113 protein-coding genes, 1 pseudogene and 1 riboswitch (2 of these 115 running past the window's edge) are annotated in these 115,343 nt (G+C 37.9%); of the genes and pseudogenes, 36 read left to right on the top strand and 78 right to left on the bottom strand.

Going from position 1 to position 115,343, the window contains the following annotated elements; all coding sequences use genetic code 11:
- Positions 1-284, bottom strand: the 5' portion of a protein-coding gene (locus ACSBPO_RS01400; RefSeq protein WP_442598046.1) for an AAA family ATPase. The gene continues 256 nt to the left of window position 1, outside the view; only the first 284 of its 540 coding nucleotides appear in the window; it begins with the start codon at positions 282-284; its stop codon lies off the left edge, out of view.
- A 140-nt stretch (positions 285-424) separates the two neighbouring features.
- Between ACSBPO_RS01400 and ACSBPO_RS01395 the strand changes: the two genes are divergently transcribed.
- Both ACSBPO_RS01395 and ACSBPO_RS01390 read left to right on the top strand, forming a co-directional pair.
- Positions 425-1,699, top strand: coding sequence for an MDR family MFS transporter (locus ACSBPO_RS01395; RefSeq protein WP_442598044.1), 1,275 nt, complete (start codon positions 425-427; stop codon positions 1,697-1,699).
- Positions 1,700-2,062: 363 nt separating this feature from the next.
- Positions 2,063-3,295, top strand: coding sequence for an aminopeptidase (locus tag ACSBPO_RS01390; RefSeq protein ID WP_442598042.1), 1,233 nt, complete (start codon positions 2,063-2,065; stop codon positions 3,293-3,295).
- 372 nt (positions 3,296-3,667) lie between these two features.
- Here ACSBPO_RS01390 and queF read toward each other — a convergent pair whose 3' ends face one another.
- The gene (gene queF, locus ACSBPO_RS01385; RefSeq protein ID WP_442598040.1) at positions 3,668-4,165 is read right to left on the bottom strand and encodes a preQ(1) synthase; all 498 of its coding nucleotides are present in this window, start codon (positions 4,163-4,165) and stop codon (positions 3,668-3,670) included.
- Between the two features lie 77 nt (positions 4,166-4,242).
- Positions 4,243-4,290: riboswitch (PreQ1 riboswitch) on the bottom strand.
- A 166-nt stretch (positions 4,291-4,456) separates the two neighbouring features.
- On the opposite strand from queF, the gene mscL reads away from it, so the two are divergent.
- The 5 genes from mscL to ACSBPO_RS01360 all read left to right on the top strand — a co-directional run bounded on the left by mscL (position 4,457) and on the right by ACSBPO_RS01360 (position 7,977).
- Complete coding sequence (gene mscL, locus ACSBPO_RS01380; RefSeq protein WP_442598038.1) at positions 4,457-4,831, top strand: large-conductance mechanosensitive channel protein MscL; 375 nt, start codon at positions 4,457-4,459, stop codon at positions 4,829-4,831.
- A gap of 88 nt (positions 4,832-4,919) precedes the next feature.
- A complete protein-coding gene (locus ACSBPO_RS01375; RefSeq protein WP_442598036.1) occupies positions 4,920-5,558 on the top strand; it encodes a Bax inhibitor-1/YccA family protein in 639 nt (212 codons plus the stop codon).
- Positions 5,559-5,705: 147 nt separating this feature from the next.
- A complete protein-coding gene (locus ACSBPO_RS01370; protein ID WP_442598034.1) occupies positions 5,706-7,007 on the top strand; it encodes an ATP-binding protein in 1,302 nt (433 codons plus the stop codon).
- A gap of 72 nt (positions 7,008-7,079) precedes the next feature.
- Positions 7,080-7,358: a hypothetical protein gene (locus ACSBPO_RS01365; protein ID WP_442598032.1), complete on the top strand. Its 279-nt coding sequence runs from the start codon at positions 7,080-7,082 to the stop codon at positions 7,356-7,358.
- A gap of 166 nt (positions 7,359-7,524) precedes the next feature.
- Positions 7,525-7,977: a DUF2269 family protein gene (locus ACSBPO_RS01360; RefSeq protein WP_442598030.1), complete on the top strand. Its 453-nt coding sequence runs from the start codon at positions 7,525-7,527 to the stop codon at positions 7,975-7,977.
- 88 nt (positions 7,978-8,065) lie between these two features.
- Here ACSBPO_RS01360 and ACSBPO_RS01355 read toward each other — a convergent pair whose 3' ends face one another.
- The 6 genes from ACSBPO_RS01355 to safA form a co-directional block, all read right to left on the bottom strand.
- Positions 8,066-8,698 (bottom strand): response regulator transcription factor, encoded by a 633-nt coding sequence (locus ACSBPO_RS01355; RefSeq protein ID WP_442598028.1) that lies wholly within the window; start codon positions 8,696-8,698, stop codon positions 8,066-8,068.
- A complete protein-coding gene (locus ACSBPO_RS01350) occupies positions 8,691-9,734 on the bottom strand; it encodes a sensor histidine kinase (RefSeq protein WP_442598026.1) in 1,044 nt (347 codons plus the stop codon). The genes ACSBPO_RS01355 and ACSBPO_RS01350 overlap by 8 nt, the downstream gene beginning before the upstream one ends.
- Entirely contained in the window at positions 9,731-10,465 is a 735-nt protein-coding gene (liaF, locus tag ACSBPO_RS01345) for a cell wall-active antibiotics response protein LiaF (protein ID WP_442598024.1), read from the bottom strand. Before liaF ends, ACSBPO_RS01350 begins: the two co-directional genes overlap by 4 nt.
- A gap of 108 nt (positions 10,466-10,573) precedes the next feature.
- Positions 10,574-11,221, bottom strand: a complete 648-nt coding sequence (locus tag ACSBPO_RS01340) for a PspA/IM30 family protein (RefSeq protein WP_442598022.1) — start codon at positions 11,219-11,221, stop codon at positions 10,574-10,576.
- A 23-nt stretch (positions 11,222-11,244) separates the two neighbouring features.
- On the bottom strand, positions 11,245-11,589 hold the full coding sequence (locus tag ACSBPO_RS01335) for a lmo0954 family membrane protein (protein ID WP_442598020.1): 345 nt from the start codon (positions 11,587-11,589) through the stop codon (positions 11,245-11,247).
- A 185-nt stretch (positions 11,590-11,774) separates the two neighbouring features.
- Entirely contained in the window at positions 11,775-12,392 is a 618-nt protein-coding gene (gene safA / locus ACSBPO_RS01330) for a SafA/ExsA family spore coat assembly protein (protein ID WP_442598018.1), read from the bottom strand.
- A 101-nt stretch (positions 12,393-12,493) separates the two neighbouring features.
- On the opposite strand from safA, the gene ACSBPO_RS01325 reads away from it, so the two are divergent.
- Positions 12,494-13,441 carry a glycerophosphodiester phosphodiesterase gene (locus ACSBPO_RS01325; RefSeq protein ID WP_442598016.1) on the top strand — a complete coding sequence of 316 codons (948 nt, stop codon included), beginning with the start codon at positions 12,494-12,496 and terminating at the stop codon, positions 13,439-13,441.
- A gap of 70 nt (positions 13,442-13,511) precedes the next feature.
- On the top strand, positions 13,512-13,886 hold the full coding sequence (locus ACSBPO_RS01320) for a DUF1360 domain-containing protein (RefSeq protein ID WP_442598014.1): 375 nt from the start codon (positions 13,512-13,514) through the stop codon (positions 13,884-13,886).
- 201 nt (positions 13,887-14,087) lie between these two features.
- Here ACSBPO_RS01320 and ACSBPO_RS01315 read toward each other — a convergent pair whose 3' ends face one another.
- Positions 14,088-14,825, bottom strand: a complete 738-nt coding sequence (locus ACSBPO_RS01315; protein ID WP_442598012.1) for a polysaccharide deacetylase family protein — start codon at positions 14,823-14,825, stop codon at positions 14,088-14,090.
- Between the two features lie 156 nt (positions 14,826-14,981).
- On the opposite strand from ACSBPO_RS01315, the gene ACSBPO_RS01310 reads away from it, so the two are divergent.
- Complete coding sequence (locus ACSBPO_RS01310; protein ID WP_442598010.1) at positions 14,982-15,131, top strand: hypothetical protein; 150 nt, start codon at positions 14,982-14,984, stop codon at positions 15,129-15,131.
- Here ACSBPO_RS01310 and ACSBPO_RS01305 read toward each other — a convergent pair.
- Together ACSBPO_RS01305 and ACSBPO_RS01300 are read right to left on the bottom strand one after the other, a co-directional pair.
- Positions 15,120-16,025: a phosphotransferase gene (locus ACSBPO_RS01305; RefSeq protein WP_442598008.1), complete on the bottom strand. Its 906-nt coding sequence runs from the start codon at positions 16,023-16,025 to the stop codon at positions 15,120-15,122. The genes ACSBPO_RS01310 and ACSBPO_RS01305 overlap by 12 nt on opposite strands.
- Before the next feature lie 23 nt (positions 16,026-16,048).
- Positions 16,049-17,197: a trans-sulfuration enzyme family protein gene (locus tag ACSBPO_RS01300; RefSeq protein WP_442598006.1), complete on the bottom strand. Its 1,149-nt coding sequence runs from the start codon at positions 17,195-17,197 to the stop codon at positions 16,049-16,051.
- A gap of 272 nt (positions 17,198-17,469) precedes the next feature.
- Between ACSBPO_RS01300 and ACSBPO_RS01295 the strand changes: the two genes are divergently transcribed.
- The gene (locus ACSBPO_RS01295) at positions 17,470-18,993 is read left to right on the top strand and encodes an FAD-dependent oxidoreductase (RefSeq protein ID WP_442600284.1); all 1,524 of its coding nucleotides are present in this window, start codon (positions 17,470-17,472) and stop codon (positions 18,991-18,993) included.
- A 111-nt stretch (positions 18,994-19,104) separates the two neighbouring features.
- Here the strand turns inward: ACSBPO_RS01295 and ACSBPO_RS01290 are convergent, their stop codons facing one another.
- Both ACSBPO_RS01290 and ACSBPO_RS01285 read right to left on the bottom strand, forming a co-directional pair.
- On the bottom strand, positions 19,105-19,242 hold the full coding sequence (locus tag ACSBPO_RS01290; protein ID WP_442598004.1) for a hypothetical protein: 138 nt from the start codon (positions 19,240-19,242) through the stop codon (positions 19,105-19,107).
- A 65-nt stretch (positions 19,243-19,307) separates the two neighbouring features.
- Positions 19,308-20,780 (bottom strand): amidase, encoded by a 1,473-nt coding sequence (locus ACSBPO_RS01285; protein WP_442598002.1) that lies wholly within the window; start codon positions 20,778-20,780, stop codon positions 19,308-19,310.
- 266 nt (positions 20,781-21,046) lie between these two features.
- Here ACSBPO_RS01285 and ACSBPO_RS01280 point away from each other — a divergent pair, with 266 nt between their 5' ends.
- Positions 21,047-21,193, top strand: coding sequence for a hypothetical protein (locus tag ACSBPO_RS01280; RefSeq protein WP_442598000.1), 147 nt, complete (start codon positions 21,047-21,049; stop codon positions 21,191-21,193).
- A gap of 204 nt (positions 21,194-21,397) precedes the next feature.
- A complete protein-coding gene (locus tag ACSBPO_RS01275) occupies positions 21,398-22,033 on the top strand; it encodes an FMN-dependent NADH-azoreductase (RefSeq protein WP_442597998.1) in 636 nt (211 codons plus the stop codon).
- Between the two features lie 63 nt (positions 22,034-22,096).
- Here the strand turns inward: ACSBPO_RS01275 and ACSBPO_RS01270 are convergent, their stop codons facing one another.
- The 23 genes from ACSBPO_RS01270 to ACSBPO_RS01160 all read right to left on the bottom strand — a co-directional run bounded on the left by ACSBPO_RS01270 (position 22,097) and on the right by ACSBPO_RS01160 (position 44,205).
- Positions 22,097-23,338, bottom strand: a complete 1,242-nt coding sequence (locus ACSBPO_RS01270; protein ID WP_442597996.1) for a DEAD/DEAH box helicase — start codon at positions 23,336-23,338, stop codon at positions 22,097-22,099.
- Between the two features lie 121 nt (positions 23,339-23,459).
- Positions 23,460-24,080 (bottom strand): arylformamidase, encoded by a 621-nt coding sequence (gene kynB, locus ACSBPO_RS01265; RefSeq protein WP_442597994.1) that lies wholly within the window; start codon positions 24,078-24,080, stop codon positions 23,460-23,462.
- Positions 24,081-24,097: 17 nt separating this feature from the next.
- Complete coding sequence (gene kynU, locus ACSBPO_RS01260; RefSeq protein ID WP_442597992.1) at positions 24,098-25,372, bottom strand: kynureninase; 1,275 nt, start codon at positions 25,370-25,372, stop codon at positions 24,098-24,100.
- 177 nt (positions 25,373-25,549) lie between these two features.
- Positions 25,550-27,496, bottom strand: coding sequence for a WG repeat-containing protein (locus ACSBPO_RS01255; RefSeq protein WP_442597990.1), 1,947 nt, complete (start codon positions 27,494-27,496; stop codon positions 25,550-25,552).
- A 261-nt stretch (positions 27,497-27,757) separates the two neighbouring features.
- Positions 27,758-28,495 carry an ABC transporter permease gene (locus ACSBPO_RS01250; protein ID WP_442600283.1) on the bottom strand — a complete coding sequence of 246 codons (738 nt, stop codon included), beginning with the start codon at positions 28,493-28,495 and terminating at the stop codon, positions 27,758-27,760.
- Positions 28,496-28,561: 66 nt separating this feature from the next.
- Positions 28,562-29,350, bottom strand: coding sequence for an ABC transporter permease (locus ACSBPO_RS01245; protein WP_442597988.1), 789 nt, complete (start codon positions 29,348-29,350; stop codon positions 28,562-28,564).
- Complete coding sequence (locus ACSBPO_RS01240) at positions 29,343-30,353, bottom strand: ABC transporter ATP-binding protein (protein ID WP_442600282.1); 1,011 nt, start codon at positions 30,351-30,353, stop codon at positions 29,343-29,345. Before ACSBPO_RS01240 ends, ACSBPO_RS01245 begins: the two co-directional genes overlap by 8 nt.
- Before the next feature lie 390 nt (positions 30,354-30,743).
- Entirely contained in the window at positions 30,744-31,829 is a 1,086-nt protein-coding gene (locus ACSBPO_RS01235; protein WP_442597986.1) for a PAS domain-containing sensor histidine kinase, read from the bottom strand.
- Positions 31,830-31,880: 51 nt separating this feature from the next.
- A complete protein-coding gene (locus ACSBPO_RS01230; RefSeq protein ID WP_442597984.1) occupies positions 31,881-32,333 on the bottom strand; it encodes a GAF domain-containing protein in 453 nt (150 codons plus the stop codon).
- 15 nt (positions 32,334-32,348) lie between these two features.
- Positions 32,349-33,005, bottom strand: coding sequence for a response regulator (locus tag ACSBPO_RS01225; RefSeq protein WP_442597982.1), 657 nt, complete (start codon positions 33,003-33,005; stop codon positions 32,349-32,351).
- A 25-nt stretch (positions 33,006-33,030) separates the two neighbouring features.
- Positions 33,031-33,663, bottom strand: coding sequence for a sensor histidine kinase (locus ACSBPO_RS01220; protein ID WP_442597980.1), 633 nt, complete (start codon positions 33,661-33,663; stop codon positions 33,031-33,033).
- Between the two features lie 24 nt (positions 33,664-33,687).
- The gene (locus tag ACSBPO_RS01215) at positions 33,688-33,954 is read right to left on the bottom strand and encodes a hypothetical protein (protein WP_442597978.1); all 267 of its coding nucleotides are present in this window, start codon (positions 33,952-33,954) and stop codon (positions 33,688-33,690) included.
- Entirely contained in the window at positions 33,941-34,255 is a 315-nt protein-coding gene (locus ACSBPO_RS01210) for a hypothetical protein (RefSeq protein WP_442597976.1), read from the bottom strand. Before ACSBPO_RS01210 ends, ACSBPO_RS01215 begins: the two co-directional genes overlap by 14 nt.
- Entirely contained in the window at positions 34,252-34,452 is a 201-nt protein-coding gene (locus tag ACSBPO_RS01205; protein ID WP_442597974.1) for a hypothetical protein, read from the bottom strand. Before ACSBPO_RS01205 ends, ACSBPO_RS01210 begins: the two co-directional genes overlap by 4 nt.
- Positions 34,442-34,966 carry a Rieske 2Fe-2S domain-containing protein gene (locus ACSBPO_RS01200; RefSeq protein ID WP_442597972.1) on the bottom strand — a complete coding sequence of 175 codons (525 nt, stop codon included), beginning with the start codon at positions 34,964-34,966 and terminating at the stop codon, positions 34,442-34,444. Before ACSBPO_RS01200 ends, ACSBPO_RS01205 begins: the two co-directional genes overlap by 11 nt.
- A gap of 140 nt (positions 34,967-35,106) precedes the next feature.
- Positions 35,107-35,670 carry a 4Fe-4S dicluster domain-containing protein gene (locus ACSBPO_RS01195; protein WP_442597970.1) on the bottom strand — a complete coding sequence of 188 codons (564 nt, stop codon included), beginning with the start codon at positions 35,668-35,670 and terminating at the stop codon, positions 35,107-35,109.
- Positions 35,671-37,851, bottom strand: coding sequence for a molybdopterin oxidoreductase family protein (locus tag ACSBPO_RS01190; protein ID WP_442597968.1), 2,181 nt, complete (start codon positions 37,849-37,851; stop codon positions 35,671-35,673). It abuts the gene before it with no gap.
- Positions 37,838-38,920, bottom strand: coding sequence for a hypothetical protein (locus tag ACSBPO_RS01185; protein WP_442600281.1), 1,083 nt, complete (start codon positions 38,918-38,920; stop codon positions 37,838-37,840). The genes ACSBPO_RS01190 and ACSBPO_RS01185 overlap by 14 nt, the downstream gene beginning before the upstream one ends.
- A gap of 346 nt (positions 38,921-39,266) precedes the next feature.
- Positions 39,267-40,721, bottom strand: coding sequence for an alanine/glycine:cation symporter family protein (locus tag ACSBPO_RS01180; protein WP_442597966.1), 1,455 nt, complete (start codon positions 40,719-40,721; stop codon positions 39,267-39,269).
- Positions 40,722-40,893: 172 nt separating this feature from the next.
- Positions 40,894-41,946 carry an ATP-binding protein gene (locus ACSBPO_RS01175; protein WP_442597964.1) on the bottom strand — a complete coding sequence of 351 codons (1,053 nt, stop codon included), beginning with the start codon at positions 41,944-41,946 and terminating at the stop codon, positions 40,894-40,896.
- A gap of 160 nt (positions 41,947-42,106) precedes the next feature.
- Positions 42,107-42,586, bottom strand: coding sequence for a hypothetical protein (locus tag ACSBPO_RS01170; protein WP_442597962.1), 480 nt, complete (start codon positions 42,584-42,586; stop codon positions 42,107-42,109).
- A gap of 1 nt (position 42,587) precedes the next feature.
- Complete coding sequence (locus tag ACSBPO_RS01165; RefSeq protein WP_442597960.1) at positions 42,588-42,911, bottom strand: YciI family protein; 324 nt, start codon at positions 42,909-42,911, stop codon at positions 42,588-42,590.
- Between the two features lie 64 nt (positions 42,912-42,975).
- Positions 42,976-44,205 carry an aminopeptidase gene (locus tag ACSBPO_RS01160; protein WP_442597958.1) on the bottom strand — a complete coding sequence of 410 codons (1,230 nt, stop codon included), beginning with the start codon at positions 44,203-44,205 and terminating at the stop codon, positions 42,976-42,978.
- A gap of 185 nt (positions 44,206-44,390) precedes the next feature.
- On the opposite strand from ACSBPO_RS01160, the gene ACSBPO_RS01155 reads away from it, so the two are divergent.
- Positions 44,391-45,362 carry an EAL domain-containing protein gene (locus tag ACSBPO_RS01155; RefSeq protein WP_442597956.1) on the top strand — a complete coding sequence of 324 codons (972 nt, stop codon included), beginning with the start codon at positions 44,391-44,393 and terminating at the stop codon, positions 45,360-45,362.
- A gap of 193 nt (positions 45,363-45,555) precedes the next feature.
- A complete protein-coding gene (locus ACSBPO_RS01150; RefSeq protein ID WP_442597954.1) occupies positions 45,556-47,049 on the top strand; it encodes an HD domain-containing phosphohydrolase in 1,494 nt (497 codons plus the stop codon).
- A 35-nt stretch (positions 47,050-47,084) separates the two neighbouring features.
- Here the strand turns inward: ACSBPO_RS01150 and ACSBPO_RS01145 are convergent, their stop codons facing one another.
- Positions 47,085-47,321, bottom strand: coding sequence for a hypothetical protein (locus ACSBPO_RS01145; RefSeq protein ID WP_442597952.1), 237 nt, complete (start codon positions 47,319-47,321; stop codon positions 47,085-47,087).
- A gap of 18 nt (positions 47,322-47,339) precedes the next feature.
- Positions 47,340-47,594 (bottom strand): hypothetical protein, encoded by a 255-nt coding sequence (locus ACSBPO_RS01140; protein ID WP_442597950.1) that lies wholly within the window; start codon positions 47,592-47,594, stop codon positions 47,340-47,342.
- Between the two features lie 69 nt (positions 47,595-47,663).
- Between ACSBPO_RS01140 and ACSBPO_RS01135 the strand changes: the two genes are divergently transcribed.
- Positions 47,664-48,134, top strand: a complete 471-nt coding sequence (locus ACSBPO_RS01135; RefSeq protein WP_442597948.1) for an Hsp20/alpha crystallin family protein — start codon at positions 47,664-47,666, stop codon at positions 48,132-48,134.
- A 3-nt stretch (positions 48,135-48,137) separates the two neighbouring features.
- Here the strand turns inward: ACSBPO_RS01135 and ACSBPO_RS01130 are convergent, their stop codons facing one another.
- Positions 48,138-48,362, bottom strand: coding sequence for a hypothetical protein (locus tag ACSBPO_RS01130; protein ID WP_442597947.1), 225 nt, complete (start codon positions 48,360-48,362; stop codon positions 48,138-48,140).
- Positions 48,363-48,403: 41 nt separating this feature from the next.
- Here ACSBPO_RS01130 and ACSBPO_RS01125 point away from each other — a divergent pair, with 41 nt between their 5' ends.
- A complete protein-coding gene (locus tag ACSBPO_RS01125) occupies positions 48,404-49,087 on the top strand; it encodes a hypothetical protein (RefSeq protein ID WP_442597945.1) in 684 nt (227 codons plus the stop codon).
- A gap of 144 nt (positions 49,088-49,231) precedes the next feature.
- Here the strand turns inward: ACSBPO_RS01125 and ACSBPO_RS01120 are convergent, their stop codons facing one another.
- From ACSBPO_RS01120 to ACSBPO_RS01110, 3 genes are all read right to left on the bottom strand, one after another.
- The gene (locus tag ACSBPO_RS01120) at positions 49,232-51,058 is read right to left on the bottom strand and encodes a M6 family metalloprotease domain-containing protein (protein ID WP_442597943.1); all 1,827 of its coding nucleotides are present in this window, start codon (positions 51,056-51,058) and stop codon (positions 49,232-49,234) included.
- Positions 51,059-51,214: 156 nt separating this feature from the next.
- Positions 51,215-51,673 carry a threonine/serine exporter family protein gene (locus tag ACSBPO_RS01115; protein WP_442597941.1) on the bottom strand — a complete coding sequence of 153 codons (459 nt, stop codon included), beginning with the start codon at positions 51,671-51,673 and terminating at the stop codon, positions 51,215-51,217.
- An 11-nt stretch (positions 51,674-51,684) separates the two neighbouring features.
- On the bottom strand, positions 51,685-52,446 hold the full coding sequence (locus tag ACSBPO_RS01110) for a threonine/serine exporter family protein (RefSeq protein WP_442597939.1): 762 nt from the start codon (positions 52,444-52,446) through the stop codon (positions 51,685-51,687).
- 214 nt (positions 52,447-52,660) lie between these two features.
- On the opposite strand from ACSBPO_RS01110, the gene ACSBPO_RS01105 reads away from it, so the two are divergent.
- Entirely contained in the window at positions 52,661-53,011 is a 351-nt protein-coding gene (locus tag ACSBPO_RS01105) for a hypothetical protein (RefSeq protein ID WP_442597937.1), read from the top strand.
- Between the two features lie 79 nt (positions 53,012-53,090).
- On the opposite strand, the gene ACSBPO_RS01100 is transcribed toward ACSBPO_RS01105, so the two are convergent.
- Entirely contained in the window at positions 53,091-53,408 is a 318-nt protein-coding gene (locus ACSBPO_RS01100; RefSeq protein ID WP_442597935.1) for a hypothetical protein, read from the bottom strand.
- 88 nt (positions 53,409-53,496) lie between these two features.
- On the bottom strand, positions 53,497-54,684 hold the full coding sequence (locus ACSBPO_RS01095) for a glycosyltransferase (RefSeq protein WP_442597933.1): 1,188 nt from the start codon (positions 54,682-54,684) through the stop codon (positions 53,497-53,499).
- Between the two features lie 177 nt (positions 54,685-54,861).
- Here ACSBPO_RS01095 and ACSBPO_RS01090 point away from each other — a divergent pair, with 177 nt between their 5' ends.
- A complete protein-coding gene (locus tag ACSBPO_RS01090) occupies positions 54,862-56,517 on the top strand; it encodes a glycosyltransferase (RefSeq protein WP_442597931.1) in 1,656 nt (551 codons plus the stop codon).
- Between the two features lie 107 nt (positions 56,518-56,624).
- On the opposite strand, the gene ACSBPO_RS01085 is transcribed toward ACSBPO_RS01090, so the two are convergent.
- The 3 genes from ACSBPO_RS01085 to ACSBPO_RS01075 form a co-directional block, all read right to left on the bottom strand.
- Positions 56,625-58,451, bottom strand: coding sequence for a hypothetical protein (locus ACSBPO_RS01085; RefSeq protein WP_442597929.1), 1,827 nt, complete (start codon positions 58,449-58,451; stop codon positions 56,625-56,627).
- Between the two features lie 51 nt (positions 58,452-58,502).
- Entirely contained in the window at positions 58,503-58,919 is a 417-nt protein-coding gene (locus ACSBPO_RS01080) for a hypothetical protein (RefSeq protein ID WP_442597927.1), read from the bottom strand.
- A gap of 111 nt (positions 58,920-59,030) precedes the next feature.
- Complete coding sequence (locus tag ACSBPO_RS01075) at positions 59,031-59,351, bottom strand: hypothetical protein (RefSeq protein ID WP_442597925.1); 321 nt, start codon at positions 59,349-59,351, stop codon at positions 59,031-59,033.
- A 210-nt stretch (positions 59,352-59,561) separates the two neighbouring features.
- On the opposite strand from ACSBPO_RS01075, the gene ACSBPO_RS01070 reads away from it, so the two are divergent.
- Both ACSBPO_RS01070 and ACSBPO_RS01065 read left to right on the top strand, forming a co-directional pair.
- Positions 59,562-59,912 carry a hypothetical protein gene (locus ACSBPO_RS01070; RefSeq protein ID WP_442597924.1) on the top strand — a complete coding sequence of 117 codons (351 nt, stop codon included), beginning with the start codon at positions 59,562-59,564 and terminating at the stop codon, positions 59,910-59,912.
- 31 nt (positions 59,913-59,943) lie between these two features.
- Positions 59,944-60,396: a hypothetical protein gene (locus ACSBPO_RS01065; RefSeq protein WP_442597923.1), complete on the top strand. Its 453-nt coding sequence runs from the start codon at positions 59,944-59,946 to the stop codon at positions 60,394-60,396.
- A gap of 78 nt (positions 60,397-60,474) precedes the next feature.
- On the opposite strand, the gene ACSBPO_RS01060 is transcribed toward ACSBPO_RS01065, so the two are convergent.
- The 3 genes from ACSBPO_RS01060 to ACSBPO_RS01050 all read right to left on the bottom strand — a co-directional run bounded on the left by ACSBPO_RS01060 (position 60,475) and on the right by ACSBPO_RS01050 (position 63,334).
- On the bottom strand, positions 60,475-60,777 hold the full coding sequence (locus ACSBPO_RS01060) for a hypothetical protein (protein WP_442597921.1): 303 nt from the start codon (positions 60,775-60,777) through the stop codon (positions 60,475-60,477).
- Positions 60,778-60,856: 79 nt separating this feature from the next.
- On the bottom strand, positions 60,857-62,032 hold the full coding sequence (locus ACSBPO_RS01055; protein ID WP_442597919.1) for a hypothetical protein: 1,176 nt from the start codon (positions 62,030-62,032) through the stop codon (positions 60,857-60,859).
- A gap of 126 nt (positions 62,033-62,158) precedes the next feature.
- On the bottom strand, positions 62,159-63,334 hold the full coding sequence (locus ACSBPO_RS01050) for an HD-GYP domain-containing protein (RefSeq protein WP_442597918.1): 1,176 nt from the start codon (positions 63,332-63,334) through the stop codon (positions 62,159-62,161).
- 362 nt (positions 63,335-63,696) lie between these two features.
- On the opposite strand from ACSBPO_RS01050, the gene ACSBPO_RS01045 reads away from it, so the two are divergent.
- Positions 63,697-64,170, top strand: a complete 474-nt coding sequence (locus ACSBPO_RS01045; protein WP_442597916.1) for a hypothetical protein — start codon at positions 63,697-63,699, stop codon at positions 64,168-64,170.
- Between the two features lie 47 nt (positions 64,171-64,217).
- Here ACSBPO_RS01045 and ACSBPO_RS01040 read toward each other — a convergent pair whose 3' ends face one another.
- The 7 genes and pseudogenes from ACSBPO_RS01040 to pepV all read right to left on the bottom strand — a co-directional run bounded on the left by ACSBPO_RS01040 (position 64,218) and on the right by pepV (position 70,196).
- Positions 64,218-64,829, bottom strand: a complete 612-nt coding sequence (locus ACSBPO_RS01040; RefSeq protein ID WP_442597914.1) for a class I SAM-dependent methyltransferase — start codon at positions 64,827-64,829, stop codon at positions 64,218-64,220.
- Positions 64,830-64,842: 13 nt separating this feature from the next.
- Positions 64,843-65,832, bottom strand: coding sequence for a Gfo/Idh/MocA family protein (locus ACSBPO_RS01035; RefSeq protein ID WP_442597912.1), 990 nt, complete (start codon positions 65,830-65,832; stop codon positions 64,843-64,845).
- 105 nt (positions 65,833-65,937) lie between these two features.
- Complete coding sequence (locus tag ACSBPO_RS01030) at positions 65,938-66,834, bottom strand: PhzF family phenazine biosynthesis protein (RefSeq protein ID WP_442597910.1); 897 nt, start codon at positions 66,832-66,834, stop codon at positions 65,938-65,940.
- Between the two features lie 111 nt (positions 66,835-66,945).
- The gene (locus tag ACSBPO_RS01025; protein WP_442600280.1) at positions 66,946-67,767 is read right to left on the bottom strand and encodes a methyl-accepting chemotaxis protein; all 822 of its coding nucleotides are present in this window, start codon (positions 67,765-67,767) and stop codon (positions 66,946-66,948) included.
- Positions 67,768-68,133 (bottom strand): annotated as a pseudogene (locus ACSBPO_RS01020) (protoglobin domain-containing protein); the annotation flags it as partial.
- Positions 68,134-68,373: 240 nt separating this feature from the next.
- Positions 68,374-68,607 carry a hypothetical protein gene (locus ACSBPO_RS01015; RefSeq protein WP_442597908.1) on the bottom strand — a complete coding sequence of 78 codons (234 nt, stop codon included), beginning with the start codon at positions 68,605-68,607 and terminating at the stop codon, positions 68,374-68,376.
- A gap of 164 nt (positions 68,608-68,771) precedes the next feature.
- Complete coding sequence (gene pepV, locus ACSBPO_RS01010) at positions 68,772-70,196, bottom strand: dipeptidase PepV (RefSeq protein WP_442600279.1); 1,425 nt, start codon at positions 70,194-70,196, stop codon at positions 68,772-68,774.
- Between the two features lie 91 nt (positions 70,197-70,287).
- On the opposite strand from pepV, the gene ACSBPO_RS01005 reads away from it, so the two are divergent.
- Positions 70,288-70,542: a hypothetical protein gene (locus ACSBPO_RS01005; RefSeq protein WP_442597906.1), complete on the top strand. Its 255-nt coding sequence runs from the start codon at positions 70,288-70,290 to the stop codon at positions 70,540-70,542.
- 60 nt (positions 70,543-70,602) lie between these two features.
- Here the strand turns inward: ACSBPO_RS01005 and ACSBPO_RS01000 are convergent, their stop codons facing one another.
- The 18 genes from ACSBPO_RS01000 to ACSBPO_RS00915 all read right to left on the bottom strand — a co-directional run bounded on the left by ACSBPO_RS01000 (position 70,603) and on the right by ACSBPO_RS00915 (position 95,694).
- Positions 70,603-71,325, bottom strand: coding sequence for an amino acid ABC transporter ATP-binding protein (locus ACSBPO_RS01000; RefSeq protein ID WP_442597904.1), 723 nt, complete (start codon positions 71,323-71,325; stop codon positions 70,603-70,605).
- Positions 71,322-71,978, bottom strand: a complete 657-nt coding sequence (locus tag ACSBPO_RS00995) for an amino acid ABC transporter permease (protein ID WP_442597902.1) — start codon at positions 71,976-71,978, stop codon at positions 71,322-71,324. Before ACSBPO_RS00995 ends, ACSBPO_RS01000 begins: the two co-directional genes overlap by 4 nt.
- Positions 71,979-72,120: 142 nt before the next feature.
- Positions 72,121-72,957 carry a basic amino acid ABC transporter substrate-binding protein gene (locus tag ACSBPO_RS00990; protein WP_442597900.1) on the bottom strand — a complete coding sequence of 279 codons (837 nt, stop codon included), beginning with the start codon at positions 72,955-72,957 and terminating at the stop codon, positions 72,121-72,123.
- 163 nt (positions 72,958-73,120) lie between these two features.
- Positions 73,121-75,340 carry a CapA family protein gene (locus ACSBPO_RS00985; RefSeq protein WP_442597898.1) on the bottom strand — a complete coding sequence of 740 codons (2,220 nt, stop codon included), beginning with the start codon at positions 75,338-75,340 and terminating at the stop codon, positions 73,121-73,123.
- 104 nt (positions 75,341-75,444) lie between these two features.
- Complete coding sequence (locus tag ACSBPO_RS00980; protein WP_442597896.1) at positions 75,445-78,183, bottom strand: dynamin family protein; 2,739 nt, start codon at positions 78,181-78,183, stop codon at positions 75,445-75,447.
- A gap of 192 nt (positions 78,184-78,375) precedes the next feature.
- Positions 78,376-78,588, bottom strand: a complete 213-nt coding sequence (locus ACSBPO_RS00975) for a hypothetical protein (protein WP_442597894.1) — start codon at positions 78,586-78,588, stop codon at positions 78,376-78,378.
- 86 nt (positions 78,589-78,674) lie between these two features.
- Positions 78,675-80,054, bottom strand: coding sequence for an argininosuccinate lyase (gene argH, locus ACSBPO_RS00970; RefSeq protein ID WP_442597892.1), 1,380 nt, complete (start codon positions 80,052-80,054; stop codon positions 78,675-78,677).
- 498 nt (positions 80,055-80,552) lie between these two features.
- Positions 80,553-81,776: an argininosuccinate synthase gene (locus ACSBPO_RS00965; protein ID WP_442597890.1), complete on the bottom strand. Its 1,224-nt coding sequence runs from the start codon at positions 81,774-81,776 to the stop codon at positions 80,553-80,555.
- A gap of 91 nt (positions 81,777-81,867) precedes the next feature.
- The gene (argF, locus tag ACSBPO_RS00960; protein ID WP_442597888.1) at positions 81,868-82,845 is read right to left on the bottom strand and encodes an ornithine carbamoyltransferase; all 978 of its coding nucleotides are present in this window, start codon (positions 82,843-82,845) and stop codon (positions 81,868-81,870) included.
- Positions 82,846-82,847: 2 nt separating this feature from the next.
- Complete coding sequence (gene carB / locus ACSBPO_RS00955; protein WP_442597886.1) at positions 82,848-86,072, bottom strand: carbamoyl-phosphate synthase (glutamine-hydrolyzing) large subunit; 3,225 nt, start codon at positions 86,070-86,072, stop codon at positions 82,848-82,850.
- Positions 86,059-87,132: a carbamoyl phosphate synthase small subunit gene (locus tag ACSBPO_RS00950; protein ID WP_442597884.1), complete on the bottom strand. Its 1,074-nt coding sequence runs from the start codon at positions 87,130-87,132 to the stop codon at positions 86,059-86,061. Before ACSBPO_RS00950 ends, carB begins: the two co-directional genes overlap by 14 nt.
- Before the next feature lie 18 nt (positions 87,133-87,150).
- On the bottom strand, positions 87,151-88,338 hold the full coding sequence (locus ACSBPO_RS00945) for an acetylornithine transaminase (RefSeq protein ID WP_442597883.1): 1,188 nt from the start codon (positions 88,336-88,338) through the stop codon (positions 87,151-87,153).
- On the bottom strand, positions 88,328-89,134 hold the full coding sequence (gene argB / locus ACSBPO_RS00940; protein ID WP_442597881.1) for an acetylglutamate kinase: 807 nt from the start codon (positions 89,132-89,134) through the stop codon (positions 88,328-88,330). Before argB ends, ACSBPO_RS00945 begins: the two co-directional genes overlap by 11 nt.
- Before the next feature lie 13 nt (positions 89,135-89,147).
- Complete coding sequence (argJ, locus tag ACSBPO_RS00935) at positions 89,148-90,374, bottom strand: bifunctional ornithine acetyltransferase/N-acetylglutamate synthase (protein WP_442597879.1); 1,227 nt, start codon at positions 90,372-90,374, stop codon at positions 89,148-89,150.
- Positions 90,375-90,605: 231 nt separating this feature from the next.
- Positions 90,606-91,655 carry an N-acetyl-gamma-glutamyl-phosphate reductase gene (argC, locus tag ACSBPO_RS00930; protein ID WP_442597877.1) on the bottom strand — a complete coding sequence of 350 codons (1,050 nt, stop codon included), beginning with the start codon at positions 91,653-91,655 and terminating at the stop codon, positions 90,606-90,608.
- Positions 91,656-92,019: 364 nt separating this feature from the next.
- The gene (locus ACSBPO_RS00925; RefSeq protein WP_442597875.1) at positions 92,020-94,266 is read right to left on the bottom strand and encodes a sensor domain-containing protein; all 2,247 of its coding nucleotides are present in this window, start codon (positions 94,264-94,266) and stop codon (positions 92,020-92,022) included.
- Between the two features lie 125 nt (positions 94,267-94,391).
- Positions 94,392-94,706, bottom strand: a complete 315-nt coding sequence (locus tag ACSBPO_RS00920) for a DUF3892 domain-containing protein (protein WP_442597873.1) — start codon at positions 94,704-94,706, stop codon at positions 94,392-94,394.
- 67 nt (positions 94,707-94,773) lie between these two features.
- Complete coding sequence (locus ACSBPO_RS00915; RefSeq protein WP_442597871.1) at positions 94,774-95,694, bottom strand: COX15/CtaA family protein; 921 nt, start codon at positions 95,692-95,694, stop codon at positions 94,774-94,776.
- Between the two features lie 208 nt (positions 95,695-95,902).
- Here ACSBPO_RS00915 and ACSBPO_RS00910 point away from each other — a divergent pair, with 208 nt between their 5' ends.
- The 12 genes from ACSBPO_RS00910 (at position 95,903) to ilvA (ending at position 110,181) form a co-directional block, all read left to right on the top strand.
- The gene (locus ACSBPO_RS00910) at positions 95,903-96,283 is read left to right on the top strand and encodes a hypothetical protein (RefSeq protein ID WP_442597869.1); all 381 of its coding nucleotides are present in this window, start codon (positions 95,903-95,905) and stop codon (positions 96,281-96,283) included.
- Between the two features lie 128 nt (positions 96,284-96,411).
- The gene (locus tag ACSBPO_RS00905; protein WP_442597867.1) at positions 96,412-97,737 is read left to right on the top strand and encodes a polysaccharide biosynthesis protein; all 1,326 of its coding nucleotides are present in this window, start codon (positions 96,412-96,414) and stop codon (positions 97,735-97,737) included.
- Between the two features lie 354 nt (positions 97,738-98,091).
- Positions 98,092-99,000, top strand: a complete 909-nt coding sequence (gene ilvE / locus ACSBPO_RS00900; RefSeq protein WP_442597865.1) for a branched-chain-amino-acid transaminase — start codon at positions 98,092-98,094, stop codon at positions 98,998-99,000.
- 10 nt (positions 99,001-99,010) lie between these two features.
- Positions 99,011-100,678, top strand: coding sequence for a dihydroxy-acid dehydratase (gene ilvD, locus ACSBPO_RS00895; RefSeq protein WP_442597863.1), 1,668 nt, complete (start codon positions 99,011-99,013; stop codon positions 100,676-100,678).
- Between the two features lie 365 nt (positions 100,679-101,043).
- Positions 101,044-102,768 carry an acetolactate synthase large subunit gene (ilvB, locus tag ACSBPO_RS00890; protein WP_442597861.1) on the top strand — a complete coding sequence of 575 codons (1,725 nt, stop codon included), beginning with the start codon at positions 101,044-101,046 and terminating at the stop codon, positions 102,766-102,768.
- Positions 102,765-103,286 carry an acetolactate synthase small subunit gene (gene ilvN, locus ACSBPO_RS00885; protein ID WP_442597859.1) on the top strand — a complete coding sequence of 174 codons (522 nt, stop codon included), beginning with the start codon at positions 102,765-102,767 and terminating at the stop codon, positions 103,284-103,286. The genes ilvB and ilvN overlap by 4 nt, the downstream gene beginning before the upstream one ends.
- Positions 103,287-103,329: 43 nt before the next feature.
- Positions 103,330-104,361, top strand: a complete 1,032-nt coding sequence (ilvC, locus tag ACSBPO_RS00880) for a ketol-acid reductoisomerase (protein WP_442597857.1) — start codon at positions 103,330-103,332, stop codon at positions 104,359-104,361.
- Positions 104,348-105,892, top strand: coding sequence for a 2-isopropylmalate synthase (locus ACSBPO_RS00875; RefSeq protein WP_442597855.1), 1,545 nt, complete (start codon positions 104,348-104,350; stop codon positions 105,890-105,892). The genes ilvC and ACSBPO_RS00875 overlap by 14 nt, the downstream gene beginning before the upstream one ends.
- Before the next feature lie 155 nt (positions 105,893-106,047).
- Entirely contained in the window at positions 106,048-107,154 is a 1,107-nt protein-coding gene (gene leuB / locus ACSBPO_RS00870) for a 3-isopropylmalate dehydrogenase (protein ID WP_442597853.1), read from the top strand.
- A gap of 16 nt (positions 107,155-107,170) precedes the next feature.
- Entirely contained in the window at positions 107,171-108,592 is a 1,422-nt protein-coding gene (leuC, locus tag ACSBPO_RS00865; RefSeq protein WP_442597851.1) for a 3-isopropylmalate dehydratase large subunit, read from the top strand.
- Entirely contained in the window at positions 108,593-109,174 is a 582-nt protein-coding gene (gene leuD / locus ACSBPO_RS00860) for a 3-isopropylmalate dehydratase small subunit (RefSeq protein WP_442597849.1), read from the top strand.
- A 53-nt stretch (positions 109,175-109,227) separates the two neighbouring features.
- Positions 109,228-110,181 carry a threonine ammonia-lyase gene (gene ilvA, locus ACSBPO_RS00855; protein WP_442597847.1) on the top strand — a complete coding sequence of 318 codons (954 nt, stop codon included), beginning with the start codon at positions 109,228-109,230 and terminating at the stop codon, positions 110,179-110,181.
- 48 nt (positions 110,182-110,229) lie between these two features.
- Here ilvA and ACSBPO_RS00850 read toward each other — a convergent pair whose 3' ends face one another.
- The 3 genes from ACSBPO_RS00850 to ACSBPO_RS00840 all read right to left on the bottom strand — a co-directional run bounded on the left by ACSBPO_RS00850 (position 110,230) and on the right by ACSBPO_RS00840 (position 115,184).
- Positions 110,230-112,011, bottom strand: coding sequence for a S9 family peptidase (locus tag ACSBPO_RS00850; protein WP_442597845.1), 1,782 nt, complete (start codon positions 112,009-112,011; stop codon positions 110,230-110,232).
- Between the two features lie 104 nt (positions 112,012-112,115).
- Complete coding sequence (locus ACSBPO_RS00845; protein ID WP_442597843.1) at positions 112,116-113,531, bottom strand: M20/M25/M40 family metallo-hydrolase; 1,416 nt, start codon at positions 113,529-113,531, stop codon at positions 112,116-112,118.
- 414 nt (positions 113,532-113,945) lie between these two features.
- Positions 113,946-115,184 carry a M20/M25/M40 family metallo-hydrolase gene (locus tag ACSBPO_RS00840; RefSeq protein WP_442597841.1) on the bottom strand — a complete coding sequence of 413 codons (1,239 nt, stop codon included), beginning with the start codon at positions 115,182-115,184 and terminating at the stop codon, positions 113,946-113,948.
- A gap of 124 nt (positions 115,185-115,308) precedes the next feature.
- Between ACSBPO_RS00840 and ACSBPO_RS00835 the strand changes: the two genes are divergently transcribed.
- On the top strand, positions 115,309-115,343 hold the 5' portion of the coding sequence (locus ACSBPO_RS00835) for a GNAT family N-acetyltransferase (RefSeq protein ID WP_442597839.1). Its footprint extends 973 nt past the window's final position; the window shows 35 of its 1,008 coding nt (coding positions 1-35); it begins with the start codon at positions 115,309-115,311; the stop codon falls past the right edge of the window.

The raw sequence follows: 115,343 nt of genomic DNA, 5'->3' as shown, positions 1-115,343 counted from the left end.
TCAAAGTTTTCTTTTTTATAAATGGTCATCGGAACAATCAAAGTTTTATTGTAGGTTTCTAATAAAGACTCTGCTACTTTAACAGTAAAAACTTTCCAAAGCTCCAAGTCTTGAAAGTCACCCGTTTGCTCAGCTTCTTTCATCACCTCTTTTGTGATGATAGTCCTCAACATATACCCTACTTCTTCGGGGTCATATAGCATACTATTGTCTATTTCCTTTAGTAAAGATTCAGAGACCGTCGTTTTCCCGACTCCGAAAGCCCCATTAATCATGATAATCATATAAAAACTCCTTCATCGATTTGCTTTTTACTAGTTCTATAAAAATGTTAAAAAACCTTTCCTATCTAGTATAAAGTTGGCTTCTCTACTGAAAAAATAGTAAGATATGGGAGTTACTGTGTCGAAAAGAGGATTAAACAATGAGAATCAGAGATTGGGATAAAAATTTAAAAATTCGCTTATTTGGCGAGAGTGTTATGAACATTACCTTTTGGATGTTCTTTCCCTTTTTATCCATTTATTTTTCGGAGGAATTCGGAAAAGAAAAAGCTGGATTACTGCTTGTTCTGTCACAGCTTTTTTCTGTGTTTGCAAACTTGTTAGGTGGTTATAGTGCCGATCGATTTGGCCGAAAAAGAATGATGGTTATATCCTCGTTTGCTCAAGGGATTGCTTTTATCGGTTTTGCCTTTGCAAATTCTCCTTGGTTTACATCTCCATGGATTAGCTTTTTTTGCTTTAGTGCTGTTGGTTTCTTTGGCTCATTTTACTGGCCGGCTAGTCAAGCTATGGTGGCAGACCTTGTAGATGAAAAGGAAAGAAGCCATGTTTTCGCGATCTTTTATACATCGATAAACATCGCCGTCGTACTTGGACCAATTCTTGGGGCCATTTTTTATGTTCACTACCGTTTCGAGCTTCTTCTTTCTGCTGGACTCATCTCCATAACCTTGGCCTTTATTTTATCCAAATGGACGAGAGAAACCTTTCTTTCAGCAAAGGCTACCGTTAAGCATGAAAATGATAGATGGTATCATTTTTTACTTCAACAGTTGAAGGATTATAAAATTATTATCGCAGATAAAACCTTTTTACTATTTATCGTAGCAGGTGTATTGGTTGCGCAAATTTTCATGCAGTTGGACTTATTAATTCCTGTGTATTCAAAAGATGTGATAGAAAATCAAACCGTCTTTTCACTAGGCAATTGGAACATGAAGGTGAATGGTGAACAAGGATTTGGACTTATTTTAGCTGAAAATGGATTGCTGGTTGCCTTATTAACTGTCTTTGTTACGAAGTGGATGAATGGTTACAAACAAAGAAACGTATTTATTTTCTCCTCACTAATGTATGCAGTCTCGATTTTTCTTTTTGGGCAAAGTGAATGGATTTGGGGACTAATACTTGCAATGGCCATTTTTACCATCGGGGAGTTAATGGTAGCTGGAATCCAACAAACTTTTATTTCACAACTAGCTCCTGAAGAAATGCGCGGGCAATATTTTGCAGCAGCTAGTTTAAGATATACCTTTGGTCGAACCATAGCCCCCCTTTCCATTCCAATGACGGTTTGGATTGGTTATCAATGGACGTTCGTAATCCTCACTCTTTTAGCCGTCATAAGTGCTGTCCTGTATGGGTATATGTTTCATGTATATGAGAAAAAAGTGAGTTCACAAAATCTACCTTGAAAGTTCACAAATTTGTAATATAATTAAATTACAAGAAGGATAAAAATATACTATAACCTGTTATAGTTAGGGGTTGCTGACCAATGGAATGGTACGATTATTTGTCTCCTAATACATTTACTGGCGTATTAACATTTGTGAGTATTTTTACGTTTGGCGTCATCGCACATATAAAGGTTTATACACATAAAGAACAATAACGATGAGAGCGGGATAAAATTCCCCTCTCTTTTTTTTGATTGGAGCTTTAATTGGAAGAAAGCTTGCACAGGTTATTTCCATTCCCGAAACATTTAAGTTTCCTTTTCTGAATAGAATAAGCTAAAATGAAACATGAACATTCTGAAAAAGGGGATTGGGATTATGACTGACTTTTACACAAAATTAGAAAAATACGCTGATTTAGCAGTTAAAGTAGGGGTAAATATACAAAAGGGACAAACTCTAGTTATTAATGGCACACTGGATGCTGCTGAGTTTGTTAGACTAGTCGTGAAAAAAGCTTACGAAGTGGGAGCACTAAATGTCATTGTCAATTGGAATGATGACACTGTATCTCGTTTAAAATATGACCTTGCTCCAGATGAAGTATTTTTGGAATATCCACAATGGAGAGCAAAGGAAATGGAAGAGCTGGCTGAAAATAATGGAGCCTTTATGTCTATCGTTTCTTCTTCTCCAGACCTATTTAAAGGGGTAAATCCAGAAAGAATCAGCAACTTCCAGAAAGCAGCTGGAAAAGCATTAAAAAAATATCGCCAAGCGATTCAATCCGATAAAAGTAGCTGGACCGTTGTAGCAGCAGCTTCACCTAATTGGGCAGCAAAAATTTTCCCGGATGCACCAAAAGAGGAGCAAGTTCCAATGCTATGGGAAGCTATTTTTAAAGCTACTCGTGCTGACTTAGAAAATCCAGTAGAAGCTTGGGTCAACCATGATAAATCTCTTTATGAAAAAGTACATTACTTAAATGGTAAGCATTATAAGAAGTTGCACTACAGAGCTCCAGGTACAGATTTAACCATCGAACTGCCTGAAACACATTTATGGGTGGGTGCTGGTAGCAAAAACGCTCAAGGACATGATTTTATGGCCAATATGCCAACAGAGGAAGTCTTTACCGTTCCTTTAAAAACAGGTGTTAATGGAACTGTATCAAGCACAAAGCCATTAAGCTATGGTGGCAATATCATCGATAACTTTAGCATTACATTTGAAAATGGCCGAATTGTTAGCTATCAAGCAGAACAAGGTGAAGAAATTTTAAAACGTCTAGTTGAAACAGATGAAGGCTCTCATTATCTTGGAGAGGTTGCCCTTGTTCCTCATCAATCACCAATTTCTCAATCAAATATTTTATTCTACAATACCCTATTTGATGAAAATGCATCTAATCACCTTGCAATCGGAAGCGCATATGCATTCTGTATTGAAGGCGGAAAACAGATGACCCCTGAACAACTAGAAGAAAAAGGGTTAAATGAAAGCTTAACACATGTTGACTTCATGATCGGTTCAGCTGAAATGGATATCGACGGAATTACAGCAGACGGTAAGGTGGAAGCTGTCTTCCGCAGTGGAAACTGGGCATTTTAATACTTAAAATAAAAAACTCACCTATATGGTGAGTTTTTTTGTTAAATCTAAGGATGACCCAGAAAATCTTCTTATTCGTAGACCCTTGTCAATTCCATTTTATCGGACACACGTTCCGTTATATGACGAATATGTTTGTTTTTTAGAGGATTATCGGACTATGGTTCCGCTATTTCACTAAAAGTATGCCACTTGCCAATGAAATTTAGGGAATAACGGAACCTGTGTCCTTTAAATTTGAAAAAGCGTCTATTATAGGGAAATAACGGAATGTGTGTCCTATAAATAACTAAAAATCCTCAATACTAATCATAAACTTAGCTCTTCAATAAAAAACGCCCCTTTCAAAAGAAAGGGTCATCTCATTTATCATTATCTGTTATCAATTTTCTCAGGATATAAATCATGGTTCATCATACGATATTCAGCCATTTGCTCGTATTTTGTTCCAGGTCTTCCGTAGTTTGTATAAGGGTCGATGGAAATTCCACCTCTTGGTGTGAATTTACCCCATACTTCAATATACCTTGGATCCATTAGCTCGATTAAGTCGTTCATGATGATGTTAATGCAGTCTTCATGGAAGTCTCCGTGATTACGGAAGCTGAATAAGTATAGTTTTAATGATTTACTTTCAACCATCTTTTGTTCAGGAATATAGCTGATATAGATGGTTGCAAAGTCTGGTTGTCCTGTTTTTGGACAAAGGCTTGTAAACTCAGGAAAATTGAATTTTACAAAGTAGTCACGATTTGGATGTTTATTATCAAATGCTTCTAAAACCTCTGGTGCATATTCAAATACATATTTTGTTCCTTGGTTACCTAATAGCGTAATGCCTGTTAATTCTTCGTCTTTTCTTCCACCCATGATGGAAAACCTCCCTTGTTCCGATTTAAATAGAAAAAGCCATATCCTCCTAAGGATATGGCTGACAATGTCAAATCAAATCCATAGTTTTTTATAGAGGGTTTTGAGCTATGAACCTCTCCCTAGTTTTAGGGAAGTTTATACAGTTTACTAACATTAGCTACTATAGTGAAAATCTCCCCTAATGTCAACGGAAAAATTATCAAGACTTTTCTTTATTGGAGTTTAGAAGAATATTTTGTTATTGTATACCTATAATGGTACAAGAATGACTTTTTTGGAGGAAAACATATGTGGAATGAGTTTAAGAAATTTGCCCTTAAAGGGAATGTGATAGACCTTGCTGTTGGGGTTGTTATTGGAGCTGCATTTGGAAAGATTGTATCTTCATTGGTTACTAATATTATCACCCCAATAGTAGGTTTTTTACTAGGAAGAGTGGATTTAACAAAACTATACATTCCTATCGGAGAAGCTAAAATTGAATATGGTATTTTTTTACAAAATATCATCGACTTCTTAATTATTGCTTTTTCCATCTTTTTAGTTGTACGTAGCATTAACCGTTTCAAGAAAAAAGAGCAAGCACCTGTAGAAACCACACCTAACAAAGATAAAAAGGAAGAGCTATTAATGGAAATCCGCGACTTGCTGAAAAAAGATTAGCCAAAGGCTCAGATAAATCTTTAAAACAATGAAACCTTAAGCTTAAAAGCTCGTATTAAAAATAAGAAAACAGAAGAGGTGAAGGATTATGTATGTTCAACAAACAGCAACTGAATATTTACCATCGGTATTAAGAGCATTTGCCTTATCCTTAGCAATTGCTGTGATCGGAATGATGGTAGGAGTATTTGTTCCGCCGGCTTTATTTTTACCATTGGTACTGTTGGAATTCGGGATGTTATTATTTGCTTTCTTTATGCGTAAAAGAAAAGCCATTTCCTATACGTTCTTATATTCTTTTACTTTTGTTTCAGGTATTACCACTTATCCGATTGTCTCGCATTATTTAGCGACAGTAGGTGCTAACGTTGTCCTAATGGCCCTTGGTACAACCACAGTTGTGTTTACTGGCCTAGCCATCTATGCCACTACTACGAAAAGAGATTTATCGTTTTTAGGTGGATTGCTAATAGCTGCCCTTCTAGCACTTATTGCCATTTCGATTTTTAATATCTTTTGGCCATTAAGTTCTACTGGTATGCTTGCCTTCTCCTTCATTGGAGTTTTAGTATTCAGCGGTTATGTCTTATTCGACTTCAATCGTATGAAGCATTACGGTGTTAGTGCTGAAGAAGTTCCTTTAATGGCTTTAAATCTCTATCTTGATTTCCTTAACCTGTTTATTAGTCTTTTACGAATTTTTGGTATCTTATCAAGCGATGATTAAACACTTATGTAAAGAGAGAGGGTTAGGTTCCGAGCAATCGGTACCTAGCCCTCTTTTTTCATTTAAACGTGATATAACTAACAGTAATTTTTGTTGTTCCTAATTATAATGTAGTTACCTTATAAATAACGAATAGAGGTGAGGTTATTGATATTTGGAAATGTAAGCGATTCATTCAATTTTCCCATTGAATTATGGCTATTTCAAGTATTGATCATTTTATTTCCAATGCTCTTATTTCAATCCTATTTTCGAAAAAAAATTCAGACCACGAAACATCGAAATGTCGTTTTAGGATTCCTTTGCGGGATTTCCATTCTTCTTTGTATGAGTGCACCAGTTTCGATCAGCGAAAGCTATATTTTAGATTTTCGCTATATTCCCCTAATACTCGTTTTTTTATATGGCAGTTATCGAATGGGGCTTATTCTTTCGGTTATGATTATCGCTTATCGCTTAGTCATCATTGGAATAGACGGAGTTTATTTAATTCTTTTTGTCAATATGGCCCTATTAACGATTCTATACTTTACCCAACATATGTATAAAAACTATGCTTATAAAGGGAAGGTAGCTTTTAGTGTGGGCTTATTAGCGGTTACCATCATTATTTTTGCAATTGGAACGCACTCTTTGACCAATTTTTCCACTATGAGTACAGGAATTAATATGTGGGTTATTTTTCTAACCCTTAATATGATCACTATGTTTACTTCCATCTATATCATTGAATCTTTAAATGAAATGGAGATCATTCATTACGAAGTATCTGAGTTTGAAAAAATGCATTTAGTTAGCCAATTTTCCATTAGCATAGCCCAGCAGATACAACAACCGATTTCTAACATGCATAAGACATTAGAAACCATCCAAAACTCAGATACATTTACAAGTGAGCACCGTTTTGAAATCAAAAATATTTTAGAGGAAATGACAGTTGCCAATAAAGTCCTAAACGACTATCTCTTATTGGCCAGTGATAGTGAAAAGGAATATCGTCTCTTGAATATCCATGAAGAGTTTGACCAGGTTCTACAATCCATCCACTCGTATGCCCAGATGCATCATGTTGAACTGAAATACATTCCTTCTTTTGAAAAGGATTTATACATTAAAGGAAATCGCGCACAATTCCAACAAGCCATTTTAAATTTTATAAAAAATGGGATTGAGGCAATTAAGCCTTATGGAGTGATTGAAATTGCCATCCATGAGATGCTGGAATCTATTTTTATTGTGATTGAGGATAATGGTGTGGGGATGAATAAAGAACAAATCAACCGATTAGGGAATCCTATGAAAAGTCTAAAGGAAAACGGAACGGGTCTAGGGACCATGATTGCCTACAATATCATCCATTCCATGTCAGGTAAAATAGATGTATCTAGTAAAAAAGGGAAGGGTACGACATTCTCTATCATCTTACCGAAAGCTAAAAGAACTTCTTAACGTTTTAAAAGCTACTAATAGGGTAATAGACTAATAGAAGTTCTTAAAATTTTTTAAGGAGGAGTAAATGACATGCAAAAACATTCGACTACCTCGTATCTATTAGCTGGGGCTGGGATTGGGATTGGTACCCTTGTCCTCCTATCAACGAAGTCTAACCGAAACAAGTTAGTTTCTGCCTTCTACCAATTTCAAGAAATGATGGGATTGAAAGAGAAGAATAGGTTTCCGATTAAAAAAGCAGGCCATCCTGACCCACATGATCTGGAAGATAATAATATGGTTTCCGAAGGGGCTATGTACTCCGTTCAATATTATAATGAAAATGAACTAATTAAAAATAAAGAATAAATAACTTTAGCTACCGTAAAAACTTATGTTTACTTACGGTAGCTTTTTCTTTTATGTAAATCTAACCTCAAAAAATATCCAACTTTGGTAAACACTATATTAATAGTAATAACCTTCCTTTATAATAATATATAATACTATTGAACTATTTTTAGGAGGTTGATTTATGACTATTTACGGACTTATTGTGCTTATCCATGTTGTGGCGGCCGTAACAGGACTAGGGGCTAGCTTTGCGATGCCGATTGTGCTAAAGCATGCAAAAACAACGGAACAAGCAAGGTACTCTTTATCTTTAAACCAAAAGATTGAAAAGGTTGTTAAAATCGGAAGTATTGCGCTTTTATTAACAGGACTTATCCTTGGTGCCTTAAATACTGCACTCTTCACTAAAGGCTGGTATATCCTTTCAATTGTTATTTATTTAGCTGTCCAATTTGTTGTTGCTGGGATTATGCCGAAGAAAGTTAAAAAGATGGAGGAAATTATCCATGCTCATAATGGGGATGACCTACCGAAGGAATTCTCCAAAATTAATTTAGAATTAAAACCATACAACACCATTCTCCATACATCCGCTGTTCTACTAATCATCCTAATGTCACTAAAACCATTTTAACGCATTAACGCACCGGGGGTCTGACCCCCGGCGCGTTAATATGCTAAAGCGCCGTGGATATCCATTCAATCCACGGTGCTTTTTTGTTTTATTGTACTAATGAATGCTTGAATGCATAAATGACAGCTTGGGTCCGATCTTGAACTTGGAGTTTACTTAAGATATTACTAACATGAGTTTTGACTGTTTTTAATGCAATGAATAGTTCATCTGCAATTTCTTGGTTTGTTTTTCCTTCTGCCATTAATAGCAGAATTTCCAACTCGCGACTTGTTAATTCTTCATGTGGTAGGTGCGTAGTCTTTTGGCGCATCTTTAACATCATTTTCCCAGTAACCTCTGGCTCTAATACAGATTGACCGTGGTATGTAGCCCTCACTGCGTTGGCAATCTCCCCTGCCTTTGACGTTTTTAACATATAACTAGTCGCCCCAGCTTCTAAAGCGGGATAAACTTTTTCATCATCTAAGAAGCTCGTTACGATGATTACCTTTGCTTCTGGCCATTGTAGAATAATTTGTCTTGTTGCTTCAATCCCATCCATTTCCTTCATCACCAGGTCCATTAAGATGATGTCCGGACGAAGTTCTAATGCCAATTCTACCCCTCGTTTACCATTATCCGCCTCTCCTACTACCTCAATATCAGGCTGGGCAGAAAGATAGGAAGAAACTCCAATTCGAACCATTTCGTGATCATCCACAAACAAAACTCTAATCATCGTCTTCACCCTTATTTGTTATTGGAACTTTTACCTCTAATCTTGTTCCTTTATCCTTTATACTTACAACCTTTAATGTACCGCCAACCTCTACCGCTCTCTCATGCATATTTTGCATTCCGTAAGAGCCGGCCTTATCTCCGTCTATTTCAAATCCTACCCCATCGTCCACGACCCTCATAATAACTAGATCATCTCTTTTTATTAACAGAACCTCTAATTTATTTGCTTTGGAGTGACGCAGAGTATTGGATACAGATTCTTGTAAAATACGGAAAAGATGATCCTCGATCCCTTTATCTAGTGAAATATCTTCTACCTTCCATTGAATTTCCATGGTAACCTTTTGCGATAATTCAATTAGCAGCTCTGCAATCCCTTCCTGCAGGGATTTTCCCTTTAAGGCTACTGGACGTAAATGTAATAACAGAGCCCTCATCTCTAATTGAGATTGATGAATCATTTCCTCCACCATCTTGAGCTGCTTTGTTTCACGATCATCGGAATTTGCCTTCGTTTCATTAATCGCAGACATTAACATGGAAGCGGCAAATAGCTGTTGACTGACAGAGTCATGCAGTTCGCGAGCTAACCGGTTCCGCTCTTGGGAGATAATTTCTTGAATTCGTTGCTCTTGGTCCTCCACTTTTTCTGTTACCATTCTTTGAGAAACCTTTGCTTTTTCCGTTATTTGTTTATGGATTCTCTCGATTCTTTTATAAACCGTATTTATTTCTTCACAAACATTCGGGTTAACTATTTCAACTGCTGCTCCCTCTTCTAATTGATGGAGTAGTTTATCAATGGACAATAAATTTTTTCTCCAAAAAGAACCCATTAAAAATCCAAAGATGATTCCAAGTCCAATGCTAACGGCGGGAAAAAATAATAGAAAGGGAATATCAAATATCGTGCGTTCCCACAGTTCCCACCAATCTGTCAATGGAAATACGAAGAAAAAGGCCGCAAATAACATAGCCATTAAGAGAATGGAAAAACTAACACCCCATAGTACTTGTCTTTGAAGTGTACTCATATTCTCTTCACCTCAATATCTCCAAAAAATACAGAAGTTAAAATTTTGACTTTTTGCTCTGCTTTTTCATATACAGGAGTTTGCAAATGAAAAACTTGGTTAAACATTTTTGATTCTTGATGTTCAAAAACAGTTGTAGATCCCATTAATACCGAATGATGGATCGATACCTCATAATCATATGGTACATAAATTTGCACATTTCCAATGAAATTACGAATAAAAATGACTGTTTCCCCTTTAGGTAATACGGTATAGCTTAAATCTATTACAGAATCACCAACACCTGTTTGAATATTAATATCATTCCATTCATATACATGGTCCGGCGTTCTTTGCTGGCCAAAAAACATATTACCAAATAGAGGTTTCCGACTGATAATTTGTTCAGATGGCTTAGGTTCTTCTTCCATCTTCACCACAGGACTATACACCTTTGGGTTCCTCTTGGAGCCAGCAAACTGAATCACAAAATGGATTAAAATAGCCAGTAAGAGAAAACGGAAGGTTATCATATGAAAAACACTTGCTGAAAAAATAATAATACCGCCCCAAAACAGGAACTTACCAAACTTTTGAGGCATTGCCTTTCTCCCAAGATAAACCATCGCACTGGAAATAAAAAGAGAGAATATAAGGCCATTATTGAAAAAGGTTACTTCCAATAAGAGGATGACTGCACCAATAATCATCATCCAACTGATATAGTCACTTTTTGTCTTCTTAAACATCCACTTATCCCCTCTCCTTCTACTTCCAAAATATATATTAAAATAAGACTAATAGTATCAAAAGGCGTAGACTTTTTACCTACGCCTTTTTAGAATACCATGTTTTACCTATGAAATAGAATGAGTTTGTTCAACTTTCATTTCTTTTTCTAATTGAGCAATTTTCGCATCAATTGTGCTGGGGTAATAGGAGCTATTCACTTGATGTTCTAAGCGATCTAAGTAGTTTTCAATTTCCTGAAATTTTGAGAAAGCACGATCTGAGAATTGATTTGAATCTAGCACTTGATTCATACGGTGGTTTGCACGAGTGACATTTTCTCTCCCCATTAATTCCATACGGCGGATGTGCATATCTTTCAATTTATGCTTCATTTCTTCGTATTTCTTTTCTAATTCATTTAACTGACTTTGGACCATTTGCAGAGAATTTTCTAAACGAGATGTTCTTTCCGCATACTGTACGTGTTCACTAGCTGCAAATTCATATAATGTCATTTCCCCAGCATTTTGGGCGATTTCAGCTTGATTTTGACGCTTATTAGCCATTTCCTTCGCGAATTTCAATTCACGAGTGAACTCATCTTTTAATGTGTATTGACGTTCTAATAGCTTGCGAACCTTTTCTGTTTCTTGCTCGCTCTGACGTAAATATTGATTTAATAACGCAATTGGGTTTTGCTTTTCTTTTTGGTCCATTGCTTGGTGTAAATCTGCTTCAATCATATCCTTAATTCTAGTAAATAAGTTTGCCATAATAAAATCTCTCCTTTAAATTATTAATGTTTAATTTCATTCCATTGATTTTCAAAGTTAACAAATGGATCATTGCTTTCTTTCACAATAACGGTTTTGGCTTGATTCCATTTTTTATAAACGATGTAAAGAACATATGCCGCGACTACTCCTAAAATAGCGGGTACATTATGAGCGACGATGATTAAAGCAACTAACCCAAGTAGGGACCAACCAACCTTCTTCATAGTAGATTCCGCCTTTAGGAATTTTTTGAAAACGAAATACAGAACGAGCAAGCTGACGGCAAGACCTACCATTGGACCGATGGTTGAAAGAAGAACCATTGCCGCAATCCCACCTGCGACTAATAAACCGAATTTTTTCATTTTCACTTCCTCCTTTCTATGTATTCATCTTACCTATTTTAAAAATTTCCTATAACGAGCCAGAGCGGTATTTTCAAATAGGACTTGAGGCGTAGACATAGGTAGGCCGCTTAGCCACTTTAACAAATTAACGCGCCGGGGGTCTGACCCCCGGCGCGTTAATTTGTTAAAGTAAATCGATGATTTTATTTTTGTATAAACATTTGTGTCCAGTAGGTTCCGTATGAACCACCACTTGAGTAACCTACTCCAATTTGAGTAAATTTAGCACTTAGAATATTGGCACGATGACCTGGACTATTCATCCATGAATTAACTACTTCCTGCGCCGTTCTTTGACCGGCAGCAATGTTCTCACCTGCACTAATATAAGAAATTCCAAAGTTTTTCATCATCGTAAATGGAGATCCATAGGTTGGGCTCGTATGTGAGAAATACCCTTTGTCTCTCATATCATTTGATTTATAACGAGCAACCCGGGATAATTCCCAATTAGCTGCCAGTGGTCTTAACCCATTTTTTGCACGTTCCTGATTCGTTAGTTGAATCACTTGATTTTCGATACTCTTAACCGCATCAAAGTTTGGGATATTAACCTTTTGCCCTGGATAAATCAAATTTGGATTTGGAAATTGTTTGTTCGCTGCAATTAATTCAGAAATCCCTACTTGGTAGCGAACCGCTATTTTCCAAAGTGAATCACCAGGCTGCACAGTGTAAGTTTGTTGTGCATGTGAAATACTCGGTACAGTAAACAATGAAACCATTAATGCGAATACAATCCATATGTGTTTTTTAAACATTTCGCACACCTCCAAATATATGGTTTGGAGTTCTAAAATAAAATATACGAAAATATTTAATGAAGTTATAATATATATAAAAAATGCGCGGAGGAAAAACGATGAATCAAGCTAATGTCGAGTTAAATCGTCCACTTTCTCGAAAAAGACGGCTAAAGAAGTGGAGTCTTTTAGCCCTCATTTCCATTCTTGTTCTTTATTTTTTATTAAACTTTGGTCCAGTAGAAAAAAGACCCAATCATCCTTTCTTTACTTCTGACCGTCCACTAGTCATCGCCCATCAAGGCGGGGAATTATTAGCTCCCTCTAATACCATGATGGCTTTTCAGCAAGCTGTAGACTTAGGTGTTGATGTTCTAGAAACAGATATTCACATTACGAAAGATGGGAAATTAGTGACCATTCATGACCCAAGTGTGGACCGTACCACAAATGGTAAAGGTTTAGTCTCGGAGATGTCCCTTGCGGAAATTCAAAACCTTGATGCCGGTTATCATTTTAAGGATTTAAATGGTCAATTTTCCTATCGTGGTAAAGGTGCATACATCCCTGAAGTAGAGGAGCTTTTTCAAGCTTTTCCTAATATGAAAATGGTTATCGAAATTAAGGATGATAATCCCCCTGAACGAATTCATGAAATGGCCGAAAAGCTTTGGAATTTAATTTATGAATATCATAAAGAGGACCAAGTCATCGTCGCTTCCTTTGACCAAAAAATTGTCGATCAATTTAACAAGATTTCCAATGGAAAAGTAGCCATAGCAGCAGGTGAATCGGAAATCCGGAAATTTATCATTCTAAAGAAATTCTTTTTAGCCAATTTATATCAACCAAAGGCAGATGCTTTTCAAATTCCTACTGAAGCCAGTATATTTAATCTTTCAACCCCTAGTGTCATAAAGGAAGCAAAACGAAGAAACGTAAATGTCCAATATTGGACCATCGATGATAAAGTGACAATGAGAACCTTATTAGAAAATGGTGCAAATGGAATTATGACAAATCGCCCTGATTTGCTGCTAGAAGTGTTGAAGGAATTAGGTTATTAAGACTGCATATTTCGCGGAAATGAGTAAACCCTACTAACATACATTGCAGAATTAGTCAGGAGTTTTGTTCATGTTCGAGCTGTCTTGGATGACCTATTTAATGCTAATCTTAGCTAGCTATCGATTAACTCATCTTATTGTTTTTGACAAGATTACCGAGTTCTTGCGTAAACCTTTTATGGAAAAAAAAGAAATTCAATCGGCAAACGGTACGGAAATCAAGGATGTTCCTAAAAATATGTTCGGCTATTTGTTAAATTGCTATTGGTGTGCCGGTGTTTGGAGTGCCATCCTTATTGGAGGCGGGTATCTGCTTATACCGAAGATTACATCCGTTGTCGTCCTCATTTTATCCATAGCTGGTGGACAATGTATTATAGAAACATTTGTTGGTGTGAATATTAAAAAGGTTAGTTATTATACGAAAAAATCAAAAGAGGTCTAACCCTTAGGGATGACCTCTTTTTCTTAAGCTGTTTTCTTATAGATTGTGGTTTTTGTAAAAATCCCTAAAGCCGGATTTTTACAGGCTCTCTTCATATGTGCTCAGCTCTTTTCTTAATTATCATAAGAGTTTACACCCTATATGGTGAAATGCCTATTTAATAGTTATAAAAAGCAACAAAGTTTCAGAAAAGAGCCTTTCTTATTTTCCCCCTCTTACAATCCTTGCAAAATCCTCCATGGTCGTTGAGTATTTAACGTATGTTCTTGGCAAAACAAAAAGATCGTCTGCCACTCCTCTTTCAACATATGGCCCTGGTGTCGTTGTTAATCCAAAAAGGTAATATTTTTTCGTCTCATTGACTACTTGTTTATTAAAATTCCCAAAAGGGTAGGATAACGCAATGACTGCTTTACCCGTGATGTTCTCGATCTTAATCTTTGAGGTATTCAGTTCATAATCGGCATTTTGGATTTTGGTTAAATCCGGGTGAGTTGCCGTATGTGATTGAATCGAAAAGAACCCTGAATCTGACATCTTTTTTAAGTCCTCATTCGTTAATCGATTAGGTTGACCGATAAAATTGGATATCACAAACATCGTTGCAACTGGTTGAAACTGGTCATCCTTCAATTTTTGGAACACAACAAACGCATTCTGATTATTTTTATAACCATCATCTAAGGTAATAAAGATTGGTTTTTTCACCTTGCTTATATCTTTCCAGCGTTCAAATGTCAGTAAGGTAAAACCATTCTTTTTTAAAAATTGCATTTGTTTTTCAAAATTCTCTGGTGTTACATACAACTCCTTTGAACCATGTCCTTTAAACTCATCGATGGAATGATAAACTAAAATCGGTACGACTTGTCTACCATATGCTTGAGTAGGAAGCCCCCACCATAACATCATCATGAATAATAAAATCGTTTTACGCATCCATCTTTACCCTTCATTTCCTTAGATTTTATTATTATTGTGACGAAATGGACCCAATTCTATTATTTTTCAAACAAAAATCCTTTTTACATATTTACCATGTTAATAAGCAAAAAAAATCCCTCCTTGCATATCTTTTAGAAAGGAGGGGTTTTTATGTCTATGTGGTGGATTACAACAATTGGGTTTATCATTTGTTTAGGTTTTTTTGGCGGAATATTTGTGTATGCATTAAGAAATGCTTTACCTACGGAAGATTCAACTCGAATTGATCCTTTGCCGGAAGACACTGATTTAACTCAATGAAAGTTTGATGCTTTCCTTCGCACTTGCTACTAATCGTTCATCACCCAAATCATGACCGTAAAGGGCAAGCAGAACCGAAACATACAAAGCGAAGAATCTTGCTCCAACCTTCGTTGCATCCGACACTTCTCCATATATTTGGAAAAATTTCTCCCTGCCACTTGGCGGTAAAAAACTGTAAACAATAGATATATCAATCGCAGGATGGCCAATATGAGTATCACCCCAGTCAATAATCCCGGAAATGACTCCATGGTCATCAACTAAAATATTTCGAATATGACAATCCCCATGGACAAGAGTTAACCGTGTATCTAGCTCAACTTCTTCTAAAGAATCTATCCATTCAAGGGCCGTTTGAGCGTCATCGATTAGTTGATGCTCAACGGCTTTTTTCACATTCTCAATTAATCTACTTTTTCGTTTGCCTATATTGGTTCGTTCTAACCGGTCAGGCGGAACCCCAACTTCCTTTGCTTTTCCAACAGGAAACTGATGCAATTTTTTCAAAAATCCCCCCAATAATTCAGCAGACTTTTCACGCACATCATTCGTCATTTCACCTGGCGATTCCCCATTTACGATTCGATAACCTGTAAACGGCCATTTATAGGTACTGCTTGCTTTGCCAAAGAAGATGGGTTCTGGTATATCAATAGGTAAATCTTGAACTAATAGCGGAAGCAATTTACTTTCAGTCATTAAAAGTTCAATGGCGATTTCTTTTCTAGGGAAACGAAATACATACTTTTCATTTACTTTAAAAACGGTATTGTCAAACCCCTTACCCAATTCTTTTACCGTGACAGGTTTTAACTGAGGGAATTGCTCTTCTAATAACCTTTTAGCTTCATTAACTGTTACTGCGACTTCAGGAGACCAAGCTTCGGACATGTAACCGTCGCACCTCCTCCCATTTAATGATGTAAAGCTTGTTCGATTGCTTGATTAAATTGTCCGATAATATCTTCAACATGCTCAATACCAACAGAGATTCGAACCACTTCTTTTGTAATGCCTAGGCTTTCCGCTGCTTCTTTTGGTAATGCGCGATGTGAAGTAATTAAAGGATGTGACACACTTGTTTCTACACCAGCAAGAGTTGGAGCAATTTTGATCCACCCAAGCGAGCGGAAAAATTCTTCTACATCAACTTTATTTTTTTCTAGTTCTATTGTGACCATGGCACCATAGCCATCATCCTTTACATCAAAAGGATAATAAACTTTGCGAATATATGGATTTTCAAGAAAAGCCTTAGCAAGCTGCAGCGCATTTCGTGATTGCTTTTCCATGCGAAGGGCAAGCGTTTTTAATCCCCTTGTTGTCAGCCATGCCTCAAAAGGACTGACATTGGCACCGAGATTGACTACTTTAGCTTTGGCTTTTTCAATCAGTTCTGTTTTACCAACTAATACTCCGGCTGTAATATCACTATGTCCACCAATATATTTAGTGGCACTATGAGCAACTAAATCTATTCCTAATGTAAATGGTTTAAGATGATAAGGCGTAGCAAAGGTATTATCCACTAACGTATATAAGTTATTTTTTTGGGCTATCTCCACTACGACTTCTAAATCTTCCACTCTTAATAACGGATTTGTAATTGATTCTGTATACAATAGTTTTGTATTTGATTGAATGGACTTTTCGATTAAGTCTGGGTTAGAAAAGGAAACAAAAGTTGTTTCGATCCCTAAATCATGCAATTCTGCTTTAAGCATATGAAAACTACCACCATATAAATCATCGGCAGCGACAATATGATCTCCACTTTTGACCACGGCTAGCACGCCAGCGAGTATAGCGGCTAATCCTGAAGAAGCAGCAACGCCATCAGGGGCCCCTTCTAAACGTGCCACGGCTTCTGCTAATTCGTCAGTGTTTGGATTGGCTGTTCTGGAATAAAGGTATTGGCCATTTCCATGATAGTAGCCTTCTAATTCTTCTAAATCTTGAAAAACAAAGGCAGAGGTTTGATAGATAGGAGTTACTTTACTTTTAATATTGCGTGTTTTTTTCTTTTCACTATGCAGAATTTCTGTCTCAAAATGTTTTCCCATCCTAAACACCTTCTTTTTATAATAAAGAACCTCTTCCCCAAAAGAAGAGGTTCTAGCATAATTATCTCAATTTTTCTTAACTTCCGTCAATGAACTTGTTAGTCCCTAAGCATTAAAACTAACAGTTTGCCTCGATAATTGCGACGCACCTTTATACCAATACTAGTATTAGATAGGAATACTAATTTATTTTTACCCTTTCGCACATGAAATTAATCATTTATTGCAAAAATAATCATGTAAACATAGACATAGGAGGAAATATAATGCAAATGAAGGATTTGCCTCAATTCCCTGAATCATATTGGCGTGAAATAGATTTCCCTACTTTCCCTACACTAGATAAGGACTTGCATGTTGATGTAGCCATTGTTGGTAGCGGTATCACCGGAATAACCGCTGCTCATTTATTGAGCAAGCAAAATGTAAAAGTGGCATTAATAGAAGCAGGAAAAATTTTAACAGGAACCACTGGACATACTACAGCGAAAATCACCTCACAACATGGACTAATATATGATGAGCTGATAAACCATTTTGGTTTAGAAAAAGCAAAGCAGTACTATGACGCAAGCAACCAAGCCCTTCAGTTTATAAAGGACACGGTTTCACAATCCCAAATGGATTGTGACTTTTTGGAGCAGGATGCCTATATCTACGCGGTAACAGAAGAATATGCTCAAAAAATCCAAAAAGAAAGCGAGGCTTATGAGAAGCTTAAAATACCTGGAGGCCAAGTGGATAGTATCCCATTTGATATCCAAATCAAAGCTGGTTTAGGTATGTCGAAGCAGGCACAGTTTCATCCGACAAAATATTTAACTCATTTAGTTAACAATCTTCCAAAAGATACAGCACAGCTTTTTGAACATACTACAGCCGTAGATATAGAGAATGCTGATGGGGATAAGCCAGTAGTTGTTACTCAATCTGGTAAAAGAATTACGTGTAATTTTGTTATTGTGGCTTCCCATTATCCTTTTTACGACGGATTAGGTTTTTATTTTACAAGAATGTATCAGGAACGATCTTATATTCTAGGTGTAAAAACAGAAACTGCTTATCCTGGAGGAATGTACATAAGTGCCGATAGTCCAACACGTTCGATCAGATTCACGCCCTACAACGGCGAAAATCTCATTTTAATTGGTGGTGAAAACCATAAGACCGGTCAGGGAATTGATACTTTTCAGCATCATGAGGCACTAAAACAATTTGCTGAAAGTCTATTCCCGATTAGTGATATTCCTTACCGATGGTCCGCACAAGATTTAATTACACTTGATAAAGTACCTTATATTGGGCCAATTACCCAAGGAAAGCAACGTGTGTTGGTGGCAACGGGTTATCGTAAGTGGGGGATGACCAACGGAACAACTGCCGCTATGGTATTAAGTGATTTTGTACTTGGAAAACAGAATGGCTTCTTAGAGCTATATACTCCTTCAAGATTTGAAGCCGATCCAAGCCTTAAAAAATTCACCTCTATCAACGCTGATGTGGCAAAACATCTAATAAAAGGTAAGCTTGAATTTGTACCAAAAATCCCTCAAGACTTAGGTAATGAAGAGGGAGCAGTCGTCATGGTTCACGGTAAAAGAGCAGGCGGCTATCGGGATGAAAAAGGTGAACTTCATTTAGTGGATACCACATGTACCCATCTAGGCTGTGAATGCGAATGGAACCATGCGGAAAGAACTTGGGATTGCCCATGTCATGGATCTCGATTCTCATATAAGGGAGAAGTCATGAATGGTCCAGCATTAAAACCGCTAAAAGTGATTAATGAAGATTAATTTCAATGTCGAAAAATCTTATAGAATCACCATTTCCTAGGAAATTTTGTCGAGATGAGGAAATTTTAATTACAAAAAAGGCTGCTCTAGAATGAGCAGCCTTCTTATTTATTACTCTTTTCCATTTGGACGTCGAGTTTGTTTGTCATCCATTCCAGTGGTAAATTCCACTAGTTCAGAGCTGGTACGGCCCTTTTTTGCATTTTTATTACGTTGAGCATTGGCATTACCAAACTTTTGTCTACCCATGAAGAATCATCTCCTTTTGCCGTTTTCATAGGTAGTATGCTTGAATCAGTTTGGAGTTATACCTCTTATAACTTTGGTGCTTTTCTTGCATTTGTTCCTTTTTCGTAACTATAAGCTAGTGCTAATAATTGCGGTTCACTGTAAGCAGTGCCAGTAAAAGTAATTCCAACAGGCTCACCTGATGCTGTATAACCAGCTGGTACAGTTATGGAAGGATAACCTGCTTTGGCTGGAATGCCCGCTCCAAAATTATTCGGGAAAACAATCGCATCTAATTGGTTTTCTTTTAGGACATGATCAATCCCTTGCTCTGTTGAATAAAACTGGTCCTCTTCCAATGCTTTTATATAAGCTTCTTCCGTTAATTTCCCACTCGTTTCCTCTGCTTCGAGTAAAACAGCTTGACCATATTTCAACATTTTTTCTTCATTTTTTAAATTATAATTAATCACGTCCTTTAATGAACGGATTGGGTAATTAGAATCCAAACCTTGTAAATAGGAATTTAAGTCAGACTTGAATTCGTATGTTAAAACATCATAACTCCACTTTCTCTTAACAGAAGGAATGGCCACATTCTCAACTACTTCTGCTCCTAGTTCTGTCAGCTTCTTTACAGCCTCATCCATTACTTCACGCTTTTCATCAGTTAAATAATCAAAAAAGACTTCTCGGGCTATACCTATTCTTTTCCCTTTTAACCCTTCCGGATTCAAATAAGAGGTGAAATCGGCCTTATTTAACTGTGTATTTGTCAAAGTGACTGGGTCTCTTTCATCAGTCCCCGTTAATACATTTAACAGAAATGCTGCATCCTTTACTGTACGTGCCATCGGTCCTGCCGTATCTTGTGTATGTGCAATCGGGATAATGCCTCGACGACTAATTAAACCAACTGTCGGCTTGATTCCAACTAAAGAGTTTTGGCTTGCAGGACTTAAAATGGAACCAGATGTTTCCGTTCCAACTGCAACTGCAGCTAAGTTAGCTGCAACAGATGCACCAGATCCGGCACTTGATCCACCAACATCAAATACTCCAGGTCCATATGGATTAAGGGTTTGTCCACCCCTTGAGCTATAACCGCTTGGCATATTTTCAGCCATAAAGTTTGCCCATTCCGTCATATTTGTTTTTCCAAGGATGACCGCACCCGCACTACGCAATTGGGAAGCAACAAAAGAATCTTCCAATGCATACGAATTTTCTAATGCCAATGACCCTGCACTTGTATGCATTTTATCATTTGTATCAATATTATCTTTTATAAGCACAGGGATACCATGAAGCGGACCTCTTGCCCCTTTGTCTTTTCGTTCCGCATCGAGTGCTGCTGCAATATGTAATACTTCAGGATTTACTTCTAACACAGATTTTAGCTTGGGTCCATTCTGATCATACTTAGCAATACGGCTTAAATACATAAGGACTAATTCTTTTGATGTAAGCTCGCCACTTTCCATCTTTTCTTGCATTTGTTCTATTGTAGCTTCTGGAAGCCATTCTTCAGAGAGTTGATTTAATTTTGGATTCTCCATTCTTCCTACCCCTTCTTTATTTCGAGTTTCTAAATATATTCGAGAGGAAACTCAAAATTCCTTTTTTACCATAATTAATTTTTCGAAAAATATTTTCGTTCCATCTATTCATTTTCTGACTAACAAAAAAAATAATTCTTTATTCCTATTAGAATCTTTGATTAATTGTCAAGTGTGAAATTTATTGTATTTTTCAAAAAATATATTAAATAGTTTGTCACTATCAGTATATAATAAAAACAATAGCCTACTGGAGGTGAATAATAATGGAATTAAAGCCATTTCATTATGATGGAAGTGTTCAAAATACATCAGAAAATAACGAAGCAGTACTTCAAGATTCCTTTGTGATGACAGATGAAATGAGAAAAAGCATCGGAAGAAATCCCTATTCTCTAGATACAAACGAATAATACAATCGACCTAAAGGATTTGTTAACAAAAAGACAAATCCTTTTTTCTTTTTAATAGCTAGAACCTTTCTTTTGACTTAATAGAAATGATTCTATATATTTATCTTGAATTAAAAATACTTTAATTCAATGGTTTTAATAATTTTTCTGTTTAGAATCAAACTATAATGTCCTTTATATTTTAAAAAAAGAAAGGTGATACAAATGGCACAAGTTCTATATATTACTGCACATCCTCATGATGAAACTCAATCCTATAGTATGGCAGTTGCAAAGGCTTTTATTGATACGTATAAAGAAAAAAATCCAAATGATGAAGTGGTTCATCTCGACCTATATTCTGAAAACATTCCACAAATTGATGTGGATGTATTTAGTGGCTGGGGAAAGCTTCGTTCAGGTCAAAGCTTTGACCAGCTATCTGAAGATGAGAAAACAAAGGTTGGAAGACTTAATGAACTAAGCGATCAGTTCATCGCTGCAGATAAATACGTTTTCGTGACACCTTTATGGAACTTCTCATTCCCTCCAGTAATGAAAGCTTACCTTGATTCTGTTGCAGTAGCAGGAAAGACTTTTAAATATACAGCTGAAGGGCCAATCGGCTTACTAACCGGCAAAAAAGCTCTTCATATCCAAGCTCGTGGTGGAATTTATTCCGAAGGTCCTGCAGCTGAAATGGAAATGGGACATCGTTATATAAGTATTATGATGAGCTTCTTTGGAATTCCTTCTACAGAAGGACTATTTGTTGAAGGGCATAATGCATTCCCTGAAAAAGCACAAGAAATTAAAGAAAATGCTATCGCTCGTGCAAAGGATTTGGCACATACATTCTAGAAAAGCGAAAGTGTCCGTTTACTATCTTGCCCTATAAAAAATAACACGGGAATGAGTCCCGTGTTATTTTTTTGCTCTTGGTTTTGGTTGTGTGGGCTTTGATTTAAATTTTTGATTTGTCGCTTTCTTTCCTTTAAAAGATTCTTTCGCTTTCGGTCTAGCTGCTTCTCTTTCCAATGGGTCCACAATTTTACCACTAAAGAATACCTTTTTATGAATATCAATTTTCAATTCCTGACTATACTGCTTCAGTTCTCGCTCTTCTCGTTCATTAACTAGAGAGATCACTACCCCATCTGCTCCAAAGCGTCCTGTTCTGCCAGAACGATGAATATATTGAGTCATATCCTTGGCAAAATCAACATGGACTACATGAGTCACATCTTGGATGTCTAATCCTCTCGCTGCTACATCAGAAGCAATTAACAGCTTTATTTTCCCTGTGCGAAGATTCTTTAGTGCTGTTTTTCGTTCATCCTTCTTTAAATCACTATGAAGCACACCAACTGGTATTTCTTTAAACTCTAATTTCCCAGCTGTGTAAGTGATTTCACTAATATCATTGATAAACGCAAGCCCACGAACACCTTCTAAACGACCGATTTTTTCTAATAACATTGGCTTTTCACGGTTTTCACATACAAAGTAGATGTGTTCAACATTTCCGGCTTTAATCGTCTCATCCTTTTTCACTTGAATCATTTCTGGATTTTGGGTTAGGTCCTTCGCGATTTGGATGGCTCGGTCTGTTAAGGTTGCGGAAAAAAGGACAACCTGGCGTTGGTCGCTTAAGGTTGATTTTACAATTTGCTTAATGGTATCAATATGTTCTGGAACAAGAAGCTGATCTCCTTCATCCAATACAACCGTCTTTACTTCATGCATTTTTAACTTTTTTTGTTTAATGAGTTCGAGCATTCTTCCCGGTGTTCCAACGATTAGTTGCGGACGCTTCTTTATTTTTTCAAGCTGTCTTGCCACATTGGCTCCCCCGATAAAGGATGCCGATCTAATCCCACTGCCTTCAGACCACTTTTGCACCTGTTCTAAAATTTGCATAACCAACTCTTGGGAAGAAGCTAAGATTACTGCCTGAATCCCTTGGTTTTCCGATTCAATTTTATCTAAAACAGGAAGTAAATAAGCCAATGTTTTACCTGTTCCAGTAGGTGATTCGGCAATCACATCTTTTCCTTCTTTAATAAGTGGAATTGCCTGCGATTGAATGGTCGTCGGGGTTTCAAATGCTGATTTTTCCCAAACCTTATGAATAAAAGGCTTTAATGAAAATAAATTGTCAGACATGGGTATCTCCTTTATATATGCATTTTATATTAGTATTTACCGAAAATAGAAAAAACTAGTATCGGTTATGATACTAGCTTATCGGTGCATGAATGTCTAGTTGCGTTTTTAGACAATCCTATTATAGTGTTCTTAATACTGCCCTAACAGGACTGCCGTCCGCTTCTTCCAATGGTAATGGTAAAGCGATTAATTCATACAATCCTGGCTCTACTTTTTCCAAGTCAATTCCTTCTAAAATATGAATACCATTTTCATGGAGATGATGATGTGCTGCCAACTCTTTACTGTCTAACGGGTCAACGGATGGTAAATCGACACCAATTAAACGAACTCCTTGTTCACCTAGGAATGAAGCAAGATCTGGGCGAAGATAGGGTATCGTCTCTGGAAATACATTCGAATTTACCCATGCATTCGTACGTATAAGTACTCTCTCTACACCTTGTAAATCAATAGATTCAAAGTCACTTGTTCCAATACTATCTTTGTTTTTCATATCAACAACAAGGGCTTTTCCCATGTATAAATTTAAATCTAGATCATAAATTCGTTTTCCTTCGTCATCAAAATGAAATGGTGCATCTACATGAGTCCCCGTATGGATACTCATTTCAAGTCTACCCACATTTACAGAACCACTGCCCGCCTTTGTCCAAGCTAAACGAAATGAAAAGGGCGTATCACCTGGCCAGGTCGGAACATTCTGACCAAGTTTTCTCGAAATATCAATAAGCTTCATTTCTTATCTCTACCTTTCTAGGCAATAACTTCGCGTTTATTTTCAAATTTCTCATAAAGTTTTTCTTGCATGATTTTCTTTAAAATTTGAACGGCCATCCATACATCCACATAGGTGGTGTAGAAAGCTACTGGAGCTAAACGAATAATATTGGGATTTCGATAATCTGGGATTACCCCGTTTTCCTTAAGAGATTTACAGATTCGTGCAGCTTCTGGATGTTCGAGCGCAACATGGCCACCACGGCGGTTATCATCTGTTGGATTTCCGATTTGAAAGCCGTATTCGCTTAGTTCTAATTCAATAAGCTCCATTAAATAATGAGTAATTTTTAGTGATTTTTCTCGGATAGCTTGAATAGAAGCATCAGCAAACATTTCTAATGATCCGATTAGAGGTGCCGTGCTTAATACATGCGGGGTTCCAATTTGATACGCACCGGCGTTATCTGCTGGGACAAAGGTATGTTCCATATCAAATTGCTTTTCTTTATTAGAACCAAACCAGCCTGCTAGTCCAGGAATTTTACCAAAATGCTTTTCATTTACATACATTGCCCCAACCCCTCCAGGGCCGCTGTTTAAATACTTATAAGTACACCAATAGGCAAAATCAACATCCCATTGGTGGAAATGATGCGGAATGGCTCCTACTGAATGACAACCGTCAAATCCAATAAGAATGCCTCTCTTATGCGCTTCGGACGTTAGTTTTTCAATATCTAATAATTGACCGCTGCGATAAAGAACAGTTGGAAGGATGACTAAAGCCACTTCGTCTGTCATCGCGTCGATGATATCCTGCTCTTCGATCATGCGCCCATCTCGACTTTTCACTTGAATGAGATGGTCCTTAGGATCGAGACCTTTAAGTTTTAATTGGCTTTGTAATGCATAGATATCGGATGGGAAATTTAATTCATCAGCAAGAATCTTTGTACGTTTACCCTCCGGCTTGTAAAAGGTTGCTACTAATTGATGAAGATTGGTTGTTGTACTAGCCGTAATCATGACTTCATTTGCTTTTGCTCCTACTAAAGGAGCACACATTTCTCCAAGCTTTTCAGATAAAGTGAACCAAGAATATTGGCCATCCATCCACCCATCAATTCCAAGCTCTTTCCATGAATTAGCCAATACTGTTAATGTGGTTTCTGCACGCTTACTCATTAAACCAAGTGAATTTCCGTCCAGGTACAAACTGTTTTTAGGTAAATAGAATTCTTCTTTATAAGAATGAAATGGATCTTGTTGGTCCAAGTGTTCAGCATATGCTATAGAATTTGGCTTCAATTTTCTTGCCTCCCTTAATAAACAACTTCCTTATTGTTTATATTCTTTTTAACCGTGAATATTACCTTCTTAAAAATGTAAAAACCCACTTTGTCTTTTAACGCATTAACGTGCCGGGGGTCTGACCCCCGGCGCGTTAATGCGTTAAAGTAGATTGTTTTGATATTACAATTATTTTTAGTGGAATGAATTCCAGAAGGCCCCACTTTTATTTAGAATGGTTTCTATTTCTGCAAAAGGAATTTTAAAGGTTGGGAATCCAGCGGCATATGGAGCAATTTCATATGGTTGAAAATAGAGGTATACATTTGTTTGATCTACATAGAATGGTTGTTTCTCAGAAATTCCTTTATAGCTTCCTGGGAATACATAAGAGTATTGCGGGTCATTCTTTATTTGTTCGCCCACTATTTTGCTAAGTACTCCTACGTAGTCGCTATCCTTCTTAAACAAGTCTTTTAATTTGTAAAAGACACCACTTTCTAAATCTACATGCGCATAAATTTTACTAGGCATTCCATGGGCAGCCCCAAATGGATACTTGTAACCATTCAATTCTAAAACTACGAGGCGGTTTTTATAAAAAAATATGTTGAAATCCCCTGTATAACTATAGTCCAATGGGTTATTAGGTTCTATCGCCCCTACACCCGAAAGCTTTTCTAACTTTTTGTTTACCTTATTTTGTAATCCTTCAAAACGCATCCCCTGAATTTCAGGATAATACACTAAGTAGTCCTTATTTGGTTTGTATTTTTTCTCAATAACTCGATAAGATTGACTCAATGAAATGATTTGATTTTGCGACCATACCAGTAAACCTTTTAAATCATAGTAACGCAGCCGCAAGTCAATCATTCCTTTTATCAATTCCCCTTCAAACGATAATTCTCCGCTGCCTTTCACAACAGGGTACTGTTTTGCTACCTTTCCGCTTTTATTAATGAAATACGTACTAGTTAAATCAGTCACGGATGCAAACCCATTCCGATAAGGGTGAACATCCGTAAATTTAAACTCTGTTAAGAAGTTTCCATTAATATCCGCAATCGCATAGATAGAGCCAATAAATGGCCTTTTTTCATCGATCGCTTTTCCAACTGCGATACGCTCTTCCCCTAGCATTAAAATATTATTATATTTGGGCTCAATCACAAAACTCCCTAAACGATTAATGAGCCCATATTGAAAACGAAAGTCCTCTCCCATATTGACAACTGCCCTTCTACTTTGGAACGGCTGTGCCCCCGTATAGGAAGGTTCGATCATTACTTTTCCTTCTTCATTTATATATCCAAATTTACTATCGCTTTTCTCCTGGAAAGACATAAGACCTTCGCTAAATTCACCCACAAGAGCATATGGAAAGCTTTGAATAATCTTTCCATTTTGGTTGATTAATTGAAATGTCCCATCCGAAAGCTTTACGACAGCCTTACCTTCATTAAAATCAGTGGCATATTCATACTGTAATGGAATGACTTCTTTTCCCTGCCTGTTTAAGTAGCCATATAAATAGGCACCTTCTTCGTTTGTACCAGCAAACATTGCTCTATTGTTTTTAAAATTGGCTATAAAGCTATAAGATTTATTTGTTAATTCTTTTCCCCGTGCATTCATGATCTTAAATCCTTTATCGTTTTGAACTACTGCTCTACCTTCTGAGAATGGATTTATATAATTGTACCTTGGAGTAACAATAAATTGACCATATTGATTGATTAATCCGTATTTACCATTTAACTTTACTGCAGCCAAACCGTTCGATTGAAAATCCTGTACATCTTCATATCTTACTGGTGAAACGAATTTACCCTTATGATTAATATAGCCCCACTTTTTTTCGCCTACTTCCCTTACAGAAGCTGGATATAAATCTATTCCTTTTACTCGGTCGGTATGATTTGTTGCTCGGGTCGTCCATACAGGGTACCAATTGGAATAATCATGTTTGAAGATGGTTAAATATCCTTCTGTTTCATACCGAAAGGATACAACCATTTCCTCCTGTCCATCTCCATCCATATCTTCCATATAAACACTTGGACGTTGTCGCCAATCATCCCATAAAATCTGTGCTCCTAGTGGTAAACACCTCTGTAAATCCTGATAAAACTGATTCATCCGTTCATAACCCCCAACACAACTCATTTATACCTATCATATGGTCACACACTTAAAATGGAGGCAGTCCCATATCTTTAAAGTGATACAGGAAAGTAATGTGGGGTGGGATGGAATGGATCCTACAGTTTAACGCATTAACGCGCCGGGGGTCTGACCCTCGGCGCGTTAATGCGTTAATGTCTTATTTGCTCGATGTAAGTGATTAATTGTTTAAATCCCACGTGGCCAAAAGGATCAACGGCTTTTTTTGATTATCTATTAACTTCCTGTAGATGAAAAGGCTTTAAGTCCTCTTTTCCAAAAGGCATAAGCTAATACCATACAGGTAACAGCCACTAATGGAGTCCATAATACAAACCACTTATACGCATCTTGGTCAATAAAATACGCTGCTGGATAAAAGGCAGTGAAACCGTAAGGGATAATCCATGTTAAAAACATCCGAATTCCTTTATGATAGATCGTCAAAGGATATCTAGCAAAATCACTTAAGTTAAATACGGCCCATACGATTGGCAAACTATCAATCATCCAAAATGAAAAGGTTGCAAAAAATAAATTAATAGCTATAAAAATTAATCCTGAAGATATGATCAACACAATTAAGATTAAGACTGGAATCAAACCCCAGGTAATATCTAAATGCGGAATTGATGTTCCTAATATGATAAGTCCGATTATTAATTGCCCAAAGCCGTCTTGATGGAGCCGGTCAGCTACCACATGAAATAATGGATTAATGGGACGTATTAATAGACGGTCAAGCTTTCCTGGACGAATATACTGCCACCCTAATGTCCACAAATTATCGAAGAAAATTTGGTGGATAGAACGCCCTGTTGCAGCAATCCCATAGATAAATAGGATTTCGTAAAAATTCCAACCATTGATTTGTTCGATGTGATCAAAGACTACTTTTACAAAAAAGATGGAAGCAAATTGCTCAAGCATGACCGAAATGACTCCAATCAAAAAGTCAATCCGGTACTCCATCATTACTTTTAAATGATTTTTAGCAAACTCCCAATATAACTTACTATATTTCTGCACGGTTCAACCCTCCTATCCTCCAAAAATGGTAACCTGTTTAATCGCTTGTGACCAAATAACCCTTACTAACACGTATAAGAAAATAAACCAAAAGAATTGAATCCCAATGGCAATATAAGCATCTGTACCTGTTAATAAACCAGAATAAATCGAAACAGGGGCATAAATCATCGCTTGAAATGGCAGGAATTCCGTTATCGTTTTTAGCCAATCAGGGAATAACGTGATGGGCACAAGAGCGCCTGAAAAAAAGGTAACCAATGATTCCTTTAACACACGTACCCCCCAAATGTTTACCGTCCAAAAGGCAAGAATTCCGACTAAAAAATCAAAGAAGGTTCCAATCCATATGCCTAATCCAGCACTCAAAATAAACAATAAGATCGTCTCAATAGAGGTAGGGAAGGATAATTTCAAAAAGAAATAAGCAACGATTAACAGTGGTAATGTTCCTTGAAACACGTACATGATTTTTGAGCCAACATCAATGGCAAACATTTTATAAATTAAATCGTAAGGCCTCATTAATTCGATGGCCACATTGCCATTTTTGATATCTTCCGCAAGTCCGCCACCAACCCCGCCTATATATCCCTGCAATAACATCGCAATCACAATATAGGTCAGCATGGTAGGTAAATCGATATTATCCAGTGTCGATTGATTTTCATAAACGGCTTGCCAAAAGAAATAAATAATTAGCAGCCGTATAATACTTGAAAACGTACCTGCCCAAAACCAGGCCGAGTATGCAGTGTTTTCCTGCATTCTTGCTTTCGCAATTTGCCAATACTTATTCATGAGCTACCCCCTGTTCCCCTTTGTTATATAGCTGCTCGACAATCGTTTCAATTTTTGGTTCCGCAATAGAAAGATCCTGGATTTCGTAGCAACTCATCATTTCTGAGATCACATAAGAGCTTGAAGTTTGTTGATGGTCAAAGGAAAGACTTACTTTGTTACCATCTTCTTCATTCTTTAGAACATCTACTTTTCCAATTAAATTCGCTGGTAATTCAAAGGCGGTGTCATTTAATAACTCAAAATGAATCACTCTTTTTTGGCCAAATTGAACCTTAATTGCTTGTAAATCACCATCATATAGGATTTGGCCGTCATCGATAATAATGATGCGCTCACAAATTTCTTCTATATCTTGCATATCATGTGTCGTAAGGAGGACCGTCGTGCCCCAACGTTGATTCATTTCTTTTATAAACTTTCTGATTTTCACTTTTACTGCCACATCCAACCCAATTGTAGGTTCATCTAGGTACACAACCTTTGGTCGATGCAAAAACGCAGCGGCAAGTTCACAACGCATTTTTTGACCTAATGAAAGCTGACGAACAGGCACACCTAATAATGGTTCTAAGTTTAGGACCTCCGTAAACATTTTTAGCGTTTCTTGGTACTGGTCTTCAGGAATCTCGTAAATATGCTTTAATAGATTAAAAGATTCACGAACTGGAATATCCCAAAAAAGCTGTGTTCTCTGTCCAAAAACAGCACCAATGTTCTTCGCATTCTTTTGTCGATTTTCATATGGGATAAGACCATTAACGGTTACTTTCCCATCTGTTGGAGTTAGTATCCCTGTGAGCATTTTAATAGTGGTGGATTTCCCTGCACCATTTGCTCCTATGTAGCCTACTGTCTCACCTTTACTGATTGTAAAATTGATTCCTTTTACCGCCCTTTTCGTTTCATATTTCCGGTAAAAAAGAGATTTTATTGCCCCTTTTAAACCCGGGTCACGTTTGACTAATTGGTATTCTTTTTTCAAACCTTCAACTGTTATCATCATCACAACTCCTCTTATTCGTAGAACGTATATTCGTTTTTTAGGCACAAAAAGACCACAGACTGCTGAAGAATCTGTGGTCGAAGATTAAATCTAAAGTATATTACGACACAAATGATAGGCAGGCCTGAGGTTCTGTATTCAATTGGATTCTTACTAAATGAAAGTTATACATCCTTCTCTGCCTCCTTCACTGATTACTCTCAAATTATACCTTCATAAGAAGAAAATGTAAATCACTTTATGCAAACGCTTGCTTTATCCCTTTACTGAGCTGGGGGTCAGACCCCCGGTACAGCACCGCGGTGAAGCGTCGGGGGTCTGACCCCCAATGCTTTAAAGTGTTAAACTGTCTTTTCTTTCAACATAAAAAAGCAAGAAAGCTAAAAGTTAGCTTTCTTGCTTGGATGGCACTTCTAATATGATTTTGGTTCCTTTTTCTGGTTGCGAGGAGATTTGTAATGTTCCTCCGACTGCCCGTGCACGTTCTTCCATACTAAAGAGTCCGACTCCTCGAGAATGTTCTTCTATTGTAAAACCTTTACCAAGGTCTTCAATCATCACTCGAATGACATCTCCCATTTCACGAACTGTAACGGCTGCTTCTTCTACATCCGCATATTTACGTACATTGGTTAACGATTCCTGAATCACCCGATAAATCGTCGTTTCGATATTGTAATGAAGTCTTTTGCTTAACACACAATCAAAAAAGACATCTATTTTATAATGCTCTGAAAAGCGGTTTAAGAATGAACGTATGGCTGGAATCAAACCGAGGTCATCCAAAACGGACGGACGCAGCTCCCAAGAAATATCACGAACCTCTTCAATTAATTCCTGAGCCTCATCCAACATTTGATCAATTAGTGGATGGTCCATTTCTGATTTCAAACGGTGAATCGTAATGAGATGGCTATATAAATTTTGGCCAATTCCGTCGTGCAGGTTTCGTGATAGACGTTTTCGTTCATCTTCTTGCACATCAATAATTCGCGTCATCATTTTTTGCAACTCAGCTTCGACCCGTTTTCTTTCGGTAATTTCATAACGAATGGACAAGTATTGATACGGTTTACCGTTTTCCTTTAAAAAAGGAACAATCGTCGTGTCTACCCAATAAAAACTCCCATCCTTTGCCCGATTACGAATTTCCGCTTTCCATACATGACCATTCCCGATAGTCCTCCACATATCCCGAAAAAACTCTTTCGAATGATAACCTGAATTGATGACTCGATGGTCTTGACCTAATAGTTCTTCCCTTGTGTATTTGGAAATCTGACAGAACTGATCATTGATGTATTTAATCTTACCCTTTTCATCTGTAATCGCCACAATCGAGGATTCGTCTAAGGCAAACTTAAAATCCTTCAATTCCTGAATTGATTTTTCGAGTTCTTCTACCACTCGGTCATACGAGTTAGAGTTAGGCGAACGATTTGGGTCAACTTCACTGCTTGTATCCTGGTTCATAAGTAGCCCCCTTTCATTTTCTTGGAAAAATGTTTTCCAAAAAAAGATTTTTCATAAACGAATGTGGCTCTTGATGGCTTCTTCTAAGGTAGAAGCTGACTTTTTAATAAAAAGCTGTTCGTCTTTAGAAAAGGTATGCTCAAACCGATTTCCTACCAATAAAACTCCTTTTGGGAGACCATTAAAAAATAAGGGTACTGCATAAGAAGACACCAACTTTTCCGCAAGCATAATTGGATAGTCCGTTGATTTCCCTAAGATATTCTCAGGAAAATTAGTGATCATCACAGGGCTGCCAGTGGAAATCACTCTTCCTGCATTACCTTTACCGTAACGAACTGTTATTCTTTTATATTTATCATTTAAATTCCCTACAGCACAATGCCATCTAACATCGGGCCCAACCTCATTTTGAATCGCTACACCTACAAAATCCACTTGGACATGTTTTAAGAGGTCCGTACAAAATTGGACAGCAATCGTACATTCTTTTATTTCTTCCATAGAGCACCATATCCTTTATAATCCATAACCTAATAACCCCTTTTTCAAAGCAAATTCCACCAGCTCAGGTCTCGTTTTCATTTGTAGCTTTTCCATGAGGTTACCTTTATGGGTCTCTACAGTCTTTACACTAATCACTAATTGTTCCGCAATCTCTTTGTTGGAAAAACCTTTTGCAATGAAGGTTAACACTTCTTTTTCACGGTCAGATAAAAGGTGGAAGCTATCAGGTGCATTACCGTTTTTGATACTTCCTAAATACTCTTCCATCAGTCTTTTCGTGGCGGATGGATGGAGGTAAGCATCCCCTTCTGCCACCCCTTTGATGGCCTTTAATAGTTCATCATGAGGAGCACTCTTTAAAATACATCCTGATGCACCAGCTTGAATCGCTCTAAAAAGATACTCTTCATCATCGTGCATTGTTAAAATAAGGATATTGATTTCCGGCATTTGCTTTTTCAAATCTAATGTTGCCGATAATCCATCCTTCCCATGGGGCATGCTTAAATCCATCACCACTACGTTCGGCCTTAGCTCAGTTGCTTTTTGAATTCCTTCATTTCCTTCAGATGCTTCGCCCACTACTTCCATATCTGGATGAGTGTTCAATAACATTTTTAATCCCATTCGAACAACCGCATGATCATCAACGAGCAGAATTTTGATCAAAGTTAACTCCCCTTTGTTCCCTTTTTTAACTTAACGGAAGAGAAATTTCGATAGATGTACCTTCTCCTATTTTAGAGGATATCACACATTCACCGCCAGTGAGAAACATGCGTTCTTTCATGGCCTCAAGTCCATAGGACCTTTTTGCTCCTAAATCAAAGCCTTTCCCATCATCTTTTATCACCATGTGTAAAGATTCTTTTGACCATTGAAAGGAAATATAAGCATTTGAAGTATCTGCATATTTCGCAATATTGGATAACGCTTCTTGGCATACTCGAAAAATAGTTATACTGCTGCTTTCCGAGATAAATTGCTCTTGACCTTCAGATCCAATCACGACTTCTATTCCAAAGGTAGAGGTATAAAGTTTTGCATAGCTTTTCAACGCTTGAAGCAGACCTAATGTCATCAGGGTAGGAGGATGTAATTCGACGGATAAAATCCGAATTTCTTGGATCGTTTTCTCCATGATATGGGACATTTCTTTTAAATAATTTTTTAAATGCGGCTGTTCCAAACCAGCTTCAATAAACTGCAAACCATTAAAGACACTATAAAGCGATTGACCTACACCTTCATGCAACTCTAAAGCAATTCGCTTAATTTCCTCTTCTTGTGATTGAATAATGTATGAACTGATATTTTCTCGTCCCATCTGAATCCTCCTTTCCCTTTATTTTTATATTTTCCGTATTAAATAATAGAGTCCGCTTTCCGTATCATAAGCAGACCAATCACGTTCACTTTGGCTGAAAGAACTTGTTAGTGGTACAGCAAAGAAATAATAGGTATCAAAATAGATTCGAAGATGAGTCTGATCAGGACATAGTTCAAGCTTTTTTATTTTTTTCTCGACCCAAGGAGGTTGAGTTTCGCTTTCCGCATCATGAATAGCTACTTCTACTTTTTCCGCTACAAACCCTTCTAAATCCTTAATGAGTTCCACAACTTCCACACCCTCTCGGATTATTCGGGTAAATATACATTTGAAAACCTTGGAGATATTGCCAAAATGTTTCACCGGCATTTTCCTCTAAATAATGAAGGGTTTCAGCTTCAGTCTTCCACGGGCTCATTCCCTTCACCTCTGCCACGACAATATCCGCACCTTCAGCCTTTTTTTCTTCCAAATACCAATTCACTCTTATCCCTTGAAAAACTTTTTTCAGCAAACCTTCAATTTCAGCACCAAAATGGCCGCTTTCTTCACGTACAAAACAAAAATCTAAATAGGTTTCACTGTTCATGCACGTTCGCCACCCTTTTTACGGTCACGTTTATAAACAAACCAAGCAACTGGAAAAAGAATGATATTCAAGCCTACAAAAATTAAGGTATTTACATAATTTTCATAAAAGTATTGGTGAACCATTTTTTGAGTGAAAATGATATTGAGCAGTAAGATTCCTGCTAAAATGAATACACTGATATAATTACGCTTCATAACGCTTCACCCTTACTGCAAAAATAGTTCCGTCTGTTACTTCTACTTCGATTTCCGGTAATGGACGTCTTGGCGGTCCAGCGGTTGGTGCACCGGTTTCCACATCAAATTTTCCGTGATGACATGGACAAATCATTTCGTTCTTCTCTTTTACCCAAAACACCGGGCATCTTAAATGAGTACAGGCATTTTGGTAAGCCACAAACTTATTTTCACCAAGGCGAATCAATAACGCACTATCATGTTCACCTGGAAAAGCAAACTCCACTGACTCACCAATTCCAACAGCATCTAAATCCGCAATTTTTTGATGCGGGTATTCTTTATTTTTTAAACCTAATAATTCTTTAGCTGCCACTGCACCCCATGGAAGGGAGGATACAGCAAAAACTCCTGCTGCTCCTACTAATGTTTTCATAAAACCACGACGATCCAGCATTCTTTCATTATTACGATTTATATTATGCGTATAATTATCCTCATCAAACGGGATTCGGTTATTTTTATCCGTCATGAAAATCCCTCCCTTAATTGAAATGTGTAAGGCGCTCAGCTTTAGGCGACAAGCAAAAGACGAGCCGGCATGAAGGTTGTTCTTTAACCTTCTTGCCGGATTGGCTTTTGACCTCGAGCCGATGGCGCCTGAAACTGGATCTAGAACAACTTTGTAATACCTTGGATAATACCAGGTAAGTTTACACGTACATTCGTTTCATTTTCTAAAAATGGACTGCTAGTTACCCATTTACCGCCATTCGCCATATCGTAAGCCGCTTTCTTAGCCTCGATTTCTTCTTCTGTTAGCCATTGAAGAGTGTTCGTTGGACATACACTCGCACACATTGGCGGAATACCATCTTTCGTACGATCAATACATAGGTCACATTTATACATTAAGTTTTGTTCTGTATCAAACTTAGGAATACCGTAAGGACAAGCAATTGTACAGTTTTGACATCCGATACATTTCTCTACTAACGCTGATAAAACAGCACCAGTTTCATGGATTTGGATTGCTTGTGCTGGACAGCTTCGGGCACAGGCAGGGTTCACACAGTGAAGGCACATTAACGGCATCGTTTGTCTGTTCACTAGTGGATTTACGTCATAAACGTAGTTTCGATTACGTTGTTCATGACCTCCACATTGTGTACAAGCAGCCAAACATGATCGGCATCCTATACAATTGTCCAGTTCAATATATAACCGATTCTTCATTTATTGCACCTTCTTCATTTCTAGTTTTTCGATCTGTGCTGCACATGCCTTGAACTCTGGCATTCTTGAAATCGGATCAAGTGCGGCATTCGTTAATAGATTAATAGATTGCTCATGACCAAAATGATACGGAACAAACACGGTGTCTTTTCGAATCGCTTCCGTAATTTTCACTTTATAGTCCGCTTCCCCACGACGGGTAAACAAACGAACCACTTCTTCATGCTCGATATTATATTTAGCTGCTGTTTCCGGATGAACCTCGACAAATGGCTCTGGGCACATGTCACGTAAGAACTTAATACGGCGGGTTTGGTTACCAGATAAATAGTGATAAACGACGCGTCCTGTTGTTAAGCGAAGTGGGTATTCCTCACAAGGCTCTTCTGCTGGTGGACGGTATGGTAATGCACAAATTTTTGCTTTTCCATCTGGATGATAGAACTTCTTATCTAAGAACATATGCGGTGTTCCTTTATCATTTTCATCCTTACATGGCCAGAAAACACCGTCTTGCTTGTCGATCTTATCCCAAGTTGCACCGTAGTAATCGGCGTATCCACCTTTAGATGCCAGGCGGAATTCGTCTGCCACATCACTAGCTGTTTTTAAGTGAGAGAAGTATTGACCTCTACCTAAATACTCAGCTAGTTCCGCTTGAATCTGCCAATCTGGTTTAGATTCACCTAGTGGCTCTTGCGCTTTATTAATTTTTATAATACGACCTTCAATATTCGTAACTGTTCCTTCATCTTCAGACCATGTTACGGATGGAAGAATGACATCGGCAAATTCAGCTGATTCTGATAGGTAAAAGTCAGAGCACACCATGAAATCTAGTCCTTTTAACGCTTTACGGACAAAGTTTTGATTTGGAGCTGAAACCGCTGGGTTAGAGCATAATAGGTATAATCCTTTAATCTCTTTTTGTTCCATTAATTCAAACATTTCATAGGCTGAAACCCCAGCCTTTGGCATTTCACCTGGTGTAATTCCCCAAACCTCACAAACTTCTTTTACATGCTCTGGATTGGTAATCTTACGATATCCTGGAAGTAGGTCTGATTTTTGACCATGCTCACGGCCTCCCTGACCATTACCTTGACCTGTGAAAGTTGCTACCCCAGCTTTAGGACGGCCAATTTTACCTGTTACTAATGCCATATTTGTGTAAGCCGATACATTATCTACACCTTTAATTTGCTGTTCGATTCCGCGGGCAAACATGACCACAGCATTTGGAGCTTTACCGTAGATTTCTGCTGCACGAATAATTTTTTCAGGTGCAACTCCAGTAATTTGACTTGTATATTCAGGAGTAAACTCCTTAACTAATTCTTTCGTTTCTTCAAAACCATTTGTATGGTTATTGATAAAATCTTCATCTGCATAACCATTTTGAATTAATAGATTTAAAATTCCGTTTGCAAGAGCTAAGTCTGTTCCTGGTCTTAAATCTAAGTGCAGATCCGCTCTTCTTGCAATTGGCGTTTCACGGGGGTCAGCTACAATTAAGTAACCTCCGCGTTCTTGAACGGCCCATACGCGGAACATTGAAGTTGGATGACACTCAGCTGTGTTACTTCCTGCAATAAATAAACAGTCTGTTTCATGAATATCTGTCCAAGGTAATGTGGAACCTCGGTCGACACCAAAGCTTCGTAGGAATCCTCCAGCTGCACTGGACATACAGAAACGTCCGTTATAATCAATGTAGCGTGTCTGGAGTCCAACGCGGGCGAACTTTCCTGTTAAATAACATTTTTCATTGGTCATCGATACGCCGCTGAATACACTAAAGCTATCTTTTCCATACTGTTCTTGTAGTTCTTTGATTTTTCTTGCCACTAATTCATATGCCTCTTCCCAGCTCGCTTCACGAAAACCCTCTGTTGTTCCTTTAAGAGCGGCATTATCACGAATAAGTGGTCTTAATATACGATCTTGGTGGTTTGTTTGTTGGTAAGCTGTAACCCCTTTAGGACACATTTTTCCGTGTGTTACAGGCCAATCATATCGTGGTTCTACCCCGATGATCTTGTTTGTTCCGGTATCTACGCGTAGGTTCATCCCGCACTGCATCCCACAATAGCTGCAATGTGTTTTTATTAATTTTTCGCCTGGATGAATGACATTTTGAACTTCTTTGAAAAATTTATCTCTGACTTTAACCTCTTGCATTCTGGTTTGCCTCCTTAACCTTCACTTGATGTGTAGGGAATCCTGCGAATCTTGCAATTCTGTATTTACGACGACATGGCAAGCAAAGCTCTGCAAGATGGAAGCCTTCTTTCATCGCGAATTCAATATCATTTGTATGAAGTACGTTCATAACATCATTAGTTTGTTCTACCGAAACAAAGTGATCTCCACATACCTTACAAGCTTTCGGTGCTTGCTCTGTATAATGCTCACGGTAGTTTCTTGCCATGACACTCATCGGTCTAAACGGAATGTGGGCAAGCTTTCCAAATGGCAAATAGATTAATGTAATAATCACGGACCATTGGTGGATTAAAGACATAATTGGCTGACCAGCCCCATGTAAGAAGATATTCATAAACGTTAACGCTAATCCAGTAATACTTACTAATAACAGCATGTATAACGGAAGAAAATCGTACATAAAGGTTTGCTCCGCACGAGCTTGCATATTTTTCAAACGACGGTATAACACCATTGTTACACCAGTGATCACCATTACCGCTGTAATGTTCAATGCGTTGTAAGACAATTGAGCGATGATGCCTTCTGCAGGAACGGTCATGAGATTAACTCCCATGAAAATGATGTTGTACATTCCGTTGTCATCCATTGTGAAGTACATCCAACTGAATACTAATGGAAATGTAACAAATGCTGAAAGGATACATCCCCAACCGATCAGAAGATGCTGAGTCCATCGGTAAATTCCCCGATTCCAAATAAATCTGTAGGTTACCAAATGTTCAGTAGTCGTTTGCGGAGTACTTTTTCTAAAAAGAAGCTTTAAGCCTTTTTTTATAAATATCTTAGTTGGTGGTCTTTCTCCCCAGGCAATAAATCGGTAGAAGAAGCCACCGATGAAAACAATTGTTCCGACCATATATCCATAAAGGTTTAAATCGACATGCGTAAACATGCGTGTACCGATAAAGCTTAATACCACAAGTCCAAGGACACTTAAAAACATTGACTTCGCAAAATGGGAAGCAAACGCATTATTAATCGAATGACCTGTTTGATTCGTTGTAGAAGTTTTGGCCTGCATCATAAATCCTCCTCAAAAAAATAACACTAACGGTTTGTTACTCTTAGTGTAAGAGTCCGTTAGTGTTTTCTATATCGGGGAAATCCCCCATCCTTTCAGGGAAATTCCCCTAGGGATTTTCCTAAAGTTGATTGAAGGCAGTCACGGCGCGGTTTATAGCCTCACTTTCAAGCTTGAAAATTATGAGTCTAATATTGTCTAAATTGTTACAAACTCAGATTAATTGATAATCTCTTTAACACTTTAAAGTGCCGGGGGTCTGACCCCCGGCACTTTAAAGCGTTAAAAAACACCTCTCTTTGGATGGGTTTCCCCACCTTCACGAGAGGTGTTTTGCTGTGTTATTTTAGGAAGCTTGTTCTTCGTCGACTTTGTATTCTGTTTCCCAATATTCTGCATTTTTGATGCCTAGTTTCTTGGAGTTAAACACAGGGTCAAGTCCTTGACGTTTTTGCTGTTCGTAATCCTTTAAAGCAGCCAGTGCCGGTTTGGCAAGGATGACAATGGCGATCATGTTGATCCAAACCATGATACCTAATCCGACATCACCAAGTGCCCAAGCCAAGCCAGCTGTCTTAACAGCACCGTAGAAGGTAGCTGCCATAATGACAACCTTCAAAAGTGCCATAGCCACTTTATTATCTTTTCCACGTAATAGGTACGCAATATTGGTTTCAGCCATGTAATAGTAGGCCATAATTGTTGTAAACGCGAAGAAGAATAGGGATACCGCTACGAATCCAGAACCAAAACCAGGAAGAACAGTATCAACAGCTGCCTGTGTAAATGCAGGTCCGGCTTCTACACCAGCTAAACCTTCTTTAATAAAGCCTCCATCTGGATTTGCTGTATTATACATACCAGTAAATAAAATCATAAATGCAGTAGCCGAACAAACTAATAATGTATCGATATAAACAGAAGCTGCTTGAACAAGTCCTTGCTTTGCAGGATGTGAAACTTCCGCAGCTGCAGCAGCATGTGGTCCTGTTCCTTGACCAGCCTCATTCGAGTAAATACCACGTTTTACCCCCCAAGAAATAGCCATCCCCACAATCCCACCGAAAGCAGAATCTAGAGCAAACGCACTTTTAAAGATTAAAGCGAATACGCCTGGTAGTTCACCAATATTCATGACCACAATAATGAGTGAAACCAAAATATAACCTAAAGCCATAAATGGAACAACATATTGTGCCACGTTTGCAATTCGTTTTACCCCACCAAAAATGATTAATCCCAATAATAGAATAATTCCAGCACCTGTTACATACGGACTAATTCCAAAGGCATTTTTTAACCCTGCAGCAATCGAGTTGGACTGAATACCAGGCATTAATACACTCATTGCTAAAAGAGCTGATACGGCAAAAAGGACTGCAAACCATTTAATCCCGATTCCCTTTTCAATATAATAAGCAGGACCACCGCGATATTGACCATCTTGTTTTACTTTATAAATTTGAGCAAGTGTAGATTCAATAAAGGCACTGCTAGCCCCGATAAAAGCAATTGCCCACATCCAAAAAACAGCACCTGGACCACCCATTGCAATCGCAGTAGCTGTTCCAGCAATGTTACCAGTTCCAACGCGGCCTGAAAGAGCTATGGCTAAGGCCTGAAAAGAAGAAACCCCCGCTTTTGAACTTTTTCCTTGGAACATTAACTTTACCATGTCTTTAATGAGCCGAACTTGAAGAAAACGTGTCATGATAGAAAAAACTAACCCTACGCCCAATAAAATATAAATGACTGGTGTACTCCATAAAATGCCGTTTAAAGAACTAATAAAACTCTCCAAACAAACTCCTCCTTTTTATATTTCTGAATATTCTACACATTTAGAATTATAAATTATTTATTAGTACAAGACAATCACTTGAGAAAAAATAGTTATTACATACTAGTAATCTAAGCTGCATAGAATAATAATTTAATAAAAAACCAGATCCACTATTAATGGACCTGGTTTTTTACATTTTATATTGTGGTAAACGAATGATGAAAGTAGTACCTACATTCAATTCACTCTTTACGATTATAACACCTTGATGATTTTCAACAATTTGATAGGTCACCATCAACCCCAAGCCTGTCCCTTTTTCTTTTGTAGAATAAAAAGGTTGTCCCAGCTGCGATAACTTTTCTTTCGGAATTCCAGATCCCTGGTCTGAAATTTCAATTACCACATCTTGATTATCCTGATGAATAGAAGTATGAATAACTCCACTCTCTTCCATTGCATCCATTCCATTTTTAATAAGATTAATGAAAACCTGCTTAATTTGATTTTTAACTCCCCAAACAGAAAGCTGATTTTTTGCAAGATCCATGGAAATTCTAATATTTTTTAAAGTTGCTTGGGATTCGAGTAATGTTATCACTTCTCGTAAGATATCCTGAATAATAAACTTTTCATATTGAACCTCCTGTGGTTTGGCAACTAATAGGAGTTCATTTAATATTTGTTCGATTCGTTCAAATTCCGAATGCATGATTCGAAAATATTCAGATTTAGGACTATTATCTACCTCAATGAGATGTAAAAAACCTTTTAATGAGGTTAATGGATTACGAATTTCATGTGCGATACCAGCTGCAAGCTGACCTATGGCTGATAATTTTTCAGATTGATTAATGATTTCTTCAGTCTTCTTCTTCGTTTGAGTAATATCATGAAATTGTACGATTAAGTTTGATAGGGAAGGATATGCACGAACTGTAAACCACTTTTGAAGAGGAGTATAGTATTCAGTAAACTCCATAACCGTTTGTTGCAGCATCGCCTGTTCATAATGTTGTAAAAACCTTTCACAATCTGGGAATTCTATTCTTGCATTTTTTCCTTTTAATTCAATCTTTGAACGGGCTAATAATAATTCTGCCTCATGATTTAAAAATAAAAAGTTCCATTGATCATCTAAACAAAATATTCCATCTTGAAGTCTATTAAGTATTTCTTCTTGCAAGATAAAGTCTTCCACTCGACTTTCTATAGGAATATGCAAAACATCATCCCCTTTCATTTTAGACATCATCCTCTTTATACTAACAAATTTTTCTAATTAGTAGTTAATTTTTACTGGATTTTCTAATCAATTGAGGATAATAATATTTTTGAATAAGTCTTTTTAAGCAAAAAGAGGGCCTCTATGACCCCCTTTTTATGAATTCCTTATTCGCATTTTAAGAAAAGGACCATTCTCTTATATCTTCTAAGTCCTGTAGTAACATCTTCTTACTATCTTCTACTGCGATTCCCTCAGCTATCTGGAGGCATTTTTCGTATGCTTCTTTTGATTTTTCTTTCTGGTTAAGCACTTTAAATGCTCTTGCTTGGGCTTCATATGCATATCCAATATAAAATGGAGCCACCTCTGATTGAAGGCTAACCTCTAAACAACGGTTTGCATAAAGAAGTGCTTGCTCTCCATTTCCAATGACAGCATAGACTCTTGAAATCTGCCAATATCCAATAGAAAGGTTTGTAGGAGTATGATCTTCCACCTGCGTCCAGTGCCAAAAGGACGTATGTGCTAGATGAATCATCTGCTCCTCCTCTAGAAAGGAACGTTCTTTTTTATCTAAAAAATCCCACACTTGATTGAAGCATTGGCTAGCCATTTGTTTATGGGAAAAAGAAATTGCCTGCTGTGCTTGGACCATCTCATTTCTCCTCTATAGTGAAATTTTCATTATACAATGCTACTCGATATGGGAATAATTCTGCTGTCATTATTCCACCTTTTACAGTTGGGTCATTTTCCATGATCCTACGAGCTTCCTCTTCATTTTCAACCTGAAGAATGACGATTCCAAATGTAGTTGGATCGAAGTTTGTCGTTCTTCCAGCCATAATCAGCTTATTTTCCAGAAGTAGTCCTTGTAAGGCTTGAAAATGTTCCATGACCAATTGATGATCGTTTTCGGTCCATTTCGCCTCGTCTAAAAGTTGGGGAATTAACTTTAATTTATATAAAAATTGCTCCACTTTACCGTCTCCTCTCTAAAAAAGGCAGAAACCAAATAGAAAATGGCTCCTGCCTAATACCTATTTATATGACAAAATTACCATCTCTAAAGATGGCTACTTCTTCCCCATCAGTTGTTTTTCCTGTGATGTTCAGATCTTCTGTTCCAAACATAAAATCAACATGTGTAAGAGAGTCATTTACACCTGCTGCTTCAAGCTCTTCTTTATTCATCTTGTCACCATTTTTAACACAAACAGGATACGCCTTTCCAATTGCTAAATGGCATGATGCATTTTCATCATACAACGTGTTATAGAATAAAATATTCAGGTTGGAGATAGGCGAGTCATAAGGTACAAGAGCTAATTCCCCTAAATAGCTTGACCCTTCATCTGTTTCAATAATATTCTTTAATGTTTCATAGCCTTTTTCTGCCTGGAAATGGACAACCTTTCCATCCTTGAATTCAAGAGAGAAGTTTTCAATTAAGCTTCCATTATGATTTAACGGCATAGAACTTACTACCTTACCATTCACACCAGTCTTTTTCGGAACAGTAAATAATTCTTCCGTTGGCATATTCGCCACAAACTCTACACCGTCTGGAGAGAATTCAGAACCACCTAACCAAATATGCCCTTCAGGAAGTTCTACCTCTAAATCAGTTCCTAATGAGTTCTGAATATGTAAGGATACAAGCTGCTTTTCTGCAAAGAAATTTCTTCTTGTTTTTAAGTTTTCACAATGCTCCTGCCAAGCAGCTACTGGAAATTCCTTGTCTGCTCTTACCGTATGGAAAATGACTTCCCATAAGCGCTCCACTGCATCTTGTTCCGACAAATCAGGGAATACCTTTTTTGCCCAAGCAGCTGTTGGTACAGAAACAACACACCAACGATTTTGGTTATTCATTCGTCTTTCACGGTATTCTCTAATCGCTGTACCGATTGCCTTGCTAGCTTTCATGATTCTATTTGGGTCAACATCCTTCATGATTTCAGGGTCGGAAGCATGGATATTAACAAATGCCGCTCCTTCTCTTGCATAAGATAAATAGAATTCTTTCTGCCATTCAGGAACATTTTCTAACGCTTCCTCTGGAGCTTTTAAATATTTAATTTTTGCCAGCTCATCGTCTTCCCATCTAACAACTACATTTCCTGCTCCTTCTTCATAAGCAACCTCTGTCATCAACCGTGCAAAAGGCGCCACCTCAACCGGTGCAAAAAGGACAAGCGTTTGACCTTTTTGAATATTAACTCCTGTTCTAACAATCAAACGTGCATACTGTTCTAAATATTTCTGGTTCATATTAGCCTCCTTAAATCTGTCTTTCCTATTTAATTCACCTTTTAGTATTTCAAATCCTTCCTATTTTAAAAATAAATAGACTCAGCATTCTATTTTTATTGAATCATTTACCTTTTTCCTTTTTACTATATTTCCCTCTTACTTTCATTTATAATGACAAAAAATAGTAAAAAGGAGCTAGATTCATGTCCACTTGCAGTGCATGCTTAACCTCTAGTCTTGTTTATCAAATTCAAATAGAAGATTCCTATTTTTTAGAGTTGACCGTTTGTCATTTTCAAAGGAATGGACACCAGCTTACTAAAAAGGATCATATCCTTTACGTAAATGAATCTATTATTCTCGATTTTTATGATTTTTGCCATGACCACATGGATGGGTCAGCTATTTCATTTCGCATTGCCGAAGAACCTTGGCGGCCCCTTCATGAGATTGACAAATTAATCAAAGGCCAATGGATCGATGATATTATTCAAAAGAAATTAGTTACTGTTCACATCCAACCAATTGTAGACACCGATACGGAAATTTTCGGCTATGAAATTTTATCTAGATTTTCAACTTCTGATGGACAATCCAAATCACCATTCGAAGTCTTTACAGCTGCTAGAGAGCGAAATCGTTTATATGCTTTAGATAAGTTATGCCGGATGAACGCAGTAAAGCATGCAGCCTATTTTGACGGTAAAGCCTTTATTAACTTTATCCCTACTTCCATTTATTCGCCCGAGCATTGTTTAAAATCAACCGTTGCGCTTGCCAATCAATTACAAATTGATCCTTCTCGATTTGTATTTGAGGTGGTTGAGACCGAAAAGGTTGATGATATCGATCATTTAAAAACGATTCTGAAATTTTATAAAGAAAAAGGATTTCAATATGCGTTAGATGATGTTGGCGAAGGGTTCAGTACCGTTGATGTCTTAACCGAGTTAAAGCCTCAATTTATGAAATTGGATCGGAAATTTGTGGATGGTGTTGCTAAAGATACAGTCAAACAAGCTATGGCCCTAAAATTACTCCATGCCGCTAACGAAATTGGTTCCACACCTTTAGCAGAAGGAATTGAAGACCAAGACGATTTCGAATGGTTAAGAGCATCTGGATATCAGTTATTTCAAGGATATCTATTTGGAAAACCTGCACCAATTAATTAAAAAGTAAGCCAGAGGATGCTCCCTCTGGCCTTTTCTAATAGCTTCCTTTAGAATAAGCCATCACACTTTAACCTTTTCAATAAAAACCCTTGAATGACCTTTCTCTCTTATATTGAGAAATATACAATGCAATAGACATTCAATATTCTACCTATTATGATGGAATTAACCTTTTTGTAGGAGAGACAACCTTTTGCTGATTTTAAACAAATTTCAAAAACGAATGCTCATCAATTATATGATTGGCTCAATGATTGCTGTATTTGGAGTCGGAAGCACCTTTATTTTTCATACCCTTGAATTGTCAAAACAAGAAATCTATTCACTGCTCCTTGTTATGTTCTTATCTGTTGGTGTGATGATTCTAGGGGAATTTATTGCTTTTAAAAAACATATACACCCCATAAAACAAACACTTACAACCGAAAATCCATCACTCGATTTAATAAAAGAAGCTTATCGTTCAGCTCATCGTTTTCCTATTTTAACCGTTCAACGGATTTTAGGACCTCATCTATTAGGTTTATCTATTACAGCATCCGTTTTAACTTGGTTATTAATCTATTTTCAATACATTCAATTTCCTTATACTTATATTGGCCTTGCTTGGGCAGGTGCTATTTTAGTAGGAATCATCCATGCAATGATAGAATTCTTCCTTTCTCAACGCTCGATACAACCTTTAGTGACACATTTTATGCGTATCGCAAAGAAGTCCTATGGCGAAACACTAACCCTTGGCAAAAAGGATGTCACTAGCATTCAAAAGAAATTATTAATCAGCTCTATTTTTATAGCGATAATCCCTATTGTGCTATTCGTTTTGGCTTCAGAAGTTCGAGTTGACCGTCAACCCGGTCATACTACAGAGGATTTTTGGGCATGGGCTTCAGTCTTATTGATCGTCATTATCTTCATTGCCATTCTTTGCAGCTTATTACTTTATGAGAATATTAAAAGACCAATCGATACTTTATTGAGTAGTATGAATCAAGTTCAAAAGGGGCAACTTGCTCTCATTGAAAATATCTATTCAGATGAATATAGTCATTTAATCAATGGTTTTAATCATATGGTAATGGGGATTCAAGAGCGTGACCGGCAAAACGAAGCTATGCTCGATCGTTTTTTTACAATCTTTGCTGCCACCTTGGATGCTCGAGACCCTTATACAGCTGGTCATTCCAATCGTGTTGCCGATTATACGGTTAAAATTGCTGAAGCAGCTGGGCTTTCTCTTTCAGAGGTTGATTTAATCCGTAAATCTGCACTTCTCCACGATATTGGAAAAATCGGAATTCGGGATTCGGTATTACTAAAGGAAGGCAAGCTGACCGATGATGAATTTGAACAAATTAAACAACATACTGTGATTGGGGCCAAAATATTAGAACAAGTGAATTTACCGTATGACTTAAAGCCCATCCTCCCAGGAGTTAAATATCATCATGAAAGATACGATGGCAAAGGCTATCCTGAAGGCTTAAGTGGTGATAACATCCCTCTATATGGAAGAATGATGGCCGTTGCTGATGCCTATGATGCTATGACCTCTGACCGTCCCTATCGAAAAGGCATGCCCATTGAAAAAGCATTAGCCATACTAGAGGAAGGCAACGGTACTCAATGGGATCCAACGTTTGTCCAACTATTTGTAAAAGAAATAAAAAAAGAAATTAGCGTTTAAGACAAAAATCCCTCGTTTTGAGGGATTTTTCATCTTTAGATAACACTATTTTTGATGGCATTAGAATCACTTACGTCCTGATCATTCGCTACACTTAATGGTAGATTAAATAATGTTATGTCTCCATTTGCCTCTCCGAATCCTTGATTTTGTTTATTAGATAAGAAAAGGTCCACTTGTTGTAAAGGTCCCATACTAATACTCGCTTGCCTATCCATGACATTTACTTTGAAAGCAAAGACATTCACTACGACTGGACTAAAAAAGACCATTTCATCACCCTTTCCCTTTTATCTTGCTGCTATATTGTTACTAGGTAATGAATCAAAGGATGAAGGAGAATCGATTTGATCTCTATCATCCACAAAACTTCTCGTTTCGGCAAAAACACCTTGGTCACCAAAATTTTGTCCAAATCCTTGGTTTTTCTTATCTGAATTACTCCAATCTGCTAATAAATTTTGGCCCACATTAACCGCAGAAGCATTTTCAAAGGAATTAATTTTCAATATATAAATATTTATATTAATAGAAGTACCTGCCACAAGTTCTCCCCCTTTTTATAATATATATTTATATTTCTTTTTTTTATGTGGCATAAGGAGGAAATCGCATTGGATTACGATAAGCTTAAACAATGGATGGAAGTGGCTCAGAAGTACAATAGCGGGAATTTTTGGGGCAACATTTTCGATACAATGAATCCAAAGGATACAATGAATGATTTTATGGGGGATCCAATACCAGAAGGTGGAAGAACGTCCCCCACTAGCGAATTTCCAACAACCGATATTTTTCTAACAAATGCAGAAGTGGTTATTTTTGTTGAGCTACCTGGTTTAGATAAAGAGGATATACAACTGTTTATTACCGGACATAGCATTATGATAAAAGGATATCGGAATCTTCCCCTAAATCCCCTTAGTACAGTACAAAGTGAAGGTGTTTATGGTGAGTTCCAACGAAAAATCCCCCTCCCTGAACCTACAGAGCGTGAACATATACGTGCTAGGTTTGAAAAGGGTTTACTAATTTTAACCTATCCTAGAGGACCTCAATACGAGGAGCCCATCATCATAGAATGATCGTTAATTATTTTTAATTGAATCAAAATCAATAAAATCGGAGTCTTCTATATTTGTTTTTGTTTTTAAAAAAACAACACCATCACCGATTGTTTCACCAAACCCAGACGTTTTTTTATTTACAACGTTTTTTCCCTTTTGCATGGTTTGAGATAACGAAACTGAACATTTCCTTCCAATAATATTCATTTTTATATTTCCAATAAAGATTTGATTAGGGTTATTCATACCGTTCCTCCTTTGGAAAAAAAAATAAGGTCGTGAGTTTTATGCCTATAAAAGGAATATTCGAGCAGAGTCAAAATGATGATTTTTTGAACGAACTCATCCATAAATTAGAACAATTTGAGCGAAGGTCTCAAAAAATAGATGCACTTGAAACTCAAATGACTCAACTTCTTAAAAGAGAGCAGCATTATTCAGCTCAAATGCTGAAATTAGAAAGCCATTTTACTTTACTGCAGACCCATATCAATAAACATTTCAAAAAATTATATGAAACCAAAGGTAAAACAACTCCAAACACTAAACTAGAACAGGAATATTCCTTGCTGGCTTCCCAAATGGAAGAATATCTGAATGAACTTGTTAGTTTAAAAAATGATATACAACAAATGAAGATGGACCAAGAAGAAACCACAACCAAACAACCTATCATATTCAATGAATACAAAATTGAGCATGTAACGATCGATAATTATGAAGTAAACAACAATATTGCTCAACTCGGTATAAAAGACCTTGGTGGCCAACTTAATATCGGAGCCACCTACGGAAAAGTCCCACCCGAAATCATGAAAGAAATGAGCGAAAAAGCGGAAGCACTTAAAGATACGAAAGAAGAATTATCCCAACAGAAAGACCAAGGGCTAAACGAACTATCAGAAGACCCAGAAGAAAACGAAGAAGAAAGCACAGAAGAAAGCGATTGGGAAAGCATAGACATCCTTTAACACACTAACGTACCGGGGGTCAGACCCCCGGTACGTTAGTGTGTTAAAGTGTTGATTCTATTAGAATGGTGTATTTAAGAATGACTACCTATCAAAAGAAAAACCTGAGCACCATTAAAAGGACTCAGGTTTTTCACGCTATTATTACTTAGCATATTTATAGAAGAATTTCGCCGTAATCGATCCATCAGCATTTTCTTTAATATCCGTTACATTGATACCAGAATCTGCTGGTACTGCACTGTTGGATTGCCAGAAGTAGTAGGATCCAGTGTGAACATTAGATGTAGTTGGAGTTAATTTAGAACCTGTCTTAAAGAAGTCTCCTGCATCACCACGGTTTACGTAATGTTCAAGGTCATATTTTCCATCCGCCTGTAAAACGGATAAACCGTAATGTGTCACGACAGTTCCATTGCTAGCCGTTTGTGATTGATTGTACTGGAAGCGCTTGTTCATCCAGTTTTCAACGTTGTTTGGACGGAATCCAGCACTCTTGTAAAGGTTTAGTACGTTTTCATCCACATGCCATGCCACTAATCCATGTGCATCAGCACCTTGACGAATTAAACCTTTATTAAAACCTTGCTGCTGAACGTTTTCAAACAAGAAATACTCAGTTCCATTAGAGCCTGGAACTTCCATTTTTACAAATGCCTTATCTCCATCTGCTGCATTAACCGGCTTTAAAGTAACAGTTTTCACTCCATCTTCAGGCTTCACTTCAATTGGTTTAGCCCATCCTAAGAACATTTTTGAGTATGGATCGAAATGAACAGGTGAGTTACCTGAGTAGGCAGCTGCATTCGGATAACGCATCCAAGAACCACCAGCCATCATCGAGTAGTTTCCAGTACCCTCAGAAGTATAAGCAGTGTCGTAGAAATCAGGTAAACCTAAGGCATGTCCAAATTCATGAGCAAATACCCCCGCTTGTCCTGGGAAAGGACCTGATTTGGAAGCTTCATCATATCCGCCAGTTGCCAAGTTATAACCTGCCACGTTTCCGCCAATTTCAGGCTGTACATTGTAGTTATCCACTAAAACACCGTCAAATGTATGGTCTTTTACAAATTGATCATACCAAGTAGTCCATTCTTCATCCGTTTCAACACCATCTTGGTTTGTATCAGGTGCTGTAAAACCTGTTTGATAGTATTTTCCATAATATAACGCACTTAATGAATTCCACTTGTGAGACCAGATTTGAGCAGGGTCACGGCTATATTCAGCTCCCGTTCCTTCATGGACGATGAATACGTTTGGTACAACCTTACCATCTGAAGTTTCAACTGCATATTTGGAGAAATCTACTACACTGTCAGCCGCCTTAAATAAATCGGTGACGAGTTCTCCAATATGAGCATCACCATTTTCGTTGTAGTACCCTCCTTCTTGATTAAGATAGTAAGATGCACCTTTTGGCAGTTCAACCCATGCTAAATCTGTATTTTCATTTTTAACTAGTGTTACTTTTCCATAACTAGATTCTTTATAAATATTCTGCATTGTGCTATTAGTTGGAGCTTTCACACCATTATATTCAGCATATTGTTTAAACTCATCTAGTTCATATGGGTTATACGTATCGCCAAAAATTAGGTCATTAATGTATTTAGGAGGAACTTGACCTGGAACATCCCCTTTAGGTTCGTCACCATCTTTAAACTTTGCGAGGATAACCAATACCGGAACGTCGCCAACCGCTGGTTGAGGTTTTACATGGTTATCTCCTGCCTGTTGGAATTTGGTGCCTTTGACCAGCTTCTCAGCAGGGTCCACCTTAGACATATTCACGCCTAATTCCTTTGCCTTTGCAGCAAGTTCTGGAGATGCTCCTACATAATGAGCCAAACTTAAGTCAGATTTACTAGTTGCCTTTACAGGAGCCTCACTTGGTTGATAGCCAGTTAGAGCGATTCCTCCTGCTAATGCTAGAGTTAAACCTGTTTTTGATAAAACCTTTAACAAGAACAACACATCCTCTACTAATTTAATATTTCAAATATATCAAAATAATCAGTCTATTAATTCGGCACATTGTCCTATTATTGAATAGTCCCTTTGATTCAAATTTCGTTTCGCTAAATAAAAAAAGCCCCTCCCTAAGTAGGAGAGACTCGTCCTTCATCTATTTCTATCTATCCGTTCAACCATTCTCGCTTTTCTAATCATTTGATTAATAACCTCTGAAAAAACTAGCCCAAAGGCTATTGCTCCAGATATCATAAATGCTTTTGCCGCTAGGTTGATAGCTAAGTTATAATCGTTTTCGACAAAGTTTCGCATCGCATCATAGGCCATTCCCCCTGGTACTAAAGGAATGATTCCAGAAACACTAAAAATAATACTAGGGGTGAGATAAATTTTTGCAAAAATTTGGCTCATCACCCCTATAGAAAAAGCAGCTAAAAAGGTAGCAAAAACGACATCTATATGATCATAGGTCATAAAATAGTAAATCATCCAACCGACCATTCCCACGAAACCACATTTGATAAGAGACTTTTTAGGAATATTAAAAAGAATGCCAAAAGCACCGGTTGCAACAAAGCTAGTCAATAGTTGTTCGAAAGCTACTCGCATACGTTCTCTCCTTATAAAAATGATAAAACCACTGCTATTCCTGCTCCAATGGCAAAGGCAGTGAGAAAGGCTTCTGCCCCTTTTGAAAGACCAGACACTAAATGCCCCGCCATCAAATCTCTGACTGCATTTGTTATCAATAGACCGGGTACAAGTGGCATAACTGAACCGATAATGATTTTATCAATTTCCATGCCGATTCCCGACCATACAAATAAAAAGGATAATAAACCAATCATCGTAGCAGATAGGAATTCTGCAAAAAACTTAATGGGCACGACCTTATGCAAGTAAACAAAAAAGGTGTAGCCTAATCCCCCTGTTATAAAGGCAGGGACAAAATCGATCCATCCACCTTTAAACATAATTAAAAAACAAGCACTAGATATGGATGCAGCAAGAACCTGTAACCAAACTCTATATGTAAGTTTCTCAGATTCCAGTTCTTTTAATAATCTTTTTGCTTCTCCAACCTTTAGTTGACCGCCACTTATTCTTCGTGAAATACTATTGACCATCGTCACTTTTTTTAAATCAGTGGTCCGATCCAGTATTCGTATTAGTTTCGTTTTCGTAGGCTCTTCTGCTTCTATTGAAAAAATAATACCAGTTGGTGTCACATAGCTATGTGATTGCTCAATACCAAAAGCAGCAGCCATTCTCATCATGGTGTCTTCTACCCGATACGTCTCCGCCCCGCTTTGGAGCATAATTTTACCTGCTAGCAAGCAAACTTCCATGATTTCATAGGTTTCTGATGTTTCAGGGTTCATTTGTATCTCTCCAAATAATCAGCTACAAGTTTATTTTTATAGTGTAAGGGTACCACCCCTCATAAATCAATGATTTCACAGGGAATAATAAAATTTCCCCAAAAATCCTTCTTCAATAAGAAAGTTACTAAAAGAGACATAAGTAATGACAGGCACCTATTTTTTGCACTGTAATAAGATAGGTTTGAAAACATCTTGAGGAGGAGAAAGAAAAATGGGAATGCCTACTATACCAGATATTACAGGGAATATAAATATTGATCGCGAGGACGTCATTAATTTACTACTTGCCTCCATCGCATTTGAAGAATTAGGGTTAGCACATTTAATTAATGCTGAAGCTGAAAAAATCCAGGCTGTATTAGGTACACTTGAAGGCGGTGTAAATTTTAACACCTGTTCTATTGATGATTTAACTGATATAAATAAATCAGTTAGAAAAACACTTCAAGATATTATAAAAAAAGAAATGCTTCTACAATTTAAATTAGAAAACGTTTTAGAAATTCCTGGCTTCGATTGTCATGGTCGTGGTGGCAAAAAACACCTTGAAGGAAAAAGATAATATAAAAATAAAATAATAAACAGGACATTACTTAACTACTAAAAGTAATGTCCTGTTTCATACTGATTTATGATGATTTTTACGGAGTTGGAGGTGTTGTCGGTGGAATATTTAATACATCCTCTAACTTAAATTGTAATAACATCTCTTTCTTAATTACTGTTTTAAGAGTATTATTCACTGCCTCATTTATATCCAATAATTCACCCACGGTTGTTGCAACTGGTACATTTGTGCCCAATGTACCAATTACTGCCTGGATTTTTTCGGCTTCAGCATTGATGATATGTGCCAAACCAAGTTCTTCAAAAGCAATGGAAGCCAATAACAGATTAATCACATCAACCCTATTGATTGATATCGAAGGGGTGACGTTTGGAATATTAGGAAAAGACATTCAATATTCAGCTCCTTTTGAATTTATATAAATAACATATTCAAAAGTAAGGATATAGCTTAGACAAACACCCTATAAAGTAGCATTCTTATCGCCCTATTTTTTCAATAATATCTTTCAAAACTTTAAGGTTTTCTTCATTAAAATGTTTATCAAGACATTCGTCTACGGAAATTCCCTTGTCGTTCATATATATTGTAAGAAGCTTTAGGGCTTCTTTATAAAGAGGAGCTATCAATAAACATTTCATAACGGAAACAATAGCTTCTTCCTTTTGTTGGAGATCGTTTTGACAAAGACTAATATAGTACCAAGCCTGAAAGGAACCTACTCCCCTTAGAATTAAATAATTCCTGTTGTCCTCCCCTAATTCTAGACATTCTTTGAAACTTTTTATGGAGGATTCATAATCTTCAAGATGATATAAAATCACTCCTCTGAAAAATCTCAAATCCACATAATCCGGATATAATAAAATCGCCTTTTTAATTCCTTCCAAAGCCATTTCAAAGTGCCCCGTTGCTATTAATATAGAATACTTTAATTTATACACCATAGATGGAGGAAGCACTTTTTCTCTAAGAAAAGCTAGTATAGATAAATTGACATGTTCTAATGCTTCTTGATATTTATTCATATTGTAATATTCCAACCCAATAAAATAATGAGCCCAATAAACATTTTCTCCGTCTTTTATTTGCCTCTTAAGCATCTTTAAATTTCTATCTGATTTTCCTTTCTTTTTTGTAATGGAATTAAGATATCCATAATGATGAACTTTTACATCCAGATGACCAATACGTGCATTTGATACATTTTTAAGGTCCAAGCATTCATGCATTTTATTTACAAACTGAATACCGTTATTACGAAACAGTCTGGTATGGGCAATATCTGTCGTGTTATTTACATCCACTTGATCTCCGTAATAATTAATTAAGTGAAGATTTATAATATCATAATCTTCGAAATGAGATCCTTCGAAGAATCCATTTTGGGCAGCTATATCTAATTCTTCATCAGCATCCAGCCAAATAATCCAATCCCCCGTGGCTTTTTGAATCCCATAATTTCTAGCATCCGCAAAACTGCCATTCCACTTAAACTTTTCTATTTTTGCTCCAAATGACTTACATATCTCCAATGTTCTATCCGTTGAACCTGTATCAACAATTAGAATTTCATCCACTATATCCTTCACACTATCAAGGCAGCGTGCTATGCAATCCTCTTCATCCTTTACAATCATACATAACGATAACCTAGTTGTTCCCAAAGACACATCCACCCTTCTTTTTATTGCTAATTTAGTATATTAAGAAATCTTACAAATTCTATGGGCAGAAGGTAAAAACAGGCTTTCCTAAAATAGGCTTCAGCTTTATCACACATAAAAACATTGAATACTATACAGAGAATGAAATTAAAAAATTATTTTTTAAAGGAGAGACCAATGCCAACAAGCTGGACAGAAAGCATAGCGGACATTTTAGATGAAGTGGAGAAATATAAACCAATTTCTATATTGGATATTGGAATTGGTTTTGGTAAATATGGGGTTTTATTGCGGGAGAGGTTTGAGCTTCCCTACCAGCGGTACTATAAAGATGATTGGACAATTCGAATTGATGGAATTGAAGCATATAAGGGGTATGAAAATCCAATCCATGATTATGTCTATGATCACGTTTATTATGATTCGGTTTCTAATTGTATCGAAAAGTTGCCTCTTTATGATGTAGTCTTATTAATTGATGTACTTGAACACTTCGAGAAAGAAGAGGGGCAAAAAGTCATAAAAAAAATACTCAAGCATACTAAAAAAGCCCTGATTATTTCCACTCCTCTTTATCCCGCAAATCAAGGGGACTATTTAGCCAATAAATACGAAGAACATAAAAGTAGATGGACCCAGCTTGATTTTGCAGAATTTGATTTTCATTATAGATTAATACGTATTTTAAAAAATGGAGCCCAAATTTTTGTCATTGTACCATCTTCGGAAAAGAAAAAGGAATTCCCCATCGATAACGATAATATCTCGTTTGAAGATAAAAAAATGGAACAGAAGAAACTTACCATTGGATATTTTTTACCACATAAAAATTTAACCGGCGGATTAAAAATGCTCCTTGAACAAATGAAACATTTACGCAAAAAGGGACATAAAATATACGCCTTTTATAGAGGCAACAACGAAGATAGTGCTTTACCAGCTTGGATCAATCTTCAAGTAGATAAGGAAATTATCGTTCCTACTGACCAATCATTTCTCTCCTACTTAAGCGATTGTGATGTTGGGGTTGCTGGATGGCTAGATCAAATACAGGAGTTATCCAGTGCAAGTATTCCTATTGTTTATTGGGAGCAAGGAAATGAATATCTTTTTGGGGATAGCTTAGATGCAAGTATCCGTTTATATTTAAAACACTTTTACCAACAGCCAGTCGCTATTACAAGTGTCTCACCCATCATTTCAAAAATTCTTGAAGCCCGCTATGGAAGAAAAGCCCCTGTTATCCCTAATGGAATAGACACCGATTTTTACCACCCTGGCCAACGTCCGAATGAAAATTTAATTTTGCTTGTTGGGAATCCAAACCTTATGTTCAAAGGCTTCGATGTCGCCATTCAAACCTTAATTCGTGTTTGGCGCTCTGGATATTCATTCAAGGTAAAATGGGTATGCCAAGTAAAACCTTCACTTGAACATATTCCCTTTCCTTTTCCTATTGAGTATGTTGAGATGCCAACACAAGAGGATCTGGCAAAATGCTACCGTTCCTCCGACATTTTTTTATTCACCTCATGGTATGAAGGATTTGGTATGCCTCCGTTAGAAGCCATGGCCTCAGGATTACCCGTGGTATCAACATCATGTGGCGGAAATGACGTTTACGCTAAAAATGGAATCAATGCGATCTTAGCAGAACCAGGGGATATTGAGGGATTAGCTAAAGGGATTATTCAACTGTTAAATGACGAAATGGCTAGAGAAGAATTCTCCAAAAAGGGAAGAGAAACGGCGTTGAATTTTTCTGCTTCAAAAATTGCCAATCAACTTGAAAAGTACTTGTATGAACTGGTTTGTCATCATAAAAAAGATTAACCGGGGTGGCTTATATTGCTGCCTCTTAAGAAAGACAGTTTAAATAAATAAAAGATGCCTCATAAGGCTATAAGCTCTTATGAGGCATCTTTTTTGTTAGCTCACCATTAAGGGAAGAAGATTTCTTGAACTTCACCTGGGTCCATTAAAGGAATTATAGTGATTAAACCAAAGTCACTATCCGTTACTGTAACGTTTTGAAGAGGAACATTACCAGTATTCGTTACTACTAATTTAAACTGCGGAGTTACTCCAGGTGGTAGTAAAGGTCCCGGAGACGTATTCGCATCTACATATGTTTCACCATTATCAACAGAAACTAATTTTTGAATGTTGATTGATGGATTTGGTTGTCCTTGAATACAGAACCAAAATGCTGGATCAGAATCCGTAACTTCGATACCGCTATCTTGACCTGTAGCAGTAACAAAAGCTATATTAGATTGTTGTCCTGGTGAAGAACATGCACTTCCTGTTCTGAAATGCACATCAGTTTCTCCAGGGTCTAGTTGACCTATTACAACGATTAAGCCCAAAGCAGAGTCAGTAATCGTAACATTAACAAGCGTTTCATCACCTGTATTGGTTACTGTATATCTAAATCTTGGAGCTTGTGGAGAGACGACAACTGGACCTGGTGCTTCGTTCGCATCAAACCAAGTTGATCCACCATCAGGAGAAACTTCTTTCACAAGGTCGATGGAGATATTTTGCTCAGCTCCAACATAGTTTGCAGCGTCACTATCGGTTACCTCAGTTCCACTATCCACCCCATTACCAGTAACTGTAGCAATGTTTGTATGCTGACCTAGTACTCCTGGTTCGATAGTTTCTACTTCCATTGATTCACCAACAGCTAACGTCGTTTGAGGTAAAGTAATATTGCCGTATACATCATCAGTTACTACAATATTTTCCAGATCTTCACCACCAATATTGCTAATCACATATTTAAAATGAACATTCGGTTGTGTTGTAACATTCAATACTGGCCCAGGTGGAACATCAGCATCTACAAATGTCAAACCTCCATCTACAGAAACTAGCTTTTCGATATCAATTAATGGTTCTGGAGCAAACTGTCCGCAAATTGTAGCATTTTCAGCCAGTGAGAATTCGCTGGAATGATTGCCGTCACCAATAACGATCCCGTTGATTTGTGTTGTTCCTTGAATGTCAGCTTTCCCCTTCACATCACTTCCCGCACGAACCAGGAAGTTTCCGTTGACTGTTCCACCGTTGATTGTAATGTCGCCACCAAGCACATTGAAGAGGATGTTTTGAGCCTGCACACCCCCTTGGGTAAGGATAGAGCGACCATTTAAGATGTCCATGCCGTTACGAACTGCATTTACCTCATTGTCAGCCCCCACATTAAAAATAACCACTGCGTCAGATGGTCCACTAATAATTAAGTCCCCATTTCCACGCACTTGAATCTTACCTTCAGTTGTACCAAAAGGATTTGGCGGTACGTTAATGACGTTGAGTCCGCTAACTACATTGATCGTCACATTCCCAGCGTTTGTATCGATGCCTGCAAATGTTTGAGTAGATGCAAGGCTCTTAGCTGTGTTAGATGCTGTAGCAATATCAACAAATAGTTGATCAGATGGTTCATTTGGTGGAACTGGGCACCCTGGGGGGTTATCTCCAGGCGTAAACCATTGGCAATCAAAATCTTGACTAGTGTATGTGCTATGAATTGGACCAGTTGGTCCTACCCATTGGATTCCACCTACCGTACCAGTATTGCTGTAGTTGCCATTGCCTTGTACACTGGATGCGTTAGCAACATTGCCACAAACCGTACCATTTATTGTCATTTTTTGACCGTTGGCGAAGTCCCAGTTGGCCGCAGATTGCAACAATTCACGAATGGTATCCCATTGGCCAGGACCAGGACCGTACGGTAATATTGTACTTGAACTCATATATTTTTCACTCCTTATTCGCTTATAGCGTTATTTTAAAAGCTCTTCCTATCAAGCAACTAAAATATGATAGAAAGCATTATCAGAATCTGTCACACCTACTCCGTCAAAAAATGCGGTAACTGTTGCTGTATTCTCAAAAATTTCAATCTCTGGTTGTGGTGTTGGTCCAGGTGGAATATTAAGGATATCTTCTAATTTAAATTGAAGTAGCATTTCTTTTTTGATAACGGTTTTTAAAACATCATTTACTGATTTATTAATGGATAGTAATTCATCAATACTAGTAGCAGCTAAGTCACTATTCGGTAGTGTCCCAACAACTGCTTGGATTTTTTCTGCTTCCGCATTAATAATGTGAGCTAATCCCAGCTCCTCAAACGCGATCGATGCTAACAGTAGATTAATAACATCGTTTCGAGAAAGATTAATAGATGGGGTAACATTAGGGATGTTAGGAAAACTCATATTTTTCACCTCTTTCATATTTTCTCAATAGTATATGAAGCCAAATTTTCCAACGAAAGGTACATTTACCCACGCCTTGTCCTCTTTTAAATAAAAAAGGCTTCTTTCCTATTAAGGTGTTGTGGAATCTGTCGGAGGAATATCTAAAACATCCTCTAACTTAAATTGCAGCAGCATCTCTTTTTTTACGACCGTTTTAAGAGTCTTATTTACACTCTCATTGACTTCTAATAATTGACCAATGGTTACAGCAGGAAGAGGTAACTGGTTTTGTAATGTCCCAAGAGCAAATTGAATCTTTTCAGCTTCAGCATTAATAATATGTGCTAAACCAAGCTCTTCAAAAGCAATAGATGCTAATAATAGATTAACTACATCCCCTCGAGCAATATCGATGGAAGGCGTTACGTTTGGAATATTAGGAAATGACATTTCTTTTTTCACCTCCTTATCATTCATTGGAGTTACGATGATAAGATATTCATAAAAAAGAAAAAGGTTTGGACTTGCTTCACCTAAAATTGGAAACTTATTAACTATTTTTTAAATAACTGATCCTGACAATTTATCAAAAATGAATACTACTCTTTAAGAATGCTCATATACATATAAGGACATCTATACCTAAAGGAGAAATGAGAAGTGATTATACCTAACGTCCTTCAAGACAAAAATCCTCCTTCCAATGAAGAAATAATAGCTAAATTAATGGAATCCATTGCCGAAGAGGAAATCGCTCTTGCTAATATCATTTCTTCTGAAGCTGATAAAATAAATGCATTTGTAGGAGAAAGCTTAGATTTCCCTACCTCCCCAACCAATCAGGAAATTCTTGCTTTTAATCAATCCATACATAGAATTATAGAATCAGTATTAATGAAGGAATGGCTTCTTTTGAGGAAATTAGAAACCGTTATATCTTTAAAAGAAAAAATAGATCACGGCAAACTTAACAACCCACTCATAGAATCAGAGGAACTAAATGAAGACTAAAGGAATAAATCAAGCAGGACGGTGAATCGTAATGGGAGAAGATTATCAGTCAAAATATATTCAATTATTTCATGATAAGCAGTTATCCCTTCACCGATATCATCAATCCATCGGAGGTCTTCTAGATGCTGCTCATAGGAGAAGTGGCAATCAACATTTTATTTCTGTTGTTCAACAGATGACGAATCAAGTTAAAGATTCTATATCAGATATCCAAAATATACAACTGAAGAAATTACAATTATTTTATAAACATAATCCTTCATATAAAGATTTTGCCACTCCTCTCCAAACGCAACCAATACCAAAAGTAATGACAGATTTTAAGGAAGTTAAAGTGACCAAGCCTAAAACACCACCAAAGAAAGTTGATACTGAACCGTTAAAGAATATGGCCTCATTCAGAAGTAATGTACATGGGGAAAAGACCAAGATCTTTATTGAAGAAGTTCAACCTCTCCCACCCTGGAGACCCCAATCATAAAATAAATAAAAAGGTGTATCTAAAAGAACCCTTCGATTCCTTTGATACACCTTTTTTATTAAGTATTGGTTGCCTTTATTATTTATGGTGATGGTGATGTTCATCCGGCGGTATTTCCATAACATCCTCAAGCTTAAACTGTAATAGCATTTCTTTTTTAATAATCGTTCTTAACATTTTTTCAACGCTCCTATTGGCATAAAGCAGATCCTCAAAACAATTAGCTACCTCAATCGCTTTTTGTAACTTCTCCCCTTCAGCATTAATCAAATGGGCTAATCCAATTTCCTCCAGAGCAATAGATGTTAACAGTAAATTAATAACATCTTCTCTTTTCAAATTAATATCCGGCGTGATATCAGGAATGTTTGGCATCGACATTACTATCCACCTCCAAGGTATCTTTCATGTCATGTATATTCCATTATGTGTATGTCCTATTTCAATAAAATATATTTTTTCACTTAGAAAAAGAACCCTTAAATTTATTTCTCCAAGATAATATTAATACAGATAGGGCAATCAGCATCTGCACAATTACTAAAAAAGAATCCCAGAAAGAAAAACTTATAATGGGCTCCTTCATGCCGGGGAAAATATGAAGTACAAAAACGATTAGCTGTGGAATATAATACAACACAAATAATGATAAAGAGATGACCGTTCCAAGGATATATAAAATTCCATATAGTAGAATGATCCCTTTTTCCTCTTTAATAAAAATAGATTGATTTTTAACATTTTTCAGGTAACTGATTGTACTTTCCATCAAGTTATAACAGCCTGTCATGTTTTCAATAACATAATAGATATCAGTTTTTATATAAATACAAAATTGATAAACCATCCTTAAAACAACATCAAGCACAATAAATTTTAAAATAGCTAAAAGGACACTCGGTGCATTTGGAAACAAAACCTCAGTAAAGAGAGCTAAAAATAATATTAAATTATCAAAACTTAAACCAGCTAGGTAAAGCGGGTATCTCTTCTTAGGGGGAAGCTTCCAAGCTAGTGATAAGTCAGTCTCCAATACTATGAAAAAAAGGCGATGACTGATCCCGAGCTTCGTCGGAAAACCATGAGCCCTAATGGCTAGTATATGACCATATTCATGAGCAAGGATTAATACTCCGCCTATTATGAACCATAGAATCATATTTATTGTCATGGAGTCGAAGATAAATAAATCAGTATAGTGAGGAAACAATGAAGGATCGAATATTAAAAAGAAGATATTCACCATAAATAAAAACATATATCCCATCATCATATTTCGGTTAAAAAACAATTCCCCTATCTTGGGCGAAATCCAAGTAAATCCAAGTTTACCTTCCTGATGATGAACTTGCTCAATACGATGATCATCCACTTCTAATACCAACTGCATTTCAAGTAGTTGTTGAACAAAAGAAATCATATCCACCTCATCAGTTGGATAACGCTTCTTTAGATCATTTTCAATCTCTTTTAAAGCATGACCTTCCTTTATTCTTTCTAATGCTACTACACAAACCTCAGGCATTTCGTAGAATTCTTCATTAACCAAGTCTTCTATTATATAATTTTTCTTATCTTTTCTAATGTTTAATGGATTTAACTTTATTTTTGTATCTAGGGTAATATTCAATTTCATCCCCTTCTCCTATACCTTTTTGTAAACAAAAAGATGCAACAAGTGTTGCATCTTTTTCTTAGTACTTCGGTGGAAGGATAAAGCACCACCAACAAGTTGTTTTCACTTTTTTTAACTTTCGGATTTTCATTGTTCCACCTCCGTTTCTTCTTTATCTCTATTTGAATAGGCATGAAATTCTACCCAAGAAGGATATACCTTTTTAAACGTCTTAACTAAATGAGGATCAAATTGTGTTCCATCGCCATCTATAATTCTGTTATACGCTACTTCCAATGGAAGTGCGGAGCGATAGGAACGCGATGAAGTCATGGCATCAAAGGCATCGGCAATCGAGACAATCCTAGCCATTAACGAGGTTTCTTCACCTTTTAATTGGTCAGGATAACCTTTGCCATCCCAACGTTCATGATGGGAGCGGATGACACTTATATAATTTTGTAAGCCTACTACATCTTTTACCGCTTCTGCTCCAACGGCTGGGTGAGTTTTTACAATTTGATATTCTTCATCCGTCAGTTTCCCTGGTTTCATTAAGATATAATCTGAGATTTGTATTTTTCCAATATCATGCAGTAAACAAGCATTATAAAACGATGTTAATTCTGCATCTGAATATTTGCCAGTCTCTTTCGCTAGTAATAAAGCATACTGTGCTACCCTTTCACTATGCCCTCTTGTATAGGGGTCCTTCATTTCTAATGTAGCAATAATCCCTTTTACAATCCCTTCTAATTGTTGATCATAGGATGTTTTGATCACGGAAAGATAGGATTGAAAACGAGATAGAATGATATAAGCAATGATTGAAAAAACAATGGTAATGGAAGCTGGGAGTATAACGTCTGGTACATGAATGAATATACCTACCAATATGTATTTCACTAACAATCCCGAGCTAACCATCCAGAAGAATCTTGTATTAACAAAAATGGGTGATAACAATAGCCAAAACACTTCAACCACATTACCACTCTCATAATCTGGATTATGAAGATAGGTAATAACGTCATTTAACAATGTTAAGGAAGTAAATGTGATGAAATAGAGGTATTTTACATAATGAATCAAGTTCTTTTTATGCAAATAAATACTAATCGGAATTAAAGAAAACAAAATAATATAAAGATAGTATCCTAAGACACTCGTTAATCCCACTTCTGTATGGGAAACGAATTTAGGATAGATATAAAAATATAAAGTATCATAACTAATGGTAATAACATAAAACAATGTTAAAAACCATTTGACTGTACGCTGTTCTTCATTTTGAAGAGCGGAAACTATGTATTTTTTTTGCATATTTTAACCTCTCTAATAACCTTAACTTTCTTTCATATATTATCGACATAGGAAGCATGAACCTATATGGTACAAAAGTCGCGGAAATATTCGTCATCTATCGACAATTTTCATATATATATCCAATTTATCATATTTATGTAAAAATATTTATGAATTTTTTTGAAAAAATAAAGAATTTCTAAAATAAGCTGAATTACCTTAGGATCCAATAAGAAAAATAGGTAAAAAGAACTATACCGAAATAGTGATATACCCCCATTTTCATTGATAAGTATGGAATTCTATTCCATTTTGGAGATGGACAATCTTATATGCTATAATGAACCATTGAAATTAGAATAGAAAGATGTGGGGCCACCATGCTTAGTTTTGAAGAAAAAATAGCGATTATTGAATCGTTTCCAGAACTTGAGAGAAAAAATGTTTCACTAGGAAGAGTAAACTATCACTTTGAAGAAAGTGCTTATGATAAGAAAAATGTTGTGTATCATTTGCACCCAAAGGGCAACGGATTTGTTTATGCAGAATATGTAAAAGGATATAACAAGGATGACAAGGGTATGGTCAATATTCGTGACTTCTCTGCTGAGGAATTGCGTACGATCATCCAAAAATCCATCCAATCACTTTCTCCTAAAGCTAGTGATGAAGCAGATGATGTAGTTGAAGAAGCATACGAAGAAACATGGGTAGATTATGAGAACTATAAACTTACCCTGTTAAAAGAGGACGAATTGTGGAATATCTATGCAGGACCAAACTTAGATGCCACATACAACACTTATGAAGAAGCAATAGAATATTTACGTGAAGAAGGCTTTAGACGCCGGTAAAACTAAAAAGTGTAAGCGCCAAAAAATAAACACCTCAACTGAGGTGTTTATTTTTTACAGACAGCCACTCCAATGAAGTATCTAACTCCTTCTCGCCTTTTTTCAAAGGTTGGTCCTCGTTGGTAAAAGATTTCAACAGAAGAAAAGCGCTCAAATAGTTGCTCAAATTCCTCTGGAGTCAATTGATGAACATGAAAGGGTTCACTCGTTGGCATACCGCGACCTCTACCAAATGGGCTTGATAAAACGAGCATCCCGCCCGGTTTTAACATTTGATATAAATGGTCCATAAAAAGCTGGTCATTTTCTACATGTTCAATGGTTTCAAAGCTTAATATCGTATCAAACTGACCTAATCTATCAGGAAGCTTTGGGTCGAGCGCATCTCCTTGCAGGTAGGTTACTTTTTGGTGATGATACTCTTTTGTCGCGTAATGAATAGTAGCCTCATCAATATCGACACCGACCATTTCATCTACTTCTCGCTTACGGTCCTTAGCCACTAAATGACAACCGTATCCTGTTCCACATGCAATATCTAACACTCTTCCTTTTATATAGGGTAGCGCAAAATAATAGCGGGCAATATGTTCTAATAACATCCCATTCATCATTTTCATTTCTTTAGGGATAATTCTTTCACCTGTCCATTCCAGCATTTTTCCACCACACCTATCCTTGTTGATCAGCTGGATAAATTAGCCCGATCTGTTTTCTTATCGCATCACAAATTTGAGATGTCATCCATGAATGTTGGAATGAGTTTATTTTGGATTCTGTCTGCCCCGTTTTGATCAGGTTAACAAATTCTTCTACTTCATAATACATTGGCTGGTGTACTTGAGGAATGCTAATCGGCTCGATTCTTCCATCTCTATAACGAATTTCCACTTTTTCTGGGGTTGAAATTTTATCAATGATGATACTTCCCTCTTCTCCTTGAATCTCAGAAGGGGAATACGAATTCGTAATTTTCGAGTACTGTATAACCGCTTCCAGCTCTTTAAATTGGAAGACAGCACTTCCTTGTCCATCTACCCCTGAAGAAAGCATAATGGCAGACGCTTTTATCTCCTCGGGCATTCCAAATAATACAACCATTGGATAAATGCAATAAACCCCTAAATCCATCAGTGCACCATTTGAAAAAGTGGGATTAAACGCATTTAAAACCGTACCTCGCTTAAAAGAATCATATCGAGAGGAATACTGACAATAATTTCCGAAAAACCTTCTTACTTTACCAATCTTATGTAGGTTTTCCTGGATACTTTTAAAAGTAGGCATTAAGGTTGGCTTCATCGCTTCCATAAGGACTACATGATTTTCTCTTGCAGCTGATTGCATCGCTTCTACCTCATGTACATTCGATGCCAAGGGCTTTTCACATAAAACATGCTTCCCATTTTGTAAAAAGAGAATCGATTGGCTAGCGTGGAAGGAATTGGGACTTGCAATATAAACGGCATCTATTTCCTCACTTTTCGCCATATCCTCTAGATTTGTAAAAATTGTATTCACTCCGTACTTTGCGGCATATTCTTTTGCCCGTTCTTCTGTTCTAGAATACACGGCCGTAAGTGAAAAGTCAGTTAGTTCCTTTACAGAATCGAGTAATTGGTCTGTTATAAAATTCGTTCCAACAACACCGAATCGTACCATATCTAAGCAGCTCCTTCATGATGTTTTTTTACATCATAACCCTTTGAATGAAAAATAACCATGGAAGGGACTTGATCATCATATAGCAGGTTGAGTTTAACGGACCTACAATACCATCGTTCCTGCTATCATTTTTACTGCTGTACCTCCCACACAAATAACCAGTTCATGATCGTTGTATGTAATCTCAATATCTAATGAACCAGGTCGTCCCACTGAATGCCCTTGAGCAATTTTAAAATAGGGAGTGTTTTTTGGATCAATAATACCCTCTAAAACTAAATAACCTGCTAATGCTCCATTGGCTGACCCTGTTACCGGATCCTCTGTAATTCCAACTGCAGGTGCAAAGTCCCTTGTGTATAGCATAGCATCGTCAACACCATCGAATGTAAATAAATGGGTTGTACTTAATCGAAGCTCTTTGTTCATTCGCCCTAATTCTTCTATTAATGGTGTTGCAGCATCGACTGATTTTCTTGTCTTTATCGGGACTAACAAGTGCCAATTTCCTGTGTACCCTAATTTGATAGGAAATCGTTCATCTAGCTCATCTATAGTTACACCAATTAGACGACAAATTTCATTTCTATCAAGGTCTATTTCTTTCACTTTGGGAGAGACTTGGGTCATGACAACCGATTGTAATCGACCTTCCACAACAGACCACTTCACCGGTACAATCCCAATATTAGTTTCAAGACGGATTTCAGCTGAACGTTCCAACCAACCATACTCTGTTGCTAAAATCCAAGAAAGAGCAATCGTTGCATGTCCGCAGAAATCAATTTCATCTGTTGGTGTAAAATAACGCACACGAACATCAGCCTGAGCATTATTTGTTTGAATAATAAATGCTGTTTCGGAAAGGTTTAGCTCCCTTGCTATCTTTTGCATTTCATATTCAGTGAGTTGGTCAGCGTTTGGTACCACACCAGCTGCATTTCCCCCAAAAGGCTGATCGGTAAAAGCATCTACATGAAAAACCTGCACTTCTTTCAACTAGTATCTCTCCCTTTAAATTGGATTGGTTATTTGGATTGGACTTTCATTCAAATTTATACTCGAATCATAACAAAAAATTGCTTGGCATTCATCCAAGCAATCTTTTTGTTAATTCATTTCTTCTGTAATCATAGTCAAGCTATCTGCTGAAAATGCAACTTCTTCAAATGCTTTACCTAATTCATTTATTCCTTTCACAAACGAATCTAATTCATTAATAATTTTAGTATTTTGTTGCATTCTCTCACCAATGGTATGTAGGATTTGATCGAAATGTTTTTCTGTTTTTAGCATATTTTCATTTCCAGCGTTAACTTCTGCTCTAATTTTTTCAAGGGATATAGTAAGTCCCTCTACTTGTTTATTCGTATTTTGAATAAGAGTGGAAACGTTTATAACTGAGTTCTTTGTCTGTTCGGATAATTTTCGAACTTCACCAGCAACGATGGCAAAACCTTGCCCAAACTCCCCTGCTCTTGCCGCTTCAATAGCCGCATTAAGTGATAGTAAATTCGTTTGATCGGCAATGCCTGTCACAATACTTACAATCTCCTGCATTTGTTCAGATATTTTTAATAAAACATGAACATCATCAGAGATATCATCAACTGTTTTATGGATATTTGTCATGTTTAATGCCTGATTAACAATTTGCTCTTTTCCCTGTTCTGCCCGCTCCTGAGTTAACTTAGAAAGTTGAATACCGGTATTATTAAGAGATACAATTTCATTGGATTGTAGTATCAGTTGGTTAAAGGAGGCATTTGCTTGTTCCGAAATAGCCGCTAAATTTTGAGATGCACTAGATACATTTTCACGTATTAGTACTTTTTGCTGTTCCGCTACCTCTTTTAATCTCGCACTTTCCACATCATATGCTTCTAAAACTAATTGTTGTTCTAAGTTTAGTATTTTGGAAACGGCTCTTATCGTCAGAAAAAGATCATCTTTTTGTACAACTCGTTCTTCAATGATATCTATAAGTGATAATAATAAATCCTGAAAAGCACACATATACCATTTCGTTTGTAAACCAATTCTTACATGCATATGGGCAATTTTTATTCTCTTAGCTAAGTATGAGTCATCAATGACACCATCAAACATCTCAACAATATGTTGTCTAAGAGTCTTCTTTAACCTTTCAATAGAACTGTGGTCATTTATGATTTTTAATAACAAAGGCTCATTTTCTAAATTTTGATAAAATCTATCAACTATGTTATCAATTTTTTCTGTCACAAAAGGTTTTAAGCTATGTATAATTTGCAAGTCTTTTTCCGAAAGGTCAATCATATTTACTTGTTTATATATATCACTATCTTGATTAATATCTAACTGACCCCTTATATTTTCTCTGTTTAATTTAACTGTCTCTTGCTTTATTTTTTTAAAAAACAATAATACTCCCCCTACTATTAGCAACTTGCATATAATGGAAATTATACAGGTTTAAGGGATTGTAGTTGTTACAATTTTGTGAACCTTTTTATACTTTAATAAAAAAAGATTACTTAGCTGATAGCCAAGCAATCTTTATTCCCCAATATTCTCTTCAAACCAAACCTGAAGCTCGCGTAAGGAATTGAAACTAAAAATTTCTTCCCCATTTTGGCCATTGTCCAAACCAGCATTTCCCCTTAATGTGATCTGCCCTTCATCACCAGAGATTAAAATAGCATAAGGATGATTTATGTTTATGTACCTTGCATCTAAATCAAGATCAAACCAATTTTTGCTTTTAAGAAAATCTTCATAATGAGAACTCACTAAAACTACCTCCTTCTCTACTAGTGGTAGTATTCCTCCAATTACACAAGGTTTATTTACATCTAGTACTGTTTTTCTGAAATAGACTCAATCACTTCAACACATTAAAGCGGCGGGGGTCTGACCCCCGCCGCTTTAATGTGTTGAAGTGTTTTTGACTTTTTTTATAGTTCTAGGTTACCTAGTTCGTAGATAGCGCGCGCATATATTGCTGTTGCTTTTAGTAAGTCATCTATTTCGATGTACTCATCTTTTTGATGGGCTGTCATTTCTTTTCCAGGGAAACATGCACCGAAGGCTACACCTTTTTCCATAAATTTTGCATACGTTGCTCCACCTGTTGATAACAGAGTAGGTTCCTGATTCGTTTCTTCTTGGTATACCTTTTGTAATATTTTGATCATCGGTTCTTCTGCATCAACATGATGTGGTTGTGACTCACGAATCTCCGCTACTACAAATCCGGTACCTTCGATCTTTTTAATTAGCTTTTTCTTCGTCTCTTCGTAATCAGTCGTTACCGGACAACGAACATTTAAATATACCGTTCCTTCTCCGTCTTGTTCATAAGATAAAATTCCTGGGTTTACTGTTAGTGGACCTGTAATGGAATCGGAGAATTCAACCCCCAGCTTCACACCATTAAAATCTTCATGTAATAGAGCTAATAAGGAGAAAAATGGGTTTGCACTATCTTTAAATGAGTAGTTAGACAAAAACTGTGCCAGCGTCGTCCCTGCATTTTGTCCTTTATGAGGTTCCATTCCATGAGCAGAGACGCCGAACAGAGTAAGCTCCAATTGATTTCCATGGACATTATGTTCATACCGAAGTTGATTTTCATGACAGAATACTTCAAAATTCTGGGCTAATGCCTCAAACTCCCCTTCTAAAATAACAGTAGCACTTTCAGGAACCATGTTTACACGACTACCCGATTTAAACGAAACAACTCTTAATGGAGCATCTTCATTCTTTTGTTCATCCTTCAACGATAGTTTTATATTCAATTGACCTTTTTCGGCATTAATCATAGGGAAAACCGCATCTGGAGCGAAACCAAGTGCTGGCATCTTTTCTACATCTTGATAATGCTTCATGCAGCTCATGCCACTCTCCTCATCCGTGCCAAAGATGATGCGAACATTATTTTTTAAAGGTAGGCCAAGCTCTTTTACGATTTTCAAGCCATAAAAGGCAGCCATCGTTGGACCTTTATCATCAATCGCCCCTCTTGCGAAAAGTTTCCCTTCACGAATGGTTGGTTCAAAAGGAGGAGTAGTCCAAACACCTGTAGCAGGCACTACGTCAACATGACATAACACTCCAACATATTCGTCACTTTGTTCATTATTTTTATATTCAAGGTATCCTGCATAGCCATCTAAGTTCTTGGTATTAAAACCTGAGTTCTCCGATAGATCCAACATAAAATCTAAAGCTTCTGCTACATTTCTTCCCATTGGACTTGTCTCGGTTTTACTGCTTAAGTCCTTAATGCTTTCAATTCTTAATAAACCTTTTAAATCATCAAGTAAAACATCTTTTCGTTTTATTACCTCATCCAACCAATTAACCAATACCTTCACCTCATTTTTCATTTTTCTAGTCAATCAAACAAACAACTTGTCTGATCCCTGCATTTACTATTTTAGCTCATTTAGAAAAGAGGTGATACTAATGAGTAATGTATCTATTCCTAGACCGCCTGATGTTGTAACGATTCTATGGCAACGAAACCCTCTTCATCCACATTCTCCACGTACTATTGTCGAGGCAACTGTAATCGGAAGCGCTGACCCATGCAACCGTTTCCTTAGAACAGGAGAAATTTACGCCTGTGCAAAAGAATGTCTTTTAGAAAATGACTTTACTAAAGTATTTGAAGAAAGATTAGGTGTATTTGGACTATCTGTTTTTGTACGAGAGTGCTAGCCTAGAAACTGAGAAAGGACATGGTCATGAATATGCCTTGTCCTTTCTTTCTCATTCCATCTATAAAACCTTACTTAAAAAAGCTTTTGTTCGATTATGCTGAGGGTATTCAAACAATTGCTTCGGTTCATTTTCTTCGACAATATAACCGCTATCCATGAAAATAACCCGATCGCCAACTTCACGTGCGAAGCCCATTTCATGGGTAACCACAACCATCGTCATTCCCTCTTTAGCCAATTGCTTCATAACCTCAAGAACCTCTCCTACCATTTCAGGGTCCAGTGCGGAGGTCGGTTCATCAAATAACATGATCTTCGGTTCCATTGCCAGTGCTCTTGCGATGGCCACTCGCTGTTTTTGTCCACCTGATAACGAGCTTGGATAAACATTAGCCTTGTCCTCTAAACCAACCTTCTTTAACAATTGCATTCCCTTATCTTTACTTGTTTCAACAGATACCTTACGAACCTTTAATGGAGCAAGCATAATATTTTCTAGGACAGTCATGTGCGGGAACAAGTGAAAGTGCTGGAACACCATACCGACTTCCGTTCTCACCTTATTGATATCCGTATTTTTATCTGCGATATCTAATCCTTCGATAAAAATATGGCCATTTGTAATGATTTCAAGCTGATTGATACATCGTAAAAAAGTCGATTTACCTGAACCTGATGGGCCGATTACCACAACCACCTCTTGCGGCTGAATGGATACATTAATATCTTTTAAAACTTCATGATGGCCAAAGGACTTTTTAAGATTTTGTACGATAATCATTCTGTTGTCAGCCTCTTTTCAAGTCGATTTAAAACGTAGCTTAAAGTCAACGTTAATATCAGATAAATAACCGCCGCTGTTACATATGGCTCCCAAACACGAAAATATTGACCTTGAATATTACGTACCCAATACATCAACTCTGGTGCAACCACGATAGAGGCTAACGAAGAATCCTTGATTAACACAATAAACTCGTTTCCTAGTGGCGGTATCATTCTTTTAAACGCCTGTGGTAGGATAACATATCTCATCGCTTGTACATGCGTCATTCCTAATGAACGGGCAGCTTCCATCTGACCTTTATTAATTGATTGAATTCCTGCTCGGAAAATTTCAGCAATATAAGCTGCTGCATTTAGTGATAAAGCAATGATTGCAGCTGCGATTGCATTTGTCCCGTCTATAAAGAAAGTAACAACACCAAAATGAATGAGAAGAATCTGAACCAGTAATGGTGTACCACGGAAAAAGGTTATATACCATTTAAAGGGCAATGCTAAAAGTCTATTTTTCATCATATTTCCTAAACCAATAAATAACCCTAACACTGTTCCTATGACAATCCCTGCGAATGACAGGCCTATTGTCAGTAACGTTCCCTTCAACAAAAACGGTGCATATTCGATAATGATGTCAAAGCGAAAGTTCATATTTTACCCCCTATGAAAAATTGCGTATGTCTATGGCTAGATATACGCAATTTCATTTTTCTAAGGCTCTATTTTCAAACTAGAATGTAGATTTCTGCTCCCAATCAACAAACTGCTTTCATATGAAATCTTGTCAAAATCTCTATTGTTTCTCTTGCTCGGCTTGAATGGTTTCTAAATCCGGCTCCTGACCAAACCATTCTTTATAAATCTTTGTATATGTTCCATCTTCAAAAACCTTTTTAATCGCCTTATCGAAATCAGCTTTTAATTCGCTTCCTTTTGGAAACATGAGCCCGTAAAATTCAGCAGAGAAGGTACCGCTATCTGTTAATACCTCTAGCTTTTGATCAGGATTATTCGCCGCATAGGCTTCCACAACACCATTATCAGCTACCACCGCATCTGCTCCACCGCTTGTTAATTCTAAGATTGCTAAATTATTATTCTCAAACTTTTTTATATTTTTATTGTTTTTACCAAGAAGCGCTTCTACCACCTCTTGTCCTGTCGTGCCATTTTGAACGGCAACTACTTTATCTTTTAAATCTTCTGCACTCTTAATGTCACTGCCTTTTGGAACTAGAATCTTATTGGTTGAGAGAAAATAAGGAAGGGAGAAGTCATAGGATTGTTTGCGTTCATCGTTTATCGTGATAGATGAAATGGCAACATCCGCTAACTTTCCTTCAATTTCAACGAAAATCGGATCCCATCCAACGTGAACAAGTTCCATTTGATAGCCTGCTTCTTTTGCAACAGCTTTAATAAAATCAGCATCAAAGCCCACAATCTTGTCTTTATCCATGTATTCAAAAGGGGCATAAGCAGCATCTGTAACGACTCTTATGGTTTTCTTGCTCTCATCACCGGAGCCGTTTTTCCCTTCCTCTGTATTCTCCTTACTCGTCCCACACGCTGATAAAATTAGTGTAAAGATTGTCAAAATCATGACCGATAAAAATGATATTTTTTTCATACCCTTCCCCCTGTTTTTTTAAATAGTAATATTGTCCAATTATATGATTCCGTTTTCCAATCTATAACTGATTTTTAAGCATTTAAACAGGGGAATGGCTTATATTTTTAATAAAAAAAGCAGCCTATGACTAAAATCGCCAGCAGCTGCCTTTGGGATGAAACTAATATAATAATTTTCCGTTCCGTATTTTGATATTGCCGTAGGAAAGAAGCTCAAGGTCCTTCCACACGGACTGCTTCTCTTTTTCAGTTTGTGTGATAATTTGGTCCTTATAAATCTTGTATGGGCTAATCGTCATTCCAATAGTAGTACCGTTTATATCTAAATGTAAGATAGCCGTTTGCGCTTTATCACCTTTCACGTAATCAGGAAATAAAAAGTTCCCTAATGAATAGGCAATCGGTTTCCCTTTATAATACTCAAACCCTTGAAGTACATGAGGATGACTTCCTATGACCCCATCTGCACCCGCATTGATCATACTTTTTGCCCATTGCTGTTGAAAAAGTTCAGGCTTACGATTGGTTTCCACACCCCAGTGGATATAAACAAACACAAAATCTGCGTTCTTCTTTTCTTTTGAAATCGCCTTCGTCACTAAAGATAGATCATAGCCATTTACAAGACCAGGTCTTGACGAGGTAGCAACCCAGCTTTGACTTGGCAATACCCGTGAAAAAGCCAATAGTTTAATCGTTTTGCCCTTTATTTTATACGTTTTTGCAGCATAGGCTTCTGAAGCATTTAGCCCCCCGCCAACATAGTCTAGCTTATATTTTTTTAAAAAAGATAAAGTGTCCTTAAGTCCGACTGTCTGATAGTCCATGCTGTGGTTATTAGCTATGGAAACAAGGTCAAAACCAGCATTTTTCAACCCCGTCAACGAAGCTGGAGCTGATTTAAAATTATATTCCTTAGGATATTTATTCGCTGTAGTGGTAATGGCTGTTTCAAGATTCACCACTGCTAAATCACTTTTGCTAACCTCTTTTTTCACCTGAAGAAATGGGTAATCTACCCCTTTTTGTTTAATCGTATTTTTAATCGACCAATCCATCATGGCATCGCCTGCAAAGGTTAAGCGGATGGATTCATCTACCTCTGTGACCGCTTTTTTATGAATATATCCTTTACGTTCACCTAGGATAACTCCATACCAATTGCCAAACTTTTGCGTGTACTCGATTGTTTGACCCTTTAAAACGGTTGCAATAGGAATTAAGGTTTTCGTGCTATTATCATAAATCGTTGCATCCATATTAAGCGTTATTTTTCCAAGGGATGTTTCCTTCTTAAATAGAACATTATTTGCTTCTTTAAGAAGTGTTGTTGACTTTTCCCATACATAACCTTTGCGGTTTCCAACCGCTATTTCATGCCAATTCCCATAATCACGTATTCTAGTAAATACTTGATTCGCATTCATTTCGCCAATCGGGACTAACTTCCCTGTTGAATTATCATATATGGTTACTTCTTCTTTTGTTTTAAAAAATTGCTCTGTACTGACTGTTGATGGTTGTTTCGTTGGGCTAGAGCTATTCATTTGGTTTTGATGATACTGATTCACAATCGATGCAATTTTGGCAATGACTTGCTGTGATTTTTCATAGGGCAAATTCTTTGTCGTTACGGCTAATGTATAAGGCTGCTTCGCATACACAATCGCTATATCATTATAAATCTGTTCATTCGGAATCATTCCTACCTTATGAGCGATTTCTAAACCGCTGATTCCTTTAGGAATGGTAGTGTTATAGATGGTATGTTTCAGGTATTCTACTAGTTTCTTTCCATATGTACTCTTCTGTGAATATTGATATAGATTTTTAGCATAAAGAGATAGGTCGTAGGCTGATGTAAGATTCTTCCCCTGTGGATAGGTATACATCCCGCCTAAATCTTTCATAAACTGGATAAAGGCATTCTGCCCAATCTTTTCTTTTAACATGATAAAAGCAATGTTATCACTATAGACCATTGCCTTTTCTACAAGCTCTTCAATCGTATATTGTGTTCCTACTTTACTATTTTGAATAACCCCACTACCACCATAATAATGATACTCTTGATAGGTAAGTTTTTCTTTTAAATTAATCTTTCCACTCTCTGCTAGTTTCATAACATATAATGCTAGCGGTAGTTTAATGGTACTAGCAGCCCTAACAGCTTCCTGACTATTTAAAGAATAGCCTACATTTGATATTAAATTTTTGTAGTGCACTGTAATATTTCCTTGCCAAGGCTTTATATACTGTTGGATTTCTTTATCAAGTCCTACCATTAGGTCACTAGATTTGGCCTTCGCCTCATGGTAAGGAAAAAGAGAACTCAACGTAAAGATGAATAAAACCACTAGCAGCTTTAAATTTCTAAGCAATGTCTTTCCCCCTTCTAATCTATGAGACCATTTTAATAGGAGGAAAATGAAAAAGGTGTCGAAAACAGGAGTTCGACACCGAAAATTTTACTAGATTTACCATTTTATTTTTCTGAATAAGTGAAGGAAGGGTTGTTGCTGGCTACCATCATCCATTCATATTGTCTTAATTGAAGCTCAAAAAGAGCTAACGGGTCATGGAATCTTTCTGGATTTTCTCTCATTTTTGTTAAAGATTCTTCATGAAGCATTTTTTGGTTTTCAGTTTCATCATATGTCTCTTGCAAAATGCTAAATGGATTTTTAAAGAATATTTTTAAATCACGCTCTAGAGACTTTTCAAACAAATCAAATTGCATCATAAACTTTGTGATGATGGAATTGGTTACATCTTCGTAATCTTCATTTTCCACAAAATTCTTGTACTTATGATAAAGAATCGATTTGTTTTGTTGAAGTGTACTCAATAGTTTTCCTGCACCTTTTAACAAAAGCTGTGCCGGAGTAAATTTGAGTAAAATATTGACTTTGTCGATTGTAACCCCGCTTGTTAAACGATCAGCATCTCTTCGCCAATCATCTAGAAGCTTAAAATCACAAGCTAATTCCATACGCTCTTCGTTAAATAAACGGTTAAATCCTTCACTCATCTCATTCAGGAATGTTTGGCTTTCATTCAGCTCTTCTTCAGAATACACAATCCAATCCTTTAGTGAATGATAGACCGTTGGCAGTACATTGTTTTTAAAATAATCTTCAATTCGTTTATTCATTTCATCATTCAAGAGTACATGAAGCTTTCCGTAATCACTTTCTTCTGTGATTATATCTGAGCAGCTGCGAATGATTTGGGGAATATTCGCATGAAGCTCTTCTTTTAACTCCTCTTTTTGATTAACAAAAAGCTTTTGTATTTCACGGATTTTATCATGCTCCATGTCTCCGAGCTGATGGATGGCACCGTTTAGCTTCGCCAGCATTTGGTCCTTGAAAGCAATGGAGTTAACAAGATTATTCTCTGCTTCCACTCTTTTTTCGAGTAAATTGGTTATCGCATGGCGGATAAAATATAAACATTTTTCTGTGCGGTTGATCTCATTTGGCGCATGACTCACATACGTTTCAATAAAAATTTGTAAGTCACGTTCTTGCTCTGCCTGATTGCGTTCAGTTGAAAAAGGAAGTACTTCCGCATTTGGGAAATATGCTTTTACCTTCAGCTTTGTTTCATTCACTAAACTAGTTTCATTTTGAAGTTTATCTAATTTTAGGATGAAATGAATGTTTAAATCCGGCATTTGTTCGCGAATTTTTAATAAAATTTCGATCTCTTTTTCCATTAATGGTGCGTGACCATTTAGTAAAAAGAACATGCTATCCGCTGCATGTAAATAATGCATGACTTCTTCACGATTAAAATGATTGCCGCTAAAACCTGGGGTGTCAATGATCGCCAGTTTGTTTTTAAATAAAAACGGACATGGATACTTACATTCAATAACCGCTCTGCCCTCTTTAGTTTGACGGTGAATCGTACTGCGAGAATGGAAATCTGTTATATCTTCTATTGAGCGAATGTTTGCATCTGTCATTTCATTCATTTCAATGTCTCGCTTATATTTATACATAACGGCTGTTGACGTTTGAGCTCTTGAAACATTATCTTCTAAGATAAAATTAATGAAAGCAGACTTCCCATTTCCGTTCATTTCAGCTACTAATAAATGATGCTTTTTAAAATCTACTAGCTCATTTATCACCCATTTGATTCGATGCCCAATTTGAATGTCAACGCCATCCGCCCATTCCAGTATCGCATCAAAGAGTTGAATCACTTCATCAAGCGAAACATTTTCCCGTTGTGTTTGGTATACACGATTCTCCGCTTCATTTAACGCAGCAGCATTTAAACTTGCAGGAAAAATCTCATTCCAAGCCAAAATAGCAGCTGACGCAACCGCTGACCCAGTGAATTGGATCCAATTTGACAGGAAGGCAGGGATGATTTCTTTTAATTCGCGGATAAAATATTGGCCCTTCATTAATTGGAAATACGAATCCTTAAAAAGTGGCTCAAGAGGTTTTAACGATTTAGGCTCTAAATTCGTAAACAGTTCATTCATCGTCTGAACCCATAAATAATAAATAGCAGGGTCTTTTTTATAGCTATTCATGAGATTCATGATGAGCTCTTGAAAACGATTCGTATCAACTTCGTATAAGGACGATAGGACATCAATGAAAAACAATGGCTCAATCTCTTTCGTATAACCATTTTTTACATAGTCATTTAAAAAATCAAACCAATGCAGGTACCCAGTTCGTTTAGCCTCACTCGCCACAAGCTCAACCGCACTTTTCCAATCCTTTTGTTCTTCAAAAAAGTCTCGAGCTATTTCCGTGACGTTTGGATAATCTGGATTTAAGTCGACTACTTTTTTAATCACTTTAAAAGCAGCGTCTAAGTGGTTTTGAACAATATAAAGAGAAAATAATTGTAAACCAATTTCGGTATTTAAAATGACTGAATCGGAGATGATGGCTTTATAAATATCTTCGGCGGTTTTATGTAGCTCCAATTCATAATAGGCATCGGCCATATTTTTCTTAGCCCAGGGCTCCAATTCATTATGGATATTTTCCCATTTAAAAATCGCTGTTTCTAAATCTTTGTGATGATAATAAAGCTCACCCTGTGCAAACCGAATAGCATTCAGATCGGGTATTTCATTTTTTTGTTCCGTCATAAAAGCCTCACCAAGAACTCTTATAGGGTGGGCTACTTCATTCTCGGACAAAAACTGCTCGTAATATCTCTTATTATTGAGTTGTTCTTCGGACATTCTATCTCCCCCCGACTTTACTCTTATACATATGGAATAATCCCTTTTCTTTTTCGTGATAAACCTTTTTTAATAAAGCTGTCTCAAAAAAGACATACCTTTATATACTTATTCGAATCCAAGCTGTTTTTTGTGTAGATAGATAAATTTTTTTCAAAAATAAAAAAAGAATTAACCTAATAAAGGCTAATCCTATTTTTGTTTATTAATTTCGTCTATTAATTGTTTTGTTCTTTTTGCATTTCCCTCAGCAAAGTTTTCTAGACGGTCTTTCAATTCTTCATTATCATGAATTCGCTCAGCTGTAATCAAATAGGTACGCATTAAATCCTCTTCTATTTCAACTGAATTTTCAAGAATCGTTTCTAAGGAATTTTCTTCATTTTTTTTATCAAAAATGCTCATATCAAAACCTCCTCATTATCACATCATTATGTTTTCCTAGGAGGTCATAAATATGTAAAAAGCCGACCGTTTTGGCCGACTTTTCTTTAAGAATTAGCTAATTTATCATCCGCTAGATTTATTTGTTCTTTAACTTGTGCAGGGGATGTTCCACCGTAGCTATTTCTAGCTGAAACCACATGTTCAGGTGAGAGAATGACAAATATATCTTTTTCAAATAAGGAACTAAATTGCTGATATTCTTCTATGCTTAAATCTAATAAAAACTTGTTATGTTGGATAGAGTATAAAACGATTTTTCCAATGACTTCATGAGCATCACGGAATGGCAAGCCCTTCGTTACTAAATAATCAGCTATATCTGTTGCATTCGAAAAGTCTTGATTTAGCGCCTTACGCATCACATCTTTTTTCACGGTCATTGTTTCAATCATTGGAGCTAAAAGCTGAAGGGAACCTTCTAATGTCTCCACTGTATCGAACATGCCTTCTTTATCTTCCTGCATGTCTTTGTTGTAGGCTAGTGGTAACCCTTTTAACACGGTTAATAGCCCAATCAGATTTCCATAGGTGCGACCTGTTTTGGCACGAAGGAGCTCTGGTACATCTGGATTTTTCTTCTGCGGCATGATCGATGAACCTGTACAGAAAGAATCATCTAACTCAATGAATTGAAACTCCTGGCTGGACCATATTACCATCTCTTCCGATAGTCTAGAAATATGCGTCATGATAATGGATCCAATTGATAGAAATTCAAGGATAAAGTCGCGATCGCTCACGGCATCCATACTATTTGGGTAAACAGTGTTAAAGCCCAATTGTTCAGCCACCAACTGGCGATTGATTGGAAATGTTGTCCCCGCTAGTGCACCTGCTCCAAGTGGCAGCCAATTCACTCTTTTTAAGCTATCTTGCAGTCGTTCCTTATCACGCTCAAACATCCAAAAATAGGCCATTAAGTGATGGGCAAACGACACAGGCTGGGCACGTTGTAAGTGCGTATATCCCGGGATTAACGTTTCAATGTTTTCCTTTGCTTGAGAAAGGATTGCTTGTTGTACTTCTTTCACTAGTTGAATTAGCTCAATCGTTTTATTTCGCAAATAAAGATGCATATCTGTGGCAACCTGATCATTTCGGGAGCGCCCTGTATGCAGCTTTCCACCGACGGGACCAATTTTTTCAATCAATAGCTTTTCCACATTCATATGAATGTCTTCATGCTCTACTAAAAATTCTACTTCTCCTTTAAGGACGGATACCTTAATTTCATTGAGTCCTTCTTTTATTTTTTCAACATCCTCAAGTGGGATAATTTGGCACGCTCCAAGCATATGAACATGAGCTAAGCTTCCATCTATATCTTCAATGGCCAATTTTTGATCAAAAGAAATTGAAGCCGTAAACTCTTCGACAAGCTTGTTCGTCTCCTTCGTAAAACGGCCACCCCATAATTTTGACATGGTGAGTACCTCCTGTATAAAAGAATTATTATTAAATGGTGTTTATTGAGGAAGATGAGTATATTTTTTCGAAATTTGAGGCATTTCCCCTGAAGAGTCGAGTATATTTTTTTAAACTCGAGCATTTCCCCCGAGAAGTCGAGCATTTATTTTTTAACTCGAGCATTTCTCCCGAAAAGTCGAGCATATATTTTTCAACTCGAGCATTTCTCCCGAAAAGTCGAGCATATATTTTATAACTCGAGCATTTCTCCCGAAAAGTCGAGCATATATTTTTTAACTCGAGCATTTCCCCGAGAAGTCGAGCATATCCCATGGAAATCTCTTCATTTCCCCTAACTAATCCGCACTTAACCACTCTAAATGCTTCAATTTCCATCAGAAACACCGCTCTTTTTGTTCCAAGCCACTCAATTTTTGCTAAAAACCACCAACAATCGTACTAAAAAATCTAGAGAGCCACTCCTACATGAAGCAGCTCCCCCGATTCCCAACCTATTACGCCTTCTCTACTACAGCTTCTTCCACCTTTTGGTTCACTTCGGAGTATACCTTTGTGGTTAATCCCCATAATTTAATGAAGCCTACTGCAGCATTATGATCAAAGGCATCCCCCTTTGAATATGTAGCAAGCTCTTCATTATAAAGGCTGTGAGCTGATTTGCGTCCTACCACCATATGATTCCCTTTATGCAGCTTGACGCGGATTGTACCAGAAACCACCTTTTGTGTTTCGTCAACGAATGCATCTAGTGCAGCCTTCAATGGAGAATACCATAATCCGTCATAGATCATTTTCGCCATTTGTTGGTCAATTTGCGTTTTGAATTGAGTGACTTCGCGAGGTAATGTTAAAAATTCCAGTTCTTTATGAGCATTAATTAAAATTAAGGCTGCTGGATTTTCATACACTTCACGAGACTTAATACCAACTAGTCGATTTTCGATGTGATCGATTCGGCCGACTCCATGCTTACCGCCAAGTTCGTTAAGCGCCTCAATCAAATCCACTAATCCTACCTTTTCCCCGTTTAATCCAATAGGTACACCTTTTTCAAATTCAATCTCGACATATTCCGCCTCTTCAGGAGCTAAATGTATCGGATTCGTCCAGTCAAATGCTGCTTCTGGTGCTTCAGCCCACGGGTCTTCTAACACACCCGCTTCACAAGCACGTCCCCAAATATTAGCGTCGATCGAAAATGGATTGTCTAAATCTACTGGAATAGGAATCCCATTTTCTTGCGCATATAAAATTTCCTCATCACGAGTCATTCCCCACTCACGTACTGGGGCAACTACCTTTAACTTCGGGTTTAACGCCTGGATAGATACCTCGAAACGCACTTGGTCATTCCCTTTCCCAGTACAACCGTGTGCAACCGCTGCTGCTCCTTCTTTTTCCGCAATATCAACAAGGATTTTTGAAATGAGCGGGCGTGATAGGGCAGAAGAAATCGGATACTTTCCTTCGTATAAGCAGTTTGCTTTCAAGGCAGGAAGGATATATTCCTTTGCTAGCATTTCTTTCGCATCGATCATATAAGACTTGATCGCCCCTACCTTTAGGGCTTTATCTTTAACCGCATTTAAGTCTTTCCCTTCGCCGACATCAAGACTAACGGCAATCACATCATACCCGTACTTTTCTTGAATCCACTTTACTGAAACAGATGTATCTAAACCGCCTGAGTAGGCTAAAACAACTTTTTCCTTTGCCATGTATGTTCTAACTCCTTTAATTTAAATAGTATGCATTAATATTTATTATAAAGTATTTTTATGCATTGTCTATCAAAAAAAATAGTCCATTCTACCCCATTAATACTTTTAAAATCGCTTTTTGTGCATGCAGTCGATTTTCCGCTTCATCAAAAACAACCGAATGTGGACCATCAATAATGTCTGCAGTCACTTCTTCCCCGCGGTGTGCCGGTAAACAGTGTAAGAAGATATAATCACTTTTTGCCTTCGAACAAAGCTTCTCATTAACTTGATAACCTTGAAACGCCTCAAGGCGCTTTAACGTTTCTTCCTCTTGCCCCATGCTGGTCCATACGTCCGTGACTACTACATCCGCCTGCTCCACTGCTTTCCATGGGTCATCTGTCACTTCTACTACACATCCTGTTTTACCTGCTTCTTCTTTGACAGCTGCGGTAATTTCTCCATTCGGCTCATATCCTTTAGGGCTCGCCACACTAATATGCATTCCCACTTTTACAGCACCTTCCATTAACGAATGGGCCATATTATTGTTGCCATCACCAATGTAGCACATTTTTAATCCTGTTAATTTCCCTTTGTGCTCTAAAATGGTTAATAAATCAGCCATTACTTGAGTTGGATGATGTAAATCGGTTAAACCGTTTATGACTGGTACCGTAGCATTTTCCGCTAATTCCTTTACTGAATCATGAGCAAAAGTACGAATCATCAATCCATCCACATATCGAGATAATACCTTCGCTGTGTCCGAAATGCTTTCCCCTCTACCTAACTGAATATCCTTTGAGCTTAAGAAAATCGCATGACCTCCAAGCTGAAGCATGCCAACCTCGAAGGAAACACGAGTACGGGTGGACGATTTTTCAAAAATCATTCCAAGTACCTTTCCGCTTAAATACGGATGCGGTTTGCCTTGTTTCTGAAGCTTTTTTAATTCTACTGCCACATCAAGCAGATAAAATAGTTCTTCCGATTGAAATTCGGATAAGCTTAGAAAACTTTTCCCCTGTAATTTAGCGTCTAATAAATGTGCCGTATTTTTAAAGCTTAGCGCATGACTCATCTCTACACCTCACTAAGTTCTTTTGATTGATGTAATTCCTTTATCGTATAAATCTCTGGCTGATCCACCGATACATTTTTTAAAGAGATCATTGCCTTTAACGTATCTAAATGTGTAAAGCATGGTACTTTATACCGCAATGCCTGCTCGCGAAGATAGAATCCAAACTTTTCTTGATTTCGTCCTTGTGTGGCAATATTTACGATTGCTGATACTTGATTGTTCCTTAGTAATTCATTCACCTGCTGTTCATTATCAACCATACTTTCAACGACAATCCCATATTTTTGTAAAAACAACGCTGTTCCTGCAGTGGCGATTATTTTCACATGAGTTTGGTACAGTTCCTGAAGATATGGCAGACTCTCTTCCTTAGCACGGTCTGAAATGGAGCATAAAATGAAACGATCCTTTTCTAATAGTGGGTGACTTCCTTCTATCAACAACACTTTTCCTAACGCTTCTTCTAAGGTTTTACCAATTCCTAATACTTCTCCAGTGGACTTCATTTCTGGTCCTAAGCAATAGTCCACGCCTTTTAGCTTACTGGAGGAAAAAATAGGAGCTTTGACTGAATAATAAGCAGGTTCTTTTAAAAGTCCTACCTCTGGACAAATATCCATTAAACTTTCACCTAATTGAACATTGGTTGCCCATTCAATCATCGGAATTCTCGTTACCTTACTGATGATTGGCACTGTTCTTGATGACCTTGGATTCACCTCTAATACATACACTTGATTTTCATGGATGACATACTGGATATTCATGATTCCGATAATCGGCAAGGCTTTTGAAATTCGATTCGCATAGTCTATAATGGTCTCTTTCATCTCCACGGATAAGGATACAGGTGGAAAAATCGAAACACTGTCACCCGAATGAACTCCTGCTTTTTCAATATGTTCAAAAATACCAGGAATGACGATATTCTGACCATCACTAATCACATCAATTTCACATTCCAAACCAGGGACATAACGATCTACCAATAACGGCCACATTTGTTCGTGTGCATCGAGGTTACTGATGTATTGAGCTAACTCCTCTTCTTTGTAAAAAGTAAACATCGATTGGCCGCCGATAACATAGGATGGACGAACCAGTACAGGATATCCAATCGTCTTAGCAGCTTCGATTAATTGCTGACTATCACTTGCTGCTTCCCCTTCAATATGCGGAATATCTAATTCCTTCAATAGTTGATAAAATTGTTCACGGTCTTCTAATCGGTCGATCGAATCAGTCGTCGTTCCTAATATCCTTACGCCTTCTTCTTCTAACGCCTCGGCTAAGTTTATCGCCGTTTGTCCGCCAAACTGAATCAACACCGCTTCCACTTGTTCCTTCTCAATGACATTCAATACATCTTCTAGAGCCAATGGTTCGAAGTAAAGCTTGTCGGCAATTGAGTAGTCCGTACTAACAGTTTCAGGATTATTGTTAATCACAATTGCTTCGATTCCTTTTTTCTTAATCGCTTCGGCAGCATGAACCGAACAATAATCAAATTCGATTCCTTGCCCAATTCGAATCGGTCCTGAACCAATAACCAGTATCTTGCGCTTATCTGTTGGTTCTACCTCATCGGAACCTTGCCAAGTAGAGTAATAATAAGGTGTAACAGCATCGAATTCTGCTGCACAAGTATCAACCATTTTATAACCTGGTTTCCAATTCCAATCCTTCCATCTGCTGCGAATCTTACTTTCTGATACAGCATAGATATGAGCTAAAAATTGATCACTGATGTTCATTCGTTTCGCTTCTTTTAAAAGCTTTTGCGGAACATTTCCCCATGTGAAAGAGCTTAATTCTTGTTCTAGCTTCACCACGGCATGAATCTTGTATAAAAACCATGGATCTATATCCGTTTTTTGATGAATTTCTTCAATTGAAATCCCTCTGAGCATTGCCTCAACCAATGCAAAAAGTCGGAGATCATTGGCTTTTTCTATAAGTTCATTTAGTTCTTTCATCATGATTGATTGTAAAGAAGTAGAGCTTAAACTAAATTTATTCATTTCTAAAGAACGAATCGCTTTGTTTAAAGCTCCTTCAAACGATCGATCCATGGCCATAACTTCCCCTGTTGCCTTCATTTGGGTTCCTAGCGTTCTGTCTGCCTCAGGAAATTTATCAAATGGGAAACGCGGTAATTTGACGACAATATAATCAATCGCTGGTTCAAAGGAAGCATACGTATTACCGGTAATGGGATTTAAAATTTCATCCAGATGATAACCGATGGAGCATTTTGCCGCCATTCTAGCAATCGGATAGCCGGTTGCTTTTGAGGCAAGTGCCGAGGAACGACTTACCCTTGGATTCACTTCAATGATATAATACTGGTTTGAGTTTGGATGTAAGGCAAATTGAATATTGCAGCCGCCAATAATTCCAAGCTCCCTGATGACCTTTACAGAAGCATCTCTTAAAAGCTGATACTGAACATCATTTAATGTTTGCGATGGCGCCACGACAATGGAGTCACCTGTATGAACACCGACCGGGTCCATGTTTTCCATGTTACAAACGATGATACATGTATCGTTGGCATCACGCATGACTTCATATTCGATTTCTTTCCAGCCTTTAATACTTCTTTCTACTAACACCTGATGTATCGGGCTTGCCGCGAGACCTTTTTTTAACCCAATCTCGAGGTCTTCCTCATTGTAAGCAAATCCACCACCATCTCCACCAAGTGTATAGGCGGGGCGAATGATGACAGGAAATCCAATTTTTTGAACAAATTCAAATCCTTCTTCGATACTTTGGATAATCATCGATTCGGGAATCGGTTCACCTATTTCAAGCATTAGATTACGAAACTTCTCACGGTCTTCTCCATTTTGAATGGATTCAACCGATGTTCCTAAAAGCTCCACTTGATATTTTTCTAAGATTTTTTGCTCATGGAGCTGAACCGTTAAATTTAATCCCGTTTGCCCCCCAAGAGTACCAATCAATCCGTCTGGTTTTTCTTTTATGATGATTTCCTCAATAGATGACAATGTAAGTGGTTCAATATAAACCTTATCGGCTATCGTTTCATCCGTCATAATCGTGGCCGGATTGCTGTTAATGAGGATGACTTCAATGCCTTCCTCTTTCAAGGCAATACAGGCCTGCGTTCCCGCATAGTCAAATTCTGCAGCTTGCCCGATCACAATTGGTCCTGAACCGATGACTAATACTTTTTTTAAATCTTTACGTAGCGGCATAGTGCACCTCTCCTGTAGAAGTTAATCTCGTGACAAAGTCTTTTAAAATATGAACCGTATCGCTCGGACCGGGATGAGCTTCAGGATGGAATTGTACGGATTGTATGGGCAGATGCACATGTCTTAATCCTTCAATCGAATGGTCATTCACATTTCGATAGGTTACTTGAAAGATATTTTTATTGATACTGTCATCTACGACTACATAACCATGATTTTGAGCGGTCATTTTCACTTTCCCGGTAAATAGCTCCTTTACTGGATGATTACCGCCGCGATGACCGTAAGCTAATTTTTCCGTTTTCGCTCCATACGCTAGAGCTAGTAATTGGTGACCAAGACATATTCCTAGTGTAGGATAATGCTGGGAAATTTTTTTAATCTCTAAAAACCAAGGCTGTAAATCCATTGGGTCCCCAGGGCCATTACTTAAAAGAACTCCATCAGGACGTAATGCTTTTACTTGCTGCAATGTCGTATTAAAAGGGACAACGGTAACAGAACAGCCTTCTGCCAATAAGGCATTCAAAATCGATTTTTTATAACCATAGTCTACTAATACAACATGTGGACCATTATTTTTATACGTAAGATATTTCTTCGTTGAAACTTTTTCTACCCAGAAAGCGTCCTGGACTGGGGCATTCTCATATACCTTTTTCTTACTGATCACTCCCTTAACCGTTCCTCGGGCACGAATCGTTTTCACCAATAACCGCGTATCCACTCCAGCAATTCCTGGTACACCAATCGTCTCTAATTTTTCCGAAAAGCTTTGAATGGCTTGATAGTGGCTTGGGGTTTCACATAAATCGCTAATAATCACTCCTGATAAAAAAGGATTGATTCCTTCATCGTCTAGTTGATTAATTCCATAGTTTCCGATAATCGGATAACAGAAGGTAATCATTTGTCCGGCATAGGATGGGTCTGTCATAATTTCTTGATATCCAGTCATGCTTGTGTTAAAAACGACTTCTCCAAAGGACTCCTTTATCTTACCGATTAAAGTTCCCTCGAAAACCTCACCCGTCTCCAGTATCAAATATCCTTGTTCCAAGTTATTCACTCCAACTCTCTAGAAATCTTGTAAAACCTTTTCCAATACAACAAAAAACTCTAACATTTCCTCTTTAGTGGCTGTTAAAGGCGGTAAGATACGAACGACATCCGGACCCGCCGTCAAGGTTAAAACATTATATTCCATCGCTTTTTTCACAATGTCCATGGCTTTTCCTTGGACAACCATTCCTTTTAATAGTCCCTTACCTCGTATATCAGAAATAATCGAATATTTATCCTTTAATTGATGAAGTTGCGTATCAAACGTCTCGGCTAGCTCATTTACTTTTTCTAATAGATTAGTAGATAAAATGTGCTGAACGGTTGCTAGCCCTGCAGTTGTAGCTAATGGATTCCCCCCGAAAGTACTACCGTGGCTTCCTGGATCAAACGCTTTAGCTACTTCCGCTTTCGCAATAATCGCTCCTATTGGAAAACCAGATCCCAGGCCCTTCGCAATACTAATCACATCAGGCTCAATTCCGTATTGTTCATAGGCAAATAAGGATCCTGTTCTTCCCATCCCCGTTTGAATCTCATCTATCATTAATAAAATCCCGTTTTCTTTACAGATCTTTTCTAACTGCTGAACCCACTCTAGTTCCGCTGGAATGACTCCGCCTTCCCCTTGCACTAATTCAAGCAAAACGGCACAGGTTTTATCTGAACAAAGCTCCTCTAATGCAGCCAAATCATTATATGGAAGGTAGCGGAACCCTGGCATTAATGGCAGAAAGCCTTGTTGAATTTTTTCTTGCCCTGTTGCGGATAAGGTCGCTAATGTTCTTCCATGGAAGGATTGCTGAAAAGTAACAACTTCATAGCTTTCAGTTCCTTTGACTTTTTGGGCATATCTTCTAGCCAATTTAATTGCCGCTTCATTTGCCTCTGCTCCACTATTACAAAAGAAAACTTGATCACCAAATGTATTTTCAACTAATAAAGCTGCTAGCTCTTGCTGCGAAGGAATATGATATAGGTTCGAGCAATGCCACAGATTATCCAATTGTTCCATTAGCTTTTCTTTTACCGAGTCTGGAACATGACCAAGATTACAGGTAGCAATCCCAGAGGTGAAATCTAAATATTGATTCCCTTTATCGTCCCAAACACAACTCCCTTTTCCTTTAACCAACGTGACAGGAAAGCGGCCATAATTGGACATGAGCGGTGACAACTCTGATATGGATGGACTATTTGACATATGAACTCTCCTTATTTAGTACAATTTTTGTTCCGATTTCTTCACCGTTACAATACGCTATCAAGCTATCTACTTCTAAGCCGTTAATAATGGACACTTCAGGTACATCATGGACAAGACCATCGATTGCCGCTTTTACTTTTGGAATCATTCCTCCAAAAATTTGCCCATCTTCTATCATGGCTTCCACTTCTGCTTTAGTTATATTTTTAAGAGTGTGTTTTATATTGTCTTTTTCAATATAGATTCCTGGAATATCACTTATTAAGCAGAGATTTGCTCCTAACGCACTTGCAATCGCAGATGCCGCAATGTCCCCGTTAATGTTATAGCGCTGGCCGTTCTCATCTATCCCAATGGGAGAAATAACAGGGATATAGCCTTTCTGAATGATTTCCTTAATCATATCCGTATTGACATCGACCACTTCACCGACAAATCCAAGTTCCTTTGCCCCTTCAACCGGTTGAGAATTCAATAATCCGCCATCTACTCCACTTATCCCAAAAGCATTTCCTTTTGCTGAGATTAGATGACGAACAATTTGTTTATTAACCGAACCACTTAACACCATTTCAACAATGTCTAATACATTTTGATCGGTTACACGTAGCCCATTAATAAATTGCGTCTCTATCTGGAGCGATTTTAGTAAGGAAGAAATTAACGGACCGCCACCATGGACAATGATGGGGGACCACTCTTTCGATTGATGTAATTCCACGATATTTTTATAAAAAGTAGGTGGGAGTTGTTCCAACGTACTCCCTCCAAGCTTCACAACAATATATTTCATCCCTCGTTCCCCCTTATGTCCGGTAGGAAGCATTAATTCTTACGTAGTCATAGGAAAGGTCACATCCCCAAGCTGTTGCTTGCTGATCTCCGGCATTTAAATCCACAAAAATATGAATGTTTTCCTGCTCTAAATACTGCTTTACTTCTTCTTCACTCATAGGCGCTGGCAGCCCTTTTTCAACCACTTGATAGGGTCCGATTGCTACGCTAACAAGATTCGGATCCAGCGTTACCCCACTGTAACCTATTGCACAGACAATTCTTCCCCAGTTCGGATCTGTTCCATAAATCGCTGTTTTTACTAGGTTAGAAGAAATGATTGCTTTCCCAACTGCTCGAGCGGCTTCAGTGGTTGGTGCCCCTTTCACTTGAATCTCCACTAGCTTTGTTGCCCCTTCTCCGTCACGGGCAATTTGTTTGGCTAATGACTCACAAACAACCTGTAACCCATCTAAAAATAATCCCCAGCCCGGATGATCGCTTGTTAACTTTTCATTATTGGCTTGACCGTTCGCCATCACTAAAACCATATCATTCGTACTTGTATCTCCATCAACGGTAATCATATTAAAGGTTTGGTTCGTTACTTGTTTCAGTGCATTCCATAAATCTTCGTAATCAATATTGACATCTGTCGTCACGAATCCGAGCATCGTTGCCATATTCGGATGGATCATTCCAGAGCCTTTTGCCGCTCCGCCAATACTAATCAACTGCCCATCTATCTCTAGTTGTACGGCGATATTTTTCACACCTGTATCCGTCGTAAGGATTGCCTGCTCAAATAAATGTGCGCCACTGTTTTCGGGTTGTAAAATTTGCTGCACACCATTCGAAATTTTTTCAATCGGCAATTGAACTCCGATGACCCCAGTAGAAGTAACCGCCACATAATGCTCCTTAATCCCTAGTGTCTTGGCAAATTCACTTTGCATGGTGTAGGCATCTTGTATTCCTTGGTCCCCGGTACATGCATTGGCATTTCCTGAGTTTACTAGAATCGCCTGAATCTTCTTTTCTACTTGAATGCTTTTTTGCGTTACCATTAAAGGAGCCGCTTGAAATAAATTGGTTGTATAAACTCCTGCTGCTGTTGCAGGCACATCTGAATAAATATAGCCAAGATCCAATCTTTTTCTTTTAATGCCACAGTGCATTCCACCGGCTGAGAAGCCTTTAGGTGTTGTCACACTGCCTTCCTTTATAACAATGATTTTTTCTTCGGACATCACTTGCATGACACATTTCCCCTTTAAATTTGATTATTCACCTTGCTTTTTATTGTTTCTGATTCCTTCCAATAGGCTTTGTGCGGTTGATAATTTTTTAGAGTGGTTGATAAAATTCCAATTTTGGTTGATAAATTCTCTTTTTCGGTTGATAAATATCGAAAATCGGTTGATAAATAGATTCCTAGTCAAATTCGACCCATATAAAGCAGCACCCACTGCTGCAAACTAGCTTTCTCTTTACGGATAAACTGGTATATCTAAAAGTCCCGTTCTGACATCCCAGCCATTCATAAGATTCAGGTTTTGAATCGCTTGACCCGCTGCCCCTTTTACCAAATTATCTATAACAGAAATGATCGTTAACCTACCTGTCCGCGCATCAGAATGAACACCTATATCGCAAAAATTACTTCCCAGAACCTCTTTCGTAGTTGGAAAATGACCTTCCTCTCGTACTCGGACAAACGGTTGGTCCTGATAAAATTCTTTGTATATCTTTATGATTTCACCTGTATTTACAGATTCATGCAGATTAGCATGAATGGTGCACATAATTCCCCTTGTCATCGGCACTAAATGGGTAGTGAAAGTGACAGGTGTAAGCGTTCCAGCCTCATCCCCTAAAATTTGCTCAATTTCCGGGATATGTTGGTGCGATCCCATTTTATAAGCCTTTAAGTTCTCATTTACTTCTGAAAAATGGGTACTGAGTGAAACCCCTCTTCCCGCACCAGAAACACCTGATTTTGCATCAATAATGATCGATTTTGGGTCTACTAATCTATTTTTAATGGCAGGGATTAAACCTAATAAGGTTGCCGTTGGATAACAGCCTGGATTCGCTATAAGCTTAGAATCCTTAATGTTTTCTTCATACATTTCACTTAATCCGTATGTAGCTTGCTGTAAATATTCATTATCCGCTGCTGTATGTTTATACCAATGTTCATAGTTCTCTTGTGAACGAAGGCGAAAATCACCTGAAAGGTCTATGCATTTTAATTCATACTTTAACAACTCCGGTACAAGATCTTTACTAATCCCCGATGGAGTGGCTAAAAAAACAAGGTCAGCATGCTCACTAATTGTTTTTGGGTCTAATGTTTGTAAGGGTTGTTCTATGATGTTAGTAATATGAGGGTATATATCTTGAAGATTACTTCCAGCTTGTGAGTTGGAGATGATCATTGTCAGTTCTACAAATGGATGCTTATGTAATAATCTCATAAGCTCAATAGAGCTATATCCTGTACCCCCAATTATCGCCACTTTCATTTCCATTCTCACTCCTATAAATGCTAATTTCTGAATTATTATACTTTCAATTTTATAAATATACAATATATTTATAAAAAAATAATTACTTTAACCATAATTTTTAAATACTTATTCATACATATATATAAATATTCATTTTTTGTATAAGAATGTTTCATAAACATTGTAGATATTAGAGTAGTGTTGACTTCCACTCCAGGATGCTCGCTTTCCGCGGGGCGGGCGGTAAGCCTCCTCGGCGCAAAAGCGCCTGTGGGGTCTTACCTGTCCCGCTGTTCCCGCAGGAGTCTCGCACCTTCCGCTCCAGTCAACGATTAAAAAAACATTTTTAAACATAATCTTTTAAAAATGAGCTTGTATAAAAAAAGAATTCCTAAGCTATAGGAATTCTTTTTTTGTTTATATGATGGATGAAGTTTTGAATTTGTTCAGCTGGGAGGGGTTTGCTGTAAAAGTATCCCTGACCAATTTTACATGCATTTTCTCTTAAGAATGATACTTGTTCTTCGTTTTCGATCCCTTCGGCTATAACATTAAAATTTAAGTTATGCCCCATATCAATAATCGTCTTAACGATGGACCCTTGATTGGAGTGGTCGATAATATCGTCGACAAACGATTTATCAATTTTTATATTATCAATTGGAAGATGTCTTAAGTAACTTAAGGAAGAGTATCCTGTTCCAAAGTCATCTATGGAGATTTTAACTCCTAATTCCTTTAATTGATTCAAAATAACGGTCGACTTTTCAATGTTTTGCATGATGCTTTCGGTGATTTCTAACTCTAAAAGTGATGGTTGAAGTCCTACTCGATTTAATACTTCCTTCACTCCGTCGATAAAGTTCTCATCCTGAAGCTGCCTTACCGAGATATTAACTGCAATGGGAACATAGGCCAACCCGCTGTCCTGCCATACTTTATTCTGCTCACAGGCTTTTTGTAAAATCCATTTTCCTAGTGGAACGATTAAACCTGTTTCTTCAGCAAGCGGAATAAATTCAGAAGGTGGAATAAAGCCTTTTTCAGGATGTTTCCATCTAATTAACGCTTCTATTCCGACCATTTCACTGGTACTTAAATCCATTTGTGGTTGATAAAATAAATCTAATTGTTCCTGCTCAATCGCTTTTCTTAGTCCATGTTCCATTTCCATTTTTCGTGATGATAGTCCATTTAGATGGGATGAATAGAATTGAAAATTATTTTTCCCAAGGTCTTTTGCTAAATACATTGCCGTATCAGCGAGCTTTATTAGCGTCTCTACATCAGTCCCATCTGTTGGATAAATACTAACTCCAATACTTGGCGTCACATAAAATTCTTGATGGTCTAGTTTTAAAGGAGTTGAAAATTCATCAAGGATTTGTTGAGCAATAGTGGTCACTTGGTCCTTATCCATATTCTCTAACAAAATAATAAACTCATCTCCGCCTTGGCGAGATACCATACCATGCTTTTGGACCACAAATTCTAACCGATTGGCCACCTTTTTTAAGATTAAGTCCCCTACGGTATGGCCTTTAGTATCATTTATAATTTTAAACCGGTCCAGATCCAGAAATAATACCGCTTGCATCTGATCCTTATTTTCCATTAATACTTTGTTTAAATACTGTCTAAATCTATTACGATTTGGCAATCCAGTAAGGGCATCAAAATAAGCCATATATTCAATTGTTTTTTCTGCCTTTTTCCGTTGAGAGATATCTCTTCCGACAACCTGCTTGGCCAATCTTCCTTCATAAAAAATAGGCATTGCAGACATCTCTACCTCTATACTTTTCCCATCAAGCTGCAAGGTTTGGAATTCGTATCTTACAATCTCTGTAGATTCCTCATCTACAGCTAAATCTACCGTTTTAATTTGTTCTAAAATATTTTGAGGTACAAATCGAGAAATCGGTAGACCAATCATCTCTTCTAGCTTCGTTGCACCAAATAGCTTACATCCCGCTTCATTGATATAATCTATTTTCCCTCGGCTATATACGGCAATAAAATCAGGTGACATTTCTACTAAACTTCGATAGCGATCTTCACTTTCTTTTCGATCAGTAATATCAAATAAGACACTAGTAAAATCAATAATTTGCCTACGAGAATCCAGGATGGGTATGCCACGATCCTGTATCCATCTTACCTCACCATCAGGACGAATAATTCGGTAAACACTTGTTGCAGCCTGACCTCTTAAAAAATTTTGTTCCCTCTCAAATAGAACAGGAACATCCTCAGGGTGAATGACTTTTTTCCAAAGGGAATGATCTGCGTAAAATTCCTCTGAAGAATATCCATAGAGTTTTTCAATACCGGATGTAATTAATAGAGTGTTAGATTTCAAATCATGAGACCAAATCGCGACGTCTAATGTATCAAAGATATTTTTCAATCTCTGTTTATTCTTCTCTAGTTCTCTCGCAGTTTGGTCCAGTCCCCGAAGCATCCAAAAGATGATTCCCATCGTTAAAACTAGAAAAATAGTATCTATAATTAATTTCATTGTTCCCTCTATCGGAAACACAATAGATATAATCTTGTCTAATATTTCCACGATAGCTAATAGGGCAAAAACAGTGATCCATTTACGTTTATAGGTTTTATCATTAATTTGTTTCAAAGTTTAATCTCCTCATGGTTATCTACACTTTGATTCTACTTATTCATAGTAAACATATCAAATAATGGTAAATTTAACAATATCAGAATGTTAAGAAAAAAACTGAATGGGGTTTCCATTCAGTTTTAAAACTCGGGTAAATGATCAAGATTATTTTCTTTGATTCCATCCGGTTCACTTCTAATGATATCCCTACCGTACTTATGGAAAACATCTACATGTGCAATTTTTCCAGCCTTTGCTTCTTCTAATGCTGTTAGATAATCTAGTTCCCGCCCCATATTTGTTTTAAAAGCAATGATATCCCCATCATCTTTTTTTCGTACGGCCACAAATTGCTCTTTCCCATCTGATTGATCATTATTCCCCTCTACTGCAGCTTTTGCTTCACCTTGCTCCTTATATTGGTTATAAATTTGCTCAAAATCTTTATTTTCCATTATCACACCTCCCGAACATACGTTTAGTATTTTCTGTTCAAGAGACTTTATGTGAAAAAAGTGACTTCTAACTTTGAAACTTGCCTACCTTCCCCACTTTTAAAGTGGTTTTAGCGGTTGTGGTACTTACATAAATTTGAGCTTCACTGATAGTAAAAAACACTGCCGTGCCAACAGCTAGATGCAAGACGGCCCATGGAAGATGTAAAGAGGTGACTACCGTTAAGATTCCAATTATTAATTGGAGCATAACTATTAAGGCAGCATAAATAAGGCGCTTTCGAATACTTTTGTCCCAGTTTTTCAAAATGGATCCAAAAGCTAATAATAGAATATAAACGGCTGAAACAACCCCCAGTCCTCTATGAATGGTTTGGAGAAGCTCTGGTGTTGAAATCGGTAGGAATATTTCACCACAGATTAGCCAGCCACAAGCAAGTCCATAGGACAAATGTTTAATATAAGCACCAAATGCTAAGGTAAGAACAAGGAGTCCCATCGTTATTTTTAAATGAAGATTTATCTTTTGCGGCAGATTAGACTCTTTCCAAACGTTAGGATAAGAGATGCTAGGGGCTGAGTTTTTTGAGATCCACAATAAACTATAAAGAAAAAACATTGCAATTAATAAATGTATACTCACGACAATAGCAGGTGTGTCTAGAACAACGACCACAGCTCCTAGTAGCACTTGAATGGTAAGCAAGAAAAGCATGGTCCAAGCCACGTTTCGAATCTTTCCAAGACCATGTTTTCTTAAAACGGAAATAAATAAGAAAATAGTCAAAAGTCCTAATATCGCTCCAATAATACGGTGAGTAAATTCGATGAGCGTAGCTCCCTTCAATATCGGAATAACGAGACCATTGCATAATGGCCAATCCGGTCCGCACCCCATCCCCGAATTAGAGGAAGCCACATAACCTCCAAAAACAATCAGTATATAAGTAATAATGATTGATACAAATGCTAAACGCTTAATTGGCAAATTCTGTACCTCCTAAAGTATTGAAATTTACCAATAGTGTAAAGGATGCAGGACAAAGTTTCGGTGATATGAATCACAAAACTTTCCTAAATTGTATTTCACACCCATTTTTAAATATTACGCCTAGGCATTTGCCGTGTCAGCTATCGCCTATTCTCCATATGTTATAGGGGATTTAATAAGATTAGAAAAAAGGAGAATTGCCTTGATGAATCCATTTGGTTATTACAATCCCAATGTTCCTCAGAGCCCTTATGTAAATGTAGAGTACGGATATAACCCTTATCTGCAACCCGTTCAAGAAGACGTATACCGCCAGCCACCACAGCTTGAACGTAGGGTAACAGCATTAGAACGTGAAAATGATCAACAAAAAAGAGAACTAAGACGGCAAAATGAAGAAATCCATCGACTCAATCAAGAGATCAATCGATTAAACAAAGAAATGGGCCGAATGAATCAGGAAATCCAAAGACTCAATCAAAATGACGAGCGCACAACCCGTCGCTTACAGCGTTTAAACCAAAGACTCCGCGCCGTGGAAAACAAACTTCAAATCCCATTTTCAGCAACAGAAGGCGGATTTTAAAAATTGGCAGGCACCTTATAAGGTGCCTGTATTTTGTTTTTCGAAAGAAAATCCCTATTAAACATATATTTTTTAAACTTGTCTCATATTTTAGAAAGAAATGGATTTTTTACATAAGGAGATAGATGATGAAGACATTTTTTAAAGCCACTTTGTTATTAGCTGCTACAGCGTTGATTGCTGAATGTATTGAATTCTTGATTAATCTAATCTTGGCTAAGGAATTAGGAGAAAAGGGATTAGGTTTATATATGACCATATTACCTACTATTTTTCTTATCGTCACACTAGCAAGCATGGAATTACCTATCTCTATTTCGAAGCTTATTGCGGAAAAAGAAGAGAAATATCACAGGAACATATTGAGCCAAGTTACGAAAATGGCGATTATTTTCACAAGCATTTTTATGGCGGTTGTATTTATTGTTTTACCACATGTTCCTATTTTTGATGCTTATCATCCCTCTGTTAGATGGCTTTTACTAATCATGGTCCCTATTGTTTCTTTTTCCTCTATAGCTAGGGGCTTCTTTATGGGAACCCATGCAATGGGGAAAATTGCCGTTGCCAACTTTTTAAGAAGAGGTCTTCAACTCTTTGCTTTAGTCTTGTTATTTCAATTACTCGATTTCAAAGCCGACATTTCTATATTTTTGGCACTATGCGCTATTGTGGCCAGTGAAATTGGTGTCTTCGGTTACTTATTACTAGAGTATCTAATCAAATTAAAATATTTAAATAGCAGGGCTTCTAGCCTAATCGATAAAAGAATTGTTCAAAAGAGCTTAGTATCTGTTTCGATTCCCACAACAGGATTAAGAATATTCCATGCTCTTACACATGCGGTTCAACCCTTTCTCATCAAAGCAGCACTGATCAAAGCAGGTCTTTCAGTGGACATGGCGACAGAGCAATTTGGTCTATTGGCAGGTGTTGCTTTAACCATTGGATTTTTCCCTGCCTTTATTGCTCATTCTTTATTGATTGTGCTCATTCCAACGGTTTCCAAAGCACATTCTCAAAAAGATTCATCTCTACTTCAATCGTTGTTAAAAAAGGTGATGCAGTTCACTTTCCTTTATGGGGTACCAGCGGTGATGATCTTTTACTTTTTCTCTGAATCATTAACGAAGCTCTTTTTTGATTCTCAAGAAGCCACCTTTTATTTACAATTACTTTGGCCCTATTTTTTATTTCATTTTTTTGTGATTCCCTTACAGGCCTTTTTAATCGGACTAGGACTTATCAAGGATGCCTTTTATCATCAATTATGGGCCTCAACCGTCTCCTTTTCCTTGATGTTTATTTTAGGATCTCTACATTCCCTGCAAATGGACGGAATTATTATTGGGATGAACATGGGGGCTATCCTTCTAACTCTTCTTCACTATTGGACCATTTGCAAAAAGATTGGAGTATCCGTCTTTGTACTAGAACCATTAAAAGATGTGTAAGACCTCCTGCCAAATGGAGGTCTTTTTTATCATCCTGATGAAAGCGTTTTATAAAAATTTACAATTATTTTTTTTATTTTTGTTGTCCCTCTAATATCAACAATGAAAACGCTGCCAATTTATTTGATTATTTTAAATTATCTGAACTCTATACTTTTTTGCTCTTGACCCTCTTTTTCAATGGTTGTATGATTAACGGCAATATCAGAAAAATTAATAAATTCAGCCAAGTTTTCTTCTTACGGCCTTTGGCCATATCTTCTTAAAAAAAAAAGATTTATATGGTATAAGGCTATTCTTTTATAGGTCGAATTTAACAGTTTAAAGCGTCTAATGGATAAAGGAGTGAGGTTTTTGAGTAGTCAGTATATTTTTCTTAGCGGAGCATTTGTAAAAAAGGAAGAGGCTGTCGTTTCCGTTTACGATCATGGATTCCTCTATGGAGACGGCGTTTTTGAAGGAATTCGGGTTTATTCGGGTAATGTTTTTCGATTAGAAGCCCATTTAAAAAGGCTCTATGAATCCGCACACTCCATTATGTTAACGATCCCCTACACCATCGAAGAACTAACACAAATCATCGTTGATACTGTTCGTAAAAATGAATTGAGCAGTGCTTATATCCGGGTTGTCGTTTCTAGAGGAATTGGAAATCTTGGATTAGATCCAGCCTCTTGTTCTGAGCCTAGAGTGATAGTCATTGCTGAATCCTTATCTCTTTTTCCAAAAGAATTATATGAACGCGGTTTAAAGGTTGGCTCGGTTGCAACCCGACGGAATCGACCTGATGTCTTAAGTCCGCAAGTTAAATCACTAAATTATTTAAATAATATTCTCGTTAAACTAGAAGCCAAGCAAGCTGGAGTTGATGAGGCTCTGATGCTAAATGACCAAGGTTACGTAACGGAAGGGTCCGGAGATAATATTTTTATCATTAAAAACGGAGTCATTTACACCCCTCCTGTCTATTTAGGGGCTTTAGAGGGAATTACACGCAATGCCATTATCGATCTTGCTAGAGAAAACGGATATGAAGTAGTAGAAAAACCGTTTACTAGACATGATGTTTATATTGCCGATGAAGTATTCCTCACCGGAACAGCCGTTGAAGTCGTTGCCGTTATCGAGGTGGATACTAGAAAAATTAAGGACGGAAAACCTGGTCCCATTACCAACCATTTACTAGCCGAATTTAAAAACTTAGTCATGAGAGACGGAGTTCAGTGTTACCCGGAAGTTAAAGATAAAGCATTTGTAAGTTAAGGAGGTTCACATGCGAAGTGACATGATTAAAAAAGGAATCGACCGTGCTCCCCACCGCAGTTTACTCTACGCAACCGGGGTCAAAACGAGCGATTTAGAGAAGCCATTCATTGGGGTGTGTAACTCGTACATTGATATCATCCCTGGGCATAAGCATCTCAATAAATTTGGAGAAATGGTTAAAAAAGCAATCAGGGAAGCTGGCGGTATTCCTTTTGAATTTAACACAATCGGTGTTGATGATGGAATTGCGATGGGGCATATTGGTATGCGGTATTCGCTTCCAAGCCGCGAAATCATTGCCGATAGTGCTGAAACAGTGATCAATGCCCATTGGTTTGACGGCGTTTTTTATATCCCTAACTGTGACAAAATTACTCCCGGCATGCTGATGGCTGCCGCAAGAACCAATGTCCCTTCCGTTTTTGTTTCGGGAGGGCCGATGGAAGCAGGAGTTTCTTCCACAGGTAAACCACTATCTCTCGTATCCGTTTTTGAAGGAGTAGGAGCCTATAACAAAGGAGCGATGAGTCAACAAGAACTATTGGATATTGAAACTCATGCATGCCCAACTTGCGGATCCTGTTCAGGAATGTTTACAGCAAACTCGATGAACTGTTTGATGGAAATGCTTGGTATGACCATTCCAGGTAATGGCACGATTGTTGCCACTTCCGAAGAACGTTATGAGCTCATTAAGGAAGCAGCTAAACACTTAATTGAACTAGTAAAAAAGGATATTCGTCCTCGAGATATTTTAACAAAAGAAGCCTTTGACAATGCGTTTGCCCTTGATATGGCAATGGGTGGCTCCACAAATACCGTTCTACATACATTAGCCATCGCCCACGAAGCTGGCATTGAATATGACTTACATGAAATAAATCGAATTGCTGAAAAAGTTCCATACTTATCCAAAATAAGCCCAGCTTCTGATTATTCCATGCAGGACGTTCACCTTGCTGGCGGGGTCAGTGCCATCATCAATGAGCTTTGTAAAATCGATGGACTCATTCATAAAGAGCAAATGACGATTACCGGAAAGACCATTTTGGAAAATGTACAGGATGCTGAGATTACGAACGATCAGGTCATTCGAAGAAAAGAAAATCCTTATAGCCCTGTTGGTGGACTTTCCATCCTGTTTGGCAATTTAGCGCCAGACGGCGGAGTCATCAAAGTCGGTGCCGTTGATCCCTCTATCAAAACGTTTGTCGGTGAAGCGATAGTTTTCGAATCACAGGAAGAGGCACAAGCTGGTATCGATAATGGAACTGTTAAATCAGGGCAGGTGGTGGTCATTCGCTACGAGGGTCCAAAAGGCGGACCTGGAATGCCTGAGATGCTTGCTCCTACTTCAGCTATTGCCGGCAGAGGTTTGGATAAAGAGGTTGCCCTCATTACCGATGGTCGTTTTTCAGGCGCAAGCCGCGGAATATCTATCGGCCATATCTCTCCTGAAGCTGCTGAAGGTGGACCGATTGCTTTCGTTGAAAATGGAGACGCTATTTTAATAGATTTAGAGGCACGCTCTATTGAGCTCCTCGTCGATGAGGAAGTTTTGGATCAAAGACGTAAGGATTGGAAAAAACCGGAACCCAAAATCAAAACAGGCTACTTGGCCAAATATGCAAAACTCGTAACCTCCGCCAATACAGGTGGAATCATGAAATTTTAATATCGCAAAATCATTGACGGGAATAAAGGAATAAGAAGCTAGTATTTACAGAGAGCCGGGTTGCTGGAAGCCGGTAATACTACTTATTCCGACATCCTCCCTGAGTATTAAGCTGAACCATTCTTTTTAGTAGGCTTAATCGGGTGTATCCAGCACTCGTTATTAAAAAAGAAGCTAAAGTATAGGCTTCATGAGGCAGTTTTCGTAAGAATACTGTAAAACCGGGTGGTACCGTGGAAAGCAAACAACCTTTTCACCCCGTTTATTCTGCATACTAGCAGTTTATTCGAGGGCGAAAAGGTTTTTTATTTTTTAAGAAATTTACCTATTAAAACCATTTTATAAAAAACGGGAGGGATTACAACGTGAAAGTTGAAGCGAAATCAGCCATTCAGAGTGTTGCACAGCCTAAAACAGGAGCAGACCTCTTAATTGAGACCTTAATCTCGGAGGGCGTTGATACTGTATTTGGTTATCCAGGGGGTGCCGTTTTACCAATTTATGATGCCATCTATCGGGCAGGTAATCAATTAAAGCACTTACTATTTCGGCATGAACAAGGCTCTATTCATGCAGCCGAGGGTTATGCGCGAATTACTGGAAAGCCGGGTGTTGTTATTGCAACCTCAGGTCCTGGGGCTACAAACCTCATTACTGGAATTGCTGATGCCATGATGGATTCTTTGCCACTTGTTATTTTTACTGGCCAAGTCGCTCGTGGTGTTATTGGAACTGATGCTTTTCAGGAGGCGGACATAATTGGAATCACTACCCCTATTACGAAGCATAATTACCAAGTTCGCACCATTTACGACTTACCTAGAATCATCAAAGAAGCCTTTCATATTGCTTCAACTGGAAGACCTGGGCCTGTTGTGATTGATATTCCAAAAGATGTTTCAGCTGATCCTGTGTATGAAGATGAATTTGAAACGAATTTTCACTTACCAGGATATCAGCCAACAACAAAGCCCAACCCCCTGCAAATAAGCAAACTAGCAGATGCCCTTTCAAAGGCTAGGAAACCTGTGATTCTTGCAGGTGCCGGTGTGCTTCACGGAAAAGCAGCAAACGAATTAAGAGAATTAGCCGAAAAACACAAATTCCCTGTCACAACCACACTTTTAGGACTAGGAAGCTTCCCAGGAGACCACCCGTTTTCTCTTGGAATGGCAGGTATGCACGGAACCTATTCCGCCAATATGGCTTTATATGAATGTGATTTACTTCTCAATGTCGGCGCTAGATTCGACGACCGCTTAACTGGTAATCTCAAGCATTTTGCACCACATGCCAAAGTTGCCCACATTGACATTGATCCAGCTGAAATTGGTAAAAACGTTCCTACTACTATTCCCATTGTATCTGATGCAAAAGAGGCTCTAAAGGAACTACTAAAATATGATTTTAATGTAACTCAACATGGTGATTGGCTCAGAAAACTGAAAGAAAACAAGCATCAGTTCCCACTTTGGTACAACGATTACGAGCAGGAGCTCTGTCCACAGTGGTTAATTGAAACACTGCACCAAGCTTCTAATGGTGATGCGATTATCACAACGGATGTCGGGCAGCACCAAATGTGGGCAGCGCAATATTACTCTTTTTCTAGTCCAAATCGTTGGGTCACTTCTGGAGGCCTTGGCACAATGGGATTTGGTTTCCCTGCCGCAATTGGTGCCCAATTAGCCGAACCAACTAGCACCGTTATTGCCATTGTAGGGGATGGCGGCTTTCAAATGACGCTTCAAGAACTATCTGTTCTTCAGGAAAGAAATTTACCAGTAAAGGTTTTAATCGTTAATAACGGTGCACTAGGAATGGTTCGTCAATGGCAGGAAAAGTTTTACGATAAGCGTTATTCTGAATCTCTCCTACCTGTTCAACCAGACTTTGTTAAGTTAGCAGAAAGCTATTCCATTAAGGGATTCAGAATTGATAACCAAGCTGAATTATTACGTATCCTTCCTGAAGTCCTTGCTTACGAGGGACCAGTCGTTATGGATTGTCGAGTGGTTACGAACGAAAATGTCTATCCGATGATCGCCCCTGGCAAGGGATTGCACGAAATGATTGGAGTGAAACCATGAAACGAATTATAACGGCAACTGTCCAAAACAAAAGCGGTGTTCTCAATCGTGTTACCGGACTACTCCAAAGACGACAATTCAATATTGAAAGTATCTCAGTAGGTACTACGGAAACTCCTGGTATTTCTAAAATGACACTAGTTGTGGAGGTTGAGGATAGTCAAAAGCTTGAACAGCTTACGAAGCAACTAAATAAACAAATAGATGTATTAAAAGTTTCTGATATCACAGATAAAGCAATTGTCTCTCGAGAATTAGCCTTAATTAAAGTAGGCAGCAGCGGGCAACTTCGCAGTGAAATTAAAGAAATTATTGAGCCTTTCCGCGCTACAGTCATTGATGTAAGTAAAGATAGTCTTGCTGTTCAAGTAACTGGTAAACCTGAGAAGGTTGAAGCATTAATTGAACTGTTAAGACCATACGGAATCAAAGAATTAGCTAGAACAGGCGTAACAGCCTTCTTAAGAGGAAACCAACCACAAGTTTCGGAACTACCTTCTTATTCACTATTACGATAAGAAGTTTCATAAACCAAAACCCATTCTGAAAGGATGAATAATCATGGCAAAAGTGCTTTATAATCAAGATATTTTTGAAGAGGTATTAAAATCGAAAAAAGTTGCGGTAATTGGCTATGGGTCTCAAGGTCATGCACATACTTTAAACCTAAAAGATAGTGGTTATGATGTAGTCGTGGGTTTACGTAAAGGTAAGTCTTGGGATAAAGCGGTAGAAGATGGTGTTGAGGTACGCAGCGTTGCAGAGGCAGTAGCTCAAGCCGATGTTATTATGGTTCTCCTTCCAGATGAAAAACAACCAAAAGTATACGAAGAAGAAATTAAACCAAATCTTCAATCGGGAGCCGCACTCGTTTTTGCTCATGGCTTTAATATTCATTTTAACCAAGTAGTTCCTCCACCAAATGTTGATGTATTCCTTGTAGCTCCTAAGGGGCCAGGACATCTTGTCCGCCGTACCTACCAAGAGGGAGCCGGAGTACCAGCCCTCTATGCTGTCCATCAAGATTATTCAGGTCAGGCAAAGCAAGTCGCTCTTGCCTATGCCAAAGCTATTGGGGCTGCCCGTGCTGGCGTATTAGAAACTACTTTCCAGGAAGAAACCGAAACGGATCTATTTGGAGAACAAGCGGTTTTATGCGGTGGACTTACTAGCCTCGTAAAAGCAGGATTTGAAACATTAACCGAAGCTGGTTATCAACCTGAAGTCGCCTACTTCGAATGTTTACATGAGCTAAAGCTAATCGTTGACCTTATGTACGAAGGCGGACTTGAAAATATGCGCTACTCTATCTCTGATACGGCCCAGTGGGGTGACTTTGTTTCAGGACCACGTGTTGTGAATGAAGAGACAAAGTCTCGAATGAAAGAAGTATTACACGATATTCAAACTGGTGTCTTTGCTAAAGGCTGGATTCTTGAAAATCAAGTTAATCGTCCTCAATTTAATGCCATTAATCATAAAGAAAATAAACATCCAATTGAAGTAGTAGGAAGAGAGCTTCGTGAGTTAATGCCATTTGTGAAACCGGCAAACTCTAAAAAGAAGGAAGTGATCTCAAGTGGTACACATTAACATCTTTGACACCACCCTACGTGATGGAGAACAATCTCCAGGCGTCAACTTAAATCAGCTAGAAAAATTAGAAATTGCCCGCCAGTTGGAACGATTTGGCGTTCATGTAATGGAGGCCGGTTTTCCGGCTTCCTCCCAGGGTGACTTCGAAGCAGTGCAAAGCATTGCTCGTACGGTTAAGAATGTCTCCGTTGCTGGTCTTGCCCGTGCTTCGAAAGCCGATATTGATACAACTTGGGAGGCACTAAAGGAAGCAAAGGATCCACGCCTTCATGTTTTTATCGCCACCTCCCCTATCCATATGACCTATAAGTTAAAGAAAACACCTGAGGAAGTAATGAGACTTGCCGTGGAAATGGTCCGTTACGGAAAAAGTAAGTTTCCAACTGTCCAATGGTCTGCAGAGGATGCCTCTCGTTCAGACCTCGATTTTCTCGTCCATATTATTGAAAAAGTAATTGATGCAGGAGCATCCGTCATTAACCTTCCCGACACCGTTGGGTACACGACTCCTGAAGAATATGGCCGCCTTTTCCGTTATATAAAAGAAAATGTGCCAAATATTGATAAAGTCACCTTATCCGCCCATTGTCACGATGATCTTGGCATGGCCGTTGCCAATTCACTCGCTGCCATCGAGAACGGAGCGACTCAAGTAGAAGGTACGATAAACGGAATTGGGGAACGTGCAGGTAACGCTGCTTTAGAAGAATTTGCTGTAGCCTTAAACATCCGCAAGGATAAATACCCATTTACAACGGGATTAATTTTAAAAGAAATTAAACGAACAAGTGACTTAGTTCGAAAACTAACCGGCATGTCGATCGCCCCTAATAAAGCCGTGGTTGGGCAGAATGCGTTTGCCCACGAATCAGGAATCCATCAAGACGGGGTTCTCAAGCATGCACAAACCTATGAAATTATCACTCCTGAACTTGTCGGAATCCAATCCAATCAATTAGTTCTCGGCAAGCACTCTGGACGACATGCCTTCAAAGATAAAATTGAACAATTAGGATTTTCATTATCAGAAGCAAAGCTTTTGGAAGCATTCCAAGACTTTAAATCTCTGACCGATCGTAAAAAAGAGGTAACAGATGAAGACTTGTTCACCATTCTTACGGATATTCAAACGACAGTGACGAATGTGAAAAAATATGAATTACTTGCCTTCCAGGTTCAATCTGGTACATCCAATCTACCTACTGCCACAGTTGCCTTAAAATCTCCAGAAGGAATTAGAGTTGAGACAGCTCGTACAGGTAAAGGTAGTGTGGAATCGCTCTACAACACTCTTGAAGCTCTTATAAAAGAAGAAATTCATCTTGAAAAATATCATTTAAGCTCTGTTGGCCAAGGTCGCGATGCTTTGGCAGAGGTTCATGTCAAAATGACCGTCAATAATGTCCCAGTTAGTGGACGCGGCTCGGCACAAGATGTACTAGAAGCCTCCGCAAAAGCATTCTTAAACGCCGTCAACCGTGTTTTTTATAACCAGGTTTTTATGAAAAAAGAAAAAGCACAAGTGTAGGGAGCAGTTTTGGTTTTTTGAACCGATTTTGAAGATTTATCAACCGGGATTTTGTTTTTATCAACCGGTTTTCACCATTTATCAACCGTTTTCAACATTTATCAACTTTTACACAGAAACACCTATTATTTTTTAAAAATAAGGAGGCCAATGCCATGAAAAAACATATTGTTCTACTCCCAGGGGATGGGATTGGTAAAGAAGTGATGCAGTCCGCTAAAGAAGTGCTAGCAGCCATAGGTGAAGAGTTCCATCATTCATTCAGCTTTGAAACTCATGACATTGGAGGGGCTGCGGTTGACCAACATGGCACCCCCCTTCCCCAACAAACTGTCGAGGCTTGTCAAAAGGCAGACGCTATTCTACTTGGAGCCGTAGGAGGTCCTAAGTGGGACCAACTCCCTTCTCACCTTCGACCAGAAAGAGGATTATTAGGAATTCGAAAGGCACTCGACCTTTTTGCCAATCTAAGACCTATTAAAGGCTTTGATCATCTACTTCATACTTCTCCTTTAAAGGAAGAAGTGATAAAGGGTAGTGACCTCCTTATTGTACGTGAACTAACAGGTGGTCTTTATTTTGGAACCCCTAGCGAAAGGCAAAATAATGGCCAATCGGTTGTAGATACCCTTTATTATTCACGTAAAGAGATTGAAAGAATTGTAGAAAAAGCATTCCAATGTGCACAGCAGCGGCGGAAGCTCCTCACTTCGGTTGATAAGGCAAATGTACTTGAATCGAGTAAGCTGTGGCGTGAAGTGGTCGAAGAGAAAAAGCAGCAATATCCTAAAGTAAAAGTGGAGCATCTTCTTGTTGACGCAGCGGCCATGAAGCTTATTACAAACCCGTCACAGTTTGATGTCATTGTTACAGAGAACATGTTTGGAGATATTTTAAGTGATGAAGCATCCGTTTTAACAGGATCCCTTGGAATGCTGCCTTCAGCTAGTCTCCGTGAGGACGGGGTTGGACTTTTTGAACCCGTCCATGGGTCAGCCCCTGATATCGCAGGTCATGGGGTCGCCAATCCAATCGCGATGATTTTATCTGCTGCCTTAATGCTAAGACATTCCTTCCAATTAGAGGATGAAGCTAGATTAATAGAAGAAACCGTTGAATCCGTCTTAAACGCAGGCTTTCATACCGCAGATTTGAACCTAAAAATTGGCCATAAGGTCGGCACTTTCGAAATGACTCAGCTTATTATTGATTCGATTAAAACAAGGAACACGGCTAACTGTATCATGAGCTGTTACGCCTAAGATAGGAGGTTTTATAATGCCTACAGCTAAAACAATCTTCGAAAAAATATGGGAACAGCATATGGTCCATCAGGAAGATGGTAAACCTGACTTACTTTACATTGACCTACACCTTGTCCATGAGGTTACCTCCCCTCAAGCTTTTGAGGGGTTACGAATAAATGGGCGAAAGGTGCGTCGTCCTGATCGAACCTTTGCAACAATGGATCACAATATTCCTACAAAGAAGCAGCATATTATTACGGACCACATTTCAAAAAAACAAGTTGAAACGCTAGAGCAAAATTGTCGTGAGTTTAATATTGAGCTTGCTGATATTAACCATCCTGATAATGGGATCGTTCATGTAATTGGGCCTGAGCTCGGACTTACGCAACCGGGTAAAACGATTGTCTGTGGCGATAGTCATACATCAACCCACGGAGCTTTCGGTGCCTTAGCTTTTGGTATTGGAACGAGTGAAGTGGAACATGTGTTAGCGACTCAAACCCTTTGGCAAGAGCGCCCTAAGACAATGAATGTCAAAGTTCACGGAAAGCTTCCTACAGGTGTTACGGCTAAAGATTTAATTTTAGCAATAATCGCTAAGTACGGTGTCCGCTTCGGTACTGGTTATGTGATGGAATATACAGGAGAAGCAATTCGTGCTCTTTCTATGGAAGAGCGAATGACTGTTTGCAATATGTCCATCGAGGCTGGGGCTCGAGCAGGGCTAATCACACCAGATGAAACCACATTTGAATATCTTCGTGATAAAAAATTCACACCAAAAGGTCTTGAGTTTGAAAAAGCTATTAATACATGGCGCTCTCTTGCAACAGACGAAGGAGCCAGCTATGATGCAGTCATTGAAATAGATGCTTCTGAAGTTGCCCCTCAGGTTACCTGGGGTACCAATCCAGGAATGTGCCTTCCTGTTGATGCTTCTATTCCGAGCCCTGAGGATGCAGCCACCCTTAATGAAAAAATAGAAATACAACGAGCTCTTGACTATATGGGACTTGAAGCTGGGCAACCGATCACTTCTGTTAAGATTCAACATGTGTTTATTGGTTCCTGTACAAATTCCAGATTAAGTGATTTACGAAAAGCAGCCGCTGTTATCCAGGGCAGAAAAATAAGTCCTACTGTACGCGCACTCGTTGTTCCAGGCTCAAAAAGCGTTAAACTAGCCGCCGAACAAGAAGGGCTAGATACGATTTTTAAAGAAGCTGGCTTTGAATGGCGTGATGCAGGATGTAGCATGTGTTTAGCTATGAATGATGATATCGTTCCACCTGGAGAGCGATGTGCCTCTACTTCAAACCGTAACTTTGAAGGACGACAAGGAACCGGGGCTCGCACCCATCTTGTAAGCCCCGAAATGGCAGCTGTTGCCGCCATTGAAGGTCATTTTGTAGATGTTCGACAATACTCTGCTGTAGCCGAGGTGATCTAAATGGAACCATTAAAAATTCATAAAGGGCTCGTTTACCCACTTAACCGAAGCAATGTCGATACCGACCAAATCATACCGAAGCAATTTTTAAAAAGAATTGAACGACAAGGCTTTGGGCAATTCTTATTTTATAATTGGCGTTTTGATTATCATGGAAATCCGCAAGCTGACTTTTCTTTGAATAGTGAAAAGTATAGTGGTGCTTCAATTTTAATCGCAGGGGAAAATTTCGGGTGTGGTTCTTCCCGTGAACATGCCCCATGGGCTCTTCTTGACTATGGTTTTAAAGTCATCATTGCTCCAAGCTTTGCTGATATTTTTAAAAACAATTGTCTGAAGAACGGAATTTTAGCCATTGAGTTAGATTCCGCACAAGTCGAACCATTATTAAAAAGGGCTGAAAATGAATCGTACGATTTAACCGTCAATCTAGAAAACCAAACGATCGAAGATGAACACAGTAATCTAATTCACTTTGAGATTTCTCCTCATTCAAAGGAAATGCTTCTCAATGGACTGGATGACATCGGATTAACCCTGTTATATGAAAAAAAAATATCAAAATTTGAACTTTCACATTAAAGGAGAGTGACTCCCTTGGGGATTCCTTAACGACTTATAAGATTTCGGATGCGATGGAACAATTGGCAGGTATTGTTTATCGGACTCCGCTTACTACCTCTACCTTTTTGAATAAAATGGTTGGGAAAAACATTTATTTTAAAATGGAAAATCAACAAAAGACGGGAGCTTTTAAAATTCGCGGAGCAAGCTATAAGATGTCCCGTTTAACAGAACAAGAAGCAAAGCAGGGCGTAATTGCTGCCTCTGCCGGAAATCATGCTCAAGGGGTTGCTTTAGCTGCAGCAAAACGAGGCATCGCAGCTAAGATTTTTATGCCTGTTACTACACCCGCCGCAAAAGTGAAAGCAACAGAATATTACGGGGCCAAGGCGGTTATCACAGGTGCTTCCTTTCAAGAATCATATGAAGCAGCCTGTATGGAACAGCTAAAAACCAATAGCTTTTTTCTCCATCCATTTGATGATGTGGATGTGATGGCAGGGCAAGCGACGATTGCCATTGAAATGCTAAATCAACAGCCTTTCCTCGATACGTTAATCGTACCAATCGGTGGGGGTGGTTTGATAAGCGGCGTTGCCTTTGCCGCCAAGCTTCTTAATCCCAAAATAAAAGTGATTGGTGTTCAAGCTGAAGGGGCAAAGGTGATGTATACCCATTTCCATCATTATCCCTCTCCTACTTCGGAAACTGTAGCTACTATAGCAGAAGGAATTGCCGTAAAGGAGCCAGGTAAATTAACCCTACCCATTATTCAAAAATACGTAGATGACATCATTACAGTAAGCGATAATGATATAGCTACCGCCATGGTTTACATGCTCGAAAGAAAAAAGACTTTAGTCGAAGGGGCTGGCGCAGCTGCCTTTGCTGCTCTCCTCGTGCATCGAAATTCGATTCGTTCCAAAAACTGCGGGATTATCGTTAGTGGCGGAAACATGGATTTATCGAAACTCGATCATATCCAACAGCTTGCAAAGAAGGATACCCTATCTTATTTAGCCTAATAAAAGAAAAAAGGCCGACCACTTACCATCGTGGTTGGCTTTTACCTCTTATTCACCTATATATTGACCTAAAAATTGAGCTACTCCTGTATAGGCTGTTATATTATTCTTTAATTTTACAAAGAAATGTCCTTCATCTTCAAAACGAATATAGGTTACAGGATGATTGCGGGCACGTAATTCGTCGACAATTTGCTCGGTTTCTTCAATTGGAACTCGCGGATCATTTGCTCCATGGAGAACCATCACCGGACAAGTGATTTTATCAACATGGTGGATTGGGTCAATTTGATCAAAGAAGTCTCCGTCATTTTCAATACTTCCATATTCCGCTTCTCTAACCTTTCTGCGCCAGGAACTCGTTTTCTCCAAGAAGGTTCGGAAGCTTGAAATCCCAACAATATCAATTGCTGCTGACCATATATCAGGATAGTGTGTGATGGCTGCTAATACCATGAAACCACCATAGCTACGTCCCATAATCGCAATTTTATCCGAATCCGCATTTCCTTCTGCTTTTAACCACTCCACTAATGATGTTAAGTCCTTAACAGAATCCATCCGTTTTCTCACATCATCTAAATGAGAATACGTTTTTCCATACCCTGTGCTACCACGAACATTCGGCGTACATACAGCATAGCCATGATTTAGGAAATACTGCAGAAACGGATTATACACAGCACGTATTTGGCTTTCTGGACCTCCATGGACAAACACTACCACGGGAAGTTTGCCTTCTACATTTTTAGGCGTATACATAAAGGCAGGTACTTGAAGCCCATCAAAGGAAGTAAACTGGATAAGCTCTGGTTCAATCAGTCTTTCCTCTACCATTGGCAACTGGGAAACGAATGTTAATCTTTTCGTTTCATTTGTTTGTAAATCAAGCTCCCAAACATCAGATGGGTTTTTAGGTCCATTAAATACATAAGCCAATTTTGTTTGATCCGGAGAGAAAGTCAGATCACTTATAACTCCGATTGGCGTTTCCCAAGTCTGAAGTTTTTTCACGTTAATATGATAAACAACCCCTCTTGAGATTCCCCCCTCATTAACGCTATAAGCTAATAGATTTTTATCTGAACTAATGGATAAACCTTCTAAATCCCAATTCCGTTGGTCTAACCACTCAAGTTTTTTCGTGGACAGTTCAATTGCCACTAGCCCAATAAATTCGTGGCCAACATTGGATAAACAATAGAGGTACTTGCCGTCTCCACTAAAATGAGGAGATTCAAATATCGCTTCTCCTTCATGGAGAGTTAACCAAGTAATTTCCCCTGTTTCTACCTGCAGTAAACCAAAATCATTGTCTAAATTGGTATTCACTTTTTGAATTAATAACTCTCCATTTGGTGCCCATTTAATTGGATGATGGGTAGCATCTTCTGTATATATTTGAAGAAACTCCAACGTTTCTAGATTTTGAACATAGATATCAAAAAAAGCATTGTGACGACGGTTACTAGACCAAGCAATCCATTTTCCATCAGGAGAACTTCCTCCATAGTGATGAATATGGTCAGGTGAATTCGTTAATGGCTTTAAGTCACCATTATCTTTTAATAAAAAAAGCTGCTGTCTTTCATTAACTCCTTCATCCATACCAATAATTCGTTCGGTTGTCCCTGTTATATAAGAGACAAACATGATTCTCTCTTCCGTAAAAGAGGCTTGGGCTGGCCATTGTTGCTGACTGTTTAACTCCCATACTTGTGGAAGACCTGTATAATCTGTGATAAAACTGAGCTTATCACCAGATGGACTATATATTGGATTTTTCGCTGTACGAACATGTAAATAAGGGGCAATTGCTACTGCATCCATGTGTTCACTACCTCTCAAGATTCACTAAATTATTTGTCTACTATGTAAGGAATCAACTTGTAAGGGAAAAAGTATCTTACTTTTTCCCTCTTTCGGTACTTTTTTTACTTTGAAGCTTCTACATTCTCTTGAGAAGACTCTAATGCTGCTGGAAAACCTAGTAACATATAAGCCATATGGACAATTCCATTCTCAAAATCCTGTAGTCTTATCGATTCGTTTGGTGCATGTGCCTTAGAACCAACCCAGCCCACACCTGTACTTACGATAGGAAGCTGAAGCTGTTCTCCAAAAATATACATTGGACCGGTACCTGCTGAGTTTGGAGCAAGGATCCCTTCTTTTCCGTATACTTCCTGTGCTGATTCCATCACATGTGAAATAAACGGATGACTGAAATCAGATCGGTAGGCTTTTTGGCCATTTAATGAAGTAACCTGGATATCATGGAATCCATTCTTTTCTAAATGTCTTTGCACACATTCAAGAATATGATCCGGATCTTGCCCCGGCACTAAACGGCAATCTACTTTTGCCTTTGCATTTTTAGGAAGAACTGTTTTAGAACCTTCACCCGTATAGCCACTAACCAAACCACAAATGGTCATGGTTGGCTGTAAAACCATCGCTTCTCTTGGATCCTGATCCTTTGCCTTTGTAATTAATGGTCTTCTTAAACCATATAGGTTTGTGACCGCTTCTTCATTAAAAGGAAGGGCATGAACAGCCTCCATTACTGCTTCAGTAGGCGGTTCCATTCCATCATAAAATCCTTCTACTAAAATCTCATTCTGTTGATTTTTCATTGTTGCCAATGCCTGTACTAATCTCCATGCCGCATTATCAACATAAGCACCAACCGATGAATGCATATCAATATCTGCACCCACACAAGTAAGCTCTAAATAAGCCATACCCTTAATACCGGCAACCATACTAATTCGGTCTTGTTCGTCCTTACCGCCAAATTCCCAAATGCACGCATCTGCTTTGAAAAGGTCACGATATTTTTGAAGGTATGGTTCAAGATTCGGACTACCGATTTCTTCTTCCCCTTCAATCAAAAACTTAATATTACATGGTAAACCGCCTTGTGTTTTTTGAAGGATCTTAATCGCTGTTAATCTAGCAACTAAATCCCCTTTATTATCCGCTACTCCTCTTGCAAATAATTTCCCGTCTCTAATCGTTGCTTCAAATGGCTCCGAATTCCATTCATCAAGCGGCTCAGGAGGTTGTACATCATAATGGTTATAAAAGAGTAATGTTTTAGAAGAATCCCCATTACTTCCTGCTGGAAAATAACCATACACCACAGGATTTCCACTTAAATCATCTAATGTTTGGGCTTCACCGCCAGCTTCTTCAATCATCTTCACTACAAATTGGACTGTTTCTGGAATGGCTGAATTTTGTGCAGAAATCGTTGGGAATGAAAGATATTCCTTTAATAAATCGACAGCACTTTCAACTGACTCTTTTGTTACATTTTTAAGCTCTACTAGATTTTGATTAGTCATATGAAAATCCCCTTTCTATACTGATTTATAAATATTTCGATAAACGAAGAAAAATTCCTTTATTTTTTCTTAATTATCTGTAAATTTTATTATTAAAGATGCTATCTTAGACTTGCGTATTGATTTCCGCTTCAGGCGCTTCGCTTTCCGTGGGAAGAATTATGAAAAAGCCCTACTGCCGGCTTTTTCAAAAAACAAATTCTTCCTTGGGCGTTTCGGCGAGCCTCCTCGGCGCTTACGCCTGCGGGGTACAAATGATCCCTCCTATGGATCATTTTACTAGGTCTCCCCTGACCCGTACTCCCACAGGAGTCTTCGCGCCTTCCGCTCCAATCAACAAGGGAGAAAATAAATAATATTCTTTAACAGAGCCATTAAAAAAAACTGCTGAAATTCAGCAGTTCTTCTTACGATTTATTTTTTTAATAATGGTTGGGTTACTTCCTTTACTCCGACAAGTCCGAGCATGGTTAGGAAGATTTTTTGCGTACCGTAAAAGGCATCTTTCGGGTCAAAATATTCTTCGAGAGTATGGCAACCGCCGTAATCACCGCCGCCACCTAAGGTTACAGCTGGGATACCTAAACTGATTGGGACATTGGAATCCGTGCTACTTGGATTATTCAACTCCGGTTCAAAACCTAATACACTTGCAGCCGCTTGGGCTGCTTGTACAATCACAGAGTCTACAGGCTGGCTGCCGGCAGGACGATCACCGACCAGTTCCGTTTCTACCTTAATAACGTCTTTGCCCCAACGTGAATTTTCATCTTTCGCGGATTGTTCAAGAATTTCTAATACTTCTTTTTCTAAAACGGATAATTCATCTTGGGATGTGGAGCGCATATCAAGAACCAGACTTGCACTTTGGGCAATGGTATTGACAGAGGTTCCTCCCGTTATCGTTCCAACATTAAAAGTAGTTTTTGGATTCTTGGAAACTTGTACATCCGAAATCTTAGCGATAGCTCTGCCTAGCGCATGGATGGCACTTGGCATTCCGAAATCGCCAAAGCTGTGACCACCAGGTCCTTTATAGGTTATACGGTAACGCCTGCTGCCAGTGGCAAGATAGGTAATTTCATTTGGAGTTCCTGGCTCGATGGAGATGAAGCCATCAATATCATGATTATCTCCAAATAATCCCTTTACTCCCCTTAAATCTCCTAAGCCCTCTTCTCCAACAGTCGCAACGAATAATAAATCACCGGTAGTTTTTACATTTGATTCATTTAATGCGCGCACTAACGTTAACAAAACAGCCAGTCCCCTGCCATCATCGGCAATGCCCGGTGCATAGATTTTTCCGTCTCGCTCCTTCGCTTTTACGTCAGTTCCTTCTGGAAAAACGGTATCAAGATGAGCTGACACTACTAATTTGGGTCCATCACCACTGCCAGATCTAAGTCCGTAAACATTCCCATGCTGATCCACTCTTACATTCTCTAATCCTAATTCCTTAAACCTCTTTTGGAAAAATTCCCCTCTGACTTCCTCTTGAAAGGTTGGAGCAGCGATTTCCGTTAAGTGCACTTGCTCTTTTACGGTATTTTCATTGTCTGCCTTTAAAAAGTCTAAACCAACTTTCACAGCTTGCTGTTTCAATACGAGTTCATATACTTCTCTAACATCAGTGGCAATATAACTGCTCATCTTCCTTGACCTCCCACTATTATAAAAACTAATACTTTTATTTTAATAGACGTTTTGATTTAATAACACTATATTGACTTATTATTTTAAATATTTCGTATTAGGGAATTTAGGGGGAACTCTTTTGAAAAAGTATACATTTCGTCCACTTCAAAAAAT

It is taken from the genome of Neobacillus sp. D3-1R (assembly GCF_052180215.1).
In the GTDB taxonomy this organism is placed as follows: Bacteria; Bacillota; Bacilli; order Bacillales; family Cytobacillaceae; genus Pseudoneobacillus.
Note: the sequence above shows the minus strand (reverse complement) of the source record. Positions and strands in the feature narration are given on the sequence as shown.

Bases quoted from the DNA above. Each gene is read 5' to 3' on its own strand.
- ACSBPO_RS00980 (WP_442597896.1), bottom strand. From the start codon at position 78,183: ATGTCCGAAGAACAACTCAATAATAAGAGATATTACGAGCAGTTTTTG.
- carB (WP_442597886.1), bottom strand. From the start codon at position 86,072: ATGCCGCTACGTAAAGATTTAAAAAAAGTATTAGTCATCGGTTCAGGA.
- ACSBPO_RS01000 (WP_442597904.1), bottom strand. From the start codon at position 71,325: ATGATTATCGTACAAAATCTTAAAAAGTCCTTTGGCCATCATGAAGTT.
- ACSBPO_RS01075 (WP_442597925.1), bottom strand. From the start codon at position 59,351: ATGTCATTTCCTAATATTCCAAACGTAACGCCTTCCATCGATATTGCT.
- ACSBPO_RS01365 (WP_442598032.1), top strand. From the start codon at position 7,080: ATGCAAAAACATTCGACTACCTCGTATCTATTAGCTGGGGCTGGGATT.
- ACSBPO_RS01185 (WP_442600281.1), bottom strand. From the start codon at position 38,920: ATGCAGGCCAAAACTTCTACAACGAATCAAACAGGTCATTCGATTAAT.
- ACSBPO_RS01355 (WP_442598028.1), bottom strand. From the start codon at position 8,698: ATGATTAGAGTTTTGTTTGTGGATGATCACGAAATGGTTCGAATTGGA.
- ACSBPO_RS01280 (WP_442598000.1), top strand. From the start codon at position 21,047: ATGGAATTAAAGCCATTTCATTATGATGGAAGTGTTCAAAATACATCA.
- liaF (WP_442598024.1), bottom strand. From the start codon at position 10,465: ATGTTTAAGAAGACAAAAAGTGACTATATCAGTTGGATGATGATTATT.
- ACSBPO_RS00995 (WP_442597902.1), bottom strand. From the start codon at position 71,978: ATGAACTTTCGCTTTGACATCATTATCGAATATGCACCGTTTTTGTTG.
- ACSBPO_RS01295 (WP_442600284.1), top strand. From the start codon at position 17,470: ATGAAGGATTTGCCTCAATTCCCTGAATCATATTGGCGTGAAATAGAT.
- ACSBPO_RS01155 (WP_442597956.1), top strand. From the start codon at position 44,391: ATGTCCACTTGCAGTGCATGCTTAACCTCTAGTCTTGTTTATCAAATT.
- ilvA (WP_442597847.1), top strand. From the start codon at position 109,228: ATGGAACAATTGGCAGGTATTGTTTATCGGACTCCGCTTACTACCTCT.
- leuD (WP_442597849.1), top strand. From the start codon at position 108,593: ATGGAACCATTAAAAATTCATAAAGGGCTCGTTTACCCACTTAACCGA.
- argF (WP_442597888.1), bottom strand. From the start codon at position 82,845: ATGAGTCATGCGCTAAGCTTTAAAAATACGGCACATTTATTAGACGCT.
- ACSBPO_RS01390 (WP_442598042.1), top strand. From the start codon at position 2,063: ATGACTGACTTTTACACAAAATTAGAAAAATACGCTGATTTAGCAGTT.
- ACSBPO_RS01105 (WP_442597937.1), top strand. From the start codon at position 52,661: ATGGGAATGCCTACTATACCAGATATTACAGGGAATATAAATATTGAT.
- ACSBPO_RS01240 (WP_442600282.1), bottom strand. From the start codon at position 30,353: ATGATAACAGTTGAAGGTTTGAAAAAAGAATACCAATTAGTCAAACGT.
- ACSBPO_RS01035 (WP_442597912.1), bottom strand. From the start codon at position 65,832: ATGGTACGATTCGGTGTTGTTGGAACGAATTTTATAACAGACCAATTA.
- ACSBPO_RS00905 (WP_442597867.1), top strand. From the start codon at position 96,412: ATGAAGACATTTTTTAAAGCCACTTTGTTATTAGCTGCTACAGCGTTG.
- ACSBPO_RS01305 (WP_442598008.1), bottom strand. From the start codon at position 16,025: ATGTCCGAAGCTTGGTCTCCTGAAGTCGCAGTAACAGTTAATGAAGCT.
- ACSBPO_RS01395 (WP_442598044.1), top strand. From the start codon at position 425: ATGAGAATCAGAGATTGGGATAAAAATTTAAAAATTCGCTTATTTGGC.
- ACSBPO_RS01300 (WP_442598006.1), bottom strand. From the start codon at position 17,197: ATGGGAAAACATTTTGAGACAGAAATTCTGCATAGTGAAAAGAAAAAA.
- ACSBPO_RS01115 (WP_442597941.1), bottom strand. From the start codon at position 51,673: ATGCGAGTAGCTTTCGAACAACTATTGACTAGCTTTGTTGCAACCGGT.
- queF (WP_442598040.1), bottom strand. From the start codon at position 4,165: ATGGGTGGAAGAAAAGACGAAGAATTAACAGGCATTACGCTATTAGGT.
- ACSBPO_RS00850 (WP_442597845.1), bottom strand. From the start codon at position 112,011: ATGGATGCAGTAGCAATTGCCCCTTATTTACATGTTCGTACAGCGAAA.
- ACSBPO_RS01110 (WP_442597939.1), bottom strand. From the start codon at position 52,446: ATGAACCCTGAAACATCAGAAACCTATGAAATCATGGAAGTTTGCTTG.
- ACSBPO_RS01325 (WP_442598016.1), top strand. From the start codon at position 12,494: ATGAATCAAGCTAATGTCGAGTTAAATCGTCCACTTTCTCGAAAAAGA.
- ACSBPO_RS01045 (WP_442597916.1), top strand. From the start codon at position 63,697: ATGCTTAGTTTTGAAGAAAAAATAGCGATTATTGAATCGTTTCCAGAA.
- ACSBPO_RS01060 (WP_442597921.1), bottom strand. From the start codon at position 60,777: ATGTCGATGCCAAACATTCCTGATATCACGCCGGATATTAATTTGAAA.
- ilvN (WP_442597859.1), top strand. From the start codon at position 102,765: ATGAAACGAATTATAACGGCAACTGTCCAAAACAAAAGCGGTGTTCTC.
- ACSBPO_RS01220 (WP_442597980.1), bottom strand. From the start codon at position 33,663: ATGGGACGAGAAAATATCAGTTCATACATTATTCAATCACAAGAAGAG.
- ACSBPO_RS01340 (WP_442598022.1), bottom strand. From the start codon at position 11,221: ATGGCAAACTTATTTACTAGAATTAAGGATATGATTGAAGCAGATTTA.
- ACSBPO_RS01085 (WP_442597929.1), bottom strand. From the start codon at position 58,451: ATGAGTTCAAGTACAATATTACCGTACGGTCCTGGTCCTGGCCAATGG.
- ACSBPO_RS01350 (WP_442598026.1), bottom strand. From the start codon at position 9,734: ATGAGTACACTTCAAAGACAAGTACTATGGGGTGTTAGTTTTTCCATT.
- ilvC (WP_442597857.1), top strand. From the start codon at position 103,330: ATGGCAAAAGTGCTTTATAATCAAGATATTTTTGAAGAGGTATTAAAA.
- mscL (WP_442598038.1), top strand. From the start codon at position 4,457: ATGTGGAATGAGTTTAAGAAATTTGCCCTTAAAGGGAATGTGATAGAC.
- ACSBPO_RS00975 (WP_442597894.1), bottom strand. From the start codon at position 78,588: ATGAGCATTTTTGATAAAAAAAATGAAGAAAATTCCTTAGAAACGATT.
- ACSBPO_RS01245 (WP_442597988.1), bottom strand. From the start codon at position 29,350: ATGAATAAGTATTGGCAAATTGCGAAAGCAAGAATGCAGGAAAACACT.
- argB (WP_442597881.1), bottom strand. From the start codon at position 89,134: ATGAAATATATTGTTGTGAAGCTTGGAGGGAGTACGTTGGAACAACTC.
- ACSBPO_RS01130 (WP_442597947.1), bottom strand. From the start codon at position 48,362: ATGAATAACCCTAATCAAATCTTTATTGGAAATATAAAAATGAATATT.
- safA (WP_442598018.1), bottom strand. From the start codon at position 12,392: ATGTTTAAAAAACACATATGGATTGTATTCGCATTAATGGTTTCATTG.
- ACSBPO_RS01315 (WP_442598012.1), bottom strand. From the start codon at position 14,825: ATGCGTAAAACGATTTTATTATTCATGATGATGTTATGGTGGGGGCTT.
- leuB (WP_442597853.1), top strand. From the start codon at position 106,048: ATGAAAAAACATATTGTTCTACTCCCAGGGGATGGGATTGGTAAAGAA.
- ACSBPO_RS01360 (WP_442598030.1), top strand. From the start codon at position 7,525: ATGACTATTTACGGACTTATTGTGCTTATCCATGTTGTGGCGGCCGTA.
- ACSBPO_RS01125 (WP_442597945.1), top strand. From the start codon at position 48,404: ATGCCTATAAAAGGAATATTCGAGCAGAGTCAAAATGATGATTTTTTG.
- argH (WP_442597892.1), bottom strand. From the start codon at position 80,054: ATGTCAAAATTATGGGGTGGCCGTTTTACGAAGGAGACGAACAAGCTT.
- ACSBPO_RS01050 (WP_442597918.1), bottom strand. From the start codon at position 63,334: ATGCAAAAAAAATACATAGTTTCCGCTCTTCAAAATGAAGAACAGCGT.
- ACSBPO_RS01235 (WP_442597986.1), bottom strand. From the start codon at position 31,829: ATGAACCAGGATACAAGCAGTGAAGTTGACCCAAATCGTTCGCCTAAC.
- ACSBPO_RS01375 (WP_442598036.1), top strand. From the start codon at position 4,920: ATGTATGTTCAACAAACAGCAACTGAATATTTACCATCGGTATTAAGA.
- ACSBPO_RS01005 (WP_442597906.1), top strand. From the start codon at position 70,288: ATGAGTAATGTATCTATTCCTAGACCGCCTGATGTTGTAACGATTCTA.
- ACSBPO_RS01275 (WP_442597998.1), top strand. From the start codon at position 21,398: ATGGCACAAGTTCTATATATTACTGCACATCCTCATGATGAAACTCAA.
- ACSBPO_RS01170 (WP_442597962.1), bottom strand. From the start codon at position 42,586: ATGGTCCAAGCACAGCAGGCAATTTCTTTTTCCCATAAACAAATGGCT.
- ACSBPO_RS01270 (WP_442597996.1), bottom strand. From the start codon at position 23,338: ATGTCTGACAATTTATTTTCATTAAAGCCTTTTATTCATAAGGTTTGG.
- ACSBPO_RS01205 (WP_442597974.1), bottom strand. From the start codon at position 34,452: ATGAAGCGTAATTATATCAGTGTATTCATTTTAGCAGGAATCTTACTG.
- ACSBPO_RS01210 (WP_442597976.1), bottom strand. From the start codon at position 34,255: ATGAACAGTGAAACCTATTTAGATTTTTGTTTTGTACGTGAAGAAAGC.
- ACSBPO_RS01160 (WP_442597958.1), bottom strand. From the start codon at position 44,205: ATGAACCAGAAATATTTAGAACAGTATGCACGTTTGATTGTTAGAACA.
- ACSBPO_RS01195 (WP_442597970.1), bottom strand. From the start codon at position 35,670: ATGAAGAATCGGTTATATATTGAACTGGACAATTGTATAGGATGCCGA.
- leuC (WP_442597851.1), top strand. From the start codon at position 107,171: ATGCCTACAGCTAAAACAATCTTCGAAAAAATATGGGAACAGCATATG.
- ACSBPO_RS00920 (WP_442597873.1), bottom strand. From the start codon at position 94,706: ATGGAAAATAAAGATTTTGAGCAAATTTATAACCAATATAAGGAGCAA.
- ACSBPO_RS01065 (WP_442597923.1), top strand. From the start codon at position 59,944: ATGGGAGAAGATTATCAGTCAAAATATATTCAATTATTTCATGATAAG.
- ACSBPO_RS01055 (WP_442597919.1), bottom strand. From the start codon at position 62,032: ATGAAATTGAATATTACCCTAGATACAAAAATAAAGTTAAATCCATTA.
- ACSBPO_RS01040 (WP_442597914.1), bottom strand. From the start codon at position 64,829: ATGCTGGAATGGACAGGTGAAAGAATTATCCCTAAAGAAATGAAAATG.
- ACSBPO_RS01090 (WP_442597931.1), top strand. From the start codon at position 54,862: ATGCCAACAAGCTGGACAGAAAGCATAGCGGACATTTTAGATGAAGTG.
- ACSBPO_RS00990 (WP_442597900.1), bottom strand. From the start codon at position 72,957: ATGAAAAAAATATCATTTTTATCGGTCATGATTTTGACAATCTTTACA.
- ACSBPO_RS01250 (WP_442600283.1), bottom strand. From the start codon at position 28,495: ATGATGGAGTACCGGATTGACTTTTTGATTGGAGTCATTTCGGTCATG.
- ACSBPO_RS01200 (WP_442597972.1), bottom strand. From the start codon at position 34,966: ATGACGGATAAAAATAACCGAATCCCGTTTGATGAGGATAATTATACG.
- ACSBPO_RS00840 (WP_442597841.1), bottom strand. From the start codon at position 115,184: ATGAGCAGTTATATTGCCACTGATGTTAGAGAAGTATATGAACTCGTA.
- ilvD (WP_442597863.1), top strand. From the start codon at position 99,011: ATGCGAAGTGACATGATTAAAAAAGGAATCGACCGTGCTCCCCACCGC.
- ACSBPO_RS00945 (WP_442597883.1), bottom strand. From the start codon at position 88,338: ATGTCAAATAGTCCATCCATATCAGAGTTGTCACCGCTCATGTCCAAT.
- kynB (WP_442597994.1), bottom strand. From the start codon at position 24,080: ATGAAGCTTATTGATATTTCGAGAAAACTTGGTCAGAATGTTCCGACC.
- ACSBPO_RS01145 (WP_442597952.1), bottom strand. From the start codon at position 47,321: ATGGTCTTTTTTAGTCCAGTCGTAGTGAATGTCTTTGCTTTCAAAGTA.
- ACSBPO_RS01255 (WP_442597990.1), bottom strand. From the start codon at position 27,496: ATGAATCAGTTTTATCAGGATTTACAGAGGTGTTTACCACTAGGAGCA.
- ACSBPO_RS01100 (WP_442597935.1), bottom strand. From the start codon at position 53,408: ATGTCTTTTCCTAATATTCCAAACGTCACCCCTTCGATATCAATCAAT.
- ACSBPO_RS00910 (WP_442597869.1), top strand. From the start codon at position 95,903: ATGAATCCATTTGGTTATTACAATCCCAATGTTCCTCAGAGCCCTTAT.
- ACSBPO_RS01290 (WP_442598004.1), bottom strand. From the start codon at position 19,242: ATGGGTAGACAAAAGTTTGGTAATGCCAATGCTCAACGTAATAAAAAT.
- ACSBPO_RS01080 (WP_442597927.1), bottom strand. From the start codon at position 58,919: ATGAGTTTTCCTAACATCCCTAATGTTACCCCATCTATTAATCTTTCT.
- ACSBPO_RS01310 (WP_442598010.1), top strand. From the start codon at position 14,982: ATGTCTATGTGGTGGATTACAACAATTGGGTTTATCATTTGTTTAGGT.
- ACSBPO_RS01335 (WP_442598020.1), bottom strand. From the start codon at position 11,589: ATGAAAAAATTCGGTTTATTAGTCGCAGGTGGGATTGCGGCAATGGTT.
- ACSBPO_RS00845 (WP_442597843.1), bottom strand. From the start codon at position 113,531: ATGACTAATCAAAATCTAGTAGAGCTTAAAAATGTAACAAAAGAGTCA.
- ACSBPO_RS01230 (WP_442597984.1), bottom strand. From the start codon at position 32,333: ATGGAAGAAATAAAAGAATGTACGATTGCTGTCCAATTTTGTACGGAC.
- argJ (WP_442597879.1), bottom strand. From the start codon at position 90,374: ATGCAAGTGATGTCCGAAGAAAAAATCATTGTTATAAAGGAAGGCAGT.
- ACSBPO_RS01190 (WP_442597968.1), bottom strand. From the start codon at position 37,851: ATGCAAGAGGTTAAAGTCAGAGATAAATTTTTCAAAGAAGTTCAAAAT.
- ACSBPO_RS00965 (WP_442597890.1), bottom strand. From the start codon at position 81,776: ATGGCAAAGGAAAAAGTTGTTTTAGCCTACTCAGGCGGTTTAGATACA.
- ACSBPO_RS01285 (WP_442598002.1), bottom strand. From the start codon at position 20,780: ATGGAGAATCCAAAATTAAATCAACTCTCTGAAGAATGGCTTCCAGAA.
- ACSBPO_RS01320 (WP_442598014.1), top strand. From the start codon at position 13,512: ATGTTCGAGCTGTCTTGGATGACCTATTTAATGCTAATCTTAGCTAGC.
- ACSBPO_RS01175 (WP_442597964.1), bottom strand. From the start codon at position 41,946: ATGAAAGGGGATGATGTTTTGCATATTCCTATAGAAAGTCGAGTGGAA.